Annotated in this window: 100 protein-coding genes and 1 tRNA gene (2 of these 101 only partly in view); 45 read left to right on the top strand and 56 right to left on the bottom strand. The window is 44.0% G+C overall.

Annotation, left to right across the window (positions count from 1 at the left end):
• Positions 1–1,309: the 3' portion of a sensor histidine kinase gene (locus R1T43_RS19120; RefSeq protein ID WP_317351092.1), read on the top strand. The gene continues 149 nt to the left of window position 1, outside the view; 1,309 of the gene's 1,458 nt are visible here — the last part of the coding sequence; the start codon falls outside the window, past its left edge; the stop codon is at positions 1,307–1,309.
• A 149-nt stretch (positions 1,310–1,458) separates the two neighbouring features.
• Here R1T43_RS19120 and R1T43_RS19125 read toward each other — a convergent pair whose 3' ends face one another.
• The 3 genes from R1T43_RS19125 to R1T43_RS19135 all read right to left on the bottom strand — a co-directional run bounded on the left by R1T43_RS19125 (position 1,459) and on the right by R1T43_RS19135 (position 4,999).
• Positions 1,459–2,634 carry a PepSY-associated TM helix domain-containing protein gene (locus tag R1T43_RS19125; protein WP_317351094.1) on the bottom strand — a complete coding sequence of 392 codons (1,176 nt, stop codon included), beginning with the start codon at positions 2,632–2,634 and terminating at the stop codon, positions 1,459–1,461.
• A gap of 18 nt (positions 2,635–2,652) precedes the next feature.
• Positions 2,653–4,707, bottom strand: coding sequence for a TonB-dependent receptor (locus R1T43_RS19130; protein WP_317351096.1), 2,055 nt, complete (start codon positions 4,705–4,707; stop codon positions 2,653–2,655).
• 118 nt (positions 4,708–4,825) lie between these two features.
• Positions 4,826–4,999, bottom strand: coding sequence for a DUF2986 domain-containing protein (locus R1T43_RS19135; protein WP_211069064.1), 174 nt, complete (start codon positions 4,997–4,999; stop codon positions 4,826–4,828).
• Positions 5,000–6,878: 1,879 nt separating this feature from the next.
• On the opposite strand from R1T43_RS19135, the gene R1T43_RS19140 reads away from it, so the two are divergent.
• From R1T43_RS19140 to R1T43_RS19190, 11 genes are all read left to right on the top strand, one after another.
• The gene (locus tag R1T43_RS19140; protein WP_317351099.1) at positions 6,879–7,313 is read left to right on the top strand and encodes a Panacea domain-containing protein; all 435 of its coding nucleotides are present in this window, start codon (positions 6,879–6,881) and stop codon (positions 7,311–7,313) included.
• A gap of 2 nt (positions 7,314–7,315) precedes the next feature.
• A complete protein-coding gene (locus tag R1T43_RS19145; protein WP_317351101.1) occupies positions 7,316–7,918 on the top strand; it encodes a hypothetical protein in 603 nt (200 codons plus the stop codon).
• Positions 7,919–8,914: 996 nt separating this feature from the next.
• The gene (locus R1T43_RS19150; RefSeq protein WP_317351102.1) at positions 8,915–9,715 is read left to right on the top strand and encodes a tyrosine-type recombinase/integrase; all 801 of its coding nucleotides are present in this window, start codon (positions 8,915–8,917) and stop codon (positions 9,713–9,715) included.
• Positions 9,712–10,047, top strand: coding sequence for a type II toxin-antitoxin system RelE/ParE family toxin (locus tag R1T43_RS19155; protein ID WP_317351104.1), 336 nt, complete (start codon positions 9,712–9,714; stop codon positions 10,045–10,047). The genes R1T43_RS19150 and R1T43_RS19155 overlap by 4 nt, the downstream gene beginning before the upstream one ends.
• Positions 10,048–10,116: 69 nt before the next feature.
• Positions 10,117–10,449 (top strand): helix-turn-helix transcriptional regulator, encoded by a 333-nt coding sequence (locus R1T43_RS19160; RefSeq protein WP_317351106.1) that lies wholly within the window; start codon positions 10,117–10,119, stop codon positions 10,447–10,449.
• Between the two features lie 21 nt (positions 10,450–10,470).
• Positions 10,471–11,343, top strand: a complete 873-nt coding sequence (locus R1T43_RS19165; RefSeq protein WP_317351108.1) for a hypothetical protein — start codon at positions 10,471–10,473, stop codon at positions 11,341–11,343.
• 357 nt (positions 11,344–11,700) lie between these two features.
• The gene (locus R1T43_RS19170; RefSeq protein WP_317351109.1) at positions 11,701–11,940 is read left to right on the top strand and encodes a hypothetical protein; all 240 of its coding nucleotides are present in this window, start codon (positions 11,701–11,703) and stop codon (positions 11,938–11,940) included.
• 8 nt (positions 11,941–11,948) lie between these two features.
• Positions 11,949–12,233: a hypothetical protein gene (locus tag R1T43_RS19175; RefSeq protein ID WP_317351111.1), complete on the top strand. Its 285-nt coding sequence runs from the start codon at positions 11,949–11,951 to the stop codon at positions 12,231–12,233.
• Between the two features lie 98 nt (positions 12,234–12,331).
• On the top strand, positions 12,332–12,586 hold the full coding sequence (locus R1T43_RS19180) for a hypothetical protein (RefSeq protein ID WP_317351113.1): 255 nt from the start codon (positions 12,332–12,334) through the stop codon (positions 12,584–12,586).
• A gap of 37 nt (positions 12,587–12,623) precedes the next feature.
• The gene (locus R1T43_RS19185) at positions 12,624–12,848 is read left to right on the top strand and encodes a hypothetical protein (RefSeq protein WP_317351115.1); all 225 of its coding nucleotides are present in this window, start codon (positions 12,624–12,626) and stop codon (positions 12,846–12,848) included.
• Between the two features lie 9 nt (positions 12,849–12,857).
• Positions 12,858–13,916, top strand: a complete 1,059-nt coding sequence (locus R1T43_RS19190; protein WP_317351117.1) for a hypothetical protein — start codon at positions 12,858–12,860, stop codon at positions 13,914–13,916.
• Positions 13,917–14,732: 816 nt separating this feature from the next.
• Here the strand turns inward: R1T43_RS19190 and R1T43_RS19195 are convergent.
• The 3 genes from R1T43_RS19195 to R1T43_RS19205 form a co-directional block, all read right to left on the bottom strand.
• Entirely contained in the window at positions 14,733–15,674 is a 942-nt protein-coding gene (locus tag R1T43_RS19195) for a site-specific integrase (protein ID WP_317351119.1), read from the bottom strand.
• A complete protein-coding gene (locus R1T43_RS19200; RefSeq protein ID WP_317351121.1) occupies positions 15,667–15,897 on the bottom strand; it encodes a hypothetical protein in 231 nt (76 codons plus the stop codon). Before R1T43_RS19200 ends, R1T43_RS19195 begins: the two co-directional genes overlap by 8 nt.
• A gap of 554 nt (positions 15,898–16,451) precedes the next feature.
• Entirely contained in the window at positions 16,452–17,033 is a 582-nt protein-coding gene (locus R1T43_RS19205; RefSeq protein WP_317351122.1) for a hypothetical protein, read from the bottom strand.
• Between the two features lie 351 nt (positions 17,034–17,384).
• Here R1T43_RS19205 and R1T43_RS19210 point away from each other — a divergent pair, with 351 nt between their 5' ends.
• From R1T43_RS19210 to R1T43_RS19230, 5 genes are all read left to right on the top strand, one after another.
• Positions 17,385–17,936: a recombinase family protein gene (locus R1T43_RS19210; protein WP_317351124.1), complete on the top strand. Its 552-nt coding sequence runs from the start codon at positions 17,385–17,387 to the stop codon at positions 17,934–17,936.
• Between the two features lie 197 nt (positions 17,937–18,133).
• Complete coding sequence (locus R1T43_RS19215) at positions 18,134–19,339, top strand: hypothetical protein (RefSeq protein ID WP_317351126.1); 1,206 nt, start codon at positions 18,134–18,136, stop codon at positions 19,337–19,339.
• 225 nt (positions 19,340–19,564) lie between these two features.
• The gene (locus R1T43_RS19220) at positions 19,565–20,836 is read left to right on the top strand and encodes a DUF6602 domain-containing protein (RefSeq protein ID WP_317351128.1); all 1,272 of its coding nucleotides are present in this window, start codon (positions 19,565–19,567) and stop codon (positions 20,834–20,836) included.
• Positions 20,837–21,184: 348 nt separating this feature from the next.
• Positions 21,185–21,418 (top strand): DUF4224 domain-containing protein, encoded by a 234-nt coding sequence (locus R1T43_RS19225; protein WP_317351129.1) that lies wholly within the window; start codon positions 21,185–21,187, stop codon positions 21,416–21,418.
• A complete protein-coding gene (locus tag R1T43_RS19230) occupies positions 21,418–22,491 on the top strand; it encodes a tyrosine-type recombinase/integrase (RefSeq protein ID WP_317351131.1) in 1,074 nt (357 codons plus the stop codon). The genes R1T43_RS19225 and R1T43_RS19230 overlap by 1 nt, the downstream gene beginning before the upstream one ends.
• Positions 22,492–22,494: 3 nt before the next feature.
• Here the strand turns inward: R1T43_RS19230 and R1T43_RS19235 are convergent.
• The 3 genes from R1T43_RS19235 to mutY all read right to left on the bottom strand — a co-directional run bounded on the left by R1T43_RS19235 (position 22,495) and on the right by mutY (position 24,080).
• Positions 22,495–22,570: transfer RNA gene (locus tag R1T43_RS19235), tRNA-Phe, on the bottom strand.
• 149 nt (positions 22,571–22,719) lie between these two features.
• Complete coding sequence (locus R1T43_RS19240; RefSeq protein WP_013785835.1) at positions 22,720–22,992, bottom strand: oxidative damage protection protein; 273 nt, start codon at positions 22,990–22,992, stop codon at positions 22,720–22,722.
• Positions 22,993–23,018: 26 nt separating this feature from the next.
• Entirely contained in the window at positions 23,019–24,080 is a 1,062-nt protein-coding gene (gene mutY, locus R1T43_RS19245; RefSeq protein WP_317351134.1) for an A/G-specific adenine glycosylase, read from the bottom strand.
• Positions 24,081–24,191: 111 nt separating this feature from the next.
• Here mutY and R1T43_RS19250 point away from each other — a divergent pair, with 111 nt between their 5' ends.
• The 6 genes from R1T43_RS19250 (at position 24,192) to arcA (ending at position 31,007) form a co-directional block, all read left to right on the top strand.
• Positions 24,192–24,896, top strand: coding sequence for an alpha/beta fold hydrolase (locus R1T43_RS19250; protein ID WP_211069066.1), 705 nt, complete (start codon positions 24,192–24,194; stop codon positions 24,894–24,896).
• Positions 24,897–25,011: 115 nt separating this feature from the next.
• Positions 25,012–25,731 carry a tRNA (guanosine(46)-N7)-methyltransferase TrmB gene (gene trmB, locus R1T43_RS19255; RefSeq protein WP_317351136.1) on the top strand — a complete coding sequence of 240 codons (720 nt, stop codon included), beginning with the start codon at positions 25,012–25,014 and terminating at the stop codon, positions 25,729–25,731.
• Positions 25,731–26,810 (top strand): methyltransferase, encoded by a 1,080-nt coding sequence (locus R1T43_RS19260; protein ID WP_317351138.1) that lies wholly within the window; start codon positions 25,731–25,733, stop codon positions 26,808–26,810. Before trmB ends, R1T43_RS19260 begins: the two co-directional genes overlap by 1 nt.
• Before the next feature lie 152 nt (positions 26,811–26,962).
• Complete coding sequence (glgA, locus tag R1T43_RS19265) at positions 26,963–28,387, top strand: glycogen synthase GlgA (protein WP_317351140.1); 1,425 nt, start codon at positions 26,963–26,965, stop codon at positions 28,385–28,387.
• Positions 28,388–28,488: 101 nt separating this feature from the next.
• Complete coding sequence (locus tag R1T43_RS19270) at positions 28,489–30,144, top strand: ATP-binding protein (protein ID WP_317351142.1); 1,656 nt, start codon at positions 28,489–28,491, stop codon at positions 30,142–30,144.
• Positions 30,145–30,299: 155 nt separating this feature from the next.
• Entirely contained in the window at positions 30,300–31,007 is a 708-nt protein-coding gene (arcA, locus tag R1T43_RS19275) for a two-component system response regulator ArcA (protein ID WP_013785842.1), read from the top strand.
• A 115-nt stretch (positions 31,008–31,122) separates the two neighbouring features.
• On the opposite strand, the gene R1T43_RS19280 is transcribed toward arcA, so the two are convergent.
• Positions 31,123–34,233, bottom strand: a complete 3,111-nt coding sequence (locus R1T43_RS19280) for a beta-galactosidase (protein WP_317351145.1) — start codon at positions 34,231–34,233, stop codon at positions 31,123–31,125.
• Positions 34,234–34,349: 116 nt separating this feature from the next.
• Here R1T43_RS19280 and R1T43_RS19285 point away from each other — a divergent pair, with 116 nt between their 5' ends.
• Positions 34,350–35,270 carry a helix-turn-helix transcriptional regulator gene (locus R1T43_RS19285; protein WP_317351147.1) on the top strand — a complete coding sequence of 307 codons (921 nt, stop codon included), beginning with the start codon at positions 34,350–34,352 and terminating at the stop codon, positions 35,268–35,270.
• Positions 35,271–35,294: 24 nt separating this feature from the next.
• Here R1T43_RS19285 and pmbA read toward each other — a convergent pair whose 3' ends face one another.
• A complete protein-coding gene (gene pmbA / locus R1T43_RS19290; protein WP_317351149.1) occupies positions 35,295–36,626 on the bottom strand; it encodes a metalloprotease PmbA in 1,332 nt (443 codons plus the stop codon).
• Between the two features lie 72 nt (positions 36,627–36,698).
• Between pmbA and yjgA the strand changes: the two genes are divergently transcribed.
• Both yjgA and R1T43_RS19300 read left to right on the top strand, forming a co-directional pair.
• Entirely contained in the window at positions 36,699–37,244 is a 546-nt protein-coding gene (gene yjgA, locus R1T43_RS19295; protein ID WP_013785846.1) for a ribosome biogenesis factor YjgA, read from the top strand.
• 18 nt (positions 37,245–37,262) lie between these two features.
• A complete protein-coding gene (locus R1T43_RS19300) occupies positions 37,263–39,689 on the top strand; it encodes an Ig-like protein, group 1 (RefSeq protein ID WP_317351153.1) in 2,427 nt (808 codons plus the stop codon).
• Between the two features lie 123 nt (positions 39,690–39,812).
• Here R1T43_RS19300 and tldD read toward each other — a convergent pair whose 3' ends face one another.
• The 27 genes from tldD to R1T43_RS19435 all read right to left on the bottom strand — a co-directional run bounded on the left by tldD (position 39,813) and on the right by R1T43_RS19435 (position 67,958).
• Positions 39,813–41,255 carry a metalloprotease TldD gene (tldD, locus tag R1T43_RS19305; protein WP_317351155.1) on the bottom strand — a complete coding sequence of 481 codons (1,443 nt, stop codon included), beginning with the start codon at positions 41,253–41,255 and terminating at the stop codon, positions 39,813–39,815.
• A complete protein-coding gene (locus tag R1T43_RS19310; RefSeq protein ID WP_317351157.1) occupies positions 41,248–42,066 on the bottom strand; it encodes a carbon-nitrogen hydrolase family protein in 819 nt (272 codons plus the stop codon). The genes tldD and R1T43_RS19310 overlap by 8 nt, the downstream gene beginning before the upstream one ends.
• Positions 42,059–46,066 (bottom strand): YhdP family protein, encoded by a 4,008-nt coding sequence (locus R1T43_RS19315; protein WP_317351158.1) that lies wholly within the window; start codon positions 46,064–46,066, stop codon positions 42,059–42,061. The genes R1T43_RS19310 and R1T43_RS19315 overlap by 8 nt, the downstream gene beginning before the upstream one ends.
• Positions 46,067–46,091: 25 nt before the next feature.
• On the bottom strand, positions 46,092–47,558 hold the full coding sequence (rng, locus tag R1T43_RS19320; protein WP_013785851.1) for a ribonuclease G: 1,467 nt from the start codon (positions 47,556–47,558) through the stop codon (positions 46,092–46,094).
• Positions 47,558–48,145: a Maf family protein gene (locus R1T43_RS19325; RefSeq protein WP_317351160.1), complete on the bottom strand. Its 588-nt coding sequence runs from the start codon at positions 48,143–48,145 to the stop codon at positions 47,558–47,560. The genes rng and R1T43_RS19325 overlap by 1 nt, the downstream gene beginning before the upstream one ends.
• A gap of 17 nt (positions 48,146–48,162) precedes the next feature.
• Complete coding sequence (mreD, locus tag R1T43_RS19330) at positions 48,163–48,639, bottom strand: rod shape-determining protein MreD (protein WP_041453083.1); 477 nt, start codon at positions 48,637–48,639, stop codon at positions 48,163–48,165.
• Entirely contained in the window at positions 48,632–49,531 is a 900-nt protein-coding gene (gene mreC / locus R1T43_RS19335) for a rod shape-determining protein MreC (protein WP_317351161.1), read from the bottom strand. The genes mreD and mreC overlap by 8 nt, the downstream gene beginning before the upstream one ends.
• A gap of 37 nt (positions 49,532–49,568) precedes the next feature.
• On the bottom strand, positions 49,569–50,612 hold the full coding sequence (locus R1T43_RS19340; protein ID WP_013785855.1) for a rod shape-determining protein: 1,044 nt from the start codon (positions 50,610–50,612) through the stop codon (positions 49,569–49,571).
• Between the two features lie 269 nt (positions 50,613–50,881).
• A complete protein-coding gene (locus R1T43_RS19345) occupies positions 50,882–51,424 on the bottom strand; it encodes a hypothetical protein (RefSeq protein WP_317351166.1) in 543 nt (180 codons plus the stop codon).
• Positions 51,414–52,259 carry a prepilin-type N-terminal cleavage/methylation domain-containing protein gene (locus R1T43_RS19350; RefSeq protein ID WP_317351168.1) on the bottom strand — a complete coding sequence of 282 codons (846 nt, stop codon included), beginning with the start codon at positions 52,257–52,259 and terminating at the stop codon, positions 51,414–51,416. The genes R1T43_RS19345 and R1T43_RS19350 overlap by 11 nt, the downstream gene beginning before the upstream one ends.
• A 17-nt stretch (positions 52,260–52,276) precedes the next feature.
• Positions 52,277–52,822, bottom strand: coding sequence for a prepilin-type N-terminal cleavage/methylation domain-containing protein (locus R1T43_RS19355; protein ID WP_317351170.1), 546 nt, complete (start codon positions 52,820–52,822; stop codon positions 52,277–52,279).
• Entirely contained in the window at positions 52,812–53,369 is a 558-nt protein-coding gene (locus tag R1T43_RS19360) for a prepilin-type N-terminal cleavage/methylation domain-containing protein (protein ID WP_317351172.1), read from the bottom strand. Before R1T43_RS19360 ends, R1T43_RS19355 begins: the two co-directional genes overlap by 11 nt.
• A gap of 14 nt (positions 53,370–53,383) precedes the next feature.
• The gene (locus tag R1T43_RS19365; RefSeq protein WP_211069085.1) at positions 53,384–53,887 is read right to left on the bottom strand and encodes a type II secretion system protein; all 504 of its coding nucleotides are present in this window, start codon (positions 53,885–53,887) and stop codon (positions 53,384–53,386) included.
• A 108-nt stretch (positions 53,888–53,995) separates the two neighbouring features.
• Positions 53,996–54,628: a prepilin-type N-terminal cleavage/methylation domain-containing protein gene (locus R1T43_RS19370; protein ID WP_211069086.1), complete on the bottom strand. Its 633-nt coding sequence runs from the start codon at positions 54,626–54,628 to the stop codon at positions 53,996–53,998.
• Between the two features lie 36 nt (positions 54,629–54,664).
• Positions 54,665–55,183 carry a hypothetical protein gene (locus R1T43_RS19375; protein WP_317351175.1) on the bottom strand — a complete coding sequence of 173 codons (519 nt, stop codon included), beginning with the start codon at positions 55,181–55,183 and terminating at the stop codon, positions 54,665–54,667.
• Between the two features lie 83 nt (positions 55,184–55,266).
• Positions 55,267–56,493, bottom strand: coding sequence for a type II secretion system F family protein (locus tag R1T43_RS19380; protein ID WP_317351177.1), 1,227 nt, complete (start codon positions 56,491–56,493; stop codon positions 55,267–55,269).
• A gap of 11 nt (positions 56,494–56,504) precedes the next feature.
• Positions 56,505–58,250, bottom strand: a complete 1,746-nt coding sequence (locus R1T43_RS19385) for a GspE/PulE family protein (protein ID WP_317351179.1) — start codon at positions 58,248–58,250, stop codon at positions 56,505–56,507.
• A complete protein-coding gene (locus R1T43_RS19390) occupies positions 58,243–59,406 on the bottom strand; it encodes a tetratricopeptide repeat protein (RefSeq protein WP_317351181.1) in 1,164 nt (387 codons plus the stop codon). The genes R1T43_RS19385 and R1T43_RS19390 overlap by 8 nt, the downstream gene beginning before the upstream one ends.
• Positions 59,403–60,317 carry an ExeA family protein gene (locus tag R1T43_RS19395; protein ID WP_317351183.1) on the bottom strand — a complete coding sequence of 305 codons (915 nt, stop codon included), beginning with the start codon at positions 60,315–60,317 and terminating at the stop codon, positions 59,403–59,405. The genes R1T43_RS19390 and R1T43_RS19395 overlap by 4 nt, the downstream gene beginning before the upstream one ends.
• Before the next feature lie 2 nt (positions 60,318–60,319).
• A complete protein-coding gene (mshL, locus tag R1T43_RS19400) occupies positions 60,320–61,993 on the bottom strand; it encodes a pilus (MSHA type) biogenesis protein MshL (protein WP_317351185.1) in 1,674 nt (557 codons plus the stop codon).
• A 1-nt stretch (position 61,994) separates the two neighbouring features.
• Complete coding sequence (locus R1T43_RS19405) at positions 61,995–62,336, bottom strand: hypothetical protein (RefSeq protein ID WP_317351187.1); 342 nt, start codon at positions 62,334–62,336, stop codon at positions 61,995–61,997.
• Positions 62,329–62,973, bottom strand: a complete 645-nt coding sequence (gspM, locus tag R1T43_RS19410; protein ID WP_317351189.1) for a type II secretion system protein GspM — start codon at positions 62,971–62,973, stop codon at positions 62,329–62,331. Before gspM ends, R1T43_RS19405 begins: the two co-directional genes overlap by 8 nt.
• The gene (locus tag R1T43_RS19415; protein ID WP_317351191.1) at positions 62,970–63,599 is read right to left on the bottom strand and encodes a hypothetical protein; all 630 of its coding nucleotides are present in this window, start codon (positions 63,597–63,599) and stop codon (positions 62,970–62,972) included. Before R1T43_RS19415 ends, gspM begins: the two co-directional genes overlap by 4 nt.
• Entirely contained in the window at positions 63,596–64,561 is a 966-nt protein-coding gene (locus R1T43_RS19420) for an MSHA biogenesis protein MshI (protein WP_317351193.1), read from the bottom strand. Before R1T43_RS19420 ends, R1T43_RS19415 begins: the two co-directional genes overlap by 4 nt.
• Before the next feature lie 92 nt (positions 64,562–64,653).
• Positions 64,654–65,202, bottom strand: coding sequence for a histidine phosphatase family protein (locus R1T43_RS19425; RefSeq protein WP_317351195.1), 549 nt, complete (start codon positions 65,200–65,202; stop codon positions 64,654–64,656).
• Between the two features lie 136 nt (positions 65,203–65,338).
• Entirely contained in the window at positions 65,339–66,865 is a 1,527-nt protein-coding gene (gene glpD, locus R1T43_RS19430; RefSeq protein ID WP_317351197.1) for a glycerol-3-phosphate dehydrogenase, read from the bottom strand.
• A gap of 334 nt (positions 66,866–67,199) precedes the next feature.
• On the bottom strand, positions 67,200–67,958 hold the full coding sequence (locus R1T43_RS19435; protein WP_317351199.1) for a DeoR/GlpR family transcriptional regulator: 759 nt from the start codon (positions 67,956–67,958) through the stop codon (positions 67,200–67,202).
• 157 nt (positions 67,959–68,115) lie between these two features.
• Here R1T43_RS19435 and glpK point away from each other — a divergent pair, with 157 nt between their 5' ends.
• From glpK to R1T43_RS19465, 6 genes are all read left to right on the top strand, one after another.
• Entirely contained in the window at positions 68,116–69,600 is a 1,485-nt protein-coding gene (gene glpK / locus R1T43_RS19440; RefSeq protein ID WP_317351201.1) for a glycerol kinase GlpK, read from the top strand.
• Positions 69,601–69,917: 317 nt separating this feature from the next.
• Complete coding sequence (locus R1T43_RS19445; protein ID WP_063458043.1) at positions 69,918–72,710, top strand: TonB-dependent receptor; 2,793 nt, start codon at positions 69,918–69,920, stop codon at positions 72,708–72,710.
• A gap of 105 nt (positions 72,711–72,815) precedes the next feature.
• A complete protein-coding gene (locus R1T43_RS19450) occupies positions 72,816–74,351 on the top strand; it encodes a tryptophan halogenase family protein (RefSeq protein ID WP_317351203.1) in 1,536 nt (511 codons plus the stop codon).
• A gap of 15 nt (positions 74,352–74,366) precedes the next feature.
• The gene (locus R1T43_RS19455) at positions 74,367–75,116 is read left to right on the top strand and encodes a SapC family protein (RefSeq protein WP_057794618.1); all 750 of its coding nucleotides are present in this window, start codon (positions 74,367–74,369) and stop codon (positions 75,114–75,116) included.
• Positions 75,117–75,137: 21 nt separating this feature from the next.
• On the top strand, positions 75,138–76,601 hold the full coding sequence (locus tag R1T43_RS19460) for an SLC5 family protein (RefSeq protein WP_211069102.1): 1,464 nt from the start codon (positions 75,138–75,140) through the stop codon (positions 76,599–76,601).
• Between the two features lie 240 nt (positions 76,602–76,841).
• Complete coding sequence (locus R1T43_RS19465; RefSeq protein WP_317351207.1) at positions 76,842–78,986, top strand: alpha-galactosidase; 2,145 nt, start codon at positions 76,842–76,844, stop codon at positions 78,984–78,986.
• A gap of 45 nt (positions 78,987–79,031) precedes the next feature.
• Here R1T43_RS19465 and R1T43_RS19470 read toward each other — a convergent pair whose 3' ends face one another.
• The 5 genes from R1T43_RS19470 to R1T43_RS19490 form a co-directional block, all read right to left on the bottom strand.
• The gene (locus tag R1T43_RS19470; RefSeq protein ID WP_317351208.1) at positions 79,032–80,147 is read right to left on the bottom strand and encodes a hypothetical protein; all 1,116 of its coding nucleotides are present in this window, start codon (positions 80,145–80,147) and stop codon (positions 79,032–79,034) included.
• A gap of 222 nt (positions 80,148–80,369) precedes the next feature.
• The gene (locus R1T43_RS19475; protein ID WP_317351209.1) at positions 80,370–81,641 is read right to left on the bottom strand and encodes an acetylhydrolase; all 1,272 of its coding nucleotides are present in this window, start codon (positions 81,639–81,641) and stop codon (positions 80,370–80,372) included.
• Between the two features lie 161 nt (positions 81,642–81,802).
• Complete coding sequence (locus R1T43_RS19480) at positions 81,803–82,981, bottom strand: MFS transporter (RefSeq protein WP_317351210.1); 1,179 nt, start codon at positions 82,979–82,981, stop codon at positions 81,803–81,805.
• Positions 82,982–83,047: 66 nt separating this feature from the next.
• Positions 83,048–83,959 (bottom strand): dihydrodipicolinate synthase family protein, encoded by a 912-nt coding sequence (locus R1T43_RS19485; protein WP_317351212.1) that lies wholly within the window; start codon positions 83,957–83,959, stop codon positions 83,048–83,050.
• A 138-nt stretch (positions 83,960–84,097) separates the two neighbouring features.
• Positions 84,098–85,330 (bottom strand): EAL and HDOD domain-containing protein, encoded by a 1,233-nt coding sequence (locus R1T43_RS19490; RefSeq protein ID WP_317351214.1) that lies wholly within the window; start codon positions 85,328–85,330, stop codon positions 84,098–84,100.
• A gap of 289 nt (positions 85,331–85,619) precedes the next feature.
• Between R1T43_RS19490 and R1T43_RS19495 the strand changes: the two genes are divergently transcribed.
• Positions 85,620–88,301, top strand: coding sequence for an ATP-binding protein (locus R1T43_RS19495; protein ID WP_317351216.1), 2,682 nt, complete (start codon positions 85,620–85,622; stop codon positions 88,299–88,301).
• Complete coding sequence (locus tag R1T43_RS19500) at positions 88,285–89,532, top strand: response regulator (protein WP_317351217.1); 1,248 nt, start codon at positions 88,285–88,287, stop codon at positions 89,530–89,532. The genes R1T43_RS19495 and R1T43_RS19500 overlap by 17 nt, the downstream gene beginning before the upstream one ends.
• Positions 89,533–89,644: 112 nt before the next feature.
• Here R1T43_RS19500 and R1T43_RS19505 read toward each other — a convergent pair whose 3' ends face one another.
• The 5 genes from R1T43_RS19505 to R1T43_RS19525 form a co-directional block, all read right to left on the bottom strand.
• A complete protein-coding gene (locus R1T43_RS19505; RefSeq protein WP_159528021.1) occupies positions 89,645–90,232 on the bottom strand; it encodes a single-stranded DNA-binding protein in 588 nt (195 codons plus the stop codon).
• Between the two features lie 315 nt (positions 90,233–90,547).
• Entirely contained in the window at positions 90,548–92,110 is a 1,563-nt protein-coding gene (locus R1T43_RS19510; RefSeq protein WP_126872640.1) for a sodium/sugar symporter, read from the bottom strand.
• A 272-nt stretch (positions 92,111–92,382) separates the two neighbouring features.
• Complete coding sequence (gene galK / locus R1T43_RS19515) at positions 92,383–93,522, bottom strand: galactokinase (RefSeq protein ID WP_317351221.1); 1,140 nt, start codon at positions 93,520–93,522, stop codon at positions 92,383–92,385.
• Positions 93,515–94,570 carry a UDP-glucose--hexose-1-phosphate uridylyltransferase gene (locus R1T43_RS19520; RefSeq protein WP_317351222.1) on the bottom strand — a complete coding sequence of 352 codons (1,056 nt, stop codon included), beginning with the start codon at positions 94,568–94,570 and terminating at the stop codon, positions 93,515–93,517. Before R1T43_RS19520 ends, galK begins: the two co-directional genes overlap by 8 nt.
• Before the next feature lie 202 nt (positions 94,571–94,772).
• Entirely contained in the window at positions 94,773–95,789 is a 1,017-nt protein-coding gene (locus R1T43_RS19525) for an aldose epimerase family protein (protein ID WP_317351223.1), read from the bottom strand.
• A gap of 284 nt (positions 95,790–96,073) precedes the next feature.
• Here R1T43_RS19525 and R1T43_RS19530 point away from each other — a divergent pair, with 284 nt between their 5' ends.
• Positions 96,074–97,075, top strand: coding sequence for a LacI family DNA-binding transcriptional regulator (locus R1T43_RS19530; protein WP_282145840.1), 1,002 nt, complete (start codon positions 96,074–96,076; stop codon positions 97,073–97,075).
• Between the two features lie 371 nt (positions 97,076–97,446).
• Here the strand turns inward: R1T43_RS19530 and R1T43_RS19535 are convergent, their stop codons facing one another.
• The 3 genes from R1T43_RS19535 to R1T43_RS19545 are packed head-to-tail and all read right to left on the bottom strand — an operon-like array spanning position 97,447 to position 100,325.
• Complete coding sequence (locus R1T43_RS19535; protein ID WP_211069118.1) at positions 97,447–98,307, bottom strand: alpha/beta hydrolase; 861 nt, start codon at positions 98,305–98,307, stop codon at positions 97,447–97,449.
• A gap of 29 nt (positions 98,308–98,336) precedes the next feature.
• A complete protein-coding gene (locus tag R1T43_RS19540; RefSeq protein WP_211069119.1) occupies positions 98,337–98,930 on the bottom strand; it encodes an HAD family hydrolase in 594 nt (197 codons plus the stop codon).
• Between the two features lie 54 nt (positions 98,931–98,984).
• The gene (locus R1T43_RS19545; RefSeq protein WP_317351227.1) at positions 98,985–100,325 is read right to left on the bottom strand and encodes an MFS transporter; all 1,341 of its coding nucleotides are present in this window, start codon (positions 100,323–100,325) and stop codon (positions 98,985–98,987) included.
• Between the two features lie 211 nt (positions 100,326–100,536).
• Here R1T43_RS19545 and uvrA point away from each other — a divergent pair, with 211 nt between their 5' ends.
• Positions 100,537–103,371 carry an excinuclease ABC subunit UvrA gene (gene uvrA / locus R1T43_RS19550; RefSeq protein WP_317351228.1) on the top strand — a complete coding sequence of 945 codons (2,835 nt, stop codon included), beginning with the start codon at positions 100,537–100,539 and terminating at the stop codon, positions 103,369–103,371.
• Positions 103,372–103,489: 118 nt separating this feature from the next.
• Here uvrA and R1T43_RS19555 read toward each other — a convergent pair whose 3' ends face one another.
• A complete protein-coding gene (locus R1T43_RS19555; RefSeq protein WP_317351230.1) occupies positions 103,490–104,989 on the bottom strand; it encodes an Hsp70 family protein in 1,500 nt (499 codons plus the stop codon).
• A gap of 169 nt (positions 104,990–105,158) precedes the next feature.
• Here R1T43_RS19555 and R1T43_RS19560 point away from each other — a divergent pair, with 169 nt between their 5' ends.
• The gene (locus R1T43_RS19560; protein WP_317351232.1) at positions 105,159–105,593 is read left to right on the top strand and encodes a thioesterase family protein; all 435 of its coding nucleotides are present in this window, start codon (positions 105,159–105,161) and stop codon (positions 105,591–105,593) included.
• A complete protein-coding gene (locus R1T43_RS19565; protein WP_317351234.1) occupies positions 105,586–106,287 on the top strand; it encodes a 2OG-Fe(II) oxygenase in 702 nt (233 codons plus the stop codon). The genes R1T43_RS19560 and R1T43_RS19565 overlap by 8 nt, the downstream gene beginning before the upstream one ends.
• A gap of 50 nt (positions 106,288–106,337) precedes the next feature.
• Here R1T43_RS19565 and R1T43_RS19570 read toward each other — a convergent pair whose 3' ends face one another.
• The 3 genes from R1T43_RS19570 to R1T43_RS19580 form a co-directional block, all read right to left on the bottom strand.
• Positions 106,338–106,820 (bottom strand): DUF3299 domain-containing protein, encoded by a 483-nt coding sequence (locus tag R1T43_RS19570; protein WP_211069125.1) that lies wholly within the window; start codon positions 106,818–106,820, stop codon positions 106,338–106,340.
• 98 nt (positions 106,821–106,918) lie between these two features.
• On the bottom strand, positions 106,919–107,449 hold the full coding sequence (gene ppa, locus R1T43_RS19575) for an inorganic diphosphatase (RefSeq protein ID WP_013785907.1): 531 nt from the start codon (positions 107,447–107,449) through the stop codon (positions 106,919–106,921).
• Positions 107,450–107,567: 118 nt separating this feature from the next.
• Complete coding sequence (locus R1T43_RS19580) at positions 107,568–108,545, bottom strand: class 1 fructose-bisphosphatase (RefSeq protein ID WP_317351238.1); 978 nt, start codon at positions 108,543–108,545, stop codon at positions 107,568–107,570.
• Positions 108,546–108,818: 273 nt separating this feature from the next.
• On the opposite strand from R1T43_RS19580, the gene mpl reads away from it, so the two are divergent.
• The 3 genes from mpl to R1T43_RS19595 all read left to right on the top strand — a co-directional run bounded on the left by mpl (position 108,819) and on the right by R1T43_RS19595 (position 111,701).
• Positions 108,819–110,201 (top strand): UDP-N-acetylmuramate:L-alanyl-gamma-D-glutamyl-meso-diaminopimelate ligase, encoded by a 1,383-nt coding sequence (gene mpl, locus R1T43_RS19585; RefSeq protein ID WP_317351240.1) that lies wholly within the window; start codon positions 108,819–108,821, stop codon positions 110,199–110,201.
• Positions 110,198–110,833: a flavin prenyltransferase UbiX gene (locus R1T43_RS19590; protein WP_317351243.1), complete on the top strand. Its 636-nt coding sequence runs from the start codon at positions 110,198–110,200 to the stop codon at positions 110,831–110,833. The genes mpl and R1T43_RS19590 overlap by 4 nt, the downstream gene beginning before the upstream one ends.
• A 67-nt stretch (positions 110,834–110,900) precedes the next feature.
• Positions 110,901–111,701, top strand: a complete 801-nt coding sequence (locus R1T43_RS19595; RefSeq protein ID WP_317351246.1) for a S1/P1 nuclease — start codon at positions 110,901–110,903, stop codon at positions 111,699–111,701.
• A 103-nt stretch (positions 111,702–111,804) separates the two neighbouring features.
• Here R1T43_RS19595 and rraA read toward each other — a convergent pair whose 3' ends face one another.
• Positions 111,805–112,290 (bottom strand): ribonuclease E activity regulator RraA, encoded by a 486-nt coding sequence (gene rraA / locus R1T43_RS19600; protein ID WP_057794700.1) that lies wholly within the window; start codon positions 112,288–112,290, stop codon positions 111,805–111,807.
• Between the two features lie 357 nt (positions 112,291–112,647).
• Between rraA and R1T43_RS19605 the strand changes: the two genes are divergently transcribed.
• The 4 genes in view from R1T43_RS19605 to lysA are tightly spaced (at most 51 nt apart) and all read left to right on the top strand, a layout consistent with a single transcriptional unit that may run on beyond the window.
• A complete protein-coding gene (locus R1T43_RS19605; protein WP_317351249.1) occupies positions 112,648–113,166 on the top strand; it encodes a phosphatase PAP2 family protein in 519 nt (172 codons plus the stop codon).
• 1 nt (position 113,167) lies between these two features.
• Positions 113,168–114,235, top strand: coding sequence for an MJ1255/VC2487 family glycosyltransferase (locus R1T43_RS19610; protein WP_317351250.1), 1,068 nt, complete (start codon positions 113,168–113,170; stop codon positions 114,233–114,235).
• Between the two features lie 51 nt (positions 114,236–114,286).
• Positions 114,287–114,469: an LPS translocon maturation chaperone LptM gene (gene lptM, locus R1T43_RS19615; RefSeq protein ID WP_317351252.1), complete on the top strand. Its 183-nt coding sequence runs from the start codon at positions 114,287–114,289 to the stop codon at positions 114,467–114,469.
• A protein-coding gene (gene lysA, locus R1T43_RS19620) for a diaminopimelate decarboxylase (RefSeq protein WP_317351254.1) crosses the window boundary here: on the top strand, positions 114,469–115,343 show its 5' portion. It continues 376 nt past the right edge of the window; only the first 875 of its 1,251 coding nucleotides appear in the window; its start codon is at positions 114,469–114,471; the stop codon falls past the right edge of the window. The genes lptM and lysA overlap by 1 nt, the downstream gene beginning before the upstream one ends.

Genomic DNA, 115,343 nt, shown 5'->3' on the forward strand with positions numbered 1-115,343 from the left:
AAAAGAAGCCGATGAAATTTGGAAAAATGAAGGTGAAGAAGCCCTATCTGCTTGGCTTAAGATGCTTCAAGAAAAAGAGCAAACCTGGGTAGGTGTAGTTAGTTCAGATATAACTCCCCTGGCCGATTCCACTATCTACAAACCCTTTTTCGACCGCTTTCAATATGGCAGAAGTGTGGAGTGGAAAATACACTTATATTTTCAGCAAAACCCCGTGATGGAATTGCCCTTTGCCGATGCGAGCACACACTTATTAATTGAACTGCCTCAGCGTATGCGCCCCGGTGCAATGTTGCTGTACGCCAATGCCTTACTACAGATTGCGCTGCCGCTAATATTACTCTGCATATTGAGTTTGGTGTTATACCGCCACGTAATGTCGCCGTTAAGAAAGCTGGAGAACGTCACCAAATCCTTCAGTGCGGGTCACTATGATGTAAGAACCAATGCGTCGCTGCTTGAGCGTAATGACGAACTTACCCGCTTAGCCGTTACTTTCGATAAAATGGCCGATAGAACCAGCAAGCTTATTTATAATCAACGCCAGTTACTGGCAGATTTATCTCATGAGTTACGCACACCGCTAACGCGGATAGATATGGCGGTTGATTTTGTAGAGCAACAAATTAACCCGCAACAAGCATTAGCGCGACTTCGCTACGAAGCTTCTACCATGCGCAACTTAGTTGAAGATACCCTTACTCTTGCGTGGTTAAACACTGAATCTCCACAGCTAAATACTGATGATTTTGATTTGGTGGAATTAATACAGGTTATTTGCGAAGACGCCCGATTCGAATACCCTGACAAAAACCTTGTTAGCACGCTGCCAGAAAAAGCGCCGTTAACCCAAAGCAGCCAAATAGCATTGGGCCAAGCAATAGAGAATATTATTCGTAACGCATTACGCTATACGCCTGAAAAATCAGAAGTAGAAGTACTGCTCGCCATCACCGAGCAGGGTTATCGGCTATGTGTGAAAGACAATGGCCCTGGCGTGCCTGAACATATGCTTGGGGACATTTTTAAGCCATTCTTTCGGGTAGATAAAGCCAGGGCATCTATAGGCGAACGAATAGATACATCACAAAGCACTGGCTTTGGTTTAGGTTTGGCCTTAGCCCACCGGCAAATTGAAGCCGTAGGCGGCAGTATCAAAGCTCAAAACTATACTCATGATGCACAGAGCTATAAGGAAGACGCCAGTGGCTATAACAACACTCCCCAGAGCCATAACGACAAAAACACGCAGCGCAGCGGGCTAAAAATTCAAATTGAATTACCTCGCTCTTCGGCCACTGCTCTTTAACGTTCACGAGTACCCATTGAACGACCTACTCTTTAACTACGGGCTATGTTTAAACCACGGGCTATGCTTAAGCTACGGGCTACCCTTGAACTTCTAACTCGGCGATGGGAACTCTCATTTTGACTAACCGTTTTGATTAACCGTTTCAACTAATCGTATTGGCGCAACCGTTTGGGCTCGCTAACTAATCGGCGCCACGCCAATACAATGCCGGTATATACTAGTACACACGCTAGTAATGACACCAACCCCGCCACCGTTTGGCCAATAACCCCGAAGTATTCACCGGTATGTAAAAAACGTGCCGTACCCCATGCTTGCCCGCCAAGAGACCAATCTTGTTTTCTTAGCACCTGGGTTACTTCGGCTGTTTGGGTGTCGAAAAAAAGCGAATAAGCGAGCTCTTGCCTATGTCCTATGCTTTTATCAATGAAGAAACGGGCTTCGTGTTTATGCTCACCTATTTCCATCCACATTGAATACCAGTCTTCGTACTCATTCGCACTGGCGTGTTGCTGGGCTGCTTTAAAGAGCGTTTCGTAGGGTACTATGTCAGCCGCTAAACTGGTAATTCCCTCATGTTGCTCTCGGGCAGGCACACTTTCACCAAAGGCGCCGTATATGGCCTTATTGGCCCAATCGAAGTGAAAAATAGTAGCCGTTAACGCAATAACAAACAGCGGTATCAAACACCAGATACCGAAGACGAAATGCCATTGCCGATTTCTATGATGTGAATTTTGATAGGTTTTGAGTAATAGGGTTTGCTGTTTAAAGGCTCTTAAATTGAAACGCTTGGGTAGCCATAAATAAAGGCCACTTACGATCAAAAAGATAAACATAAGATTGGCATAAGCCGTGATGTTCTTGCCTATTACGCGATAATCGCCCGCAAGAGATAAATAGCGATGAAAGTCGGTGACTACATGAAAAAATTCACCCACCACGTCCTGGCCTTCTCGAAGCACCTCGCCAGTATAAGGGTGTAGCAAAAAGCTGTGCCGCCCCGCCCATGCAGGAATAGCCGCGCCTTCTCGGTTTACCCAACGAACATAAATATGTGGTTCATTAGGCTTAAGCGTTTGCAAAATAGACACCACTTCATCGGTGCTAATACGAGTGCGGTCTGTCGGTTTGGTTTGGCTGGCTGAATCTCCTTTAGTGCTAACTTCTACGTCGTATAGCCTTTCACTGAATTCTACGATTTGCCGTTCATAAGTCAGTAATACGCCCGTAAAGGACATACACAAAACAAATATGCCGGCAATTAAGCCGGCAATAAGGTGGGTCCAAAAAACCCACTTTTTTATCGTTTTAGCGCTCATAGCGTTAGTGACCTAGCGCTAAAAATTATACGTCACTGATAGCCTGATATCTCTACCGGCTTCATGAGGGCCGATGACAGTAGCAAATACTTCGCTGTAATCACCCACACTTGAATGATCGATGTAGTACTCGTCAAACAAGTTTGATACCGCTAAGTTAACAAGTATGTTGCTTGTAGCCTGCCACTCACCATAGATATCAACCAAGGTGTAACTGGGTTTGTTTAGGGTATACAAACTATCTGTCCAACCCAAATCAACTGCTTGGTGCAAAGTATCAATATCTCGAGATCTAACCTGCCTAATACTTGTACCAACGCTAATATCGGCGTTAACCGTGTAATCTACGCCAACCACTAAAGTATCGCCGCGGCTATTACCTAAGCCCACAAATTCATAACCGTTCAAATCAATAGATGAATAATCTACGTTGTAAATACCCTCTCTTGGGTCAAGTTCACTATCAGCAGTTGAGAAACCAAAGAAAAAGTCGAATGAATCTACGCGATAGGCAAGGTCGAATTCAATACCGCTGCTTTCTACAGTACCAATGTTATTGAAAACAGAATTACCTTCGTAACCTTCAAAAATCACATCATCTAGGGTTGAGTTATAAACGCTTAATCTCGCATTTAAGTTGTTAGCGCTGTATTCAATTGAAGCTTCAATGTTTTGTACCGTTTCTGGTACCAAATCATCAGCAACTACTGGAATATCTGAGCCATCATAAAGGTAACCGTCGATCGTGAAACCATCGCCAATCTCTTTTCCTCTAGCGGCTTCGGCATAACCTAGCCCTAAGGTCCAAGCTTCGGTAAGCTGATAAGCAACACCAATATTGAAGCTTAATTCAGAGTCGTCTAGTGAAGCTTCGCTGTCGGTAACTGGGGTACCGTAATACTCTTCAAGCAAAATGCGTTGCTGGAAATCATAGTCGTCGTAGCGCACACCATAGCTAAGCAATAGTTCAGGGGTAATGTCGCTATAACCTTGAGCGTAGATGCCCATAACGCTGCTTTCTTCCGCGTTCTCTACCGCTCCTGCTGCGGGGCCGCTATTCACTTCATCGCTGCGGTAATCTACACCGTATACAAACTTATGATTTGCTGTTTCGCTGGTATTGCGAATATCAAAACCGTAAGTGTCTATTTCAGCTAACCAATTAAAACGACCACCTTGAAATGAAGACTCGGTTTGATAGGCGGTGGCTTCTAAGTACACCATATCGCTGTGGGCGAAACGGTAGTTTGCCACATAGGTATCACGCTGTGCTTCACTTGGGTAAAGCGCTGCGCCTTCCAATACTACCCAGTTAGGGCGGGCAGAAAACTCACCCTCTTCGTCACGTTGTTCAACACTTAGCGACAAATAGTGGTTTTCTGCAATATCACCACTGGCTTTAAGGAACAACATGTCTTGATCGGCTGCTGTGCCGTAAATTTCGTTTCCGTCGCCATCTTCCATATTGTCGCGATCTACCGTGCTGTAATAACCAAGCACGCCCCATGTATCACTTAGTTTTCCGTATAAACTACCGCTATAGCGTGTACCGTCATTCGAAAAGTAACTTGCTTTAACACGGCCACCAAATTGCTCACCTTCAGCTAAAAGGTCGTCAGCATCTTTGGTTTTAAAGCGGATTGAACCACCAATAGCACCAGGGCCACTGGTTGCTTCACCAGCACCAGCCTGCACATCAATTTGCTGGAGTAAATCTGGATCGATGGTGACACGGCCAATATGATGAAATAGGGTTGAAGTTTGCTGCGCACCATCAACAGTAACATTTAAGTACGCGTCTTCCAGGCCACGGATATATATCTTTTGCGCCACGCCAACCGAACCACCAACACTAATGGAAGGCGAGTTGCGAAATATATCAGCGAGATCATTAGCTTGGTATTGCTCGATGTCTTCAGCAGTAATGCTTAAGTTTGTTGTAGCGCCTACTACCGAGATTTTTTCAACAGCGGCTGTTTCGACAGGCTTAGCTTCATCAACTGCTTGTACCTGGGCATAGGAAAACGCGCTAGATAGAGTGCAAACCGCACCAATGAACACTCGTTTTTTCAAAGAAAGCTCCAATTAAATGTTTAGTTATTCTTAATAAGAAACATTCTCATTTACTTCGCCTTGAAAAGGTAGTGTTTTTACAATTGTTACATTTTGAACTAAGAGGGAGTTTGAAAGATTACTGTTGTTCGTCTACAGGCTGAGTATTTGGATCTTCACTATTCGCTTGCTCAGCTAGTTTTTCGCGCTCGGCTTTAGAAACATAAGCCGGTTTATTGCTCTTATGAATTTTAGCGTTCGCTTTTTTATCTTTCTTCTGAAGTTTCTTAATGATTTTTTTACGACGGTTCATACCCAATTGCCTCAAACAGCCTCACTCATTCTGCCTATTATACAGGGTTTACGGCTAAAGCTGCCAATATGCGTATTTGCGAAGAGGGCTTACTGAATAATGGTGCCTCTACCCGAGATTGTGACGCACGGTGCAACCGCAGGGACACGCCAGCGTGTTCCGCTAACTTGATACAATAGCCTAGATCAAAAAAGCCCTCGCATTTCTGCAAGGGCTTCTTGAATAATGGTGCCTCGACCCGGGATTGTAACGCGCGGTGCAACCGCAGGGGCACGCCAGCGTGTTCCGCTAACTTGATACAATAGCCTAGATCCAAAAAAGCCCCGAACATTTCTGTTCAGGGCCCTTCGAATAATGGTGCCTCGACCCGGGATTGTAACGCGCGGTGCAACCGCAGGGGCACGCCAGCGTGTTCCGCTAACTTGATACATTAGCTTAGATCAAAAAAGCCCCGCATTTTCATGCAGGGCTTCTTGAATAATGGTGCCTCGACCCGGGATTGTAACGCGCGGTGCAACCGCAGGGGCACGCCAGCGTGTTCCGCTAACTTGATACATTAGCTTAGATCAAAAAAGCCCCGCATTTTCATGCAGGGCTTCTTGAATAATGGTGCCTCGACCCGGGATCGTAACGCGCGGTGCAACCGCAGGGGCACGCCAGCGTGTTCCGCTAACTTGATACATTAGCTTAGATCAAAAAAGCCCCGCATTTTCATGCAGGGCTTCTTGAATAATGGTGCCTCGACCCGGGATCGTAACGCGCGGTGCAACCGCAGGGGCACGCCAGCGTGTTCCGCTAACTTGATACATTAGCTTAGATCAAAAAAGCCCCGCATTTTCATGCAGGGCTTCTTGAATAATGGTGCCTCGACCCGGGATCGAACCAGGGACACGCGGATTTTCAATCCAAAATTGAAAATAAAAGCAAGACATTGATTTATATTAAATTTAAATCATAAACCTTCCAAATAAATCCTCAATTAAATGCTCTGAAGGCCGCATAACTCTATCTGCCTGTTATGCGTTTTTGGAAAAAGTTTTAAGGGGAATTAATCGCATGAATTTTCACTGGGGCTAAAAAGCAAAAACCCGAGCTGCAACTCGGGTTTTAGATATCAGTCGATTTTCGCAAGACGACCAATCAAATTTCAGCTTCATACTAGCTGAGGGGTATCCCTTTGTCTAGTGAAAAGGCCCGCCGAAGTCGACCCGTTTTTGCCCCAGCAAAAACGCACCAGGCATTGCGTATTTTACGTATCACTTCATGTTGGAAAGTTGTTGTTGGTGAAGTGTTCCTGGTGTTGAGTCGAACGGGGAATCCTTACATACGACTCAGCGTGCGACGCGCACCGCGACACTCTGAATTCGCAATTCAGAGGCACTTACACTTGTGGGTAACGGGGAACCAACCACGGCCACCACGTAAAAAACGGCGAGGTAATCTAGTCAACAGACGGGGATTAAAGTAAGCGCAGTTCGTCATAGGTGTGTCTCTCCAACGCGTAAGGGGGGCAAGAACCTAGCTGGTTCTACCGATAGTGGAGAGCAAGGCGGACTATCCTAAAACCTTTTGGTGGCAGGAGGTCGAGCCTATCTTGGAGCGCAGCGAAAAGATAGGCTCTTAGTTAACGCAGCAATTCTAAGTTCAAAAACTTTGATATAGCTTAAAACAAAACTAAATTACCTGACGTGCTCTGTTAAACGCAACAATGAAATCCTTAATAAGATACAAATATAGCAAACCTGTTCGCACACGGTCTTTGAATGCTTGGTAAAATGTTAGTGATAAATCTATGTCTACTTTAGGCTAGTTGAAGTGGATGTCAGCGTGACTTTTCAAATTATTAGCGTAATATGCCCACGAATAAAGGGAGAAAATAATGGCCAATATATTTGATGTAGCATCTTATATTCTTGAGAGTATAGGTACGAGTTCAGCAATGAAGCTCCAAAAGCTCGCTTATTATAGCCAGGCATGGTCGTTAGTATGGGATGAAGAGGAACTGTTTGAAGAAGACTTTGAAGCTTGGGCCAACGGCCCTGTGGTAAGAAGTCTTTACAATAAGCATCGCGGTATGTTTAAGGTTAGTGCAGATGTTTTTCCAGAGGGAGATTCAGATAATCTAACTGATGAACAAAAGGATACCATCGATAAAGTGCTCGAGTTTTATAGCGATAAAACAGCTCAGTGGCTCAGCAACTTAACGCATAAAGAATCGCCGTGGAAGGAGGCGCGAGGCTCACTTGAGGCCATGGATAATTGTAATGAGATTATCACTAAAGCATCTATGGCTGAATACTACTCAGCACTCTAAAAATGAGTGCTAAAGAAGATCGAACACTCCGCAAGCAGCAGCGTGAACAACGACGAAAGCAGAAATCCGTCAAATTGTCCGCAGCGTTTGTCGAAGAAAATCCACTCTCCATTCCAAAAACACAGTGTCTTCCCGATATTCAAAAGCAGCCATCAACGGATGCTCAACTCGGCAGTTTAGAAGTTCCAAAGCAAGCAAAGGCCAAACACAATGGCTCACGATTCGGTTACAGAATGACGTGGTGCGCTCGCATTGCAGACCAACTTGGCCAATGGTCTTGGGGGGAATCAAGAGAGTGGTCCGAACCTGAGTGGAATACAGAAATATTAAACGGCTTGAACAGTCTTGAGAGCCTTGACTGGAATGAAATTCAACAGATGAATTCAGACACTGGTCATTTAATGCATCACGCCCAAGATATTTCTTCGTTATGTGACGAAGCAGTGACTAGATGGTTTGACCTTGAATATGAGCAATTTGAAACTTTATTTAGGTTTCGCTTGGGCAATCTCAAAAGAGCTTGGGGTATAGAAGTCCAAGGACATTTCTACCTTATATGGTACGAGCGCAATCACCAGATATATCCTACATCCTGTCGTAATTAATAATTATCTTTGAGTAGTAGCATCCTCAATTAACCAGTGTTGAAAGCTCTAACTAAGTCCGCCTAAGTTTGTTTATAATTGGTTTCTCTACCTACACGAACGTAGCTTCAATTTGGCATGCCAAATTGAAGAGGGGCGAATTTGCAACAACTGGTTATTAAGTTTAATAATGAATGAATTTAAAAAATCATTCATTAGCGCATCCCGCCTTGTGAGCCGCCTACTCATTGATTGCTCTACCTGCTGTAGTTAATTTAGTCTCGCATATTTGTGATGCTTCAATGATCTTGCCAGTAAGTATCTTTCCGTTAGACACTCCCTCGTCCGATACAAGACTGCCACATAGTATAATGCCCAAGAACACTCTATCGATTTTCTTAAGCTGAATTGTGACGTATACCTTCAGCGCTTTCTTGTTTCTTTTTCTCATGCCGGTTTTCACTCCACTATTTTTTAACCGACTCCTATTGTACACACGTTTTTATATCCCCCTGTCCATTAGCCCCCTAAATCTCTATTCTCAAATGCTCCATGACAGCATTAAATTATGTTATGGGAAGCCGCTTTCGCTTATACCGCTCCCTGTTGTATTTGCATTTGAAGAGAATGATATGAACTTTGGCAAATATGTACCTTCGCCAAAAACAGGAGGGCTGATAAACACAAAACATATTAAGCGTACTAAACGTTAATTAATCTTGAGTGAGTATGTAATTGAGGTGACCTTTAGGTTAACCAACATTCGCTTTTTTCGGGGGCGGATTTGTGTTTACTTTTCATGCCGGCGCTTCTTTTCTCATACAGAGCGTTCTTAGTGGTCACTTCACTAAATACCCATTAAATTTCTTTACGCTTGCTCGTGGCAAAAACTTAATTTCGGCCGACTCTGATGTTAACTTCTAATTCTGACGACGTTTCCTATTACCCTCTAAATATAGCGGCCTGTAGACAGTCGATTTAATTTTGAACTATCATATGTGAAACCAAGTTTCCTATATGCCCATGAGTGACGAAGAAATAGATTTTAAATGGCGCTGGAACCCGCCGTCATTACGCACTGTTAAACAACCAGAAACCCTAACGCCTGATGAGTTCTTAGACATGGTTGAACGGGTAGATAATGAGCGTGTTGATCCGCTTATCGGGTTGCGTAATCAGTGCATGTTGCTGACCACCTATTTTAGTTGTTTTCGGGCAGTTGAAGTCAGTCAGTGGAAGGTCAAGGAAGCTCTATACCCTGACGGCTCTCTAATGTACGTCACACGCTTGAGAAAAGAGGGAACGAAAGGCAACTACCCTGCTATCGCTCATATACCCAATGTGCGCGAATACAGAGAGTATTTAGATAAATGGTTTGACGCGAGAGTAAAGCATCGAATTGGGCTAGCTAAACAGGGGGCGGTTGAATATAGGGGCTTAGATCCTGAGTCCCATGTATTTCTTAGTAACTGGCGAGGTATGTGGCAACCGTTTTCGCTCACTAGAAAAGTGTCAAAAGGAAAGGAGTACAAGGTTGCTACTGCTGTTCAAAACCTTCTTACAAAACTCTACAAAGATTATGGTTATCAGAACTCAAGCAGTCATGCTGGCCGTCATAGTTTCAGTAGGTTCGCACAAAGACTATTAGAGAAGAAAAACAACCCCGACACATCTCGTATAATTCAAACGCTGCTGCACCACAAAACTGAAGAGGCACAACGGGACTATACGGATGTGGATTTCAACCACGTAAGAAAGGTGGCTCAAAAGATGATGCCAAATCCGAAGAAACGCGGTAGGAAGCCTGCTAACAAATGAAGAAGTTTAAATTCATCAATAACCAGTCAAGGAAAGAATTTCTTGCGTTGCCGGATGTCATTCAAAAACGCTTTGCCAACGATCTAAATGCTATTTGTCAGGATAAAGAGCCATTCAGTAAATTTAAGCATTTGAAAGACAGCGTAGGAGTTGGCGCGGTAGAGCTAATTGAAAATGGCAGGCCAGCTTACCGAACTGTCTACGTGGCTAAATTCGCTGATACAGTGTTCATACTTCACTCATTCACTAAGACTACCAACGGCGTAGACCGCAAGGCTATGGATACTGCCAAAAAACGCTACAAACTGATGATGAAAGAACTTAATGACTGACATATCAGTACTTGTATAAATATCAGTAGTGATATAAAATACTTGTAAGTTAACCAGAGAGGTCTAATCATGGCATTAGAATACACCAATATTTTTGACGCCATTACGGAAGATGCAGCAGAAGCGTCAGAGTTGCAAACTCGCTCTGACCTCATGATTGCTATTCGAGACATCGTGGATGCTAAAGGGTGGGATCAGAAGCAAGCTGCGGCGGCAATGGGTATCACGCAACCAAGAGTAAGCGATCTTGTTAATGGTCGGATAGAAAAATTCTCCATCGATAAGCTGATGACTTGCTTATACAAGATTGGATTTCGCTTCAAGCCACAGTTTGAAAATGGACAACTAACGATGTCTGTCCAATCAGTTGCGCAAAAGCAAAACCATGCTGTAATGGCATAAGAATCAATAGAGGAAACAGATTTGAATATACTTTCTGAAGACGGAAAATCAGTTATCAATCTGAAGACTTGGGATGAGGTATTCGAAAGGCCTGGCTTTAAAAGAGGGGTAGACCCCACTGAAATCCAGCTGAAGCGTATCATCGGGAAATATGATTTCAGCGACGAAAATCACTGCGGTCTAAGCTCATGCAATACATCTCATAAGAAGGGCTATTTGGTGGTGTGTTCCAATAACATTGAAACCAATATCGGCCATAAATGCGGAAAAAAGCATTTTGGGGTGGACTTCAAAGAATTGGAGCGGACTTTCCGTAAAGATATAAATATCCGTAATGCCAGAGAAAATATTCAGCGGAGGAGCGGCGAGCTTGAGTTTATCCGCGAGCGTGTAGGGCGCATGTGGCAACCGGAAGGTTTAGAGTTTTTTTGCAAGGTTAGAGACCTTAAATTAAACAAGGAAGGTATTACTGGTGCATTGCGCGTAAAGTTGGAACGTCGGGCAAAAAGCGGTGATGAGAAGGTCTTTGACTCTGTGAGAGCATCTGAGGCAGATATTGTTTTGGAGGAAGAGAGGCTCAGGAGAGAACTGACTGAAAGTGAGAAGCAACAGCTCATGGTTAGTGTTCCAGTGGGCATTATTTATGGAGTAAGGGCATTCAATTCATTTAGTGTCATCCGAGACGTACTCCATGATGAAATGCCTGCGTTACTTAACGAACTTGACGCTCTCGACACATCTTTACTTACAGATACTCAATTGCTGGATTGGTCGAAACGTCTTAATTCCATTGATGTTCAAATAATGTCAGCACAAGATGCTATTGAAGACTGCAGGCGATTCCTTGTTGACAGTAACATTAAGTTCATTAAACAACACAAGCACCTGATTTAATGGTGTGATAGGAAACATGATGTTTTATGTGGTTGTTCCCGCCCTTTTACTAGTTACCGGATTGGTTTCTGTTGTTCTCTCAATTTTTTTCAAGCCTTTTGACTCTGTGGGCCAATTCGAGTGGATAGCCAGTAGTGGTGCGTTGATGGCATCGTTTGGAATTGTAGCTGAGTTTATTATTGGGAAAGTGTTAGTGTCAGATTACATTCCTGGAATGGTTTCTAACGGGTCTAAGGCAGGGCAGATACACAAGAGGTATAGGCTACAGCTACGATTGGTAAACATAGTTTCGCTGCTCTGGATTATTTTGGGGTCGGTTATATGGGCCTACATTGGATATTTTGACTGATAGGAAATATGATGTTTGTGAATTTTCTAATTGGCTGGGTAATTCTGGCTGTAATTTGCGAAATATACCTTGGCAAATTTGTCGTTGATTCAAGCGGTGAAACGCCTTGGCCGGATGACGATTCAAAAGCAATGGCTAGGCAATACGCCAAATATGATAATGATGCGAACAGTGCCAAGCGAAGGGCTCTCCGCATAACATATATGGTGGCACCAGCCGTGGCTGCTTTCTTTGTTTTTGTAGTGTAGGAATTACGATGTCTTATATCCCGAGTGAGTTGGTTACCCTAGGAATAAAGTTTAAAGAACGACGAGTAGGATTTCATCCGTTCATGTCGCGAGTCGAAGATGAGTGCAAAACCATCGATAAATCTGAAAATGATAAAAGAAAATGGGACATTGCAATCAGTTTGCGTGGTTTTTTAGATACTATTTTGGATTCTTCTAAACTAGATCTTAATGCGGAACAAGAAAAAAGAGTTATAAAACTGAGGGGTATACTTAACAAGGCGGTTTTAGAATCGAAAGTTATGAACTTTTGAATGAACAAAGTAGGAAAAGTTTGTCGCGAAAATAAAACCGCTTGAGCGTGAAATAGAGAAAGTTTTTAACAGCATTTTTCAGCGTATAGGAAATAATCATGTTTTCAAGTATACGTAGCGAGTGTCCAAACTGCGCAGAAGCGGGTGTTTTGCACATAGATGAACGTTATGTTCGTTGTGACAATTGCGATTTCGAACGCTTTAGTACTCAGGAAGAATTGGACCGCCATGTGAATGACGAAAGGTACAAGAAAAATCCCACCTCAGAACGTCTGGTCACTTTAATAGAAAAAGAACCCTACAGCCCACCAAGGTCAAGTAAGCCAAAGGGGATGAAGGATTTTTTTAAGTAAAGTAAAATTTACTAGAATCAGTTTGATAGGAATTTCAATGCCTCCTGCATCTGAGCTACAAATATCTTTAAGAAATGCGAGAGCTGCTAACGATGACCGCAAGATAAAGGCTGAAAGGAAGCGCCTGCATCGAGAAATGGAATTGAAAGAAGAAGCGGTTCAAATTGCCAAAGCGAACTCTAAAAAGGTTACAGCGGCACTTGTCATTTCAACTATCAGTTTGCTCATGTCAGCCTTCTCGTTTATTCATAAACTACTGTAGGAAAAAATCATGACTTCATTTCAAGGAAGAATTTCGAGCGCTAGGGATTATCTATCTAACAACTGGAAGGTCTTGTTTGTTAAAGGAAGTCTAGTAACCATTTTGGGCTTTGTAGGAATACTAATAGATAAGGAAGTCTGGCCAGAGGCTGGAAAACCAATGCCAGACAACAGTCGAGCATATTTGAACGATGTCAGAGCACATCATCATGAAGTTGGTCAATTACTTACCGATGTGATGACTACACCTGACTTATTGAAAAGCATTCACTTAAATTCTGGTGAGATTCCACAAGACTACATCAGCCAGAGTCAAACTCTGTTTGTATTTATTCAGCTAATGTTAAATCGTGCCTTCCACGCTGGGAGCACAGCAGAATTCATGTTTGCTGATATAAACAAAATGGAATCTTTCCTTCATGAATATAATGCTTTTCCTGATCTCGATAGGACTCTGGCTCAGCAGAAAAAAAGGTTGGATACTCAGAAAGAGGAATTAGACAAAACTATTTCACAGCTCTCAGAAAGTATGGATTCTGTAAAGGAACTGGTTGAAATGAATGAAACCATTATTAAAGCAAAGGAAAAAGTAGCCCAGGAACGGGAGAATAATCAGTTCAAGGCAAGCCCTGTGAATAGTAATAAAGGCAAATATGTGGTTTCAGTTAAATACTCCTCTCCGCCTAATCCATTAATGGTATTTACACAATCGGAATCAATCATAGCTGAGGTGGAAGATGTCAGGAAATACTATGAAAGCCTAGTTATCGCGTATAATGAAGAAGTGAAAAATCAGCAAGACAAAAAAACGTATCTAATAATAGCGATGGCATTTATAGCCCTACTTGTCGCAGTATTCAAAGATGTACGCGAATACCAAATGGAAGTCGATACGGATATGTTGAATCGGTTTGAAAGCAAACGTGATCAATTAGAGCAATCTGGTGAGCTGGCTGTTGCCATTGGTCGTGATGATCAGGGTCAATGGGCAGGAATACTTCTACGCAAGAATTACCAATACGCTGACCTAGTAGACCAGATTCGCTGGGCAAAAGTTGTTAATTACTGATATGGGAAATAGGTAAGTGGAATTTACAATCGTTTTTATTCTAATCATTTGTGCAGTCATATTTGTATCTATTAAACGGAATAATAGCTATAAGCGATTTCCTACGCTTGAGGAATACCTTGCAGACTTCCCAGAATGTAATACTGGAAATGGAATTAAATGCTTTTCTTGTGGATCTAAAAGCACTAAAAATTGGGGCGTTAATGGCAAATACGATATACGCCGCGAAATAACGTGCAATCAATGCGGCATCAATCTCTATAGAGAGTAAGATAGGAAACACCCATGAGCCCATATTTAGTATGATATTTCATTACTATAAATAATCCTCGTTTCGGAGCTTATTTTCATTTCAGTATGAAACTTTATCACTGCCCTACAGGTCCCATAATCTTCTCCTCTTTCTCGCTTCAATTTGGCATGCCAAATTGAAGGAACAACGTTCAAAAGATTTTTGAATATGTGCTATTTTTTCATTTATAATGTTCGCTGAAATAGCTGAAATCAAAGAGTATTTGTAGAAGGAATATCGCATGAACGAAATACAGATAGTAGGCCTGTTTGTTGTTATTGGTGGTGTACTTCTAATAGGGTATGTGATTAACAGACTCAAACACCATTAATATAAAATCTTTAATGCTGCTCCCCCCTAGTTTGACTAATCCAGCTAAGTTACTTGCTACCCAGTGTTTTATTAAAAAAAATCGCCCAAAAGGCTATTACTGCTAATATCATTAAATTGCTAACAATTACTGGTCCCATAACCTTCCCTCTTTTCGCTTCAATTTGGCATGACAAATTCAATAATAACTCAGTTTAACGCAAATATACTTCTGTAATTCCCTCTCTCAAATGGCCGAGCTCATGAGATACCGTTTTATACGCCAAGCTTCTTGATAACCCAGCTCTTTGAAGCTCCCTCATTCTTTCTTGTGCGTAGCTGTGTCTTACACCATGCGCTCCACTGGAACGGAACAATGTTCTTTTTGATGCAGCAGAGAAGCTGCTGGACCAATTATTACCCCCGCCAATGTTGTAGTGGGAACGGTAAAATACTCCTCTGTCTTTAAATTGCTGTGGTTGAGCTAATCGGCGTGATTCAAGTTTTTCCACCAGGTGAACGGGTATCAATACTTCTCTTTCCAATCCGCCTTTTCCAACTACCGTGTAGCGTATACCGTCACGAGCATGAAATAGAGTGGTTTTTGTTTCTTCTCTTTCCTTCCGATATTCAACTTCTCTATCATGAAGGGGCTTGAGTGTATAAAGTTCATGGGCTCGCAATCCTGCTGCGTGAGCTATTTGAGTCGCTATAGCGTGTTTTTCAGATTGTGCTGAAGCGATCATGGACACTTGTTGGCAGGTATACGCTCTGCCTTTTTCGATTTCATCTTTAGTCGATTTGACGAAAGATAGACGATCTTTTTTATCGGAAATATCCAGTGCTTTGGTTACATTGAGCATCATTGCTTGGATAGCTTGACGTTCCTGATCCAGTGTTTTTTGCCCTACTTCTTCAGAACGAACATCAAGGTATTGCTTGGCTTGCTCGGGAGTAAGCTCTCTTAAGCTGATGTTAAATTGTTGATTAACGTAACGAGCAACTTTCTTAAGGCAGTTAGTATACCCTCGGGCTGTGCCTATAGATTTGATCGGCTTATCTCGGCCTTGCATACGAGCCATAACTTTTACAGCTTGTTTCTGTGCAACACTTTCGGATTTTTGAGGGCTGAGTGAGCTTTTCCTAAACCTAGCCATTCTTTTTCACCCAGCGATATACCGTAGACCAAGCTACGTTTACTTTCTTTTCTTTAGCTAGAAACCGATGAATTTGGGCTGCTGTATTCCCCGCGCGATGAAGTGCAATGAGGGTATCTGAGTGGTCGTCTAAACGCGAGCGATAAAATCTCGGTTTTCTAATTGCTTTGGTTAACTGCTTTGCCTTTTCAGTCTCTTTTTGTACATCAAATTTTTCAATCATATTTTACCTATAATGAGCTGTTAGAAAATCATTCACTCATTGAGTGAATGCGGTCCCAGATGATAAATACCACCTGGGCCGTTTCGCCCCAGTTCGACGCATAGCGTCAGGCTCGGACTGATCTCGCCAAAATCCTCATTACGTGTAAACGGCAGCTCGAAAGCGCAGATTTTTAAGATCGCCAGAAAATGCGGCGCGGCATGATTTATAGAATATTGAATCTTTCTTGTGGGTCTTCGTGACGTGTTGAAGGCAGCTCGAAAGCGCCTATTTTTTTGAATCCGGAGCAGAAAGCTCTCGGTTGTTTCATGAGTAATAATAGGGCAACCCTCTCCCTTTGGCAAGGCCGGATTTTGTGCGTGTAAAATTATGCGCGCAAATGTTACAGGCCGCTGCGGACGGCCTTTAGCGCCAAGCCGCGAAGCGGTAAAGGCGCTATGAAAAGGGCCATTGCTCCTGATGCCCTTTTCCCAAAGGGGGTGGGTTGCCCGATGGCACGGTCTAAATTTAGGCTGGGATAAGCGAAAAGAGGGAAAGGTGTGACGTAGTCACACCTAGCATTTTTTACGTTGCTTTGCCCTATTTGCAACGGGAGGTTTTACCTCGTGGTAGCGGTCCTGTATGAGCATTGCCAAGTAGCCTTTCAAGGTCATATCTTCAGCTGCTGCCAGATCGTTCAGGTCATTATAGACGTCCCTATCAAGCTCGATGGAAAGAACATCTTTATTACGTCTTGAGCTCTTTTTTCGGAGGGCTGCTCTTAGGGAATTGAGTTGTTTATCTTGAAGGTAATTTTTGCACCAGGTATCCAGTTCTTTGGCTGTTGATTCATCGTTAAAGTTTATAGATCGGAACAAGGCCTTTGCCTCATCTTCTTTTTTTAAATCATCGAAGATGAGGTAGGTTGAATCGTTATGAAGCTTATTGAGTATATAAGCCCAAGCGTCTTTTTTGTTTTCGGGCGTTATAGAAAAGCGCATGTGCATCCCAGTTTGTGACAGTGTCACAGAGCATAGCACTTCCTGTGACACTGTCACATTAAAATTAGGCATGCCTAATTTTGAAACCACATATCGAATATAGATAATTTGAGCTTTGATGCTATTACGCGCTGAAACGTTAACGCTTATAGCCAAAAAAGAATCTTTAGCCCTATCCGCTTTTCATAAATCCTCGAAATCGAGATAGGTCGGCTCGTTCTTGAGTTGATTGAGGCTATATAAGCAGGCATCATTTTTTCGTCAGTTATAAAGCATTTGTATTCCGCGATATTGTGGCGATGCAAAATTCAAATTAGGCATGCCTAATTTTGAAAATATCCCTGGAGCATAGACAATCTTGCCATATGATAGCTCTGCGCGATGAAGCGTTAAAAAAACGAACATTTTCTTTCCATCAAGTATCTTTAAGTTCAAGTGCTCGCTTTTATTGAGATCACGTAAAACAATCCGTAAAGTATTCTACGTAAAAAAATTGGACGTTTGTTTATGAAAATCGGATATGCACGTGTTAGCTCGGAATTACAAAGTGAAGACGCTCAACTCGATGCGCTAGCTAACTGTGGATGTGAACGAATTTATCATGAAAAGATATCTGGTAAAGGAGTGAATCGTCCCGAATTAACACGTTTGCTTGACTCTCTTCGTACTGGTGACACAGTGATTGTTCAGAGACTCGACCGTCTAGGGCGCTCATTATCCGATTTAATTCACCTGCTAAGCGCCTTTAAAAAGAAAAACGTAGAATTTATTAGTCTGAATGAAAATATCGATACAAGCAGTGCAACTGGAGAATTGATCTTTCATTTGATTGGGGCAATCGCACAATTTGAAAGACGGCTCATCTCAGAACGAACTAAGGTCGGACTCGAGGCAGCAAAAGCTAGAGGGCGTAAAGGGGGGAGAAAGCCTAAATTAGGTCCTCAAGATATTGAAAAGGCGCGAGCGATGCTTAAATCAAATGAAATTACTAAAGCAGAAGTAGCAAAGCATTTTGGAGTGAGCCGACCAACATTGAATAACGCTCTCAATAAAACTTAAAGTATTGCTTATTCTGCCTCTTATTTAAATTGAGTAGTGCAGATAAGAGCAATTAGCGGACTCTATTGTTGACTTAGTAATTAACTACCTCTCACCATTAAATTTGGTGTCAATTCGTATAATAGAGGCATAGCTATTGGATATTATTTAAACTAGGTTAGTATCTAGCTTTCTCATTAATTAGTCCAAGCAGAATAATGTATATACCTTCAACGGAATTATCAGTTATTTCTTCCTCGGAACAATACGGTGTTTGGGCGGAGATGTATGATCATGGTAAAAGAGTGGCATTGATTGCAAAAATGCAGTCTAGTGCAATCAAAGCGATTCGGAATGGTTGTAAGATTGAAGTAATTATTGGCAGAGTTGCCAGCTCAAACCCGAAACTTTGTGTCGCTCTTAGAGTGTTTGATCTGTCTGAGGCACTTTTGATTCCAACTGCGCCAAGAACACATCGAGAAATTTTGGGAATAATTGGCATCACGAAAGGATTTAAGTTCAAGCTATCTATTTATAACGAAATAAACGCAGTCTGCTTTGAAAGTGAGTGCTCGATTTCTACCTCTTCCCGTTCATTTGGCTGGGAAGAATTATCTGGAGGGGAAGTAAAGCCAACATCGTCGATAGATGAAATGAACAAAGTACTGGATTCGTTTTGTTATGAAATTTCGCCGCACTATGGCACAACAAAATGGTTTGAATCTGAGTGTGTGGTTTGCGATGTATCCATGAGCAACATTAAAGAAATCCCTTTTTTGCTCGAGATGGCATCTAACGAATTATGTTATCAGGGTATCAACTCACAAGATCAAGGCGGCGATCAGGAACTTCAAATTGCCCACTTCTTACAAAACACTTTTATTCGTAACATTTATCACTCTCCCAATGTAACAACTGGTAAGAAAACGAGAGAGCTTACTGACATTCTTGCTTATACAGAGCAAAGAAACTTCTTAATAGAGTCAAAATCTATAGCAGTAGGGCCTGTATTGAGGGAAATTTCCCAGGAGCGAAGAATCTCAGCTCTGATAAAGCATGCTAAAAAAGCATTAGGACAGTTAGAAGGGAGTATAAAAGCGGTCAAGCGAAAAGATAGCCTCACTGATCTTTACGGTCGCGATATAAAACCTTTCACGACGGATTACAATCACGGCATTGCAGTTATTTCTGAGTTTATTCCTTCTGATAAGTGGCTGGAGGTCATCGAATTGATCGAAAAGTTGGCTGAAGAAAATAACGCTTATTTCCATGTCATTAGTTATCCAGAGCTAATTAAAACATTGAAAATCGCTGGTAGTCCCGATATCGATTTCGAGCAATGCCTGATTCAGCGATTTGAAGCTATGAGAGAGAACAGAACTTTGTATATTGAAGGCACGGATAGTTCGTTGCCTTTTTTATAATAAATTATATAGGCTCATGCACGATTAGTGCGCATTAAGTAACCTGGCTTTGAAAAGCTTCTCGATAAATGTCGGTCTAGAGCGTATAACGGAAATTGTAGCTAGATAACGTATAGGAGCTGTGAGATAAGGCGTGAAATGCTTGGTTAGGTCGTTTCATTACTAATTTAGCCGAGTATTCGCACCTATTGTTAGGATGCAATATTTTCGATGGAGTTGGAATAGATGATAAAAACTGTCGCAGAGCTGTTACAGGGCTTTATAGATGAAGAATCTGCTAAACTTAATGAGTATGAGTTGAAACATGGCCCAACAATTGGAGACATGTATGAAGGCCTTTCTGCGGATCTATTGAATAGAGCGATACCATCACATCTAGAACTAAAGGTTGTAGATGGATTCATAACTGACGGTGATGGTTTTTTATCAGGTCAAATGGACTGTATGCTTGTGCGTGGTGAGGGTGAAAAAATTCCTTACACGGACTCATATAAATGGCACGTTAAAGAGGTTTTAGCTGTATTTGAAGTCAAGAAGAACCTGTATTCCAAAGACCTAATAAACTCATTTTACAAACTTAGGCAAGTGTCTGAAGGTTATTCAAAATATCTCTTCAGGAAAGAGCATTCCGAAAATAAATTTTTGGACATTTCCCCTTCTTATAAAAATTTCTCTCAGTTAACAGGGATCACCGCTCCTCAATACAGCGATAGAAAAGTTCTTACAGGAGAAAATGAGCTTATCTATACGACACTATTTATGGAACAGTTAATGCCCATTAAGATCGTTCTAGGATATGACGGATACTCTTCAGAATTTGCTTTACGGAAAGGCATGGCTAAATTTTTGGAAGAAGAAGGTCAAGGGCGTGGATACGGCGTTCCTTCTTTCCCTCACTTGATTGTTTGTGGAAAGCATTCATTAATTAAGTGCAATGGCTTACCCTACATTTCTCCAATGCGAGACGGATATTGGGACTTTATGACATCAACCACGTGTAATCCTATATTACTTATCTTGGAGTTCATTTGGACAAAGCTATCTCTTGAATTCGACATGGGAATGCCATGGGGTGATGACATCGAAATGGAATGTTTAAACGAGTTTCTTCAAGTTAAACCAGTTATCGATGATGAACAGAAAGGGTGGATGCTCAAATATCGTGAACTTTCAAAAGAAGATCTGACTTCCGCAAAAACGTCAATCGATTGGCAACCCTTGGAAATATCGCCTCCAGTCTTTGCTATATTTACCCAGCTAATTCAAGCCGATGTTTGCACTACAGAAAAAGCGTTTATTGAGTTCGCAGAGGAGCAAAGCGATAATGTTGAAAAGTTTATAAAAGAAATTACTTCGACTAATGTTGTAAGCTTTGACGGCAAATTTTTGTCACTGTATTCCGAAAATCTAATCGCTTCAATTTTGCCAGATGGTCGTTTTGTAATTGCAGAAAATAACTCAGGCCGCTTTGACGCATGGTTGGCAAAATACTATTAATGAATCGAAACAGTCAATCATGCTTGCGTTAATCGCCAAACTCAGCAAGTGTAGCGCCTCTAACTAAAACACTGTTTACGTCCGTTGTTAGCGCAAAACCGAAGCTAGAACATAAAAAATGGACTGTACTCTCGTTGTCTATAGATATCATATCCACTGAATCACTTTCTTATTTTCCAAAAAAACCTTGATTCAACCTTTACTATACTTATTTTTTTATAAAATAACTAAATGAAAAACAGATACTTACAAAAATTAAAAAACCCCGATGAATTAAGGGGGGGGTTTCTGAGAATTTTTCGCTTCAATTCTTCACAATCTCTCCATTAACAATAAATGGAGAGTCCAATGAGCCTTTTTGTATCTCGCGATGAGCTTCAGGAACTCACAGGTTTCAAGAAAAAATCACTACAAATAAAGCAATTATCAAACTTTGGAATACCCTTTGAGGTAAACAGGCTTGGTTCGCCTGTCGTCTTGCGCTCTGCTATCGAAGACACTCTATCAGGAGCTAAATTGCCAAGGAAAAGAAGTAAATCTATAAACTTAGAATCGCTTCGAAAAGCAAAAGGAGACAATTAATGGGCAGAAAAAGAAACGGTAGTACTCATCTACCAGAACGAATGTATCTTCATAAAGGAACCTATTACCTTGTTAATAAAGACAGTAAGTGGCTAAACCTTGGCAAATCCCTGACATCGGCCATAGCTGAGTATCATAGGTTAGTACCTTCGCAGAGCTCAATAAAAACAATGGGAGAGCTTATTGACCGCTATATGGTTGAAATCTCGCCGACCAAGGCAGAATCAACATATAAGGGTGAAATACAAGAAGCTAAATTGCTTCGAGCAGCATTTGGGGAAATGTATCCTAAAGATGTTACACCTGTAGTGATATACGAATATATGGATTTTCGCAGCCAAACAGCGCCTGTACGCGTAAATAGAGAGGTAGCCCTACTATCTCATATGTTTAAGAAAGCGATGCGCTGGGGGCTCGTAGAGAGCAATCCTTGCAGAGACGTAGAAAGAAACCCAGAACGCCCTAGACATAGATATGTCACTGACGATGAACTACTGGCCTTTAAAAGCATTGTACCTGAGTGGCTGTCACTCTATATCGACCTGAAAAGCCTAACAGGGTTGAGACAAACAGATATGTTGTCGCTTCGGTTCGACTCATTTATTGAAGATGGATTACTTACCGGTATGAGTAAAACTGAAAAGCGTACTGGTAAAAAATACTTGTTCGAATGGTCTGATCAACTTAGAGCAACGCTTGATAAAATTCAGCAACTACCTGGAAAGGTAAAAAGTCTCTACTTGTTCAGTAACAGAAAAGGGCAACCATACACTGGCGATGGATTTCGCAGCATTTGGCATAACTGGATGGTTAAAGCGCTAGATAGAGAACTTTTATCAGAAAGGTTTCAAGAACGTGATATTCGTAAGAAAACGGCGAGTGATGTAGAGCTTGAGCATGCACAATTGCTCTTGGGCCATGAAAGTGTTAAAACAACTATCCGAAACTATAGATTGTTACCAATTAAGGTAAAGCCTTCTAAATGGTTTTTGGAAAAACCGGATTTATTTGGAAACTCGGGACTGGCTGGCAGATACAAAAAACCCCGCAATGTCTTGCAGGGCTTGATGTAATAATGGTGCCTCGACCCGGGATCGAACCAGGGACACGCGGATTTTCAATCCGCTGCTCTACCAACTGAGCTATCGAGGCAAAATCTTTTAGCGTTTGGGCGTTTGCTGCCTGTCTCGCTGTGGGTGCGTATTAAACGGATTTCCGACTAACAAGTCAACCGTTTTTGTCGGTTTTTTTTCGGTTTTGTTACCGTTTGCACATTGTTTATGCAAAATACGCTTTTTTGGTTACTTTTCAGGCGGAACATAGCCTTCAATTGTAGGTTCTACGCCGTCGAACAAGTAAGCCGACATACTTTGCTCTAAAAACTGTCTGGCGGTCGGTTCCATCATATTTAACTTATTTTCGTTAATCAGCATGGTTTGTTTCTTTTGCCAGTCGGCCCATGCTTCTTTTGAAATGTTGTCGTAAATACGTTTTCCTAGCTCACCGGGGTAAAGCTGAAAATCTAAGCCGTCGGCTTCTTTTTGTAAACGTTGGCAAAATACCACTCTACTCATTGTATGTCCTTAACCTATTCGATGCGCTAAAGCACATGCACTAATTGTTGAATGATTTTCTTAGTAGGCGCAGCTAAACCTACCTCAATAGGTTCATTAAACATAAACCATTGGGATTTTTGTTCTGCCACCTGCTTTCTGGGTACTGAGTTTATCACGGCAAACACCGGTGTTATATCCAAATGAAAGTGGCTAAAGGTATGCCTAAACGCAGCTTGGGTTTCAAATGAACTGGCTTCAATACCTCGCTTGGCAAGTTCAGCTTCGGCGCTTTGTATATCTTGGGCTTCAATAAAGCCATATAAACCACCCCACAAGCCGCTAGAAGGCCGCTGCTCCAAATAAACCTGCTGTTGGAACAATGGCACTATAAGTAACGTACTTCGCTCTGGTATGGCTTTCTTGGGCTTTTTACCAGGAAATTCAGTTTGTGCGCCTTGGGCATACGCTAAACAATCGTGTTGTAACGGGCACTCATCACACTTTGGCTTGCTGCGAGTACATACCATAGCACCCAAATCCATCATCACCTGCGTGTAGTTGGCACTGCGTTTTTCTGGCGTGTTCTTTTCTGCCACTACCCACAGTGCATTTTCTACCGCTTTTTGACCGGGCCAGCCGCCAATAGCATAGTAGCGAGCCAGCACGCGTTTCACATTGCCATCTAATATGGGGTGGCGCTGATTGCGCGAAATAGACAATACCGCGCCAGCGGTAGAACGCCCTATTCCAGGCAAAGCTATTACATCGTCTATGTTGTCAGGAAACGTACCGCCGTGCTGCTCTACAATTTGCTTCGCCGCTTTATGTAAATTTCTTGCGCGGGCGTAGTAGCCTAAACCTGTCCAATGGTGCAGTACATCATCTTGCGCTGCATCAGCTAGCTCCACCACGCTGGGGAAAGATTGCATAAACCGTTCAAAATACGGGATGACAGTAGTGACTTGTGTTTGCTGCAACATAATCTCAGACACCCACACTTTGTAAGGGGTAATATCTTGTTGCCATGGAAGGTGCTTGCGACCATGAATGTCGTACCAAGCAAGTACTCGTTCAGCAAAAGTGTTGGGGTTAACCGTATTTGTCATAAAAACTGCACAATGAATGACCTTTAGCTACATTTAATAGCCATTAGGTTTTATTGATAAATGGCCTGATATGTTAGCATGTCGAGGTATAAATGTATTTTAGGAGTCTTTGTGACCACCAGCGCCCCCGTTCTATTTCTACCCGGAACCTTATGCGACGAACGTGTTTGGTTGCCCGTTTGGCAACGCATGAAAATTTCCCAGCGTCGCTATGTGCCCTTACAGTGGGCCGCCACCAAAGACGACATGCTCGCGCTTACTTCTGACCGCGTCATTCAAGACGAAAAAGTACATCTTGTGGGCTATTCAATGGGTGGCTATATTGCAGCGTTATGGGCATCGCAAAATATGGAGCACGTGGCGTCTATTACGCTTATTGGATACGATGCCAAAGGCTTATCTAGCGAAGAAATAGCAAGAAGAAAGCAAATGGTCTCTATGCTGAGTAACGGTGAATTCAAGCCTGAAAACCCTGCCTATTTCGCTCGCTTTGTTCACACTACACATCAAGAAAATCCCGATGTTATGGGCGTTGTGCAGTCTATGGCCGAAGACTTGGGTAAAAATACCTTAGTGGGTCACACTCAAGCGACAACACCTAGAGAAGACCTGATAAAAGTATTCGCAAAATCAAAGGTCCCCGTTAATATCATTGCTGCGGATGACGATGAAATTGCACCACTAGGTTCGCTACAAGCAATGGCCGACAAAATACCTACTTCGAATATTTACAAAGTAGAAAATTCCGGACATATGATGCTGCTGGAACAACCCGAAAAGCTTGCTACACTGCTTAGCAATTGTATAGATGTTTAAAAAAACCGCATTTTATTCGCTCTTTATTGTGCTTTTAGTTAAATCTAGCGTTGCATAACATGCCGCTAACTGGATAATGCGCCACCAGTAAATTGGGGCAAGAAAGGTATTGCAAATGAGGCAATTCAAAAGCCAGGCCGAGGCTGAAGCCGCTGGTGTTCACGTAAGTAAAGTTAAAAGCTTCGTAAAGCGCGAAGGCCGCTTAACAAAAGCGCAAACTCGCGCCATTGAAGAATTTTGGCCAACCATGGGTATTGATTACCAAAATGCTGAACTCGACTTATCTGTGCTGTTCGGCAGAACCGCGCCAGTAGTCATTGAAATTGGCTTTGGTATGGGTAAATCTTTAGTTGAAATGGCCGCAGCTGCCCCTGAGAAAAATTTCATTGGCATTGAAGTGCATCGACCTGGCGTAGGTGCTTGTTTGGCTGAAGCTGGCGAACAGGGTTTAACCAATTTGCGCGTGATGGATCACGATGCAGTTGAAGTACTTAAGAATATGATCCCAGATGGTGGGTTGTCTCGACTTCAATTGTTCTTCCCCGATCCTTGGCATAAAAAGCGTCATCATAAGCGCCGTATTGTTCAGCCTGAATTTGCTGCCCTTGTGCTAACCAAATTAGAAAAAGGTGGCTGTTTCCATATGGCTACCGACTGGGAACCTTACGCAGAACACATGGCCGAAGTAATGGATGCAACTTCAGGTTATGCAAATACTGCACAAGAAGGTACCTATGTGCCTCGCCCTGAATATCGACCTATCACTAAATTTGAAACCCGTGGCCAAAAGCTAGGTCATGGTGTTTGGGATCTTATTTACGAGCGAGCGCAGTAATGATTTTAACGCCTCAAAGCCAACTATTAGAACGCAATATCAACATTTTTGAGCAAGGCGAATGGTTGTTTATCAACCCTTCTGATGCCTACTTCCTTGATGCCCTTAAGCATAAAAATGTCACGGTAATGCACCAATACTTCGACATATTTTCTGAATGTGTTCGAGTAATATCGTCATCAAGCTTTGATAGCCGCGATATCACTAAAGATGGTTTTGAGGTAGTACAAAAAGTGGGGTCGCACACTCATCATTTCACGCCATTTATGCGTAATGAGCATACCCATACTGACGTGCTAATTTTTCTGCCTAAAGCAAAATCTCATTTTCAAATGCTATTGCGCATGGCAGCCGGCATGGTGGGTCAAAATGGCCGCATCCATGTAGTTGGCGAAAACAAAGGCGGCATTAAAAGCGCTGCTAAACTCATGCAACCTTACGGGGTTACCCATAAAGTAGATTCTGCCCGTCACTGCAGTTTAATTACCACCATTGTTGAACAGCCTCACTTAGCGTTTGAACCAGAAGCTTGGCTTGAAACCGACACTTATGAGATTGGCAGCACAAGCTGGCCTGTGTGCTCTTTACCTGGCGTATTTAGTCATGGCGAACTCGACAAAGGCACCAAGCTACTGCTAGAAAAACATACTTCGGGTATGAGTGGCAATGTATTAGACTTCGCTTGTGGAGCTGGGGTAATTGCTAGTTACCTGATGCTTACCTACCCGCACTTAAAAATGCAGCTGTCAGATATTAGCGCCCTTGCAATTTATGCCAGTGCAATGACGTTAGCGGCTAATGGTCAATCAGCCACTTTGCATGCTGCGAACGGTTTATATGGCATCGAGGGGAAAGTACAGCATATTGTCACCAACCCACCATTTCACACTGGGCTTAAAACCGACTACACCATTACCAAGCGATTTATTGAAGACGCTCGTAAAATGCTAAGTCAAAACGGCACGTTGCAAATGGTTGCTAACCGTTTCTTGCCCTACCCTGGGCTGCTAGCTGAACACTTCCCTCGCGTGTTAACTACTGCACAAACCACACAATTTTCGTTATATCAGGCAGCATAGTAATAGCACTTTTACTAAAGCCTGTGCTAACGTAAATAGATTCCCCCTATATTCGATATATGGGGCTGAATATATGTCAGCCCTAATTCGCGCAACAGCTATAGAGCCCACTCAGAGGCCATAGGCGCGTTCATATAATACGAGGCGTTCGTGTGAAAATTGTATTCGCTATCTCTGAAGTAGAAGAACTGGTAAAAACAGGTGGCTTAGCAGATGTCGGCAAAGCACTTCCACTTGCATTAAAAGACGCAGGAGAAGATGTAGCCATTGTTATGCCTTACTACAAGGTATTAGCAGACTCGTTAGACTTACCTACGGCATGTGAAACACAAACGCTATTCACCGAATACAAGGTATATAATTTCGAAGTGCGAGTAATGGACTGGCATGGCATACCCGTATACTTTGTAGATTACCCAGAATACTTCATGCGTGAAGGCTTGTACTCCAACGCGTACGAGGCTTATGAAGACAATGGCGAGCGCTTTTGTTTCTTTAGTGGCGCAGTATTGGCCGCCCTTCAAGCTATTAATTATTCGCCAGATGTTATTCATTGCCACGATTGGCATACGGCCATGCTGCCTTACCTAACGGCCTACGATAACACAGGCTTTTTTGATAGAACGCGTACCGTGTTTACCATTCACAATGCCGCGTTCCAAGGGGTAAACCTACTTGAAAAAGTACCATTTCTACGCCATCACCCCGGCATTCTGGCACAGGTTCATGGCGGCTATATCAATATGCTTCAATCGGGTATCGAGTTTGCCACTAAAGTAACCACCGTTAGCCCCCATTACGCACAAGAGCTGTTAACCGACCTAGGCAGCCACGGTTTGCATGAACGTTTAGTTAGACGTAAAACTGACCTTTCCGGCATATTAAACGGGTGCGATTATACGCAATGGAACCCAGCTACTGATTCTTTCTTACCAGAACACTACGATGTAGATAACCTACTGCCTAAGCAAACCTGTAAGAGCGCCTTACAAGAAAAGTCTGGGTTGCCGAAAAATGTCAGCATTCCACTTATTGGTATGGTGTGTCGTCTTACCGAGCAGAAAGGTTTTGGCTATATTTTGCCTATTCTTGATGAACTGGTTCAGCATAATGTGCAAATCGTTATTGTAGGTACTGGCGATCCTAAAATGTGTATGGATTTGGGTGAATTTGCGCAGAATAATCCGTCTCAGTTCGCGTTTATTAATGGGTTTAGCTCAGAACACGCGCATCTTGTTGAGGCCGGCGCCGACTTCTTCTTAATGCCATCGCAGTTTGAGCCTTGTGGGCTAAATCAAATGTACAGTTTGGCCTACGGCACCATTCCTATTGTGCGCGCGGTAGGTGGTTTGAAAGACACTGTGGTGGACAATCGCCATAGCGAAGATGCCACAGGCTTTGTGTTTGAACAGCCACGCCCTGAAGCCCTGCTTGCCTGTATTCGTCGCGCTTTATTGTTTTATTACGAGCACCCAGTGAAGTTCAGAGAAATGCAGCAAAGAGGTATGAATACCCGCTTTACTTGGGAACGTGCCGCTGGTGAATATATAAAACTTTACGGATCTATGTTCGTTTAACTATGCGGCCTTTAAAGGCTTGTACGGCGTTTCTTTCTTTTTGTTAAAGAATGCGCCACTATTATTGAGCGTTCATTGAAACAGAAAATCTGATAATTAGCATGACAGATCGGGCTATAAAACTTTCTATACGAAGTTTATTTTTGTGGGTGGTAATGACCATCGCCGCAATTTCGCTGGTAAGCACCTCCGGTTTGTCTATCTATACCCAAATAAACGCTTATCGATACGAATTGGATAACCGCGCAAATCTACTGTCTAAGATGACCGCTAATGCGGTTGCAGGCCCGCTTCGAAATTCTAGCCAGGCATTGGTGGAAGAATCTTTACTATTCTTAGATGCTGCTGACAAAGTGTTAAACGTTCATATCTATAAAAGCTTACCGGATGGCGCTAACACCTCAAGTAACGTTGAACGCTTTGCCTCTTACAACAAAGGCGGCCAGTTACTTATTCCTGGAAAGCAAAAACAGCTAATTAACCTAGATCAAACTCCCTTGCTCACTGAAGATAATGATTACTTAGAAAGTAGTCGGAAAATTTTTGACCCAGAGACAAACGAAGTTTTGGGATGGGTTTACCTTCGGATGTCTGCAGACGGGTTTAGCCAGCACATGGTTAAAACGGTTCTAGTTAACCTTGGGATTATGCTTTTCTTACTCATATTCAGCTTTTTGTTAGCATTGCGTTTTCAGCGCCGTGCCACTACCCCGATTGAAAAGCTTTCTTTTTTCTTACAGCGCACCTCTAGGCAGCGTGACTATTCCGCTAGAGCAGAACCGTCAAATATTAAAGAAATAAACGTGCTGTCTGATGATGTGAATATTATGCTGTCTCGCATACAAGAATATATGCACAAGCAGCGTCAGGCCGAAGAACAGCACAGAAAGCTGAATGCCAGCTTAGAAGAAATGGTAAGCCAACGAACTAATGCACTGAAAGACGCCAACCAAGAGTTAATTCAAACCCTTGAAAAGCTGCATGAGTTTCAACGCCAAATTGTACAAAATGAAAAAATGGCATCGTTGGGTGACATGGTGGCCGGAGTTGCCCATGAAGTAAATACTCCCATCGGTTTAGGGGTTACCGCTTCTACTATGATGCTCGACAGATTGGCGGTTATTGAAAGAGATTTTGAGAATAAAACCCTAAAAGCCAGTGCCATGAAACGCTTTATGGATGAAAGTCATGAAAATCTAAACATCATTTATCGCAATTTAAACCGCGCTGCCGAGCTAATTTCCAGTTTTAAACAGGTTGCAGTGGATCAATCGAGCGAAAGTAGCCGAACCTTTTGCTTTGCACAGCTAGTTAATGAGATACTACTGTCGTTACAGCCTCGCTTAAAAAAATTACAACACAACATCAACGTAGATTGCGACCCTACCTTATGCGTTGAAACGAAGGCTGGTCCTATTAATCAAATCATTATTAACCTTATTATGAATTCGGTTATTCATGGTTTTGAGAACATAGAAAAAGGCCAGATTGATATCTGTGCTGAATTAATTACAACGAACAAGCTAAAGTTAGTGTATCGGGATAACGGTATCGGGATCCCATCAGATATTCGTAAACGTATTTTCGACCCTTTCGTTACCACAAAACGTGGACAAGGGGGGTCTGGATTAGGCATGCACTTAGTGTACAATTTAGTCACTCAAGCGCTAAATGGTTCTATATCGATTACCAGCGAAGTGGGTAGTGGTGTAGAATTTGTTATAGTTTTTCCTGTTTCCAGTGCGAAAACGTCATAATACCTGTATAACTATTGAACTTTGCTTGAAATTCGTTGGCTAACCCCAATACCTTGAATTTAATAATATTCGGTAGTAACTTGCATATAAGTAAACGAATATTAAAATTTAATCAGTAATTGCTTAAACCGATTTTATAAAGAGTGTAAAACACCATGCAGACGCCAAATGTGTTAATTGTTGAAGATGAAGTGGTCACACGTACCACGCTAAAGAGTTTATTCGAAGCAGAAGGGTACAATGTATTTGAAGCTGAAAATGGTGATCAAATGCATGACTTCTTTGAAAATCACGCAATTAATTTGGTTATTATGGATATTAATTTGCCAGGTAAAAATGGCCTCATTTTGGCGCGCGAAGTACGCGACCGTAAAAACGTAGGTCTTATTTTCCTTACTGGCCGTGATAACGATGTTGATCGTATCTTAGGTCTAGAAATTGGCGCAGATGACTATTTAACCAAGCCTTTCAATCCTCGTGAACTGACTATTCGTGCGCGTAACTTGTTATCTCGCACCACTAATTCAGCAGAAGACGATGATTTACCAAGCCGTGTAAACTTCAATGGCTGGATTTTGGATGGCGACAGCCGTTCACTTATTTCACCAACAGGTAAAGAGTTCCGTTTACCACGTAGTGAATTCCGTGCATTACATTTATTCCTTAGCAACCCAGGTAAAATTCTTACCCGCGAGCAGCTAATTATGGAAATGACAGGTCGTGAGCTTCGTCCTAACGACCGTACTGTAGATGTAACTATCCGCCGTATTCGTAAGCACTTCGAGTCAGATCCTTCTGATGAAGAATTGATTGTGACCATTCACGGTGAAGGTTACCGCTTCTGCGGCTCTGTTGACGGCTAATTGTCCCAAACAGAGATACCAACGGTATTCCCGTTGTAAGTAATAGCCTGATTAAATACCAAAAAGCCGCTCAATAGAGCGGCTTTTTTTTGTTTTCAACATTTAGGATGCCAGTTTAACAAGCACTTAGGGATAAGAAGTAACGATACGCTTTTTTCTCTAACAAAAAGGCTTTGTGCGTACTTGGGCTCCACGAGTCGTCGCCGCCAACGCCCATGTGGGCATGATCGATGTACACATAGGTGCTGTCGGCTGGCGTGAGGTCGCAAGTGTGCTTAGCTTCATCAAGCTGATTTTGCCCGAACGGGCTTACAGCAAAGTGAAAATCACCCGCTACTTTTATATTGTTAATGCTAAGTTCTCGGCAATTACTACGAAGCCCGTTATCGGTAGGAAAGATGTAAGGCGTATGCATACTGGCAATACTTTCGCTGTAACTCCCAAACCTGGCTGCGGCCAACCGGTCAGGGTAGTTCTCAAATGGTCCTAGCCCTTTCCACTGAATATTGGCATCAGCCTGACTTGAATGAGGTACGGCCCACTGCAAACCAATACGCGGCATTGGAGGTAATGCATCGGCTAACTTAACCTGAACATCCAAGTCTATAGTGCCTGTTGCATTCACGCGGTAACACCAGGTTGTTGAGGCCACCAAGGCATTATCGTAATGATAGTTAAACAGTGCCGTCACACGCACATCTTGTGTGCTTTCAACCACATCTACACCAGCACAGGTGCGTTGCCATTGCCCAATTCCAGCTCGGCGCCAGCGAGACTCCCACGCATTAGGATCGGGGTTATCCACTTCACTCACGCCAATGTCATTGTCTAACGGCGCTCGGAAGAAGTTATCTTCAAGCGGTGCTCTTAGCTGCTCTTCGCCATTTGCTGTCCATGACGTAAGCAGTCCAGTATCAGCACTTATTGTAAAACACGTGTTTGCGGCGTGAATAGTTACGTTCGACGCCAAGCGCTCGACCGTAACTTTATTTTTGCCATTGATAGCGCTAGTTAATGAGAATGTAGATAGACCTGCAGTATTCGCAATCTCAAATTGCTCGGTATCTAATACGTGCCCAGCACCTGCCCAATCACAGTCCTTAACTAGCACCACATCAATATTTAAATGGTATTGCGCATCAGGCACAAAGTCGAAGTTTGGGGTAATCGTTAGAGTTTGTGTTGATTGAGGGGCAATGCTTAACACTTCAGTTCCACTTACAACGCATTCGCCATTTTTAAGCACCTGCCACTGCAGTGCTTCGTTATCGGTTAAGCGGAATACATAGTCACTGGCGATGGTTAGCTGATAGCTACCAGCTTGTTCCTGCTCTAGTGCTTTAAGGGTAAATGCCAAATGCTGTTGGCAGTATTTGGCTTCAAATAATGCAGGGTGTGGCGTGCGATCAGGAAACAACAAGCCGTTAATGCAAAACTGACGGTCGTTATCGGTATCACCAAAGTCGCCACCGTAGGCCCAATAGGCCTCACCGCTGTCTGTATGCTTCACTAAGCCTTGATCGACCCAATCCCAAATGAACCCCCCTTGCAAACGTGGATAGTCTTTAAATGCCTGCCAGTAGTCCGCAAAGCTCCCTAAGCTATTTCCCATGGCATGGGCGTACTCACACAAAATAACAGGGCGGGTTTCACCTGGTAGCGATAACCACTTTTTAATCGCCCATTTCGGCACGGCATCATCAAGCACGTCAGTATCTACCCGAGCATACATAGGGGCGATGATATCGGTTGCTGTAGTATTGGCACCACCGCCTTCGTATTGTACAGGTCGTGAAGGGTCAAACGCTTTAGACCAACCGTACATGGCATCTTGGTTTGGCCCATGGCCACATTCATTACCTAATGACCAAATAATAATGGATGCGTGGTTTTTGTCACGCTCTACCATTTGGGTGTAACGGGCTAGATAAGCCCCTGCCCACACGGCATCTCTCGACAAACGCCCCATAGGGAACATGCCGTGAGTTTCAATATTCGCTTCATCAACTAAGTACAACCCATATTCGTCACACAGCTCGTACCAACGCGGGTGATTAGGATAATGGGCAGTACGTACCGCATTAAAGTTGTTTTGCTTCAATAACTTTATATCTTCAATCATATCGGCTTCATTCACCGCATGACCTTTGCTTTCATGGTGCTCGTGCCTATTTACACCACGAATAAGAATAGGTTTTCCGTTTACGCACAGCTGACCATCAAGCATATCTACCTGTCGAAAACCTATGTTGTAGCCCTCCGCTACCACTAGGTTTCCAGTATCGTCGAACAGTGACACCACGAGTCGATACAAATAAGGCGTTTCGGCTGTCCATTTGTTAGGTTCAGTGACTGCTAACGATTGAAAAATCACATCGTCCCACCCGCCTTTCTCATCTATACGGCGGTTGTTGGTACCAGACACACTTTGTTCGGTAACCGGAGTTTCACCATCAAATAACTGAATGCCCACCGTATAGCTTGCTGGTGCGTTAATGGCGGTGCGAACAGCTAAGCTGCCATCGCGATAGCAAGCATCCAGCTTGGGCGTCGCGAACACATCTTGAATATGATGTTGTGGTTTCGTGACTAATACCACATCGCGAAAAATACCACTTAGCCACCACATGTCTTGGTCTTCTAAATAGCTACCATCAGACCAGCGAATAACCATAACCGCTAAGCGATTTTCACCAGCTTTTAAGAAGGGCGTTAAATTGAATTCAGCGGGTAGTCGGCTATCTTGTGAATAACCGACGTATTCACCGTTACACCACAGGTGAAATGCACTATTAACCCCCTCAAACACGATATGGTTGCGCTGTTGCAACGTATTTTCAGTTGCCGAAAAAGTAGTACGGTAGCAGCCTGTGGGGTTATCGCTGGGTACTTCAGGTGGGTTTACCGGAAAAGGATATTTAACATTACAGTAAATAGGCTTATCGAAACCCTGCATTTGCCAATTTGAAGGCACAGTAATAGATTGCCAGCTTGCAGCATCAACTAATACTTCGCTCAATAAGTCTTCGGTGACAGCTTCAGGTTGGGGGTATAACCTAAAATCCCATTCACCATTTAAACTTTGTTTTTGCGCATTAACGTTTTGTTTAGCATCGTCTTGGGTTAAAAAACCGTTTAATGGACTATGTCCATTCACGCGATTTCTTTGATAAACAACAGGATTCTGCCAATCTTTTTGCGCAACAACTTGAGCAACATTTGCCATTACTGGCTCCTTCTACGGTAAGGTTTTTTAATAACAGGTGAAATATAGCGGAAACACGCGCAATCCTTTATGCTTGTTTCTCTCTTTAATTTATCCAAAACTCTCATTTTACAATTATGCAACCTGCTAACTTCACTTCAACTGGCCCCTCAAATGCGCAGCGAACCTTTCGCGATATTGTGAATATTGGTCCACACTGTCTTGAACGTTTTATTGATAGTACCAATGCACCAGAGATTAAAGCGCTAGACATAGAGTTGGCGGGTTGCTCGAATTTATCAGGTACTTATCAAGTAGGCCGAGTTACCCCGCCTAACCACACTATTTTTTATTCATTAAAAGGCAGCGGTAAAATACGCACGCCGAGTGGCGAGTATGCATTGCCTGCTTCAAGTGTGATTATTTTGCCTGCGCATCAAAGTTTTGAAGTGCAAATTGCGCATTTTGATGAAAGTAGCGCACCGCAGCTAGATCAAGCGCCGCGGCCGGATCAAGCGCCGTGGGACATCATTTGGCTAAACTTATCTGATAGCCCTCGATGGCAGCATTTTTTTGATGTAGAGCACCCCGTACAGCACAACATTGAGTTGTCAGGGCTACATCATGCGATGGAGTTACTGTATTTAGAAACCAACAGCCAGCACCGACAGGCGGTTATTCCTATTATCCAGCAATATTTGCAGCATATTGCTACCCCAGTGAAAAGCACGCACCAAGTTCGATTGTCGGCGCTATTTGCTGCGGTAGAAAAGCAATTGCAGTTTAATTGGGATATCGACGCCTTGGTAGACAAAGTGCACTACTCTGCCCCCCACTTGCACAGGCTATGCCTTGCGCAATTCGGCAGAAGCCCTATGCAGCATGTTATTTATCTGCGCATGGTAAGGGCGAAAAATTTACTGATAAGCACGCAGTGGCCCATTGCTTATATTGCCAACTACGTGGGCTACAGCAATGTGTTTACGTTTTCGAAGCGGTTTAAAAAGTCACAAGGCATGCCGCCCAGCGAATTTCGCCAGCGGCAGTCTTTAAATTGAACGACTTAGATCGAAACAGAGAAACTAGCTTCCTGCTATTTTCATCTGATTAATAAGAATTGAGCCAGTATGCACACTACCGCGCAAATCTTTATCTTTACCAATTGCCACAATGCCAGCGAACATATCTTGTAAGCAGCCAGCAATAGTCACTTCGTGCACCGGGTATTGAATAACACCATTTTCTACCCAAAACCCAGCTGCACCACGAGAATAATCGCCGGTAACCGTGTTAACGCCCTGCCCCATAAGTTCAGTAACGTATAGGCCAGTGCCCATTTCTTTTAGCAAGTCGCTGTCGCTATGACCTGTGTCGCCCACCAACCAGTTATGAATGCCACCCGCGTGACCATTGGTTTGGGTGTTTAGCTTACGCGCTGAATAGGTGGTGTAAAGATAAGTAGCAAGCTTTCCGCCATCTACGATGGTCATGTCTTTACAAGCCACGCCTTCATTGTCGAAGCTAGAACTTGCTAAGCCCGACTTTATAAATGGGCGCTCTTCAATGTTTAGCCACTCAGGAAAAATTTGTTTACCTAAGCTATCTAACAAGAACGATGAACGACGATACAAGCTACCACCGCTGATAGCACCCACGTAATGCCCAAATAAACTAGACGCGATATCTTTGTGTAACAGAATGGGCACTTGAGCCGTATTTATCTTACGGGCGCCCAGACGCTCTACAGTGGCTTTTGCTGCATCGGTGCCAATAGAGACTGCTGATTGCAATAAAGGCGCCTGACGGTCGACTGTGTAGGCATAATCACGCTGCATATCACCATCTTGAGAACCAATCACCATACAACTAAGGCTATAACGGCTACTTGGATACCCAGCATTAATACCGTGGGTATTACCGTAAACTCGCATACCAAGATTAGCGTTATACGATGCACCGTCGGAATTTGTAATGCGCGGATCGTAACCTAACGCAGCAGATTCCGCTTCAATCGTGGTGGCAATGGCTTTCTCAGTATCAAGCTCTTGCGGGTGATATAAATCTAAATCGGGAAATTCTGTGGCCATAAGTTCAGCATCAGCAAGACCAGTACAAGGATCTTCACTGGTGTACTTAGCAATATCTACGGCTTTTTCCACGGCACGAGTCAGTGCTTCTTTGCTTAAGTCAGCCGTTGAGGCGCTGCCTTTTCGCTTACCTACGTAAACACTAATGCCCAAGCCGCCATCGTTAGTAAACTCTACGTTTTCAACTTCTTGCATACGTGAAGATACCGCAATACCTTCCACTTTTGACATGCTTGCTTCTGCTTGGGTTGCCCCATTTTTTAGGGCTAATTTCAGTACATCATCGACGACATTCTGAATTTCTGATAACTGTTGCTCAATTTGCATAGTAAGTTTCGCTGTCTAAATCCGACTGTGATAGTTACAATTTAGCTAAAGTGTAACACTTATGAGTTTGAAATGAGCGATCAGAAATCTAAATCACGACAACAATCTAAGTTAGAAAGCGCCGAGCCCGAAGAAGAGCTCATTAGTAAAAGCGAACTAAAGCGCCAATCTAAAGACTTACAAAAGCTGGGGCAAACCGTAGTAAACCTTACCCCTGCCCACTACGCCACCATTCCGCTTGATGAAGAATTGAAAGATGCGCTAGATATTGCCCGTGTCATCAATAAGAAAAAAGACGGTTACAGAAGGCAACTTCAGTTCATTGGTAAGCTACTTAGACAAAGGGATAATTCCCCTATTGAAGTGGCCTTGGCTAAAATAACCCATCAACATCAAGCAAATAACGCTGCGTTTCATGAATTAGAACGCGCTCGCGAAGATGTAATTACCCGTGGTGACGACGCTATTCAAGGGCTTATTGAAGAATACCCTGAGCTTGATAGACAAAAATTAAGGCAGTTCCACCGCCAAGTGAAAAAAGAACAAGAAAAGAATGCTCCCCCTAAAGCTTACAGGGAGTTATTCCAATATTTAAAAGACGTTACTCAAAAAGAGTAGCAATATAAGGAGAGGTATATGGGGCGGCTTTTAGCGGCATTTGCTTTCGTTTGGGTATTATCAGGATGTAACGGTACCTCGGGGGCAAACGGCGACGACCCCTTTGGCAGTTCGGATAGCGACGATAGCATCACCTCTCCAGTTGTAGCACTCTCTCTTGAGATAGGCGACGCAAACTGTAATACGATTAATCAGGCTAGTTTCGATATTGGTGATACCGCCTGCATTACTGCGACCATTACCGAAGATGGTGCAGTGTTAGCCGGAGAAATCGTCAGTTTTACAAGTGGTATAGGCACTCTCTCTGTTACCGATAAACTCACTGACAGTAACGGTGAAGCGGTCGTGTATTTAGACTCAAACAGCGCTATCGCGGGCGCTAGCACCATTACCGCCAGTTACGACAGCACATCATCAGAGGCAAACATTGAGTTTTTAATTGCCGATACTGACACGGTCTTTTTACCTACCCTTTCACTTACCTTGAGTGACAGTGCAGGTAATCAAGTCAGTAGGATTACCGCTGATGAAACCGGTACCCTTAGCGCTTCGCTGATAAATATCGATGACACCCCAATTACAGATGCTATTGTAAGCTTCCAAGTGTCTCGCGGCTCGGTAAGCATAGACGATGCCCTCACGACCAATGACGGCCTAGCCAATAGCCAATTACTTCCTACCGATGACGACCTAGGTGCGGGCACGGCCACTGTGTCATACGTTTATAATGAGCAAACCTTAACAGCCACCCTCAACTATGAAATTCAGTCTTCTGCGGTAACCGATGAGGTTATTCAAATTGGTACGTTTGATAACGGTGAATTTGTCGCTGGTTTATTAGGAGTAGACGGTTACACCACGGACGAAGACGTTGTCATCGCCGCTGGCGCAACCCTGGGTGTTAACGTAGCACTGGTTAATTCTGAAGGCGAAACTTATGCCACCAGCATCCCTGTGACCTTTAGTTCCGTTTGTGTGGCGAACGATAGTGCCGATATTGATGAAACTGTATTTACCGCCAGCGGACAAGCTCGCTCTACTTTTCAGGACAATAGTTGCGCGGGAAATACCGGCTTCGACGACGAGATAAGTGCGACGGTTACTATCAACAGCAGCACACTAAGTGTGTCTCGTTCTATGGAAATTTTGCCTGAAACCGCGGGTAGCATTGCTTTTATCGATGCGTCTCCGGCATCTATTGTGATAAGTGGAACCGGCGGCCAAGACGCGAGTTCGGTATCTCGGGTAACCTTTCAAGTAAATAGTGCGCTGGGTAACCCTCTTGCCCAACAAGAAGTGACGTTTAGCTTAAACAGTAATATTGGTGGATTGGCGCTTTCTCCTGCTACTGCACTGACTAATTCTGAAGGCCAAGTCAGCACCTTTGTGACAGCGGGTAGCGTGCCTACTGCCGTTCGGGTCACTGCTATTACTGAAATTGATGATACTAGCATTCAGTCTCAGTCTGACTTACTTAGCGTGAACACTGGTCTGCCTGATCAAAACAGTATTAGTTTGTCGCCATCGAGTTTGAACCCTGAAGCGCACAATATTAACGGCAACGAATTAACCATTACCGCTAGCGCGGCTGATGCGTTTAATAATCCAGTGCCAGATGGCACCACGTTAAATTTCACCACCGAAGGCGGGTTAATTGAGCCAAGCTGTACCACACAAAGCGGCAGTTGCAGCGTGACGTGGACGAGTGCCGAGCCAAGAGTCGCCGATCACCGCATTACGGTAATGGTGACCGCGGTAGGCCATGAAACTTTAATAGACGCAAACGGCAATAACTTATATGACGATGCCGATGGCGGCGCGATTACTGGTAGCACCGGCAATGGTATCTCTATACTCCTGCCTGACACCACGGGCTTTATCGATTACCCAGAAGCATGGCGAGACGATAACGAAGACGGCAACTATGATGCTACAGAGCCATTTTTCGACTACGACAGTTCAGGTAGCTTCACTGCTGCCAATGGATTATTTGATGGCCCGCAATGCGATGCTACAAGCTGCGGAAATAGTGCGCTGCATGTTAGGCGCGCTATGGTGGTTATTATGTCATCGTCATCTGCATTGCTAACGTTTAATAGCAGTACCGATGAACTAGCAAACAATACTAATCCGCCTGGGTTAACTCCGGTATTGAGTATCCCAAGAGGAAGCAACGCGTTGCTATCGCTAGCGTATTCAGATACCGCTAATCAGCCGTTAGCGGAAGATACAGAAATTAGCATTACAAGCTCTGAAGGAGGGATTTCAGGTTCACTTGAAGCCACTGTGCCTTCTACCAACGCAGCAGGTAGCAGACAACTATCGTTTGTACTGACTAACCTGTTAGATGAATCAGAAGCCAGCACCAGTGCGATTGTTAGCGCGCTAGTGACCTCTCCTAGCGGCGTTACTACCAGCCTTGATATGGTGGTTACTTTAGAATAGCGGGCCGTCTTTTATAGAGCTGGCATGCTGCAGTAACTGTCTATAGGCAGTAATAAAAATGGTAATAAAAAAGGCGCCAATCGGCGCCTTTTTTCAAACTCTTACACTAGCTAAACGCGTAATTTACGCAGTTCCGCCCACGGTAAGCTCATCTATTTTCAGTGTGGGCTGGCCCACGCCAACAGGTACGCTTTGACCGTCTTTACCACACACGCCAACGCCGTTGTCTAATGCCACATCGTTTCCAATCATAGAAATCTTCTGCATGACTTCAGGGCCATTTCCAATCAAGGTAGCCCCTTTGACCGGTGCGGTAATTTTACCATTTTCAATGAGGTATGCTTCTGCACTAGAAAATACAAATTTGCCTGATGTGATATCAACCTGCCCACCCGCAAAGTTAGGCGCGTAAATACCTTTATCGATAGAGGCAATAATCTCTTTAGGATCGTACTGCCCTTCTAGCATGTAGGTATTGGTCATTCGCGGCATCGGTAAATGCGCATAAGACTCGCGACGACCGTTTCCGGTTGGCGCAACACCCATTAGCTTGGCGTTATGCTTATCTTGCATGTAGCCTTTTAGAATACCGTCTTCAATAAGTACATTGTGCTGGGTTGGTGTACCTTCGTCATCTACCGACAACGAACCACGACGATCTGCCAATGTGCCATCGTCTACCACTGTTACGCCTTTAGCGGCAACACGTTCACCAATCTTTCCACTAAAAGTAGACGCACCTTTACGGTTAAAGTCGCCTTCAAGACCATGACCCACCGCTTCGTGTAACAATACACCAGGCCAGCCATTACCTAATACCACTGGCATGGCGCCCGCTGGAGATGCTACCGCTTGCATGTTAACCCGTGCCATATGCAGCGCGTCGTCGGCTAACTGCTCGTAGTAAGGGCGTCCTTCTTTATCTGACTCGAAAAAAGAATAGGCATATCTGCCGCCAGCACCTGCACTGCCGCGCTCACGACGATCACCGTCTTCAAGCAATACAGAGCAGTTTAGGCGAACTAAGGGACGGATATCGGTGGCAAACGTACCATCACTGGCAGCCACCAAAATTTCTTCGTATACACCACTAATGCTAACCACAACCTGATTGGCTGATGGCTCTTGCTGTCTAACGTACGCATCCACGGCTTTTAGCAGAGAAATTTTCTCAGCATCTTGCATGGCTAAAATAGGGTTTTTCTCACCATAGCGGGCTTGATAATCGCTACGCCCTAACGATGATACTTTCTGAGAACCACCATCTGGGGCAATGCTGCGCGCAGCGTTGCACGCCTTTACTAAAGCATCTTCACTGATTTCATCTGAATAAGCGAAACCGGTTTTTTCACCGCTAATGGCACGAACCCCAACACCACGTTCAATGTTGTAGCTACCTTCTTTGATAATGCCATCTTCGAGCACCCAACTTTCGTGTTGGCTCGACTGAAAATAAAGATCAGCATAATCGGTATCGTGACGATGGATACCCGAAAGGGCTTTTTCTAGCGACGCTACATCTAGTCCAGAGTCAGACAGTAAATGGCGTTCAACAGATTTAGACAAAGTGACTCCTGAATCGGTTATGTTCGGCAACCGGCATATTTTGTTTAATGGCTTGTCGCGCTTCAATATCAACACTGGTTTGAATAACACCAATGTCTTGTGGTAGCTCGCTCAAGGTTTCACCCCACGGCGAAACGACTAGGCTGTGACCAAAGGTTTCACGGCCATTTTGGTGCTCACCGGTTTGGTTGGCAGCTACCACATAGCATTGTTTCTCAATGGCTCGCGCTTTCACTAACGTGTGCCAGTGCGCTTCACCGGTTCTTTGCGTAAAGGCAGCAGGCAACACTAAAATATCGATGTCGCCCATGGCAGTAAACAAGCCTGGAAAGCGCACATCATAACATACCGCTAGACCAATGTTGCCAATTGGCGTTTCTACAGTAACAACTTCACTGCCTGGGTTTGTAAACTTAGATTCTTTGTAGCTGCCCGTATTGTCATCAACAGACACATCAAAAAGGTGAATTTTACGGTAGTCGGCCAATACTGCGCCGTCTGGACCAAACAATAAGCACGCCGCTGAAAACTTTGATGCATCGTCGGTCGCCATAGGAAACGTGCCCGAAACAATGTAGCACTCATGGGCTTTGGCTAGCGCAGATAAACGTTGCTGTATCAGCCCTTCGTCTTTAACTTCGGCGGCATTAAGTAGCTCACCATCTTTGGTACCAAAACAAGCAAAGCATTCTGGCAATACCACCAAGCTATCTTTTGGAACTTGTTCTTGAGCAATAGCCTGTTCTACATGATTCAGATTATCTTCTACACTGGGCGTAGATGTCATTTGAACTGCAACTAGATTAACCATCGATAACCTCCATTTTTACTCTGCGTAAATCATCTTCGGTAAGCGGCCGATCTAATGGCGAAGTGCTTTCTGGCGACACGTTCGCCGGTAAGCTTATATCTTTACTATGTCGTTCTACTTCATCGAACTGCGGATTAGCTATGGTGCCAGAAACCTTATAGTTCACGTTCGATATCACTTTCGCTGATGTCAGCACTTGATCTAGTGCCAGTGCTGCCAATGCCGTTGGGGGCGTAGCTAAAAAATACACTAAAAACGGTAAATTCCCCGTTACGTTAGGGGCAAAAGTAATATTGTAATTAAGGCCACCGGTATTTAAGTTGGTATACCCTTTAATTTCTATTTCACCTGCACCGCCATCTATTTCGGTATCGTCGGTAAAGGCAGTACCATCAGCAATTTGTAAGCTTCCACCCATTTTGTCGTAGAAAAACCCAGTGGCAAATACATCTCTAAAATCTAGGCTTAGCTTACGTACTAATGAGTTTAGGCTGAATAACGTAAATATGCGCGACCCTTTATCACTGACCTCAGTGAGGTAACCGTCGGTGAGTGCCCAGTCTACGTCGCCGCTTACTTTGCCTAACGAGAAATCAAACGGGGCAGAAGGCCAGCCTAAATCGAATTTAATATTGGCTTCAGAGTCTTTAATGCCTGACGTTATCCCTCGCTGCTTAAGCATTTGCCCTACGTCTGATGAAGAAAGTGTACCGTTTAAACGGGTGGTGATTTCGCCGTCTTCATGCTGCCAGTATCCGGTTGCGGTTACATCTGCACTGGAAGAGCGCGTAAGTAATTGTCTGATTTGCAAACCTTGATCTGTTTTGGCTACGTCAAGGGTGACTTCACCTAAATCAAGGCCATGGACACTACAAACACTGCAATAGAAGTAGATAGGAGGCAAATCTAGCGGATCAACTTCGACGACATCTGCTTGCTTTCTAGCCATCTCGATTTCTTCTACTTGGGTTTCGATTGAGTTTCTCTCATCTTCAATAGCATCACCTTCAATAGCACCACCCTCTGTAGCAGGTTTATCCAGTACTAGGTAATCCGCATTGATATCTATACCTTGGTTGTTAATGTCGTTATTAACCCTAATGGTTGCTCTCGCTTTCGCTGCATCAACTTGTAGCAACCAATCGTTGTCTTGTTCCCGGGCGGTTAAGGACACATTATTCAATGAATGCCCCCACCCCGTTAGGGTATCTGCGGTGACAAATATGCGTGATGGCACCCCGAAGATATTTTGCTTTTGGGCACGGCTATCCGTCGATAACGTATCGTTAACGCTATTCTTGTTAACGGACACGCTTGCACTAGCTTCGTCCATTTTACTCGGCATGATCAGCGTCTGCAGGGTAGTAAACCATTCAACAATGTCGGCTTGCTCTAGGTTTGCAGCGATACTAAACCCGGTACCTCTATCACCCACATTAGCATCGCCTAAGGAAAGGAGCGCTCGAGAGAACTGCATTTCTTTATGAGGCAATACGCCGTCGAAATGAATATCGTCACCTAGCTTTGCCTCTACATTAGAGGCTTGTAGGTTACCTTCACTGTTAATTTGAAGTGGCAGGCTAGTTCCTTGCACTGTTGAAAACGGAGCAGGCAGCAAGCTTTGGGTTGCCAATAAATCGGCGTTAATTTGGGCATTATAGGAAAAGTCGTTTTCAGATAAGCTCAAATTCACATCTGCCTGCCAATTGGTTTCACCATCTAGGTAGTCAATAAGGTCGGTTTTTACATACTTCACTAACGGGTGAACGTGCCACAACCCTTTCAAGTTAACATTAACGTCGTAGTTGTCGTTCTGGCGACCTTGAAGAGACATTTCCACTGGCTGACCTAACAAACTCGCAGTTAACCCATTAGCGTCAATTTCTGCATTGTCGAAGGTAAGTGTTCCACTGGCATCGTCAAACTGCATACGCGTGCTAGTGATATACACATCGTTGTTGTTTAACTGAGCTGCGCCTTGAACCCGAATATCTTTGCCTTTCAGGGGGATATCTAATGTCAGGCTTGCTGACAACGGCCCTGAAACTTGCACGTCTTTATCAAGCACTTTCCCTAGCGAGCTGGCAATTGAAGACTGCTTCATTAACGAAGTTAACTTCTCGCCTGTGCCAGAGCCTTCTGCATCAATAGTTAACGTTGAAGAGGGGTGTAAACGCGGGATTTCTGCCGACATAGCCGACACGTCTATACCGGCTAACGTTCCTTTATCACTTATCATGACTAAGCCGGCATTTTCAAAACGCACCGACAAATCGAGTTCATTTAACGCAGGCCACTTTGATGAAAATAGAAAGTCGCTATCTTCAATATCGACATAAGCTTGAAAAATTCCGCTATTATCATTAAACGGATAGTTCTTAGGGTTTCCGTGCCACAACACTTGCGCTTTGCTTACGCTACCTTCGCCTGTGAAGGCACGGGTAAGAAACTTATCGGTATTGACGCCCATTAACGATGCAGGGAAGAAATCACTGACGGCGTTTAACGCCAAGGGTTCAATATTCGCAAATATGTCTAGGTGGCCCGAGGTTAGATTGGCGCGAAATGCTGGCTCTAACACTAACTGTTCGCTATCGAACAAGAGATCTTTACCCGTCAATACCCATTGCTTTTCATCACCTACCGCTTGGGTGTGAAAATACAGATTGGCGTTAAAGGCATTGATATCGAGATTTTGCTTAATGATATTGTCGGCAGATAAGGTACTGTTTTCACTTTTTAGGTAAACAGCGCCAGCGTCTTTATACCAATAAACATCGGCATCTAGCGATGTCAGGCCTGGCGTTTTTCCTGTCTGCTCCCACGACAAATCAAGAATTTTTGCAGTTAATTCCGGGCGGCGATTTCTAAGTTGAAGTTCCAACGTGGCAAGTTGCCCTGTGGGATTTAACGCGCGAATTTCCTCTTCGCTGGTGTCATCCATAAACAAGGGTAAAAGCATCAGGAATGGATTTATCTGAACCGGTTTTACAATACTGACGACTGCGTCGCCTGCATTTGTTACTTTACCGACGAAATCAGCTTCTATGGTTTCGTGGCCAGAGTCTATCACCAATTGATCTACCCTAACGCTCCACCCATCTTGCGTGGGTGCTGCTTCAATACTGCCACCGCGAATACCCGTGACAAGGGTTGAGTATTCATCTCCGCCCCACTCCAATAAGCTTTCTTCAAACTGGGCTTGAACACCTGTAATGCCATTGCTTTGTACGTCTGCCCAAATTTCAAAATTGGCTCGGCTTTCAGTCAGCGGGCGCTTAGTTTTGATTAAGTCGCTCACCCAGGGGGATATATCTAAATCTTCAGCGCGGGCATAAAACACCCCTTCAAACGCATCTTTGTTGCCCGTCACATCAATGATGAAAGACGCGGAATTCGACGATACATCGGCCACCTTCATTTGCCCTAAGCCTTGGTGACGTCTTCCGCTGTTATTCCAAGTTAACTGGTCGATGATGAAAGACTGGGGCTGGCTATTTTTAGAGAGGATCACTTCCCCTTCTTCAAGAGAGAAACTTTGAAGCTGTTCTAGGAATAAGCTTTTTAATGCATCTACAACAGGGAAGTTGTTATCGCCTGCACGCTCGAACCTATCGGCATCAACATCTAGCTTGAGACCACGAAGTTCAAAGCGCGTAGATGAGATCATTTGTCGTCTCAAAGACTGCCAAAAATCTAATTCTACATAGACTTGACGAATATTGAGCCCAACGGGAGACGCATCATTTTGCGCCATTGAGACCGAATTTAAGACAATACTCGGCCCAGAGCGTTGCCATACTGCATGCACGCTTTTAATAGTAAGATTTACGCCATAGCGCTGGCTGATATAGTCTTCCAGCAGGTGCTTGTTGTGTTCAATATGCGGCAGCGCATAGCGAGCGGCGCTGATTAACAGCGCAAATAGAACAAGCAGGATGGCAAGCAGCAACCATATTTTTTTAACTAAATAGGCTGCTACCGACGTTAAATTTGTCACACTTCGCCTTCGTATAGTTAATGCATTACATCATGACGACGTCGTACTTATCCTGGTTGTACAAGGTTTCGGTTTGTACCTTAATTTGTTTCGATACAAACACTTCCAGCTCTGCAAGCATATGTGATTCTTCGCCCATTAATGCTTCAACCACTTTAGGAGAAGCATAAACAACAAATTTATCAGCATCGTATGCGCGGTTCACTCGAACAATTTCACGCATAATTTCAAAGCAGATGGTTTCCACGGTTTTCACCGTGCCTCGGCCTTTACATACTGGGCATTCGCCACACAATATGTGCTCAATACTTTCACGGGTACGCTTACGGGTCATTTCTATGAGCCCAAGCGACGTAAACCCGTGAATATTAATTTTGGCCCTGTCCTTACTTGTCGCCACTTCTAGACTATGTAAGACACGTCTTTTGTGGTCTGGTTCAATCATATCGATAAAGTCGATTAAGATCATACCGCCTAAATTACGTAACCGAAGCTGCCTAGCAATGGCTTGTGTCGCCTCGGTGTTAGTATTAAAGATAGTTTCTTCTAAGTTACGATGCCCAACAAATGCACCAGTATTGATATCAATGGTGGTCATAGCTTCGGTTTGATCAATAATCAAATAACCGCCTGACTTCAAATCGACCCTGCGTTCAAGCGCCCGCTGGGTTTCATTTTCGACATCATGCAAGTCGAATATAGGCCTGTCGCCCGTGTAATATTCCAACTTACCGTTCATTTCAGGTACATATTCTTTCGTGAACTGGAACAGCTCTTGAAAAGACAACTTAGAGTCTATTCGAATCCTGTCTAACTCGGTGCCGACGAAATCACGCAATACGCGGCGTGCCAGCGGTAAATCTTCATATAAAACATTAGATTTACGCTTCTTCATTCGGGATTGAATTTTGTCCCACAATCGGCGTAAAAAGGCAGCATCTTGCTGTAATTCAGCTTTGCCTACCCCTTCAGCAGCGGTACGTAAAATAAAACCGCCGTTTTCATCACAGAATTCTTGCACAAGGGTTTTTAAGCGCTCGCGCTCGGCCTCTTCTTCAATACGCTGAGACACACCAACATGAGTCACGCTTGGCATAAACACTAAATAGCGGCTTGGAATAGTAATGTCGGTAGTCAGGCGCGCACCTTTGGTGCCAATCGGGTCTTTTACTACTTGTACAACGATATCTTGGCCATCTCGAACAAGCTCACGAATGTCTTGTTTTTGAATGTGACTGGCTGAGACTTCCTCAGCGATTTCATTGTGAATAACAATATCAGAAGCATGTAGGAAAGCCGCTTTTTCAAGGCCAATATCCACAAATGCGGCTTGCATACCGGGGAGTACCCGACTAACTTTACCGCGATAGATATTGCCCACTAAGCCACGCTTGGTATGACGCTCTACGTGAATTTCCTGCAATATCCCATTTTCGATGAGAACAACACGAGACTCTGACGGTGTAACATTGATTAGTAGCTCTGCACTCACTACACGACTCCAAATTCTCTAAGTAATTGCCTTGTTTCATACAAAGGCAATCCAACCACTGCGCTAGCACTGCCGTTTATTGCTTTTACAAACTGACCGCCAATACCTTGAATGGCGTAACTACCTGCTTTATCAGCAGGTTCACCTGTGTCCCAGTATGCGTCAATTTCATCGTTCGTCAATGCGGCAAAAGTTACCTTGGTGGTAATAGTTTGTGTTACTTGCTTGGTGGTAGACGCCACACTAATGGCCGTCAATACTTCATGCTGGTTGTTCGATAACATTGAAAGAATGCGTCTAGCGTCTTCTTTATCTTTCGGCTTTCCCAAACTCACCCCGTTAAAGGCAATAAGCGTATCAGAGGCTAACACCCGCGTACTTTCACTAAGTACATCTTCATCTTGTAACCGTGCGAGAGCTGTTTTCGCTTTTTGCTCAGCAAGACGAGCCACTTGCGCTTCAGGCGTTTCATTCACAAGGGCTGATTCATCGATGTCTACGGGCTTTACTGAGTGAGCAATGCCCATCTGATCTAAAAGCATGGTACGACGAGGGGAAGCAGAGGCTAAAACCACTGAATAATTCACGATAGGAGCCTCAAACGTTAACTTATGGAAAACTGGCGACGGGTTTTACGAAGTAGCCAAAACACCCATGGCCATAACAGCATAGAGGTAAGTACAGGCCACAAATAATCCAGTTGGAAATAGATATCTGTAAGTAGGTGCTGCACCCAGAATGTGAGCAAGTGGTAGAGCGAAGAAAGCAACCCTATAACGATAGCTTGTTGCCAAACAGAGTAATTTCGTAGCCGCTGATAGTTCGCTGCCAAAATATAAATTGAGATACTTAAGCTTAGACTGTGAATACCTAAGGTTGTACCCACCAATATATCTACCGCCACGCCGGTTAAGAAGGCCACGCCCACATTCACGCGATGGGGAAGCGCCATGCTCCAGTACGCAAGCACAATCAGCACCCAATCTGGGCGGTATAAATCAACTTGAATAGGTAATGGCACGATTTGAAGGACAAGCGCAATCAAAAGCGTAGTGACGATAACCGAATGACGCTTACGAATCATCTTCAGCCTCCTCATTACTTACCATGTTGCTATTACTCTCATTATCTACATCGCTGTCGATAGATTTACCTTCATCAGACCACAAGAGTAACAAGTACTTTAGTCGGTCTAATTTGGCCATAGGCGTTACGGTTACAATAGAGAATGGGCGACTTTCATCACGCCGTACTTCTTTCACTGTACCCACGGGATACCCTTCAGGAAAAATTTTTCCTAAACCGGAGGAAATCAATACATCTCCTGCTTTAATATCGACACTATGAGGTACATGCTCTAAATACAGTTCGTTTAACGCCCCACTGCCAGTGGCAATAAAGCGAATGTCATTACGTTGGGAGCGAACAGGAATAGCGTGGGTCACATCGGCAAGCAATAGCACACGGCTGTTGGTGCTGCCCACTTCCATAACCTGCCCTACTATGCCTTTTTCATCAATGATGGGCTGAGATAAATAAACCCCATCAATGGCGCCTTTGTTGATGACCACCTGCTGGCTATAGGGGTTTTTATCAACCGCCATGAGCTCGGCCACCATTTTACGTAAGTCGTTACGTACGGGCGCATCCAGCAAATGCCTAAGTTGTTTATTCTCTTGAGACAAGGCTTCAAACCGCTGGAGCTTCTCGCTCATGAGCAACAGTTGATTCGTTAGCTTGTCGTTTTCTTCGAGAAGATCTTCATGGGAGGTTAAGCGCTGGGCGCTTTCGCTTAGCATTAACCGAGGTAAGTTAGCTAAATACTGAAGGGGGCTCATGAATGAATTTAAATAGACCCGTGTCGATTTAAACCCTTCCACTTTGTGATCCACAAAAATAAGTAACGCTGACAACACAATGGCCAGCGCTAATCTATTATTCAGTGAGGGACCGCGAGTAAAAATAGTATCCATAATACAAAGAAGGCAACCTTAAGGTTGCCTTTCCTGTTTACTCATAGCTAAACAGGTCGCCACCGTGTAGGTCAATCATATCGAATGCCTTACCACCGCCACGTGCTACACAAGTTAGCGGATCATCAGCAATAACGACTGGAATGCCCGTTTCTTCCATTAACAAACGATCTAAATCTTTCAGTAATGCGCCACCACCGGTAAGTACCATGCCGCGCTCTGAAATATCAGAAGCAAGTTCTGGTGGAGATTGCTCAAGGGCAACCATAACCGCAGAAACGATACCCGTAAGCGGTTCTTGCAAGGCTTCTAAAATTTCATTGGAGTTCAATGTGAAGCCACGAGGTACACCTTCAGCAAGGTTCCGACCACGCACTTCAATTTCACGCACTTCTTCACCTGGGTAAGCAGCACCAATTTCATGCTTAATACGCTCGGCTGTTGCTTCACCAATAAGTGAACCAAAGTTACGTCGTACATAGTTAATGATAGCTTCATCGAACTTATCACCACCGATACGTACCGATGAAGAGTACACAACACCGTTAAGTGAAATGATAGCCACTTCAGTTGTACCGCCACCAATATCGACCACCATTGAACCGGTTGCTTCTGATACAGGTAAACCTGCACCAATCGCTGCGGCCATAGGTTCATCAATCAAATACACTTCGCGTGCACCTGCACCTAGTGCAGACTCTTTAATGGCTCGGCGCTCTACTTGGGTAGAGCCACATGGAACGCAAACTAAAACACGAGGGCTAGGGCGAAGGAAATTGTTGTCATGCACTTGTTTAATAAAGTGCTGAAGCATTTTCTCTGTCACATAAAAGTCGGCAATAACACCGTCTTTCATCGGGCGGATAGCGCGAATGTTACCAGGTGTTCTACCTAGCATTCGTTTGGCTTCTGCACCTACAGCGGCAACGCTTTTCGGTCCAGCAGCACGCTCTTGGCGAATAGCCACTACAGAGGGTTCGTTGAGTACAATACCTTGGTCTTTAACGTAAATCAGCGTGTTAGCTGTTCCGAGGTCGATGGACAGATCATTAGAGAACATGCCTCGAAGCTTTTTAAACATGAAAAGTGTATTCCTGTTTCTGTGTTATCGCGTGTTAGCAAGGGTGAGATGACGCGCTTTAACGTGAAGTCGATGTTTATCCGCACACTTTAACAATGGGGGCATATTTGGGCAAGCAGAGAACCATTTTTTAAACGATTAGGTTGCGATTAAGTGGAAACCACGGCGCCTTCTACTCACTTCTTACCAACTTCTTGTTAAGTGGCTACTTTTAAACCAGTGGGTGTAGACAAGCATTTAAACCGGAAGTTTCACCTTAATGCAGATATTTATTGTTTAATCATCATTGAATCGGTCAGCGTATGCGATGAAATTAACTCACTGGCTGTACATTGAGCGGTAGAAGAAAAACGATAGAAATAATAGTCTACGCCTGCAATGGTCGTATTGGTTGTTTGGCAACTGGCTTGGTAGGTACACCCTTCAAGGCCTCTAATTTGGGCAAAAGAAACGGGGCTGTTAATGGTGCCGCTGCAAGATAATGGGGTTGCACCTGCTGGGTTTGCCGTGGTCTTTATATGCTCCAACCCCGCTTTTGTTGCTAGCTGAGCGCGAAACCCTATGTTATCCGCCGCTACCTTGTTGCCAGTAGAAGAAAGTGACGAAGCTAGGGTTAAACCTAACAGCGCCAGCACTATCATAATAAACAGTGCTGTAACCAACATACTGCCTTGCTGACGTTTTAGCGAGATGGATAACAACGAAGCGTCCACTACTCCCGCACTAGAAAGTGTTTTTCCTGCTCTATTGCTATTACGCCTTAAAAGCGTTTCATGCACTGAATATTCTTGAGGCAAAGGTTTACGGCGCATTTTCAATTGCCACCTCAGTCGTCAGACTCAATACTTCATCGCCCTTTTGGGCGCGTAGGCGCAACATCACCATATTATTAACCCCACCGTTCACACTGCGAACCTGAAAAGGGTCATCGTTTAGGCTACCGCTAGCAGGCGAGGCAGATAAAGCATTAATGAAGTCCACTCCTAGTCTTGGGCTACTTGCCGAAGCCAAAGGCTGCGATGTAGTAAACCCAGACTCAAACCGATGAAGTACTGAATTTCTTAAGCAAAAGCTCACCGCTTTTGAAGCAATATAGGCACGATTTACGAGTGATGCTTCAGCAAAAGCATCATTCACCGTAACTTCGAGAGTGTCGTCTGTGCTGTCTCTTGTTGCACAATCGCCATCTCCGTCATCGGCACAACTTACAATAGGTTGGCGGTAATCATTAGCGGCGTTATAAACATCTAATACGCTACTTGGTGCAACAATCACAGATGCACTGGTGGAAAAGGGCTGAATGTTATCGAGGGCGTCCGCAGGAAATAAAATATCGATAGTATTTTCAGCGGCAGGCTGAATGGAAATGTCGCTGTAACCTGTTACCGCATCAGCAGGCACGAACTGCAAGCAATGCTGAGACGATGATCCCCTTACTCTAACACTGGCAGGCACTGCGCTTTGAAGTTCACGGGCCATACGATTCATTGCAAAAGACGTTTGGGCGACAAGTTGCTCTCTTTCACTTACGCCAACAAATACAGACATGCTACTGGTGACCACTTTTGCGATTCCTGTGGCTATCACCCCCATAACTACTAGCACGATAACAAGCTCTACAAGCGTAAAGCCCCGAGCTTGATTCATGGGTCTGCTATTTACCATCAGTAATTCCACCGATAGCTACTAAAAACAATGGTTTCATCGTTAGGAGTGAGTACCGATACGCGGACCAATTTTGCATTGCCCGTATAGCTACCCACGCCCGCAGCATCATCAATACCATCAAGGTTATCATCGTAAAACACCACTACGTTAAGCTGGTAGCCTTGATATAGACTTTGCCCACTTTGCGTAATGGTTTGACCCGCACTGTTTCGAATAACGCTGTAACCGTGGTAATCATCTACATCATCAAACGTACTACGATTTTCTCCACTATCTGGCCCCAAGTTTGCGCTAGTCGTGCAGCTAACAGTGTCGCTACATCGCTCACCGGCATTATGCCCACTGCTGTTTTCATCAAATGCCTTACTCAGTATTTCTCGTTGTAACCCTTGAGCGAATACATTAGCTCGGGCTTGGGTAACAGGTGCCACGCTTTGTTGCGCTTGCGCGCCAAGTAAGTTGGTAACAATCAGCATGACAATACTGGTAACCACCAAACCAATCACTATCTCAAGTAGTGTGAAACCTCGCTCAGCACGCATAAATAAGCCCCTGAGCTTCAACGCAAACGCCTACTGTAGCGGTACCCGAAAAAGTCACTCTGCAAATATTTGATGCGCAACTTCCCGTGGCGGTTATTGGCCGTCCAAGGTAATCGAAGTCAATATAGGAAGGCGAAGCTACACCTTCTGAAAACGCAACAGACACCCCTTTACCACCTATTTCATCACCGCGAGCGGCTAGGAAACTGGGGGCATTGGCGGCAATAGTAGCGCCACAGCTAGCTGATTGATTTGCACTGGAGTAATTAACGACAGTAGGCCCGTAGGCACCGTCACCAGGCGAACTTACAATAGTTCGATAGCAATAGCCCACGCGATTATCTTGCATAGCCTTGCCTTGAATATTTCGCAAAGAAGAGAGAAAGCGTGTTTGAAGGGAATATTCTGTGTAGCCGGTATCATCTTGTATTCGCGCAGAAGCGACCACGCCTAGGATACCAATAACGACGATGACTATAATGAGCTCAAGAAGCGTAAAGCCAGCGCCTCGGGCTTGACGCTGGCCAGGAACGAAATGCCTGGCCATGTGCTAGGTAATATTTAGCAAGCAGTCGAGGTTAATGTGATAGTCGGTGAACCACCCGCTGCCGCATTTCGGTACTCAACAAAACAGTTAGCACCTTCAAAACCGTCAGGGTAAATACGTGCCCAAGTTCCATTTGCACTCACGTACCAATCTGTAGTGCCTTGGTCTGCTGCGGTGTTTACTGCGCGAATATCTAGGTTCATGTACGAATCTAATTGCACAGTCGTGGTGTTGTTGTTGTCATCGAAATAGGTGCTGTACGGGTAGCCATAACGAACGTTGATGTCAGTGCCGTTCACGGTGATGGTCGTGTTGGACGATGCAGTCGCGCCAGCAATAATTGCTTTTGCATGGATAGCTTCTGTAGCGCTAATCAGTGCGCCTTCTACCCCTTCTAGCGTAGCAATACGAGCGTCAGTTTGGAAACCTACAAACCGAGGCGCAGCGGTAACCGCTAAAATACCAAGAATTACGATAACGATGACTAGCTCAATAAGGGTAAAACCACGTTGCTGCATAAAAATGTCCTTTTATTTCAATTACGTTTATTATTACAAAAATGACGTTATTGAATATAAAACTTTAGTTTAAAAATCACTACGTTACGTATACAACTCGATACATAGTTATGAGTTTGAATCATTACTAAATACGATAACTTGACCTATCCGAGGGTCGTACAGAAACCCATCACCTTGTGTATCATTCGTAGGACTACTGTTCAGGTTTTTTATAGACTGGCTAAGGTAATAATAGCAAAGGTCATTACCACTTGCGCCGCTGCCACTACTATTTGTAGCAAAGTATCGGTAACCGTCAAATGGAGACTCTGAAAAACTTGACGTGATGGAAGGCGCACTTTGCATTATTAAACTAAAAATACTTTCGCAGTCTAATGCGGTAATGGCCGTGTCTTGACTGTTACCATCACCGTTAAGCAAGCCTGTGGGATAACCGGTGTCCTGATCAACCGCCACGTTAATGCCATCAAGGGTGACAAAGGTTTGATTGGTAGACGCATTCTCTTCCGGCCGACCTTCTATCTCCCACTGTGCGCGCACTAGTCCAACACCTGTGGCGAAACCACCTGCAACGCCCTCAACCGTGGCATCTTCAGCTTGTTCAGTAATATCAAGAAAGCGTGGAATCGCCACGGCCGCTAATAGCCCAAGTAATACGACTACAATCACAAGCTCGATTAGCGTAAAGCCTGATTGCTTTGCTGCTATTTGATGCCGTTGTTTTTTCATTTGGACCATCCCAGTTTTTCTCATTATTAAAATTCAGTTTGTTTGTTACTGTTCGTCTTCTGGAACCACATCACCACGAAATACAAAGTAGTCAAAGTAATCCCCCGCACTTAAGGAAAATCGGCAACGTGCATTCACGGCCTCATCGTCGACTAACTCACCACGGAAATATTCACCTCTTACATTAAAACCATTAACTATCATAGGCACGGTTAGCAACGCGTTCCAAAGGGACTTGCATCCTTGCACGGAAGGGGGCACTTCTGGCCATCCTTCATGACTCATGAGTACAGGCGTACGTCCAACTTCATTACCTTGCCTATCATAGTGTGTAAGCAGAATGCGAACTGGTCGCCCTTCTGACTGCCACTTCCAATGAGCTGTTACTGCAGACTCTTCCAACTTGAGCGCTAACTGCCTAAGCATCTGAGCCTCAAAATTAGCTTCGCTGGTGTTCAGTCGCACTATAAAAACGGCCATTAATGAAGCAAACAACGTGATCACAATAATATTGATAAATAGGGATCGGTTGTTATTCTTTGCGACTTCGCTTTTCGTCACCATGTTACTACCCTTGCTGCTATTACTTTTTAGCAGTCATTAATTGTTCTTAACATACTGTTATAGCACATCTTTAAGATAGGGAGTTATACGCCTTTTATTGCATTCATCATGTCCCACATGGGGGTGAAAATACCCAGCGCGAGTACCAGTACCATGGCTGCCACTACCACAATCAAAAAAGGCTCTATCTTTGCTGTCAGATTTTTCAGATCGTAATCAACTTCACGTTCATAGAACTCCGACGCCTCAACCAATAATTCATCCACGCGACCTGTCTCTTCGCCTACGCGTATCATCTGCATCACCAGTGGGGTAAAAAGTCCGCTTGCTGCACTCACTCGTGCTAGCCCCTCGCCCTTTTCAATGCGCTCGCGCATCCCAATAATTTTTTGCCCCATATACACATTCCCCACCGCCTCTGAGGTTAAGTTTAGTGCACTGGTTAAAGGGACGCCCGCCCGCAACATCATTGAAAAACTTCGACAATAGCGGCTAAGTAAAGAACGATTGAAAATACTGCCCACTATGGGCAATGAAAGCTTGCGTCTATCCCAATTAAAACGCCCAATGTTGGTGTTTAATGAACGTCTAATCATGTAGGCAATGAATATCCCGGCAGCAATTAGCATGTACCAATAGTTCAGCAAGAAATCTGAAGTGCCAATGAGGGCTCGAGTCATTAAAGGCAACTCGGCATTAAACTTAGAAAACATATCGGCGAACTTCGGAATAACAAAAATATTAAGCACCACAAACGCGCCCGCTAAGGCAATAAGCACAAAGATGGGGTAGCGAGTGGCGGCTTTAATTTGTTTGCGAGTTTCTTGTTCGCGCTCTAAATATATCGCCAATTGAGCGAAGGCATCTTCTAACTGACCAGTGTTTTCGCCAACATGAATAATGCTCACAAACAATTGATTAAAAATTTTAGGGTGCTGATTTAAGCCAGAAGATAAGGTTCTGCCTCGCTCTAAACTCACGATAGCGTCTTCTAGAGCAAGTTTAAGGCGAATTGAATTACAGGATTCGGCTAAACCAGATACCGCTTTTAGTAAAGGAATACCCGCTTTGGTTAGAGAGTACATTTGACGACAAAAAATAACTAAATCGTCCAAGGTAACTTCTGGTACAAACCAGCCTTGCCAACCAGATACCACACTTTCTTTTTTAGCGCTCATGGGGGCAATAGCAATGGGCGTTACACTACGAGCGCGCAGCATTGCCGCTGCACTTGTTGCATCGTTCGCGTCTAACTCGCCTTCAGTAAGGGCGCCATTTCGTTCGCGCCCCTTGTAGCTAAACCGTGCCATCTATCATTGCCCTATTGCGCGTTGGTGTGGTGTGCGTTGTCAGTAGTTTCAGAAGAGGGGGCATCTTGGGCTACCATCTCAATCAATTTTAAAACTTCTTCTACACTGGTTACGCCCATTTTTGCATAAGTAAGCGCAGATTGAGGTAAAGAGCGATATCCCGCGCTTTTAGTAGCAGCATCGCTAAACCCTTGAATATCGCTGGCCTTTAAATGATTCATCATGTTTTCACTCATTTCGAGTAACTCAAAAACCCCTATTCGCCCTTTGTATCCGGTTTGATTACATTTCTGACATCCGCGACCTTGTTTAAAGGCAACGTCTGCGACATTTTCATCAATACCGTTTAACCACACCTTTTCATCATCCGTGGGTGTATAAGAAGTGGTGCAATTATCACAAATTCGACGTACCAAACGCTGAGCAATAATGCCTCGAAGGGAACTTGCCACCAAGTAACCAGGCGCGCCCATATCTAATAGGCGTACTACACTGGATATAGCATCGTTGGTATGCAGGGTTGAGAGGACTAAGTGACCGGTCAATGCGCCACGAAGCCCAATTTCTACCGTTTCTTGATCACGCATTTCCCCCACCATAATAATGTCGGGGTCTTGTCGTAGTGTGGTTCTCAGTACGTTTGAAAAAGTCAGGTTGATTTTAGGGTTCACTTGAACCTGATTAATACGGGGCAAGCGGTATTCCACCGGATCTTCTACGGTGATAATTTTCGACTTTGCCGTATTTAATTCGCTTAATGCACCATACAAGGTGGTCGTTTTACCCGAACCGGTAGGCCCGGTCACCAAAATCATTCCATGGGGGCGGCGTAATAAATTTCTAAAGCGGGTTAACTGCGCTGAAGGCATACCGGTTTGTTCTAAAGTGAGCAGCCCTGCTGACTGGTCGAGCAAACGCATCACCACAGATTCGCCACCTTGCACTGGCATGGTAGACAAACGTACGTCTATTTTGTGCCCTTTAACCTTAATTTGCGTACGGCCATCTTGCGGTAGACGCTTTTCGGAAATATCTAGCCCCGCCATCAGTTTTAAGCGCAGCACTAACGCCGCCGCTATACTTTTCTCCGGAATAACAGTTTCTTGTAAAACCCCATCTACCCGCTGTCGTATTCTCAGCTGATTCTCATCAGGCTCAATATGAATATCGGACGCTTTTGCTATCACGGCATCTTCAAAGATAGATTGCAGCAAGCGAGCTACTGTTGTGTCTTGATCCCCTGCACCACCAAGCTCTATATTGAAGTTATCTTCGGTATCGTATTCTTCTGCCAGTTCTTGGGCAAAACTCGCAATTTCTTGGGTTTTTCGATAGAAAGTATCGTAAGCAGTAAATAGCTGTTGTTCGCTTACTACCGCGAGTTCAATTTGCCTGTTTAACGTTTCTGAAAGATGATCTACTGCGGTTAAATCTGCCGGATCTGACATGGCAACGAGCAGAGTGTCACCTTTATCATCAATAACCAGTGCGCGATATCGCCTAGCTTGAATTTCAGGTAGAAGTAGCACCGCTTGTTGATTAACGCGGAATTGATCGATATCGATAAGCGGAACATTTAAGTGACGCGATAACAATTCAAGCATTTGGTGCTCAGTCACCAGCCCCATTGAAATCAAAGTGGCACCTAACTTACGCCCCGTACTTTTTTGCTCTGACAGTGCCGTCATTAGCTCATCAGCACTAATCAAATTGTGCTGAACAAGAAGGTCGCCAAGGCGAATTCTGGGTTTATTCATTTACTACTTCCCGAAGCCTAGCTATGCGCTCTTGCACATAATGGTGTACGTCTGGTGATAGGGCCTGCTGCGTATCAATCTGTATTACTTTGGAGAAAGCGCTTAACGCCAACGCAGAATGTTGCAGACTGTCAGCACTTATCGCAGCACCTAACCACCACTTGGGCTCTAAAGGTCGCCGCTTAGTTAACGCTAAATAATCATTAAGTGACTTGTCGAACACGCCATGTTGCTGCAGTAGATTCGCTCTAAAACTAAGTAACTCAATAGATAAGGGGTTACTGGATGAAGAAATAGCCTCACTCGCGTTTTTTATCGCTACTTCGGTTAGCCCTTGCTTCACATACAACCGCGACAACATAAGGCGAACGCTGTGATCATTGGGTGTATTCACAAGCATTCGTTGTAACAATGCCTGCGCTTGTTCTACTTGGCCGCTGGCAAAGAGTAAGGACGCTAGCTTCTTCTTAGCACCACTATCACTTGGGTGGCTTTGCACTTTCTGCTGCATCAGCCCAATGGCTGTGTTGTAGTCGTTATTATCAAGGGCTAAACGAACTTGCTCGTCTATCGCAGGGGCGCTTTTAGTGTTATCGACCTGTTTTGAAAAGCGTGGCACGGGTGCCGACTCGACTGTTTTTAAGCTCTCTACCGACTTCGATGCAGTCTGCGCTTCAGCAATGCCAGTGGAGTGAGTATCTGGGCTAGTTATAGGGTTAAGGTTTGCACTAGGGGTTACATTAGCAGCAACCGGGCTCGGGCTTTTCTGAGGTTCCCCCTCTTTATCCTCTTTACCTTGCTTACCCTCTATGTTTTTCGCCGTATCTGAAGAAGTGTCCGGTGCAACTTGGGCAGACGTCTGTACCGTTTTTGATAAAATCTGCTGCGCATCCGTATCGTCGTTTTGTGAAATGCTTGGTTGAGCACTTGCATTAGACGGCGTAGACAAGGAGACGGGCGACACCGATGATGAAACCGATGGCGCGGGGTTAAGCAGCACCCACGTAACTAACGCGATGGTCACGATAACCAATAACACAACAACGACAGTAAGCGCACTTACTGACTTTTTCTGTGGAGCTTCATAGCGGGCTTGCGATTGTTCAACGCCCTCGCGAGCTTCAAGATCCTTCAGCATTTTATTCACAACACTCATGCCATACCCCCAAACTCGAGCATACTGGCAAGGGTAACCGAAACCACTGCACCAGCTGCTACCAAAGAAGGCCACAATGCAAGAGAAGCGTACCAAGGCAATGTAGTGGCTTCGGTATCAGCAATCGCCAATTTAATGTGTGATACATCCACTTTGTACTTACCTTCGCCGTACGCCAGCATCATGGCCTTATGACACAATACGTTGACCAGTCTTGGCGTGCCCTTCGTGGCCATAAACATGAGTCGGCAACACGCTAAGTCGAACACCTCTTCTCCTGGATGCCCTGCTACTACTAAGCGATGTTTTACGTAATGGTATATTTGGTCGGTATCCATGTGCGATAGCGAGTAACTGAATGTAATGCGCTGCTTTAGCTGTCGCAGTTCTGGCATTGAAAGCTTTTGATTGAGCTCTGGCTGCCCAAACAACACCACCTGCAATAGTTTGCGGCTTTCTGTCTCTAAATTAGTCATTAAACGCAGCGCTTCAATACTTTCAACCGGTAACGCTTGCGCTTCATCAATGACCAAAACAGCACTTCGCTGCTGGGCATTAATATCGATAAGTCGCTCTTGAATACATTGGGTGAAACGCTGCTGATCGCAGGTTTGACCAATATCTACTCCTAGCTCGCTTGCCACTGCACGGCGCAACTCGTCTGGGCTTAAAAGAGGGTTAGGAATATAGGCTGATTGAAAATGCGCGGGTAACTCATTAAGAAACTTTCGACAAATAAGGGTTTTGCCTGTACCGACTTCACCAGTAACCTTAATAAAACCCTCACCAGATTTAAGCGCAGTGAGTAACACCTCACTGGCTTCAATATGACTGGGTAGGCCATAAAAAAAACTGGTGTTTGGCGTTAAAGTAAACGGAAGCTCTCTAATGCCAAAATGATACAAGTACATACTTAATCCACATACAACCAATCCACCATATTTTGGCGACTGGTTTCTAGTTCCTGTTCGAACGTGTCGTGTCCTACAACAGTGGGTTTGAGTAAAATGATAAGTTCTTTTTTCGTTTCGCTAACTTGACGATTCTTAAATAATTCACCAAACAAGGGAATGTCACCTAGTAATGGCGTTTTTGATACCACATCGGTTTGACTGGTTTGCATTAACCCACCTATCACCACAATTTCGCCAGAACCAGCTCGAATTATGGTGTCTGACTCTCGAATGGTGCTTTGTGCCAACGGCAATACAATTTGCTCATCATCCATGGTCACTACTTTTTGCTGCTCAGCAGTTTCAATAACCGATGGGTGAACATGTAAAAGAACCGTGCCTTTGTCATCAATTTGCGGTGTTACATCTAGCGCAATGCCCGAGAAAAAGGGCGTAAGCTCAATATCCGGTGAAATAGACGTAGTCGTACTGGTTACCGTACTGTCGCTTGACACATCAGTAACAAAATATTCATCGTCGCCCACTTTAATAACCGCTTTTTGGTTATTAATCGCCGTAACACGTGGGCTTGAGAGCACCTGTACATTCCCTTGCGTAGACAGTAACGACAATACCCCAGAGAAGTCTTTGTTCAAAAATGCGAGGCTTGTTACACCACCTAGGGTAGCGCTGATATCATTACCTAAAGTGCCTGCCGTAGTTGAAAGTGAGAAATCAGTATTTCCTGTATTGGCCAGTATCTCATTCCAATTAATACCCTGCTGATAACCGTCATTCAGTTCAACTTCTAAAATACGGGCTTCCAAAATAACTTGTTTCGTTAAGTTAGCCTCTGAGGTTTTCAAAAAGCGGCGTATGTCAGACAATTCATCAGGCATGGCCCGCACCGTAACTAAACTAGCTTGCGGAGTCACAAATACAGCACGGCCGTTTTCCTTACCTACCATAGCTTCAAGACTCACTTTCAAGTCGGCCCAAAAGTCTGTTTCAGTGCGAGTGTTTATCGTTGTGCCGTTAGTATTACTGTTGTTCTGACTTCCATAGCTATCGGAACTACTGAAGTTGCCACTGTACGAGCCCGAAGAAGAACCATTGTTGTTATTTTGATTATTATTTTGTGTTACACCACCGGAGGTAATACTGGTTTGAGTTGCCCCGTTTCGCTGCATGTAGAGGTAATTAACGGCAAAGGTTTCAGTACGCATACCAGCAGCGCGCACTTTAAAAACCGTTCCTGAGCGCGCAATGTCATAGCCATATAAGTCACTGAGTAATGACATAACTTCATCTATTGTAACTTGCTTGAGTTGCAGCGATACCGCCCCAGATACTTGCGGATGAATAGCAACACTGTAAGGCGTACCTTCAACCAAGCCTGCGAAAAACGCACTTATAGGCACGCTTTGCGCGTTAACATCGAAACGTTGTGGCCCGAACAAGCTGTTAGTTGAAGACACACTTTCGGGTGCTGCCAATGCAGCTGATACCGCAGAGGGGATGGGCACTGGGGTATTTACTTGTGAAGATTTACGCGCTTTTTCTGCATCAATTTGTGCTTGTAAGTCTTGTTCAACTTTTGACACAAGCTGCTGCTGAGGCTCGGATGTACTCTGACAACCGGCCATCGCTAAAGATATGCTTAGTACTCCAAACAGACGGGGTAACTTGCCCATTTTACAGATCCTCTGATACATTTTTTTTAATTGTTGTTATTGGCGCTAGAGACAATACTGTTCGTACGGGCTTGGCATAACGGGTTTTCAAAATTACCACGGTATTCTTAGTTATGCTTTCTACTTTACCCTCGGCGATATCATCCCCTTCCCTGACCACTTTATTATTAATAATGGCATGCTTACTTTGCGCAGAATACATAATGGCACTTAAGGAAAACTCCCCTTGCTGCGCAGCACCAATGCCCGTCATTTTGGTATTACCAGGACGAGTTGGGTCTTGCTGTGCAAACAATAAAAAGGAGCTAAAAGTGAGCACTGTCGTTAGTATTAGTTTAAACACGGATAAATGTCCTTTGCGTGCTAACGGTATAAAACTCTATTGTCACTTTTCCGTTAGGGTAATCGCTGACTTGGTAATCCATCGCTTCCCAATAAAGCTTTATATTTTCTTTTTGAGCACGTTGAAGAAAGTCTCTGATATCAAAATAGCTACCGCTGAACGTTAGGGTTAGGCCATGTCGATAAAGCGTAAGCTCTGATAAGTCTTCACGTCCTGCAAATATGTTAACAGGCGCAATAGTTGCCATAGATTCCAAGCGCACTTGTTGTGCATCATCAAACATACGACTAACCAAAGCTGGCATTTCATCAGGGGTGACTAGGGTTTTAAGTTCATCTCTAAATAGTCTTTCCAATATCGCATCTTTTTCTTCTAATTCTGCAATGCTTGATATCAAGGCCTTGTCGGGATCCTCTTCTAGCGCTTCGAGATAAATTTGTAATTGTTGGTTTAACGACGAGGTTTGCGTGGCTTCAGATGCTAGCCTTCTTTCCATCGATTGCGACTTTTTCCAAAGGGGCTCAATGAAAAACGTGAAACCAATAAGTACTATCACCACTAAGCCCGCGACGAAGAGCATAATGAGTTCTCGAGGGCTCATGGCGGCCAGTTTACTGTTCAAGCTATCTTTGCTCATTCTGGTGCCACCTCACCGTCTTCATCAGCTGGCTCACTGAGTAACTCAAACGACAACACGCCATTTGAATTGCCATCTTTGTTGATATCACGGCTTAATTTAATGACTTCAAATTCTTTTTCTTCAAAGTAGCTAGCGTTTCCTAGTCGTTTTAACCACGCTGGCAGTGCACCTGGGTCGTTTACCTTGCCATATAATGACAATCGCTCACTGTGCACCACAAATCGCGTTAGCCATAGAGAACCGTCTGCAACATCGGCAAAACCATTTAGTGCTTGGTAAAATGGCGCCTGCTCTCGGGTTTCTTGCCCACTCAATTCTTCGATAAGTAATGTTTTTTGGCTGACCGAAAGGTTTAACGTTTCGAGTTCTTCAGATAAAACTTGTGATGGCTTTCGTTCAGCTAATTGAGATTTCGCCATGGCTAAGTCTTCATCAAGCTGGATAGTTCGCTCTTGCGCTTGGTTTAACACTGCACTTTGTTTTTGAACCGTCGCGCTCAACCTCATGGTAACTAGCACGACTACCAATAATGTCAGTAACCACACTACGAGCATTGTGCCTACGTTCAACCAGCGAAACTCCGGTTTAAACTCTGGCCAATAGAGGTTAATCCGCTGTCTCATTTCAGCTCTCCTGCAGTACTCAAAGTAGGAGGTGCTATAGGTTGTGGAACCAATGCACAAAACGCAGCACTTAAGCTCACCAAGTTCAGTCGATAAACATCAATGTCTTCGTTGACTTGAATAGGCGAAATTAACTGGTCGATTTGTGCCGGAATTAACTGGCTAAGCTGCATCTTAAGCGTAGTAGAATGCGGGGAGTCTAACCGAAATAAAACCGACCGGATGGGCGGTTGGCGCAACTGACTTTCAAAGTGGTCCATAGAACGTTGAATTTGCACACCCAAATTATCAAGCAGTCCCATTTCCAATTCTTCTTGGGAAAACGAGCCAATATTTTCAAAACCTTTTAACCGCCGAGAAGAATAAAGGTTTCCATCTTTAACCACATTCAAAACCACTTCTTCACCGGCTTCTTGTGTTAACAGTACGGTGGCGCTTTCCATTGACGGCATGAGCTCGCATAGCGCTAATTCAGCAGTCGTGATTTCTTTTAAAGTGACATCGGCAGAATGGATATGGCTGACAACATCAGCAATGACAGAGCGAGGTAACGCGAACACGTTTACCTTGTTAGTGCCTGCAAGAGGCACGGGCAAATCGACATAATCAAATACATAGGCTTTGTCGCTACCCAATATTTCGGCAACAGACCATTGCAGTGCACCGTGAACTTCATCGTTCTCAACATTTGGGCGGTCTAGTTGTAACGCGTTGTACCAACTGTGAGACATACACACGCAAGTTGAGATACCAAGAAGGTTTTTTTCCTTTAGCCAAGTTTGAAGCTTTTCACCCCATTTTTCTGGCGTTACCGTTTCTTCGTCAACTAAAACTATTGAATCTTGCTCACGCTTTACTATGCAGAAGGATACAGACTCAGCGTCTACAGAAACGCCGAGCACATGGTGCTTGGGAACACGTCTAAATTTCTGCTTTAAGTATTGGCGCCATCCAATGTGCATTGTAAGATCTTTGACCATGAATAATTGTGTTATTACAACAAAGTAATAACAATAGCACCAGTAGACGAAAGTTGTTTATTTTTAAGAATATTTCAATTTTTTATTAAGCGCGTCACACCCCAATAACCGTTATTTTTCTCCGTTATTTCCCAGCCTCTTTTAGCCAGAAAAACGCGAATATAACGATTACTCATACCGTGCCCAAACACAACGATTTGAGTGTGCTGTTCGGCTTTCTTTTCGAGTGCATGGGCAGCTTTACCCACGCGATTTTTAGCCTCAATAAAAGACTCAAACCGCCCCGTTTTCCCGCAAATCCACATTAGCCTGTTTAATAAAACCCAATGCCACGCTTTTAATCTTAGCGGTAGCCTGTAGTAGGGAATATCCATTTCTTTTAATTCGGGAATAACTTCAACTGCGGGCTCGCCCATATAATAGCTCGCTGAAAGCTGTGCTCTTTTTAGCGGGCTAGCGATGATGTGGTGTGTGGCAAAACGGCGCTTTTCATTTGGGTAATGGGCGCTGTCTAAAGGTGACTGATTGTATTGGCGAACCCAATTGGTAAATTCACCCGCACTTAATTTATTGTTGTGAGCAGACTGTGGCTTCCCGTGCCGGATCAGAATTATTTCCTTCATCCTACCCTCCTTTTTTATCAATAGCGTCAAAACTAGATAGCTAAATATATTGCCATTTTTAAGTATATTGAACATAAAAAAGCCCGCACTTTGTGAAATAAAAATACGGGCTTTTTTTAGATTTTATAATGAATATCTACGCAGATTGCTGCATATCAACACTTTTTGAAACACGGCTCGTGATATAACTTTCTAGGCTGGCTTGCTCGCTTTGATTTAAACGTAAACCATGTTTAGTACGGCGCCACATTATGTCTTCAAGGGACATTGCCCATTCATGCTCTATAAGGTAATCAACTTCGGCCTGGTACATATCGGCCCCAAAATTCTCCCCCATACTATCAAGACTACTTTTGCCTTTAAGGAACTTAATACATAACAAGCCGTATTGGCGCGCATAGCGAACACCTATCGATTCGGGTAACCATGGATAATCTTTTTGCAGTTGGTTAATAAAATCAGCCTTATTTGTGAACGCACCACCTGGAAGTGGTACATCTTTGGTCCAGGCTTTGCCTGCTTTTGGAAACAAACTAGTTAGCTTATCTACGGCATGCTCGGCCAGTTTTCTATAGGTGGTAATTTTTCCACCGAAAATATTAAGTAATATTGGTGAAGACTCAGTTCCGCTTAGCTCCACTTTGTAATCGCGAGTTAGTTCTTGAGCAGACGCATTTTTTTCTTCAAGCAATGGGCGCACGCCACTGTAGCTATGAACAATATCGCTTTCGTCAATTTTCGTTTTGAAGTACGTATTAACCACTTCAACCAGATATTCAGTTTCAGCTTCAGAAATAGCGGCTTGCGATGGCTCTCCAACATAGTTCTCATCGGTAGTGCCAACAAGTGAAAAGTCATCTTCGTAAGGAATAACAAAAACAATACGGCCATCTTTATTTTGAAGAATATAAGCTTCTTCTGTGTCGTAAAGTTTAGGCACGATAAAATGACTGCCCTTCACCATACGCATTGCGTTAGGGTTTTTGGTGTCGGCAAGTCTATCTAGGAATGAAACAGCCCATGGCCCAGCTGCATTAACCACAGCCTTAGCATTAATTGTAAACGTTTTCCCTAATGAGTCTTTTAAAGTGACTTTCCATAACTTATCTTGTTTTTCAGCACTAATACATTCAGTACGTGTATAGATGCTAGCACCCTGGTCTTGCGCCGCTAGTGCATTTAATACCACTAAACGAGCATCATCTACCCAACCATCTGAGTATTCAAAACAGGTTGTAATATCATTAACCAATGGGCCTGTGGGTGACGTCGACATTTTCTTTGAGCGCGGCAATACATTGCGTTTGGCTAGTGAATCGTACAAGAACAATCCAATACGAATCATCCATGCAGGACGAAGATGCTTTTGATGAGGTAAACGAAAACGTAAAGGCCACATAATATGTGGGGCTTTTTCTAATAGTACTTCACGCTCGGCAAGTGCTTCTTTTACAAGGCGGAACTCATAATGCTCTAAATAACGTAAACCACCATGAATTAACTTGCTGCTAGACGAAGACGTAGCACCTGCAAGATCGCCTTTTTCACATAGTGCTACCGAAAGTCCGCGACCGGCCGCATCTAATGCTACTCCGGCACCATTTACACCGCCGCCAACCACTAATACGTCAACGGTTTGTGTACTATTTGTATTCTGATTCATGTTCTCGCCCCTTTCGGCTTCACTAGCATGCTGGCTATTTGACAACCAAAAAGAAAACATGTCAACACAAAACGAACATTAACGAACATTTTTGCGCAATTTCAACCTACGCGACTGAAGCGCCGGTTAAACATAGACTTACAGTTTATAAGAAACTCTTATGGAGGTTAGGTATTCCCACGTGCTTTATGTATAGCCATTAGCTTACTTAACCATAGCAGCTAATACGTGGGTAACAAGGCTGGTGGGTCATTACAGCAATGCTAACTACAAAGCGGTTTTTGGAGGTAGCGACGACACGGTTAAGTTGTTACAAAGGTAATAGATTGGCCGCTTAGGCTTTAATGAAACTGATGTTGTTTTCGTCGATAATTTTTCGAATAGCAGGAGGCGGTGTTTGGTCGCACACCAGGCAATCCACCTGGGAAATATGCCCTTGTTCTACCATGGCTCGACGCTCGAACTTACTATAATCTGCTGCAAGAATAACGTGCTGGGTGTGTTCCAGTATCGCTTGCGATACTTTTACTTCCCTAAAGTCAAAATCAAGCAAGGCACCATCAGCGCTTATTCCACTTATGCCTATAATGCCGTAATCCATTCTAAATTGACTAATGAAGTCGCAGGTTGCTTCCCCAATAATACCGCCATCTCGGTAACGTACTTCGCCCGCGGCGATAATCACAGAGAAGTCTTCTTTCGCAGAAAGAATGGTCGCGACATGAATGTTATTCGTTACCACGTGCAAGTTTTTATGATTAAGCAACTTGCTAGCTATCATTTCGGTGGTGGTGCCAATATTTATAAATAGCGAAGCCCCGTCGGGTATCATGTCAGCCACGGCCTCAGCGATTCGTTCTTTTACTTCGCTGTTTTGTGTTTTGCGTTCTTGATAAGGGGTATTCTCCCAACTTCGATTAAGCCCCGCGCCACCATGGTATCGACTAATAATACCGGCCTCAGCAAGCTGGTTTAGATCGCGACGAATAGTTTGGGGGGTAACGTCACAGCGAGTGACCAAGTCGTCAATAGACATGAAGCCATTTTGTTTGATAAAGCTAACAATTTTTTCGTGTCTTTGCGTTTGGTTCATTGGGTCATTCCTTGTGGCGATTTAGCCATTATACGTGGTTCACCTTTGCCTGCCTATGGCAATTCGAACACTCAAATGTTCGTTTTCGAAAATATAGCATTGTTAAACTGGTGTAAATGATGCAAACTCTTAGCAAATTATGTTCAGGAGACGTGTCATGGGCCAATACATTCTTGCCATAGACCAAGGAACCACGAGTTCACGTAGCATTATCTTTGCACCAGATGGCGCCATTGTAGCCGTTGCGCAACAAGAGTTTTCTCAGAAGTATCCTCAAGATGGATGGGTAGAGCATGATCCTGAAGAAATTTGGGAAAGCGTAACCACTACCATGAAGCAGGTATTTGATAAGTGCTCGTTATCACCTGAAGATATCGCTACGGTTGGCATCACCAACCAACGTGAAACCACGTTGGTTTGGAACAAAGACACAGGAAAGCCTGTATACCCCGCTATAGTGTGGCAAGACAGACGTACCGCCCAGCAGTGTCGAGAGCTCGATGACGATGAAAGTCTGGTAGCGCATATCAACGAATCCACAGGTTTGTTGCTAGACCCTTATTTTTCAGCCTCTAAATTGGCTTGGATCTTAGACAACGTTGACGGTGCGAGAGAACAAGCCGAAGCAGGCGATCTTCTTTTCGGTACGGTGGACACCTTCTTAATATGGCGTTTGACCAACGGCGAATCACATAAAACCGATGCGACCAATGCTTCACGCACCATGCTGTTCGATATTAATCAGCAATGTTGGGATGAGCGTTTACTCAGCACCTTTAATATCCCTAAATCAATGCTTCCTGAAGTCATGGATTGTGCTGATGAATTTGGTGTTGTGAGTAAAGATATCTTGGGCTGTACTATCCCTATTCAAGGTGTAGCCGGCGACCAGCAGGCTGCGCTTGTTGGCCAAGCCTGTTTCGAAAAAGGCATGGCAAAAAGTACCTACGGTACAGGCTGCTTCATGATTTTAAATACGGGCGATGAGCCGCTTCAATCTAAGAACCGTTTGTTAACTACCGTCGGCTACAGGCTAAATGGTAAAACCACATACGCTTTAGAGGGCAGTATCTTTATGGCCGGCGCTACCGTGCAATGGCTACGGGATGGCTTGAAGCTTATTGATGATGCATCGGAAACTGAAGCCTTGGCACAAAGAGCCCGACAAGATAATGGTGTATTCCTTGTTCCAGCATTTACCGGACTAGGCGCTCCTTATTGGGATCCCGATGCCCGAGGTGCAATTCTAGGCCTAACTCGAGACACCGGCATTAGCGAAATTGTTGCCGCAGGTTTGCAATCGGTATGCTATCAAACCAAAGACTTACAAAAAGCCATGGAAAGTGATGGCGCAAGGCCAACGACTATTCGCGTAGATGGCGGAATGTCTCGAAACGATTGGGTAATGGGATTCTTGTCTGATGTATTGGGCGCAGAAGTTGAACGCCCCGAAATTACTGAAACCACCGCACTTGGTGCCGCATTCCTTGCTGGCCTTCAAGCTGGTGTATTTACCTCTGTTGATTCTCTTACCGAGTGCTGGAAAAGCGACAGTATTTTCACACCTCGACTTTCAAAAGAAGAGCGCGATAAGGCCTATGACGGCTGGAAAAACGCCGTTGCCCGCATTCGCTGCAGTTAATTTACTCCTTCCTTATACAGCGCGGTAATAAACCGCGCTTTTAATATAAAAAAATATTTTTATAACATTGTCATTACAATGTAAATTTGTGTTACTATCAAAAATTAAGGAAAACGTTTACCTTTTTCCTTATAAATAAAACCCTATAAAATTCATAGTGTTAATAATAATAAATTGAACTTTGGGTTACAGAATGTGTAAAGAAAATGTTAACTAGCTTGGTCGAGTTGCCAAATGTAAGCTAAATGTTAATTAAAATATGTAAAACACAGCCGAAATACGGAGAAAACATAGTGACACATAAAACCAACACATCAATGATAGGTCCTATCGCGAAACGCTCACTTTTAGGTGTTGCTGTCGCTTCTGCCCTATACGCGCCAGTTGCACTATCTCAAGAAGCTAATACAAGCTCTGCGAACGATGCCCCTGTTGAGGTTATCGAAGTACGCGGTATTGTAAGCAGCTTGAAGCGTGCCATGGCTGACAAGAAAGAAAACTTAGCCGTTTCTGATGGTATCGCTGCAGAAGATTTGGGTAAATTCCCAGATTTGAACGTTGCTGAATCACTACAACGTATTACGGGTGTGTCAATTGACCGTAGTGGTGGTGAAGGTCAACAAGTTACTGTGCGTGGTTTCGGTCCTCAGTTCAATACTGTACTTGTAAATGGTCGTCAGTTAGCTTCTGATGACGCGGGTCGCGCGTTTAACTTTGATATTTTAGCCGCAGACCAAATTACAGGTGCTAATGTTTATAAGAGTGGCGTTGCTAACCTTCAATCAGGTGGCATCGGCTCTACTATCAACGTTTCTACTGCTCGTCCTTTCGATTACGATGGATTCCAAGCAGTAGGCAGCGTTAAAGGTATGTACGAAAGTTTGTCTGAGGAAGTATCTCCTCAAGCCTCTTTCTTAGTAAGCAATACCTTTGCAGACGACAAACTTGGTCTATTGCTCGCCGTTTCACATCAGGAACGTGAAGTTCAAATTAACCGAATTCAAACCGCGGGCTGGCGTCCAGGTTTAACGCTTTCAAACCGTAACGACGGTGTGATTGCTGAAAACGTTTACCTGCCTCGCAACTGGGATCAAATCGTAGATCAGCAAGAGCGTACTCGTACTAACGCATCATTGGTTGCGCAATACGCACCTACTGATGACGTAACTATTACCCTTGATGGTTTTGTATCAAAATTTGAAGTTGATTCTCAAGTAACTGATTTAGCATCATGGTTTGAGCCAGATCGTGTGGGCTCGGCTACCATCAACCCAGAAACAGGCACTGCAATTCAGTTCACACAAGAAATTGATTTGCACCAAGGTAGTGGTAACCCTGCTTCTGACTTCGTATCTTCTACTCGTAACGTTCGTGACGTAACCAGTAAAGGTTTCGGACTTAATGTTGATTGGCAAATTAACGATGCACTTTCAGCAACGTTTGATGTTTCTAACTCAACAGCAGAAAACGACATCGCTGGCGAAGGTCGCTTTAACGTTGTTGGTATCATCAATAACTATGAGTTCGACGGCACAGGTGGTGTTCCAACCGTTCGTCATGATGGTTTCGTAGACGGTCAACTACCGGATATTGCTTTAAACCGCCTTCATTACAACGACCTAGGAAACACGGTAGCGTCTGATGATGAAGTAACTGAATACAAAGCTGATTTTACATACCTGCCAGACTCAGACGTTTTCCGTAAAGCAGATTTCGGTATTCTTCGTTCAGAACGTGAAAAATACGTTTACCAAATGTTTGCTTCAGAATGTTTATTCTGCGGTTACGGCACAGAAGCCCCAATCGATGAACTAAACATTCGTCCATTTACAGCAAACAACTACTTCAGCGGTTTGATTGACACTTGGTACACTTATGACGGTGATGCATACCTTGACTACCTAGCGTCGCAAGGTGCACCAGTAGTACCAACACTGCAACCTAACTACTACAATATCGATGAAGATGTTACTGCGCTTTACGCACAGCTTGAGTTTGGATACGACATCGGTGATATGCCGTTAACCATGAACTTTGGCGCTCGTTACGAAGAGACCAACGTTTCAGTTACTGCGGTTCAGGCATTTATCTCTGATATCGTTCCAACCACCGACTTAACGTTGTTCGCTAACCGTTTCGCGCCAGCTGAAGATATTACTGGTTCAAGCTCTTACGCTAATGTTCTTCCAAGCATCAACGTGAAGTTAGAAGTTCAAGAAGACATGATTGTTCGTTTCTCACGTTACGACTCACTATCACGTCCTACTATGGATCAAATGTCGCCAGCGACTACGTTCGGTGAGCCACGTCGTCAGAACTTACAAGCGAGTGGTGGTAACCCTAACCTTAAGCCTTTCGAAGCTGAAAACTGGGATATCTCATTTGAGTGGTACTACAGTGACGACTCTGTGTTCTCATTTGCATTGTTCAGTAAAGAAGTTGAAAACTTCATCGTTACCTTATCTGGTGAAGAATCTTATTCTATGACAGATCGCAGTGCAGCGAACGGTTACCGATGTGCAGAAGATACTTGTGCAGTAGGCGTTCAACTTGACCCTACGGATCCAACTCGTGACGTAGTCGCTGACACTGAAGAGTTAAATGGCGAAAGCGAGATTTACACAGTAACTCGCCCTCAAAATGGCGAAACTGCAACGGTTAATGGTTATGAAGTTGCACTAACTCACGTTTGGGATAACGGTTTCGGTATTACTGCGAACGCGACTGTTGTAAACAGTGATGCTGAAGTATCTGATGACGTTACACAAACGTTTGCACTTGAAGGCCTTGGTGATTCTCAGAACTTAATTATGTTCTACGAAAGAGACGCCTTCCAGGCACGTGTTGCATTTAACAACCGTGAAGCCTTCTTATTTGCGCTTGATAACACTTCTGTAGGCGGTGCTACTGGCGAGCCAGTAACCACAGAAACTTACGGTCAGTGGGATGTAAGTGCAAGTTATGACATCAACGAACATTTCACTGTGTTCTTTGAAGGCATTAACGTAACAGAAGAAGAACTTTCACAGGTTGGTCGCTTTGCTGACCAAACATACTCTATTGAAGATAACGGCTCTCGTTACGCAGTAGGTATTCGAGGTTCATTCTAAGAATATATTGGCAGGGTGAGAGCCCTGCCATTTATTCATAGGTTAATTGGCTATTTCAGTTAATCTATGAATAAATAAAATAAATCGCATACTTAGTGGTAGTTCATGGCACAGTCTTCTCAGCATTCATCTAAGCAACGTATTGTCATTGTTGGCGGCGGAACCGCTGGCTGGTTGTCTGCGGCTATTATTGCAGCCAAACACAACAGTGGCCCTGGTGAATGTGGGCTCGATATTACTTTAATAGAATCTAGTGACATTCCAACCGTTGGTGTGGGTGAAGGCACTTGGCCTACCATGCGCAATACACTAAAAGATATTGGTTTATCGGAAAAAGAAGTGTTTAGGCGCTGCTCTGCGGCATTTAAGCAAGGTGGAAAATTCGTTAACTGGGTAAAACCCCAAGGTGACGCTTACTACCACCCTTTCACCGTACCGTTAGGTTATGGCCGAGTTGAAATGGCGCCATACCTTGATGATATCGCCAACTTTGCCAATGCGACTAATTTCCAGCAGCATGTGTGCGAACAAAATATGGCACCGCGCACGTTAAGCGAAGCGGAATACAGTAGCGCGCAATCAAATTATGCCTATCATTTAGATGCCGGTGCATTTGCCGACTTACTTAAAGCGTTTTGCAAAGACAAGCTAGGGGTAAGCCATAAAGTCGCTACCGTCGACAGTGTCAAAAAAGCTCATGGCAATGACAATATTGAATCAATTCAATTAAATGATGGCTCACAATACCATGCAGACTTGTTTGTGGATTGTTCTGGTTTTCGCTCATTGCTACTTGGTGATGCATTAAAAGAACCTCTTATTTCCACTAGTGATGTGCTATTCAATAATTCTGCTATTGCCCTACATGTGCCTTACGATGGCGATTATGAGATAAAGCCTTACACTCAAGCGACCGCACAAGAAGCGGGATGGATTTGGGACATTGGCTTATCTTCAAGACGTGGTGTTGGACATGTTTTTTCTACAGACTTCACCTCTGACGATCAAGCAGAGTCTATTCTTCGCAACTACGTGGGCGACACTGACGCTAAGTTAAAGGCGAAAGTTATCCGATTCGAATCGGGTTATAGAAAGCAAATCTGGAAAGGAAACTGTGTTGGCGTAGGCCTTTCTGCGGGTTTTGTAGAGCCCCTTGAAGCCACCGCGTTAATGTTAATCGAAATATCAGCACGTTATATTGCTGAGCAAATGCCGCTTCCCCAAGCTGCTATGCCTATTGTAAGCCAACGATTTAATAAGCAAATGCAGTATCGCTGGCAACGTATTATCGATTTTCTAAAACTGCATTATATTTTCAACCAGCGAAGCGAACCTTATTGGGTAGCGAATAGAGACCCATCTTCCATTCCTGAATCGTTAAAAGAAGATCTTGAAATATGGAAATATAGAGGCCCTCAGATAGCCGACTTTTCCGCGGCTATCGAGCTTTTTCCTGCTGCAAGTTATCAGTATGTACTTTACGGCATGGGTTTTTCTCCCGACTTTAGTTTGCAGTCTCACTTCTATCAAGATCAAGCGCTTGCAGATAAAGTAATGAATCAAAATAAGCTCATTACTCAACAAAAATTAAGTAGCCTTCCTAACCATCGCGATTATATATCGCAATGGTTAGAAGGGTAATGGAACGATAAAAGCATGACGAACTTTGAAACTGTATCACCAGAAAAACATAACCAAATCCGTATCGATGAAAGCAAGCTTATTAGCCAGTTTTCAACATCACATTTGGTCAATATCGAAATAGGCGAAGCGATACAAGCTGCGGGCGAATATCCTTTGTTTTTCAGTAAAGTATCGAATGCTAATCAATGGGCACTATCTGCTCTTTGTGGTTTAGCGCCGGGTGAAAATGTGTTTGAAATTAAACAATCTTGGCAGGCACTTTACACACCACTTAGTTTGAAGACGCTACCTTTTACGCTTCAATTTGAAACGGCTGAACAAGAGCCTACAGTATTAATTGATACCCACTCACCTGCTGTTTCTCACAGTGAAGGCGAGGCACTTTATTTATCTACCAATCGACCGACTGCGTATTTTGACAACAAGAAAAAATTACTTAAAGAGCGCGTGTCAGCCATGTCGCAAACGGCAAGTATTCTTAATGAAATAGCGGAATTAGGCCTGATTCAACCTGTCGATTTGGTCATTGAGTTTTCTGATAACACACAACAGCGGGTTGGCGGTTTAGCCACTCTTAACGAACACCGTATTCAAGCTCTCACCGCTGAAGAGCTAAATACGTTAAATCAAAAAAATGTCCTTTCTGTCGTTTTCAATATTCTTGGTTCTATCTTTCAAGTAAACAGGTTAATTCGATTCCATAACACGAAATTCCCTGACCGCTCTGTAAGCAATATTAAATTCGAAACCAGCAAGTCATAACCCTTAGCGAGGAGCTTATAAATGTTTTCCAGCACTATCCAAGTGTCTGTTTTTGTATTCGTGACTGCCCTAATCGGTTTTTTAACCTATTTAAGTTGTCGCGGTCAAAATCGTAGTTCGCAAAACCAAAACCGAGAATACTTTCTTGCTGGTGGTGGCCTTGCATGGTACTTCGTAGCCGGAAGTATCACGCTTACTAACCTAAGTACCGATCAATTAGTGGGTATGAACGGAAACCAAATGGCGCTTCTTGCGTTATGGGAGTTTTCCGCTGTGGTAGGTTTATTTGTTTTAGCTAAGGTATTCTTGCCGGTTTACTACAAATTCAAATGCACCACGACCACTGAGCTGCTAGAACAGCGCTATCACGATAAACACATTCGAGCGGTAATTAGTGCATTGTTCTTTTTAGGTAGTGCACTAATTTTCTGCCCTGCGGTTATCTACTCTGGCTCATTGTTTATGCAGTCTATGTTCGGTGTAGATTTACCACTTATGTACATTGCAGTGACTTTTGTAGTTGTAGGTGCGCTATACGCTATCTTCGGAGGTCTTAGAGCCGTTGCGGTTTCAGATACTTACTCAGGCGTATTACTGCTTACTATGGCTGTGTTAGTGGTTATATTGGCACTTCAAGCTATCGATTATAACTTCGATGGTATTCCAGTAGAGCGACTAACACTGATTGGCGACAACGACTCACCAATTCCATGGCATACACTACTCACCGGTATGATCTTCATTCAGATGTTTTATTGGGGAACCAACCAGGTTATTACTCAGCGTGCTATGGCTGCGCCATCATTGAAAGAAGCACAAAAGGGTGTATTTGCCGCAGCAGGCATTCGCTTACTAATCGTGCCAGCAATCATCGTGATCCCTGGCATAGTATCTTACAAACTGTTTGGCGATATTGGTGATAGTGCTTACGGAAAAATTGTAGCCACTGTATTACCAGATTGGTTGTCGGGTGTATTCGCAGCTGCGATGGCTGCCGCAGTACTGACTACATTCAATAGTAACTTGAACTCAGCCACTGCCTTGTATGTGTGTGATATTCACGAAAGCTACGTTAACAAGACACCAAATGTTCCAAAACTCAGTGGTTACGTTACGGTACTGCTTTGTTTAGTGTCGTTAGCGCTTATCCCTGTTTACCAGCAAGCCGATAGCATTATTAACCTTATTCAACAGCTTTACGGATTGTTAAGCATGCCTATCTTATCGGTATTTATTGTAGGCTTGTTGTTTAGAAATGTTCATGCGAATGCGGCGATTGGTTCGGTACTCTTTGGTGTCGCCTTGTACTCGGCAATGTCTTTTGAGTTCTCTCCTATGTATGCACCTTTTGGGCTGCACTACATTCACTTAATGTTTGTCACTCTGATTGCCTGTGTATCATTTGCACTAATATCTAATAAGGTCATCTTCAATCAGAAAGCTGAATTTAGTTTGGCTTTGTACAAAGAAGAAAAAGCTCAGTAACACTAAACAGGGAAGGTGTTGTGCAAACACCTTCCCTGGTTTTCATACAAAATAATAACAATACGGCAAGGCTATTCTTGGTCTGATTTCTCATTGCCTCAAAACCGCGTTATCATTGATAGTAAAACGTTTACCCTATCTAATAGAATTGACTTAAGCTGCACTACTTTGTGTGCTATAAATTGCTAACAAACTAAGTGCTATCTACACTGTTTACAACTTTATAACTGTGAGGTTTTCATGTCGTCATTATCGGCCTTCGCTCGCTTATCCAATGAAAAAACGACTTTAATTTTTGACTGCCAAGGGCGCATGCCTACTTTGATTTACTATGGCCAGCAGTTGAACAATGCAACGACGCAAGAGATGCTTGCGCTGCTTAACACCCGCCAAGAAGCCAAATGTGCGCCGGTTATCGAGCCTCCTATTTCTTTAGTGCCAACCCACGGTGAAGGGGTGACGGGCTCACCTGGCCTTGAAATTTCAGGGGATGCAGATCAGTGGTCGGCAGGTTTTACCTTGTCGGATATTCAGCAAACCGATACCAGCGTAACGTTTACAGCGGTCGATACTGACAGAAAAATGCAGTTGGTTACTGAGGTAGTGCTAGATGCTGAAACGACAGTGGCTACATTTACCTCAAGTATCGAAAACCAAGGCGAAAGCACGTTACAGTTAAATTACTTAAATGCGGCGAGCCTTGCCTTGCCAACGACCATGAGCAAAATTAAAAGCTTTGAAGGTAGATGGTCGAATGAATTTCAAACTGCCGATCATGATTTGTTCTTCGGTAGTTATGTGCGTGAAAATCGCCGCGGCAAAACATCACACGATACTTTTCCCGGTTTAATTGCGTTTGCTAATGGAACCGGTGAGCTTGTGGGCGAGTGTTTCGGCTTTCATTTAGGTGCCTCAGCTAACCATAAATTCCGCGCAGAAATGATGGCCGATGGCAGAAGCTACGTTCAATTTGGCGAGCTATTGTTTCCAGGTGAAGTGACGCTTAAATCTGGTGAGAGTTATACATCACCTGTACTTTACGCAGGGTTTGGCGATGCTGGCTTTTCATCCCTTTCCCAGCAGTTCCATAACTTTATTCGAAGTAATGTGTTAACCCATAGCGCTGACATCACCAGTGCAAACAACAAGCCCCGCCCTGTTCATTACAACACGTGGGAAGGTATTTATTTCGACCACGATGAAGCCACACTCAAAGCGCTTGCCGATAAAGTAGCACCGCTAGGTATTGAACGTTTTGTGTTAGATGACGGCTGGTTTAAAGGCCGTAGAAACGATAAAGCGGGCTTAGGTGACTGGACTGTTGATGAAGCCATTTACCCAGAAGGGCTAGATGGGCTTATTGACCACGTTACCGATAAAGGCATGGAATTCGGAATATGGTTTGAACCAGAAATGGTTAACCCAGACAGCGACTTGTACCGTGCACATCCTGAATGGGCACTGCACACTAAGAATAACCCTCATGTTCCGTTTCGTAATCAGTACGTTCTTGATTTAACGAATCCTGAAGTGGTTGAGTACCTATATAAAGTCATCACCGACGTACTAAGCACCTACCCTAAAATTAGCTATATTAAGTGGGACATGAACCGAGATGTAAACCACCCAGGAAACCTACAAGGTAAACCTGCAATGCATGGCCAAATGGCAGCTTTGTATACCCTTATTGACCGTGTTAAAGCGGCACATCCGGGTATTGAAATTGAAAGCTGTTGTTCTGGTGGTGGCCGTGTGGACTTGGGCATTTTATCTCACACCGACCGTTTTTGGACGTCGGATTCTAACGATGCACTAGACCGCTTATACATTCAGCGTGGTTTCTCATACTTCTTCCCTTCTGAAGTGATGGGTGCACACGTAGGGCCTCGTGATTGCCATATTACAGGGCGTAACTTACCTATTGAAATTCGTTCAGCAGTATCGATGTTTGGTCATATGGGTATTGAGATGGACCCTCGTGAGCTCACTGAGCACGAGCAAGAGACCCTAAAATCAGCGATTTCGCTATACAAAAAATACCGCCATATTACCCACGGCGGCGATTTATTCCGTATGGATGACGATGGCCTTAACGTGAAATTTGGCTATGTATCGAAAGATAAAGCGGAAGGTATATTTGCTTACAACAGCGTAAAAGAAACTGGCCGTACCATGCCTTCTCGTTTCTATTTTGCGGGGCTTGATGCTGATAAGTCATACACCCTTGAACGCGTATGGCCGGGTACCTTAAAAGAATACTCTCCGTCTATTTTGCAACAAACCGATGGGCAAGTATTTAGCGGTGAAGCGTTAATGAAGTACGGTATGCAAATGCCGGTATTATTCCCGCAAACTGCGCTTATCTATACCGTTAAAGCGGTGTAGTGTAGTAAAAAACACATTACATAAAGCTTCAAAAAAAGCGAACCACTAGGTTCGCTTTTTTATTTGTTTTTTAAGGCTTTTCATTATTTTTGCCAAACGCTTATCACCGTCTTTTGTCACTTTAGCAAGGGTGGTAGAGGCCATTGATACATCATCAGCATTTAGAAACAGCTCGGCTAAACGTAAATTAGCCCAGTTCTTACTTGGCAACTGATGGGTATCAATATCTGTTGCCTCTAATTCAGCCAAGTAATAGTTAAGTGCATTAATACCCGACTCAGTATATTGACTGGTTTCTACCGCAACCCAACCTATACGATAGGTGCCATAAAGCTGACTAAATTTGCGGTTTGAATAGGCATCCCACGCTTGTGCATCAGATTTTTGGGCTTTAGCTACGTTAGTGCTTAATAAAGGGGTTAGCGCGGCTATCGCGTCATCGTATTCTTCACCATCTATATGCAATCGACCAAGTTCCAAACGTGCACGAACTTCGAACTCAGGCTGCTCGCTAAGCCCGTTTAACATCGCCTTTGCTTCAGTAGCTTTATCGTCAGCTGCATATACTGTTGCAGTTGCAAACTTGCCTTCAAGTGCATCCATTTGCGTAATTTTATCGGCAAGTATTTTAGCTTCGTCTATATCGCCACCAGCGATAGACGGCGCCACTATGTAAAATTGCATTAGCGCCTGATAAACCTCAATTTCATCTGGTGCCACTTCAATCGCTTTTTGTAGGCTCTCTTTGGCTTTTTTGGCATAACCTAGGGCGGAGAAAACACTATCCATTGCTTGCGCCCCCATCACGTTAGCCTGCATGTGGTAGGCGCGGTAATTGTCTTTATGATCGTTAACAAATTTAGCCGCCATATCTTCAGCATCATCTAAATCTGTATTCATTAACGCCGAAATTAACACGTTATATTGCTTCGGAGTTTTCGACGGTATGGGTTCAAGTACGTTCACTATCGTTTCGTAATCCTGCGCTTGAAACATAGCGTCTAATGCATCGTCAGAAGGTAATGAATTAGCATTAGCAAATGAAACAAAGAATGATAAACACAGCAGCCCGGCTACATGTGCAGCCTTTAACGCGGTAACAGCACATGGAAACAAACGGTAGAGAGCAGTTAAGTTGTTTTGATTTCGCTGGGGGAACATTCCTTTGCCTCAAATGAATAAGCGTGAAGTAGTAAACTAGCATGCTTAAAATGACTTCTCTAATTGAATAAGTAACAAAGCATGTCTTTCTACATGAACTGTTCGCTTATGGGAAAAATACAAAGCAAAACCAAAAAAGGCCTAACATGGTTAGGCCTACACGCTATTTTTCGTTGTTGAAGATAGTAAGGTTTGCGTCTATATCTTAGGTTTAGATTTAGGCTAAGGTTTATCATCCATTTTTAAGCCTAACGCATAGCGATTGTCGAAGCCTTTCCAAACTTCTGGCACTTTGCCGTCTACAGCAACTTGTCCACTATCGCCTTCAACATTTAAATAAGCACAAAAATCAGTTTTTCCTTTCACATGGCATTCCATCATAGCCAATGCAAAGTGTTCGTTAATGTCATTCATGGTTTCTGAACGCCATGCTGGCTCTAAGTAATGGCCAATATCGAACTCGTTGCCAAATGCCTCTTTAGGGGCTGGATGGGGAGCAATATTGTGTCTGGCATTTTTGTACGTAAGCAGTTTACTGTTTTCGTTACCCGTATTTTCAAATAACCACTGTATACCTTGGTAACCAGATATATCATCATGATCGCCGGCTACGTATAGCATTGGAACTTTAATATTACTGAGTGCATCTTCTGAAAACACTTTGTGTTGACCGCCCCACGGCGCTAAAGCCATAGCCGCTTTCCAGCGTGTATCTACGCTTTTAGCGTCGGCGTTGCCACCAGCACAGGTGTTAAGTGCATTTTGTAACGCACTGATAATTTCCGGATCGGTTACGCCAGTAAAGCTAGCGGTAGCTTCAGCGCCAAATTCATAACATCCGCCAACGGTATTCACCGCACCAAAACCACCCATGGAATAGCCAATAAGCCCAGCGTTTTTTGTATCGGCAACACCGCTAAACAGCGCATGCTCACTCACCGCTTGAAGTGTTAACACTTGATCTCGTGAGCGATTTAATAAAGTACTAGGGAAACCAGCATAAGGGGCATTAGCGAAATCTACATCTTCGTTTGTAGAGTCAGTATGGTCTATCCCTGCCACAATATAACCATGAGACGCTAGGTGCTCACCAAGGTAGTACATTATTGTGCGATAACCCGTATAGCCGTGTGATAACACAACGATAGGGTAACTGTCTTGCGTTTTTGCCACACTGGCATCGCGAATAGCATCAGCTTGAATGCTAAATTCGTTACCACTGCGGGTTTGGTTTTCATACGTTGTTGACGCGCCGCTATCAGTGGTGGGATACCAAACTTCCAGTTTCAACGCACGGTCAACAACCTGCCCTTGTAAGGTAACTACCGGCTTAGGATAGTTAACGGTTAAGGTTTTAACACCCACTTGGTAGGCGCCTTTTTCACTTAGCTCGGGCGTAATATCACTAGGATAGTCTTGATAAAGCGTCTGCGCTGAATATGCCGGTGTGGCTGCTAATAATGCTGCGGTACATAACAGGGATAACGTTTTCATAATTTGCTAATTTTTTGTTAATTATTGTGCATAGCCTATATTACCTCTATGACCTTATTACACAAGGCATAGCCCATTGATTAAATGAATTGTCATCAATAAGACTGGTAAATTTAAACGGCAATTTTGAAAACAAGAAATGTAAACGTATAACCTAAAGGTTATTTTTGTACTCTGAATACAGCAAAGCACACGATAAGAATGAGTGCGAGGGTAGCGCAAGAAGTTACCAGTGAAACAGTTACCCCTTGGACTAACAAGGTTCCAGCAACTAAAGCCCCTATTGCGCCTGCTCCCACCTTAGCTGCGGCAACCCACATGTACGTTTGCGCCGCGCTGTGCGCTGGGGCAAACTCAGTTCGTGCCGCTAGGCTGGAAGTAAAGAATATGGCATTGGCTACACCACACAACCAGTAGCCCGCCGCACCAAGAACGAAAGAAGGACTTAGGGTTGTGGCCAGTAACGCCACCAACAAAAAGCTTCCTGAACGCTTTAACAATATTAAGGGCTCTTTCGAGAGTGGCCTAAAGATGAGAAATAGCGCACCACTTAAATTTCCTACCCCGTATGCTGTGACCAGATAAGCGCCATGATGCTCTACATGCTGCCAATGTTCGCTAAGATAAACCGCCAATACGGGCAAGGCTGCAATACTGAATGCCGCACCCGATGTCATCACTAACGTACGTACCAATGCGCTCGAGTCTTTAAACGCATAAAATACGCTTTTAAACCCTATATCTAATGAGGCATCACTTTTCTGCAGTACATGCTTTTTAGGGAACGTTAAAATGAGCATACCAGCTAACATAGGTGTCAACACCAGTACACTGACAGCCACCTTCGTCGAGAACAGCGCCGACAAGGAGGCAATAATAAACGGCCCCAATGTGTGCCCTACCCCATAGGTAATAGTATCCCAGCTTTGCGCCTTTCTAAGGGATGTGTTACTTGCGCTAACTAAACTTGGCAGCTGGGTGCCCAATCCCCCCATGATAAATGAACTGCAAACACCACTTAACAACAATGAAAACGCCAACAGCCAAGCCAAATGCTTATCAAAACTGAATATAGCCAAAAGAAAAAAGCAGGTGTAACTCAGCGCCGCCGCGCTAATAAGATACTTAGGCTGCGAAACCCCATCTAACCAACGCCCGTATACTGGCCCTAACAAGTGGGGCAGCGTTAAACACGCCGCTAAAATGCCCGCCGCTTTCCCATCAAGCTCAAGGTTTCTAGCGAGCAATACGATGGCAACAATTGCACCACCTGTTGCCGTGCGCGCAATAATGGCGGCCACAACGTATTTGAGTAATGGTGAAAAACGTTCTTTGTTCAAGGGCGGGCTACTTTTTGGCTCAGGGCTGTTGCATTGGCGACAGATTCACGCTGGGTCACGTCTAACTTAATCCAATGATAATTGCGTTAACAACGCTTCGAGTTTCTGTTTATCTTCGCCCTGAAGGGGCTGTAACGGATGTGGTAAACAGTTTGCTTCTGTGTAACCCAGTATTGCCGCCGCGGTGGCTATTACACGCATACCACCTTTATTACGGGCGAATAAATCCCATAGTGGGGCCAAGCTTTCAGATTCTACTATCGCTGCTTGCGGCGATGTTGATTGACTCAACGCAATCAGAGCTTTCACCGTATTGGGGAATAACCCTCCTAGCACAGACAACCATAAATCACATCCTGCCTGCATTCCCAATGCACCAAATTTATCACCACTTACCCCAATGGCGACATGCTCTGGCACTATATTTCGCAGGCTTGAAAGTCGTGTTTTCCCTGCCTCATTTCCATTACCATCAGTATCAGCAAAAGGCATCCCTGGAATTTTAATCGCGCCAACGTTGGGAAGTTGGGTAACTTGGCGATATAGCTCGTCGCTGAAACTAAACTGGGTCACTCCAGGGTTTTCATAAATACATAAGGGGACTGAGATTTCAGCGGTCACCTTCTCGTACAGGGCAAATACTTCTGCTTCGTGTAGCGGGTGATAGGAAACCGGCGCTAACAGTAGCGCATTCGCACCGGCTTGTTGCGCCGCTTCTGCGTTTTTCAATACATCATAGGTACGCAGTGAGCCAATGCCTACCATTACCGGCGTGTCGCCAGCTATTTCTACTGACGTTGTTGTTACCTTAACGAGCTCATCTCTCGATAAATAGGGGTATAAACCTGTCGACCCCATTGCACAAATCGACTCGACATTTGCCTGTTTCAGGTTACTAATTAACTTTTCAAAAGCGTGAAAATCAATTTTTTCATGGTGAAATGGCGTTAGAGGAAAAGCACACAATCCGGTGAACATGACAGCTCCAAATGCGAAGGGCAGCGATGTATTTAAGTGATTAACGTTACTATACATCAATCTTACACCTATCATTCACCCACATACATGTCGTTACCTTCTAAACTAGAACAACATTTTATGCTATTGAAAAGCTGATCATAGATTCTTCATTACGGTATCTGCCCATAACGCGCCATCTTGTTGGCAACGGCCATAAAGGCAAATTTCTTGGTTAGATAAGCGCTCGAAGGTTTGGCTATCAAATCGCTCTATGCCCATAACGTTGGTAAGCAAGGCTCCCAGCGCATTGTCATGTGTCAGTAACGCTTGTTTTAAATGGGCTTCTAGCTTCAAACTGCCGATTAATGTCTCCATGTTCACTTTAAAAATGGCATCTACACCAGATAACAACCCCACTAGAAAGCATTCTAGCGGATGAAGTGTACCGTCCTCATGTTGACGACTTAAAGCAATCAGTTCAAGGGTTTTTGCCCGTGTTAATAAGCAGCGGAATAATTCGGTTGGGCTTGTTGAAACAGACATTAGCGACATAACAATTGCCCACTGCTTAACAACATCTAGCCCTAAGATAACAACGGCTTCCCGTACACTGTTTACATCTCGAACCAGTTGATAAAGCGGGCAGTTAATTAAGAGCAAAATTTTAGTGGTCAGCACAGGATCTAATGAAATGATTTCTGCGACCTTATCAACCTCTATGTCGTTTTTACTGAATTCAGACACTAGCTGCAGACTACTGTTTTGTTTTTCGCTTATTTCTTTACCACCATTAATGGTGGGGTTTTCAAGGAAGTCGCCTTGAAATAGGTCAAACCCTAGCGCTTTACAATTTTCGTATACCGTCTGGCTTTCTACTTTTTCTGCCAGTATTAAGCACTTCGACTTCTTTAAAATTGGTAGGCTTTTACTAAGTTGAGACTGGGTCACGTTAAGCACATCAACTTTTATTACTTTGAGGTATTTAAAAAAAGAAGCTTTAGATGGGTCTAATGCATATTCGCTTAGCGCAAAATCAAAGCCTTTGCGTCGCAATTGCTGAATACGTTTCAGATTTGATTCCGTAGGCTCTACCGAAGCCAATATCTCCAAAATGATGTTTGGTTTTACCGCATAAATATCGTCAGTTTCACTCAAAAACGTTTGATCGACGTTGATAAAAATAGGTACATCTAAATGCCGTTCACTTTCAGTAATGCTTTCACAAACACTGGCTAATCGCTTTGTGGTCATAAACTTTTTTGATGGGCACACATTTACGCTTGAGGAGGCATCTTCCGCCCCTTCATCTAAGCATAAGAACTCACAAGCATAGATTTCGTGATTTTCGTTAAATACAAGCTGCCTTGCAGTTAACACATCCTTCACCATAGGCTACTCCATAAGATTACTAGGCAGCGGCTGAAAATCGGCCACTAAGTAAAATGCATCAACAATGCCCGTGTGCAAAATGCATTTGGAAGCAAGAATTGCCTTTATCCAGACCACGCTGATCTTCGCAATTATCGCTATTGTCATCTACATTAAAATTGTCGCGGTTTTAACTGGCTTTATTACAAAGCGAGAATAAAATTAATTAGAAAAGCCTTATATAATAACTATTTAAGAAAAGCTTTTATCAAAACTGTTTGGCGCTTCTTCAATAATAGACCACCTTTTCATGACTATAAAAGATATTGAAATTAATAGAGACCTGAAAAAAACTCAAAGTCTCATCAATTTGTTTTATCACCCCGTGCTTGTGGTCAATAACGACTTGGACATTCTGGCTTCAAATAATAAATTGAATGAGAGTGAGGCGCTGTCTTCCAATTTGCCAATTATTATAGATGCCATAGTACCTTTGCTAAACGGCGAGCAAGAACTGGCTTTTTGCGTGATAGAAGGCGAAGAAAAACTGTGCACGGCCATGCCTATGGAACATGGGAGGACGCTAGTTAAAGTTGCTCGCTCTAAGCCATCTGCGCTGGCAAAACGATACTATAACTTAGTTACCGCCATCGATAAGATACCCGATGCAGCAATAATTTGTAGCGACGGAAAAATTGACTTGGTTAATGAGCAATTTCAAAACATATTCCCTTTTTGCGGGAATAAAAGTTTAAACGGTGTGCCGTTAGATTCCATTCTTAACGATTTTAGTGACTATTTCGCACAAGGGGATAGCCATCTACAGGCTGTTACCTATCGTTTTTTACGACGGAAATTTAATAGTAAACAAGAGATGTCTTTGTCGTTCACCGCCCCCGATGGACAATTCTATGAGTATCGCGACAATCTCACTTTCACAGGGGGGCGTGTCGGCCTTATTATCAATGAATCGCAAATTAAAGGGCTAAACGAGCAACTTGAAAGTTCTTTCAATGAGGCAACCGCCCTTAGTAATGCAAAAAGCAACTTTATGGCAGCAATGAGTCATGAGGTACGCACCCCATTGAACGGCATTATTGGACTACTCGATTTATGTGAACATCAAGACGAACTGAAAGGGAATGAGCTGTTAAGAAGAGTGTCTAAAAGTTCTAAGTCGTTGTTAAGCCTCATCAATGATGTTTTAGATTTCACTAAGTTTGATGCCAATATGGTTCAGCTCTCACCGTCAGACGTTAATTTGAGAGTACTTTGTGAAGAACTAATTAACACCTTCTATGGACAAGCAAAGCAACAAAATGTGGAGCTTACATTGTTTGTCGACCCCGTCATATCTCGAATTGTTAGTGTAGATGAACTACGCCTCACCCAAGTACTCACAAACCTTATTAGCAATGGTCTGAAGTTTAATCAAAAGCTAAACGCAACACTTCGCCTTGAGGTATTGCAAGATGATTTAACCAACTACATTCACTTCAACGTTATTGATAATGGGATTGGTATAGAGAGTACTAAAGTACATACGATTTTTGATCGCTTCACCCAAGCTAATGATGATATTCACAAAACGTTTGGTGGCACCGGGCTTGGTTTAAGCATCTGTCAAAAGATAGTACAGTTGATGGGTGGAGGTATCTATGTAGACAGTGAGCTAGGCAAAGGCTCTACCTTTGTGGTGCAACTACCACTAGAAGCTTGTTCTGCATCGGAGATTGAGTTAGCCCCAGCCAATTTAGGCAGTTTTACTTTTGAGACTAACAGCGCAGTCTTTTTTAACGATTTGAAGCGTTACGCTGAGCGGTTCCATTTTAGCGCCCGCTTCATAGATTCGTTGCCGGGCAATGCATTACCAAACCATTTCTATTTATTAGATGCATCTAGTAGCAGTGAAGCTGGACTGATTAAAACTGAACAGGCATTGCAGGATAGCAGGTCTACTATGCTAACAAGCCAAACCGCGTTGCTTGTAGATAACGTTAATATGCATGCCCACACTCACTCAACGGTTAAGCAGATTCATCTCGTTCCGCTTAAGTTAGCCGAATTATTCAACTTAGCAGCACCACAATCCGCTGCTTCGTCGACAACCTCTGCCAACACGTCGCCTAAAAATATTTCTGACCGATTACGTATATTAGTAGTAGAAGACAACCCAGATAATATTTACGTGCTCAAAAAACAATTTGGTGCACTGAACATTAAAGCAAGCTTTGCCATGTCTGCTGAAGAAGCCATTATTTTCTTTGAACAACAGCCATTCAATGTGGTGATTAGCGATTACCAAATGCCCGTCATTACTGGCGGAGAACTGATAGGTATTTTGCGAGGTTTAGAAGAAAGTGAACAGCGACCTAAGGCCACCATGCTAATCCTAACCGCAGATAACTCTAAGCAGTGCCAAGCACACTGTAACGAAGTGGGTGTCGACCGAATTTTAATGAAGCCGCTAACCTTGCAAACCTTAGCAGAACTAATTAGCCGTCTTAATAACGAGCAGCCCACTCCGAGTTCCTCTATAGAAACAACACCAGTTGAACCTGAACCGGAAGCTCACTTCTTTGAAGACGACTTTTTTGATGACAGTAGCGAGGTAAATAGTAAGATTGATCCCACCCGTGTTTTTGATATTTCAGCATTAACCGAAATCGTTGGCGATATTAGCCCGCAAGAGGAATACGACTATCTATGCGGATTTGAAAAGAACCTGCACAAAGATTTCCCTCACATGTGTGACTTGGTCGATGTCGAAGACTGGCAAGCCCTCTCGAAGCTTGCTCACAAATTGAAAAGTAGCGCCAGAATTGTTGGCGCGTATCATCTAAGTCAAAAATGCGAAGCCGTGGAGCTCGCAGGAAGACAAGATCCAGTAGACCAACTAATTTTGTTGGATTGGGAAGAAATGAAACTCGCTATCGAAGCGCTCATAGCTCATTTAAGAAAGTATTTGGAACATCATGACTCAATCAAGTGAAGCACAAATTGTACTCTACATTACAGAGCCACAAAGTGACGAAATCGTTCTTGAGGTTATTAAGAAACATTTTGAAGACTATGTTACGTGCGATTCTTTAAGAGATTTATGCAAGTTATTGATTGATACAAAACCTAAAGTGCTTTTATTAACCGGCGACTCATTAGAGAAAAGCCTGTTTACTTATTACCGCACACTGGAAGCACTGAAATCATACCACCTATGCAATCATAAAATTGTTAGTTTAATACCTCGTCAGTTTGAAAGAGAAGCTTATGAAGCCCATGCGGCGGGGATTATCGATGATTACATGATTGCCCGACCGGTTTATGAACTACATCGCATTATATTAATTTGCGAACATTTATTTACCGAATTAGGGGTACATGTTCAAGATAAAGAGATGCTGGCTCAACAAACCTACTTTAGCAAAATCGACCATTTTGATGACAAAATAAAGCAGGCTTTAAAACAAGGCCTAGATTATAAAAATCAATTACAGTCAGAGTTTGAAAGCTCTATTGTAGAAATTGAGAACGCATTAGAACGAGCAGTAACACGGGTAGAAATGGAGCAGTCCGTAGACCTTGATATTGCCAAGTTACAAGAGACCCTATCTAAAATAAAGTCAGACCAAATTCGTCCAGAGTTAATTAAACTACAAGCAAGGGCAATTAGCTTATTAGAAAAAACCCTCGATTTAAAAACCGCAGAATTAACGCCAAATACTAACGCTGAAGAAGCAACGACAGGTGCGAGCACTGAAACTAGCGCAGACGAAAAAGACAAAGGCTATGTCTTTAACCGACTATACAACCAAGATATCGACCCTGAAAAAGTACTAGAAAAAAAGAACGGTGTGCCATCTATCCTTGTGGTTGAGGATGACATTATTAGTCTTCAATTAACTAAGCGATTGATTGATAAATATAAGATGCATTGTGATGCCGTAACCACAGGCAGGCAAGCCTTCGCTTCTTTAACCGCCAAAAAGTACGACCTTGTGCTAATGGATGTGAATTTACCAGACACTAACGGCATATACATTGTAGGCCAAGCGGCCTCACAGCAAAGCCTAAATGCTGATACACCTATCATCATGCTATCAGGAGATAAGCATAAAGCTACGGTGACTAAAGCGATGCAAAAAGGGGCTAAGGGTTACATTATTAAGCCCCTACAAAAAAGTTCGTTTGATAGGTTGATAGAAAAGTATATTTCAAGCACCTAAACTGATATTTAGATATGTATTTTTAAAACAAAAAAAGCCCTTAATGTAAGGGCTTTTTACTATTCTTGAAACGCTATGTTCTAAGTCAGTCCTAAAACACGCTCATCAGAAATTAGAACGGAATGTCGTCATCAAAGTCAAAGTCTGGCTCAGCCATTGGAGGCTGCTTAGGCTGTGACTGACCACCGCCTTGATTAGGCGCTTGCTGTTGATAACCGCCTTGATTTTGACCACCTTGGTTTTGGCCGCCTTGCTGCTGATAACCACCTTGGCTTTGGCCACCTTGTTGCTGGTATCCACCTTGCTGGTTATTCTGAGGGCGTTGATAACCGCCACCCGCATTACCACCGCCACCTTCACCACCGCGACCACCAAGCATTTGCATTTGGTCTACAATAATTTCTGTAGTGTAACGGTCTTGGCCAGACTGATCTTGCCACTTACGCGTTTGCAATTTACCTTCAACGTAAATTTGAGAACCCTTTTTCAGGTATTCTCCGGCAATTTCTGCTAAGCGACGGTACATAGTAAGGCGGTGCCACTCAGTGCGTTCCTGCATTTGGCCTTGCGGATCTTTCCAGCTTTCGCTGGTAGCCAAGCTTAGGTTCGCAACGGCGTTACCGTTAGGCATGTATCGTACTTCAGGATCATTACCTAGATTTCCCACAAGTATGACCTTGTTAACGCCTTTCGTTGCCATTGGTGTCTCCTGTAACGTATTTAGTGCCTTGCTGCTCTATCACTTTGTGACAACAACAAGTGCGAAAGTTTCATCGATATTAGCCGATTAGTATATCTTATTTTGAACAGGAGAAATTAAGTTTTTTCTCTCCCGTGTGCTTTCAAATTTGAACGCTATCAAAATATTCATAGCTTGTCGGCTGAACTTTCGCATGGTTTTATTGGGCGCTTGATAGATTAAGCGCACAAACCATTACCCGTTACTTTCTACCTCCAGTGGCTTTTTACCGCCAGCAGCGCTTTACCACCAGCAGTTTTTTAACAGCAGCAGTCTTTACCACCAAGCGCCGTAGAAGGCGATAAGCAAACACACTACGGCAAAGGCTGCAATATTAAACCCTTTGGTGGTAGCGAATTCGACCTCATCTAAATCTACTGCATTTTCATGTACACCTTTTTTCTCGGCAAGCGACACAATAATAGCCACAGACACACAAAGTAAGAACACGATACCCACGCGGTCAATAAACGGCAGTTCAGGCCAGAATTGACGGAACACAATACTAAGTACAAACGAACCGAGAGCGGCGCATAGTCCGCCGGTTGCTGTGGTCTTCTTCCAGAACATACCCAATACAAACAAGGCGCAAATACCTGGCGTAAAGAAGCCTGTAAATTCTTGGATATATTGAAAGGCTTGGTCGAAATTACCTAATAATGGTTTTGCGGTAATCATGGCAATAATAAGCGATACAAAGCTAACAATACGGCCTACTTTTACATAGTGATGTTGGCTTTCATTTGGGCGTTTGTCTTTGTATAAGTCCATAGTAAATATGGTCGATACACTGTTGGTCATCGAAGCTAACGACGACACTATTGCGGCTACTAACGCGGCAAAAATCACCCCTTTCAACCCTACTGGCATCATGCTCATTAGTGATGGGTAGGCTTGATCAGGCTTTGAAAGCTCCGGCACTAATAGCACTGCCGCAATGCCTGGTAACACCACAATTAATGGCATTAACAGTTTAAGGAATGCTGCAAACGCTATCCCTTTTTGGGCTTCTTGTAGGCTTTTCGCCGCCAATGTGCGCTGAATAATGTATTGGTTAAAGCCCCAGTACGACAGGTTCATTATCCACATACCACCAATGAGTACGGAAATGCCCGGCAAGTCCATATAATGCGGATTATCTTTCGATAAAATCATATCGAATTTTTCAGGTAGCTGGTTACTTAGGTCAATAAAACCTTGAATAGGGCCATTACCACCACTGATTAAATTAAGCGCGGTGTAAGATAAAAACAGGCCGCCAAATATCAACAGTACCACTTGAATAATGTCGGTAAGTGCCACGGCTTTTAGCCCGCCGTATAACGAATAAGCCAGCGAGAAAGCACCTAGGAATATCATGCCATAAACCATGTCCACACCAGCAATGGTGTTAATGGCTAAGGCGCCCAACCACAAGACCGCGGTTAAGTTTACAAATACGTAAACCCCTAACCAAAATACTGCCATGACTTTACGCACTCGATGGTCGTAACGCTGCTCTAAGAACTGCGGCATGGTATATATTTTGTGCTTTAAGAAAATGGGTAAAAAGTATTTTCCTACAATAATAAGTGTGATGGCTGCCATCCACTCATAAGAGGCAATAGCTAATCCCAGCTGGTAGCCAGAGCCTGACATACCAATGATCTGCTCTGCCGATATATTTGCCGCAATCAGCGAGGCCCCTATTGCCCACCATGGCAAGCTAGAGCCTGCTAAGAAGTAGTCGTTCGTATCTTTTTCGTGCCCCTGCTTTTCCCTTGATACCCACCATGCGATGCCGATAAGCGCCACCACGTAGATCACAAACACTGTGATGTCTAACGATGCTAATTTCATAGTTTTTCCCAACGATTATTTTAGTTTTGCGGTGCGAATTTTCTCGATGCAGGGTCGATGAAGGCTATTGGTATTATTATTATTAAAGTTAAAGTCCACACCATGACTTTCTTTATGACTTCGCCAAAAAGCGCATCATTAATATCACATTTCATTAACTTAGATGAACAAGAAATATAAATTTAAGGCAAAAAAACGTTGTCTTGAAATTCAAAACAACGCAAGGGGCACAAGTAATCGTTAACGGGAGTCTTGTGTATTACATGAAAAAATTAAGCAAAGGCACCTTGAGTGGCTGTGCATACATAAATATCGGCTTTGTAGCCAGTCTCATCGAAGTACTTGTCGGCTACCACTTGCTTAACCGCATCTACTGAGTCGGTTGGAACTAACGCCACAACGCAGCCACCAAAACCGCCACCGGTCATGCGAACGCCACCAGTTTTACCTAATACTTCACCAATAATTTCTACAAGGTAGTCAATGGGCGGTACGGTAATTTCAAAGTCGTCGCGCATAGAAACATGAGATTCTGCCATCGCCTCACTCACGGTGGTGATATCACCTACCTTCAATGCTTCGCTGGCACTTAATGTACGCGCATTTTCAGTAATAATATGACGGGCACGTCGATAAACCACTTCAGGCATATGAGGCTTAGCGGTTTCCAGCACTTCAATAGTCGCTTCACGTAACGAAGGAACGCTTAATAACGACGCGCCTTGCTCACACTGTTCACGACGCAAATTGTATTCGCTGTCTACCAAGCCACGTTTTACATTTGAGTTAATGATCACAATTTGATGTGATGATGGCAGTGGAGAATGTTCAATCGCCAGTGATTGGCAATCAAGCAACATTGCACTTCCTTCGTGACCCATTGCCGATACCAACTGATCCATAATGCCGCACGAACAACCCACAAAGGTGTTTTCAGCTTTCTGACCAAGTAAGGCCGCTTGAACACCGTCTAGCGGTAACTCATATAGTGCGCTAAGGGCTTTCAAAATAGCGATTTCAAAAGAAGCAGATGAGCTTAAACCCGCACCTTGTGGCACGTTGCCTGTAACAACAAGATTAGCACCAGCAAAATCAGGTAAGGCATCTTTAAGGACTTTAACCACGCCACGCACATAGTTCGCCCAGCCTTGGTTATCGTCATACTGAATATCAGCCAGTGAAAACTGGTTTTGCTGATTTTCATAATCAAGCGCAGACACTACTATGTCGTTGTCATCACGTTTTGATGCAGCAACCCACGTACCAAAGTTAATGGCGGCTGGAAACACAAATCCTTCGTTGTAGTCGGTATGCTCACCGATGAGGTTTACTCGACCTGGCGCGTGGGCAATAAGCGTAGGCTCTGCGTCGAAACAACGTGTAAATTCTGATGAAAGTAACTGGTTATCCATTGGTGTTCTCGCGTTTCTTATAATGCACTACAGGCAGTGCTTTTAATCGGTCTGCAGCTTGCTCGGGCGTAAGGTCGCGCTGAGCTTCAGCCATCATTTCGTAGCCAACCATAAATTTGCGTACACTCGCTGAGCGTAAAAGTGGTGGGAAGAAATGGGCGTGTACAGTCCATTCTGGATGCGTTTCGTTATCGAACGGCGCACTATGCCAGCCCATCGAATACGGGAATGACGTTTCAAATAAGTTGTCGTAACGGCTGGTGATATCACCAATAATTTGTGCCAACGAGTACGATTGAGCATCGGTTATTTTATCTAATGACTGTACGTTAAAGCGCGGAAGCAATAAGGTTTCAAAAGGCCAAGCAGCCCAGTATGGCACCACGACAACCCAATCATCATTTTGGCAAACTACGCGCTCCTGCTTTTCAACTTCTTGTTCGGCGTAATCAAGCAGCATAGGGCGCTGGTTTTCTGCGTAGTATTGACCAAGTTGAACTAGCTTTTTCGCCGGATCTGAAGGTAAGTGCTGCTGTGCCCATACTTGACCGTGAGGATGTGGGTTTGAACATCCCATTGCTGAGCCTTTGTTTTCAAACACTTGAACCCAAGTAAATTCTTTACCTAGCTCTTCGGTTTGTGCTTTCCAACAATTCACCACTTCAGTGCGTTCATCGTCGGTAAGTTCCGGCAACGTTTTGCTGTGATCTGGAGAGAAGCAGATAACACGGCTGCAACCTTGCTCGGTTTCAAACTGGAATAACCCACTCTTTTCGCTGGCTTGTTGGGTATCTTTTTTCAATGCAGCAAAGTCATTTTCAAAAACGAAAGTGCCAGTGTAATGAGGGTTTACTTCACCGTTAACCCGAGTATTGCCTGGGCATAAATAGCAAGTGGGATCGTATGATGGCTTTTGCTCGTTCGAAGGCTCTTCAGATTGTCCTTGCCAAGGGCGCTTAGCGCGATGTGGCGACACTAAAACCCATTCACCTAGCAATGGGTTATAACGGCGATGTGGATCGTCAGTTGGGTCGAAGGGCTTTCCCATAATTTCTCTCACTATTTATTTGGCTTTCGTTGCAATTTTGCCACACCGTCACCAAATAAATTTTGTGTGAGTGGGTGTAATCAAACCAAAAAGGTTAAACGTTTACCCTCAATAATATAGTAAGGGCTCACGATTATCAATTATCGAATAAAGATAATACATTGTTAAATAAATTAACAATTCAAATGTACTATCTTTTCGTTTAATTCAGCGTGAATTGATACCGTATTTCAGCGGTAAAGGGTTTATCGGGGTAAATGATGCAATCAGGAAACTCTGGTTTATTCGGTGCATCGGGGAAGTGCTGGGGCTCTAAACATAATGCGCCAAGCTGACTGTCAGTTTCTAAGCTACCCGTATAGAACTGAATACCCGGTAAGTCGGTGTATAAATCCATTTGCAGATTTGTATCTTCAGCAAACACCTGTGCCTGAGGCTTTCCAGCTGCCCCTTTATTTAATACGAAGTTATGATCGTATCCACCCACCAAATTATACAAATCATGTGATTTTGTGCTGTTTTCGTTCACCCGAGTGAGTGCGCTAAAGTCGAAGGGCGTGCCGGCTACTTCTATAAGTTTGCCTGTTGGCAATAAGGTACTGTCTGCATCAGTAACCCGCTCTGCGTCAATTTGCACCAAGGTGTTTTCAACAGTCGCATCTTTACTTAATGTAAAATACGCGTGTTGGGTAAGGCTGAAAGGGGTCGCTTTGTCTGTGGTAGCATTCAGTGAAAGCGATAATGTATTAGCATCATCTAGGGTATAAACAGCCTCAACGGTTACGTTGCCAGGAAAACCTCCTTCGCCGTCAGGGCTAGATAAGCTTAAAGATAACGAAACACTGTCTGCATGCGTTTGTGCCTTAGCTTCCCACATCTTTTTATGAAAACCTGGAATGCCGCCGTGCAAGTTATGTTCACCCCCATTTTTATCGAGGTGATACTCAGTACCTTCCAGGGTGAACTTCCCATGCCCAATGCGGTTAGCGAAACGCCCTACTATTGCATTTCTATAACTGGGATCGTCCACATAGCCATCGATAGTTGAATATGACTGCACGCAAGCATGAAGCTTACCTTGGTTATCTGGCACATTTAATTCGTGAATTATGCCGCCATAATTCAAAATTTTTGCCTGCATACCTTGTGAATTACTTAACGTGTAGAGGGTGACTTTATCACCATCAACGACACCAAAATCAGACGCTTCAACTTTCATAACAATGCATTAACCTTTTTTGCAAGAAATGAAGATTACCATTTTTTAATTAATAGGCTGGCACGACCTCAACAGCAAGGAGGGTATACGTTTTCTTATTCTGTTTATAGTGCTATTTGTTAGAACATTTTTATGTTTTTTTGTAAATATACTGTACGCTGTACGCCATAACAGAGGATAGTTGCAGCCAATATGGCTAAATTGAGTAGCAAAAATGCTTACTGGCCTACCTAAACTGCGAGTCTTCACTTCTATAACCTAATAATAATTGCTAATTTTTCTGTATGGCTACGATTAAAGACATTGCTCAGGCTGCAGGTGTATCTCTTGCAACCGTTTCACGCGTTATAAATAACGGCCCTAAAGTTGGCAAAGATACCCGTCAGCGGGTAAAACTCATCATGGAAGAAATGGGTTATAGACCCAATGCTAACGCCAGAGCTTTGGTGACTAAGCGCAGTGCCTCGCTAGGCGTAGTGTTAGCAGAACTTCACGACCCTTTCTTCGCAATGCTTGCCCATGGCGTTGAAACCGTTACTCGTAAGAATAACGTTCAAATTCTATTAAGTGCGGGCTCGATAGAAAAAGAAACCGAATTGCGTGCTATCGAAATTCTACTGGAACACCGCGTAGAAGCCATGGTGGTTCACAGTAAAGCATTGGATGACAAAACCCTTATCGACTTTGCTAAGCAAGTACCGGGCTTTGTATTAATTAACCGCTACATTCCAGAAATTGCTAATCGTTGCGTTTGGTTAGATAACGTCACCGGCGGGCGCTTGATGGCTGAACATGCTATCAATCAAGGTCATAAAAAGTTGGCGGTAATCAGCAGCCAATACCGTATTGATGATCCTAATCACCGTTTAGAAGGCATAGTTAACGCTACCGAAGCAGCCAAGCTTACCTTACCTGAAAGCATGATTGAGTATGCGACGCCAGATCAAGAAGGCGGCGAATTGGCCATGCAGAACTTACTCGCTACTGGCGCTGAATTTACTGCGGTGCTTGCCTATAACGATGCTATGGCGTCTGGCGCAATGACCATGTTACAAGACCATGGTATCGCTGTACCCGAGCAAGTATCAGTGATGGGCTATGATGATGTGCTGTTAGCCAAATATTGTCGCCCTAAATTGACCACTTTGCGTTACCCAATAGAAATGATGGCAGCAAAAGCGGCAGAACTTGCGCTGAAATACGCTGCTGGGGCAAAACCTGAAGAAGGCCTTACCTTTAAATATACGCCTACTATCGTTAAACGTGACTCGGTGGTAAGGGTCTAGCACGCTATTTGCCTACCCTAGAGCGCGGCTTGGTACTTACCTTCATCAATAGGTAAAAATTATGAAGGTAAGTCGCTATCTGTTAGAAAATTTCATGGATGATAGATCTTGACAACTTACTGAGCTTGATCTGTTAACGAAAACTTTTATCCCCAATCCCCTGCTACTAGCGATCCTGATACCACTAAAGATCTACTTATCGACCGATCTAAAATAAACTTGCTACAGCCCTTGATTTAATTGAGCTAACGTGATCTGACCAGTTGGTCTAGGCAGATCACGATCTTATTTTAAATTTATAAGCTTAGAGAGTTACCAACAACTTGATCCACACTTTATCCACAGGCTTAAAAGTGTGATAAACCTTGATTCTACGGGCTTATATGGCTGATAAACCGCTGATACTCTTCTATCGCGAAGTCGTGCTTTAGCGTGGCATTATGGGTCGCACCAGGCACTACACTAATGTACTTTGCGTGACTGGCCGACGTTGCTAACAATTGCTTACTAATTTCGAATGGGGTAATAACATCTTTCTCACCAACTAAGAGCCAAAGCGGGCCCTCGTAGTGCCTTAAAATGGGGGCGATTTGCATTAGGTGTACTTCAGGGTGAAGTTTCATGCTGGTCAGTGAATTCGAAAAACCAGGCACCATGTTGGCAATGAGATCGGATATGTCGTTAAACGCCCCATCGAGCACTAGCCCGCCAATAGGTTTATTCGCCGCCACATAGCTTGCGAAATAACTGCCCACGCCTCTGCCATGCACAATAGTGGGTAACGACTTATCGAATATACCTTCGGCGTAATCAAAAACAGTCAATGCATCGGCTTTAATCGCATTAATGCTGAGCTTTTCAGATTTATCACTGGCACCAACTCCTTGGTAATCCATCCAAAGAATATTCGCCGGAATCTTACCTAAGCGATGCAGCACGCTATTGTTTTCGCTCACCGGCATACGGTTATCGGCGTAAAAAACAATATTCACAACAGGCTCGGCATAAGACACAGCAACGCCTCTTAACGTTAGACCTTGCTCATTATCAATTTCTACGCGAGTAATCCCTGCCGACGTTTTATCTTGCTCAATGGCGGCATGTAACTTCGTGGTTGTCAGGGGCTTTGTTTGGTTGTCTTGATGAAAAAAAGCGCTTGGCGTCACATTAATTGCGCAGGCGGCTAAGCCTAATGACATAACCGCCACAGTAAATATTTTCGAAAATGTCATATCACAATCCTTGTTGACTACGTGTTTGCTTACACCAATGAATTTACTATCTTACCGTCTTTTACCATAACACATGTCATTCCTGCATCTAACGCGGCGCGTTGACCCATTTCAGTATCTTCAAATACTACGCAATCTTCTGGCGCAACATTCATTGCTTCTGCGGCCATGAGGAAGGTTTCTGGGTGAGGTTTGCCATTTTTGACATCATCAGCCGTGACCAATACTTTCAATTGCTCGATAATATTATGATGGCTCAATAACCACTCGGCATGGGGTCTATCAGAGCCTGTGCCCACCGCAATAGGGTGGCTTTGTATGTAGTGATTAAATACGGCAAGGGTATCTGGAATTAACCTAGGGATATCGGGTAAATTTTCAGAAGTCCGCTTTTTAAAGCCAGCGACTTCTTCGGTATCATTTTGTTTGTTGTATTTGGCATTCAACATCTCAACAGTCTCAAGCGTTGGTACGCCCCCTAAACTGTGAATGTAATCTGCATCAAATGGGTAGCCGAACACTTCACACGTTACTTGCCATGCGTTGATATGTCTGCCCATTGAATCAACTAGGGTGCCATCCATATCAAAAATAATGCCTTTAAAAGACGATAAATCTATCACGGTCGCACTCCTTACGTTCGTTATTCTTAGCAATTAAAGCCAATATGCTTACTACTAAGCGCTATCAATTACCGCCCTAGCTTGGGTAGCATCGAAGTCTCGGTTCACTTTTAAATATACCGTGCCATTTTGACTGTTTAAAGTCACCTCTAAAACACCTGGAACCAAAGAAATATTTTTCTTTAACGCGTCTTCCTGATGCGAACTAAAACTACCGTTCATCATGACACGCTTAACGCGGCTTACTTCTTTTAGCCCATAAATAATATAAAGCCAAAGTAACGTGCTGACCGCACCAACTATATAGGCGATATCAGGGGACCAAATATCGGTCACAACACCAGACAACATGCCACCTAAAAAAGCGCCAAAGAACTGGAAGCTAGCATAAATGCCCATGGCAGTGCCTTTTTGACCTGCCGGCGCAATACTGGAAACAAGAGAGGGAAAATTGGCTTCTAGATAATTAAACCCAGTGAAAAACAGCACTACAGCGGCTGTGGTTATCCACCAGCTATGGTCTTTCATGGCAAGCGCGGCAAATGCACTGCCCATAAGTACCACGGCGAAAAGTAGATAGGATTTTGGTGTGCGGCCTCTGGCCATACCCATCATAATAACTAACCCCACCACCGAAATACCTAATACCGGTAAGTACACGGTCCAATGGGTATCAAGGGCCATGTCGAAATGCAGTAAGGTTAAAGGTAATTGTACAAAAAGCAGGGTAATTAGCATGTGCAAAATAAGCACACTAACGTTTAAGCGCCAAAGCTGTGAAGAGAACACCAAGCGTTTAAGTTGACCCTTTTGCGGTAGCGTATCGCCGCTACTCAGAATCTCGCCATTAGGCACAACCCATTGCACCAACGGCATACAAACAATGGCTAACACACCGGTTATAGCGAAAATACCCGCCAAGCCCCAATTATTCGCTATGAGAGGCCCTAACAGCACTGCCATATAAAAGGAAAAGCCAATTGCAATACCGATAACCGCCAGCACTTTTGCCCGTTGGCTTTCACGGCTAACGTCGGTGGCTAATGCCATGATGGCCCCGGCGATGGCACCTGCTCCTTGTAATATTCGCCCTACAATAAGCCACGCCATAGTGTCGGCATTGGCCGCCACGAAACTACCGAACGCAAATACAGCCAGTCCGAACAAAATAACGGGTTTTCGACCCCATTTGTCAGACATCATACCCATTGGAATTTGCAAAGCAGCCTGTGTTAAACCGTATCCACCCACCGCTAGCCCCACCATTAAAGGTGAGTAGTCTGAATAATCCATAGCAGCGACGGCTAACACCGGCATCACCATAAATAATCCCAGCATGCGTAATACATAAACAGATGCTAGCGCTAGCGAGGCGCGCAATTCCAAAGCGTTCAAAGCTGTACCGTTCCTCTAAATCAGTCTGACAGATAGTGTGGGCGCGAAGTGTAGCATATATTAGTAAGCTGCCTACGTTCGAAATATTCGATTAATGTAATCTTAAGTTGATCTCATTGATAGCCAATCAGTATAACTTGATCATGCAATGCAATATCAATTTGCTTGACGACTATGGCATACTGATTCTTTTTTTCGCACTTAGGCTTCAATGGATAAAATCGAGATACGCGGTGCTCGCACCCACAATTTGAAAAATATCGATTTAACACTGCCACGAGACAAGCTGGTAGTGATAACTGGGCTGTCAGGCTCAGGTAAATCGTCTTTAGCTTTCGATACCCTATACGCAGAAGGTCAACGTCGTTACGTTGAGTCGTTGTCTGCGTATGCCCGTCAGTTTTTATCTATGATGGAAAAACCTGATGTTGATCATATAGAGGGTTTGTCACCGGCTATATCCATTGAGCAAAAGTCAACGTCACATAACCCTCGTTCAACCGTGGGTACTATTACCGAAATTTACGATTACCTTCGTTTGATGTTTGCCCGTGTTGGCACACCACGATGCCCAGATCACGATGTGCCGCTTGATGCGCAAACCGTGAGCCAGATGGTAGATAAGGTGTTGGCAATGCCAGAAGGCAGCAAGTTGATGCTGCTAGCGCCTATCGTGAAAGAACGTAAAGGTGAGCATTTAAAAACCCTGCAGAATTTGTCTGCTCAAGGTTTTATTCGTGCGCGAATTGACGGCGATGTATGTGACCTGTCCGATCCACCGCCATTAGATTTACATAAAAAGCATACTATCGAGGTGGTAGTAGACCGCTTTAAAGTGCGCGACGATTTAGCGCTGCGCTTATCAGAATCTTTTGAAACCGCATTAGCGTTAGCTGGCGGCAACGCGCTTGTAGCCGATATGGACAACAGCGAAGCTGAAGAAATTGTATTTTCAGCTAACTTCGCTTGCCCGCACTGCGGTTACAGTATTAGTGAATTAGAGCCTAGATTGTTCTCGTTCAACAACCCTGCTGGGGCGTGCCCAACCTGTGATGGTTTAGGTACACGACAGTTCTTCGACCCAACACGTGTGGTGGGCAACGACGAGTTAAGCCTTGCAGGCGGCGCAGTGCGTGGTTGGGACAAACGCAGTTATTATTATTTTCAGATGCTGCAATCGGTTGCCGACCATTACGAATTCGATTTAACTGGCCCCTTCGGCGAGTTAGACGATAAGCACAAAGATATTGTGCTGTATGGTTCTAAAGGTAAGTCGTTAGCGTTTAAGTATATTAACGAACGCGGCGATGTAATGGAGCGTAAGCATCCGTTTGAAGGCATTATTCCTAATATGGAGCGCCGCTATCGGGAAACCGAGTCTAACGCGGTACGTGAAGAGCTGGCTAAATACTTAAGCCAACAGCACTGTAGTAGCTGTAATGGCACACGCTTGCGCGTAGAAGCCCGTAATGTCTTTATTGAAGACACTACACTGCCTACCATTGCGGATAAATCTATTGCCGATGCCTACGAGTTTTTCGAAAACTTATCGTTAACAGGCCAAAAAGCCCAAATAGCAGAGAAAATTCTAAAAGAGATTCTCGATCGTTTACGCTTCTTGGTTAACGTTGGCTTGAACTACTTATCCCTTTCACGCAGTGCCGATACCCTTTCGGGCGGTGAAGCGCAGCGTATTCGCTTGGCGAGCCAAATTGGTGCTGGATTAGTAGGTGTAATGTACGTTCTTGATGAGCCTTCTATTGGGCTCCACCAACGAGACAACGAACGCTTATTGAAGACCCTTAGACACTTGCGTGATTTGGGTAACACGGTATTGGTGGTAGAGCACGACGAAGACGCCATTCGTGAAGCCGATTATATTGTGGACATTGGCCCTGGAGCCGGTGTACATGGCGGTGAAATTATTGCCGAAGGTCAGCTTGAAGATATATTAGCAAGTGAAGACTCACTTACTGGTAAATACCTATCCGGCCGTGAAAAAATTGTTATTCCTGAAGTTCGCACACCTATTAAAGATGATAAATGGTTGGAATTAAAAGGGGCCACAGGCAACAACTTGAAGTCAGTAGACTTGCGAGTGCCTATGGGCGTGATGACCTGCGTAACCGGTGTATCTGGCTCAGGTAAATCTACCCTTATTAATGATACCTTTTATAAAATCGCCCACTGTGAATTAAACAAGGCCACCACTTCTGAGCCTGCGCCTTATGTCTCGATGACGGGGTTAGATCAGCTTGATAAGGTGGTCGATATTGACCAGAGCCCTATTGGTAGAACACCGCGTTCAAACCCTGCAACTTACGCCGGAATTTTCACGCCTATTCGTGAAATTTTCGCCGGTACCCAGGAAGCGCGTTCTCGCGGTTATAAACCAGGTCGCTTTAGCTTTAACGTGAAAGGCGGACGCTGTGAAGCGTGTCAGGGCGACGGTGTAATTAAAGTAGAAATGCACTTCTTACCCGATGTATACGTTCCGTGTGACGTATGCCAAGGCAAGCGCTACAACCGCGAAACCTTGGAAGTGAAATACAAAGACAAAAACATTCACGAAGTGCTAGAAATGACGGTAGAAGATGCTCGAGATTTCTTCGACCCCATTCCGGCCATTGCCCGTAAACTGCAAACGTTAAAAGAAGTAGGCTTAGCCTATATTCGTTTAGGACAAGCAGCCACTACCTTATCGGGCGGTGAAGCACAGCGGGTTAAGTTAGCCAAAGAACTGTCGAAACGTGATACCGGCCAAACCCTGTATATTTTGGATGAACCCACCACAGGGCTGCATTTCCACGATATTAAACAGTTACTAGCCGTACTGCACCGACTCCGTGATCATGGCAACACAGTGGTGGTTATTGAACACAACCTTGATGTGGTCAAAACTGCCGACTGGATCATCGACTTAGGCCCTGAAGGTGGCTCAGGCGGTGGTCAAATTATTGCTGAAGGTACGCCAGAAGTGGTGGCTGAATCTAAGGTTTCTCATACCGGCCGATTCTTAAAGCCAATGCTTGAAGCACAAGCCTAAGCTATTAAGCTTCAAAGGCTAGGCTTTTAGGGTTTAGTATCAAGAACAAAAAACGCGCCTTTCGGCGCGTTTTTCTATTTAGTTCTGCTAAATACTTAAGTGCTAGTATAGCCGTGCTTTAGAACTTAGAGGCCTGGATAGCCAAGCCTTCACACACAGAGTTAAACGCATCGTTCTCTAACCGAGGCAACCCGGTTAGTAGCTCTTCGTACAATGCATCGATAATAATAGGTGATAAGCTCATACCACCGGTAACCATCACAACCTCAGGTGCCGCAGCGCTTTTCTCCAAACATTCCACCACTAACGCTTTTACCTTACTTAGCCAAGGTTTTAATGCACTCTTTAAGTCTTCAGTACAAATATTTACATCAAAATCATCTTCAATGTAATGCAGTGGTAAGGTGATCTTGTCTTTGCTAGAAAGCAGTTCTTTTGCCATTCTCACCGAGTTAACCACCCGCGCCGACAACTTGTTTTCTTGCACTAGCAACAAACGCTCTAATTGTTCTGGGTTCTTGGTTACTGACATAGTTTGAGAAATCTCTAACCCATAATCATCAGAGAAGAACCGAGTAAGTGCGGGGATATTATCAACCGCACACATATCTGAATAATAAGTAGGGGGAATGGGCAGGCCATTAATCATTTTTAGCCCCATTCCCATTTCAGGTGCAACCACTTTCAGTAACAGACTCTTATCACAATCCATGCCGCCTAAGCGTCTTCCTGTAACCGATAGCACGTCCTGCTTTCTATCCAGTTGGTTATTGCGTTCTGGCGAAAGATTAATACAACAGATGTCTGTAGTACCACCGCCAATATCCACAATAAGCGCCGTGGTATCGCGGGGTAATGTCTGCTCAATTTTATATGCGGCCGCAATTGGCTCGTCCAGAAAATTAATTTTACTAAAGCCAGCGTTAGACGCTGCTTCGGTCATTATCTGAATGGCTTGGGTATTGCCTACTTCACCACGGGTGCCATGAAACTTAACCGGGCGCCCTATTACTACCGAAGCAACCGGTTTTTCTAATTGGGTTTCTGCACACTGTTTAAAATACGCTAACTGTTTGGCAATAATGCCAATGAACGCCTTTTTCTGATCGCCATCTAATGATGCACCTAAGAAGTTTTTAGGCGAGTAAATTAGGCGGCCTTTATCAGGCATTTTTAAAAAGCGTTTAAACCCTTCTTCACCGAAGGCAAACTTGCCATGCTCCACTAAGCGTAATAATGGAATTTCTTCCAGCGACATAGCGTGCATAAGCTGCTGGATAGCCTTACGTTGCAATGCAGGTCGGTTATGGTATTCACCACGAAGCGATTCAATGCGGTTGCTATAGCGCGACTGCTCTTTAGGATCTTTAGCGTCGTAATAGCCCTGCTTGGCTTTGTCTATTTGCTCGTTGATTAAACGCTGCAACTGCGACACTTTAGCTTCCACCATGGCATCAGGCGGAGGCGGCAGTTCATCCTCAAAGTATATAAATACAGACGAGCGAATTTTATTACCCTGTTCAAGTGACGGGTCGAGCTTTATATGTCTATGGGTAGCGCCATCAAAGTACACCACCTCAGAGTTTGAGGTACCATAATCAATCCCAATTGCAGTCATAATTATTGTTTAATCAGAAATTTGGCGCAGATTGTAATTTAAAACTACGCTGGGATCACTTTTCATCTTAATTTCGTTTCCAATGGCCCGTCAGATTAAGCCTGATTACTGAAAAACCCAATGTAGCGTGATAAAGTGAATACACATCACGATAAAAATAAGAGGCGATATGTCAGCAGTAACTCCATCTGAAACCATTCCTATGGAAATGTCATTCGAAGTACGGTTTTGTGAGACCGATGCCCTGCAACACGTGAGCAACACCGCGTTAGTCAGTTGGTTTGAAGCTGCTCGGGATCCTATCTTCAGAATGTTCACGCCGACGATGGATTTACAGAACTGGCCGCTTATTTTAGCAAGCTACAAAGTCGATTTTCTTGCGCAAATTTTTTACGGCAAAACCGTTACTGTAAAAACGTTTATCAGTCGTTTAGGGAACAGTGCGTTTGATGTGTACCAAGAACTTTGGCAAGACGGTAACCTGTGCTCAACGGGTGTAACCACTATGGTACATTTCGATTATAAGCAGCAGCGCTCAGCCCCCATTCCTGACGATATAAAAACTACGTTACAAGCACATTTTAAGGCGCTACCTAATGGCTGATTTAATTGAAGTTATTGATGACGTTTTGTCACCTGAATTGTGTACTCAAGTTATCGCGCGTTTCGAGAAAAGCCCAAACCTAACTCAAGGTAAAACTGGCGGCGGTGTCGATTTAGATAAGAAGCGTAGTATTGATGTGTCTATCTCTCAACAGCCCGAGTTTGCCGACCTTTTTAAACAGGTGATGCAGTTAACGGGCGAACAGTTAGTTAAGTACATCGAGAAGTATTACTACGCTTTGGTAGGTCCTATTGGCCTAACCGTTCGCCACCCCAAAACGGGAGAACCGGTTAAGCTTACCGGCGAAAACTTTGAGGAAGTGGGTAAACCTAATTTACATAACTTGGTTAACTACCTATTTCGTATTGGCGACATTAACGCACAGCGCTACACAGCCGGTAATGGCGGTTACCCTTACTGGCATTCGGAAGTGTATCCGCAAGCGCCTCACAATGAAGCTTTGCATCGAGTATTACTGTTTATGTTTTACTTAAATGATGTGGAAGATGGTGGGGAAACCGAGTTTTATTATCAAGATAAAGCCGTAAAGCCTAAAGCAGGAAGAATGGTCATTGCCCCTGCTTATTTTACCCATACTCACCGTGGGCAAATACCTAGAAGCAACGACAAGTACATTCTTACTTCGTGGCTACTGTTCAATCGTGCAGAACAAATCTATACACCACAAGGCTAGGCCGCGTTTTTTCTTATGAGGAGCTCCCTACTCAAAAGGAGCTTACTTGCCTAAAAAGCACTTACCTCGATACCCTTAAGTCGATAACCTACCGATGCGATATCACCTTTCCAGCCTTCAGTGGTAAGCTCGCCAGTAACCCATATCGCGTCGTAAATATTATCTAGAGGAATGCCTTCTTCAAACGTCACGTACACAATTTGGTTCGACGCAGGCGGCGGCACATGAATACAAGCGCCAAAGTAAGGCACTAGCAAAAATTCGGTCGTGAGCTCAGGCGTGCCTTCAAGGGGCACCACAAAGCCAGGAATTTTTACCCGCTTACCATCGAATTTATCGACCACTGGCGCATCAGGCTGCAACTGTGACATTTCACCATTGTGCTGAACGGCGGGAGGCGCAAGCTCATTAAACCCTTCTGGTACCAAATCTTCCCAATACACTTCAATAGGTTCTTCGTCGCTATACGCAGAGAACGACGGAAGCAATATCACCAAGGCTAAAACCAATGCCTTTCCCATGACTTTCAACATAACACTCACTTAAATAAAAAAGGGTAGCTCTTAAAATAAAAAGGGCCGGTACTTACCAGCACCGACCCCTTTTTAGCATGTCTTGTAAGCAGCGTGAATTATTCTGCTTCGAAACGCTTAACGCTTGCGACAATTTCTTCTTTCGCTGCAGCTGAACCAGCCCAGCCGTCTATCTTAACCCACTTGCCAGGTTCAAGATCTTTGTAATGAGAGAAGAAGTGCTCGATTTGCTGTAGTAGCAACTCAGGTGCGTCTTCAGTTTCTTGTACTTTACGGTAAATAGTAGAAAGCTTGTCGATTGGCACTGCCAATACTTTAGCGTCTTTACCAGACTCATCAGTCATGTTCAAAACACCAATTGGGCGACAACGAATTACCGAACCCGCAAGCAATGGGAAAGGTGTCATTACCAATACGTCAACTGGGTCACCGTCTTCAGACAAGGTGTTAGGCACGTAACCGTAGTTAGTTGGGTAGTGCATGCAAGTTGCCATGAAACGGTCAACAAACATAGCGCCTGAGTCTTTGTCTACTTCGTATTTTACCGGGTCAGCGTGTGCTGGAATTTCGATAACTACATTCACTTCTTCAGGCAAGTTCTTGCCCGCAGGAATATCATTCAAGCTCATTCTAAGGTCCTTTCAATGATGTTTTAAAAAATTTGGCGCTAAGTATACGGTGACGGCGGCAAAATAAAAACGGTTTAGCGCTAATCACGCGCAAAACCGCCTTTATTTAGCGATTTTTCTATTCACTTTTACCGTAATAGCTTAAACAGGTTTCAACTTCTTCTTTAGAACCAATAATACATGGCACGCGTTGATGTATTTCTTCAGGCATTACTTCAAGAATACGCCCTGTACCGGTTTCTGCTTTACCACCGGCTTGTTCCATCAAAAATGCCATCGGGTTTGCTTCATAAAGCAAACGCAATTTACCTGGCTTAGATGGGTCACGTTTATCGTATGGATACATGAAAATACCGCCGCGGCATAACAAGCGATGAATATCGCCCACCATCGCAGCTACCCAACGCATGTTGAAATTTTTCTCACGAGGGCCATCTTTACCCGCTATCAAGTCGGCAATGTATTCTTGCATAGCCGGTTCCCAATGACGCTGGTTCGATGCATTAATAGAGTACTCAGTGGTTTGCTCTGGCACTTGAATATTAGGGTGAGTAAGTAGGAAACCACCGTGGGTTTTATCTAGGGTATAAATATGCGTGCCACGCCCAGTAGTAAGGGCTAGCATAGTAGATGGTCCGTAAAGCACGTAACCTGCTGCAACTATCTGTGTACCCGGCTGAAGAAACGCTGATGGATCATCGGGCTCCATCCACTGAGGCGCGTGGGTAATTGAGAAGATAGTACCAATTAAACTATTAATTTCTGTATTCGATGAGCCGTCTAATGGGTCAAAGCTAACCAAATAGTTACCATCTGGGTTGCACGGTACTACATCGTCTTCTTCTTCCGATGAAATGGCTTTTACATAGCCCGACTCGCGAAGCGTATCTTTAATGATGTGATTAGAGATAACATCTAACTTCTTTTGCGTTTCACCTTGTACGTTTTCTGACAAAGTAGAACCCAATACGCCAGCAAGCGCACCTTGACTCACCCGGAACGAAATTTCTTTGCAGCTCGCCAACAAGGTTCTTATAAGCAATATGAGCTCTAGCGGGGCACCATCTTCTTGCAACTGGGAATTTAAACGTTTCATCTTAGTTAAGCCTTTTTTTAGTGTGTAGGGTATGACAATACAAGGCGCGCAGCTTTCCTTACCGGCTTTCTCTTGCACTACCAACAAGCACTGCTTTATATGCTTGTTAAATTGATTGTAACCGTGAATGCACCGAAGTGGAATAAGGCAGGCGCTGCCAATCTACACAACATACCAGTGAAAGCAGGCATTATGAGTGAAAATGCATTATTTAACCGGCAACGGTTCTGATAAAGTAGCCAGTATTCAATGCAGTAAAAATGAGAATTCGCTATGCATGTACATATTTTAGGTATTTGCGGTAGCTTTATGGGTGGCATCGCAGCCATTGCGAAAGCCTTAGGCCATAAGGTCACAGGCTCAGATACCAATGTGTATCCGCCCATGAGTACCCAACTTGAAGCCCTTGGCATCGAGCTTACCGAAGGCTTCGATACTAACCAGTTCGAGCCAATTCCTGACATCGTGATTATTGGTAACGCCATGTCTCGAGGAAATTCAGCGGTTGAGTATGTGTTAAATAGAAACTTGCCGTATACCAGTGGCCCGCAGTGGTTACTTGATAACTTATTAAAAGATAGATGGGTAATTGGCGTATCGGGCACCCACGGCAAAACCACCACCAGCAGTATGGTGGCGTGGATTTTAGAGTACAGTGAATTAAACCCCGGCTACCTTATTGGTGGTGTGCCTGAAAACTTTGGTGTGTCTGCCCGCATTGGAGAAAGCCCGTTTTTTGTCATTGAAGCCGATGAGTACGACAGTGCCTTTTTCGACAAGCGTTCTAAGTTTGTGCATTACCGTCCTAAAACGCTGGTGATTAATAACTTAGAGTTTGACCATGCTGACATCTTCGCCAATTTAGCGGCCATTCAAACCCAGTTTCACCACCTTGTGCGTATGGTGCCAGAAAATGGCCTTATTCTTACGCCCAATCACACACCTGCTATTGAGGAAACCCTAAAAAAGGGTTGCTGGACACAACGCCAATCTTTAGGCAAAGAATGGTCGGCAGAACTCATCAATAAAGATGGCAGCCAGTTTAACGTGTTATTTAACAACGACGTTGTAGGTGAGGTGCAGTGGGAACTGCTTGGCCAGCATAATGTGGATAACGCACTCATGGCTATTGCTGCGGCTCATCATGCCGGTGTTACCCTCAACGATGCCATAACCGCGCTATCAAGTTTTAAAAATGTTAAGCGCCGCATGGAAATAAAGGGCGCAGTGACACTCGCGGCTGAAGGTAAACCCGTGACGGTTTATGATGACTTCGCTCATCACCCCACCGCCATTGCCACCACTATCGACGGACTTCGCAAGAAAGTAGGCAACGCCCGCATTCTTGCTGTGCTAGAGCCCCGTTCAAATACCATGAAAATGGGGGTGCACAAAAATACTCTCGCCCAATCTTGGCAGGCCGCCGATGCGGTTTATGTCTATGAACCCCAAGGGCTAGACTGGTCGTTGAAGGAAGCTGCGGCTACTAGCCCTGCCCCCACTGCCGTTTTCAACAAAGTAGAAACGATCGTGCAGGCGCTAAAAAACGAAGTGCGTCCTGGCGACCATATTCTTATTATGAGTAATGGTGGCTTTGAAGGCATCCACAGCCGTGTTTTACGCGTACTTACCCCGTCAATCGAGGTAGAAAAATGAAACATGATAAGCAAATTACGCTAGCTATTACAGGTGCCTCTGGTACCCCATACGCACTTTCACTATTAACGTCGTTAGTCAAAGCTGACTACCAAGTGTATGTACTTATTTCTTCTGCCGCCAAGGTGGTGATGGCGACAGAAGAAAACATAAAAATACCGGCTAGGCCTGCAGACGCCAGTGCCTTCTTTATTGAGCACTGCGGCGGTAAACCAGGCCAAGTGCAAGTCTTTGGGAAAGAAGAGTGGTTTTCACCTGTCGCTTCAGGCTCTGCCGCACCGGCTAAAATGGTGGTCTGTCCCTGCTCTACTGGCACTCTTTCGTCTATTGCTATTGGTGCCAGTGACAACTTAATTGAGCGGGCTGCCGATGTAGTATTAAAAGAAAGAGGTCAGCTAATTCTGGTGCCAAGGGAAATGCCACTTTCCTCTATCCATTTGGAAAACATGCTTAAACTGTCACAAATGGGTGCGACAATAATGCCAGCAGCGCCTGGTTTTTATCATAATCCAAAGACCATAGAAGATTTGGTCGATTTTGTTGTAGCGCGTATTCTGGATCACCTTGGGGTTGAGCAATCGTTAGTGGCGCGGTGGGGCTATGATACCGCTAAACACAACCCAAAAACCTAGCTGCCGACTTAAAGTTAATTACTACTTAAAACTAGCTATCCTATAAAAACAGAACAGAGGAATATGAATGACAGCGTTGAGAGACAGGACGTTCGCCGTCGCGCTTAGCTCACTTATTACATTGCTGATGGTATCTCCAGCTTTTGGCTGGGGTCAAACCGGCCATCGGGTTACCGGTGCTATTGCGCAGCAGTATTTAAGCCCATTGTCTCAAGCGGCAGTTGCAGAACTACTACCACACGGTTCGTTAGCAGAAGCGTCAACTTATGCGGATGAAATGCGCTCAGACCCAAGCGAGTTCTGGCAAAAGATGTCTACCCATTGGCACTACGTAACAGTTCCTCAAGGAAAAGACTATGCTGAAGTTGGTGCGCCTAGACAAGGCGACGCCGTTACCGCACTAGAGGCCTATACAAAGACGCTTAAAAGCGACACAGCCACTATTGAAGAAAAGCGCTTAGCGCTGCGTTTCGTTGTGCACATCATTGGCGATTTGCACCAACCGCTACATGCGGGTGATGGTAGCGATCGCGGTGGTAACGATGTAAAAGTAAATTTCTTTTGGCAAAACTCTAACTTACATCGGGTGTGGGACTCTCAAATGCTAGAGCAACGTAAGCTGTCTTACACGGAGTGGACATCGTGGCTCACAGAACACATCACACCGAGTGATATTCGTAGTTGGGCAACTACAGATCCTTTGGTGTGGATTGAAGAAAGCACCAATATCCGCGACACCATTTACCCTGAAGATGCCAACAATATGAGTTACGACTACTTGTATCAGCACCTTCCTACCGCGAAGCAGCGCTTACAAATGGCAGGGATTCGTCTTGCCATGTACTTGAACGAAACGTTTGACAAGTAGGCGCTAAAATTAATTTTAGGCACAAAAAAGCGGAGGCATATGTCTCCGCTTTTGTTACTTAAGCCAGATGTTTTCGTTAAAGACCTAGCCTAGTAGAAAGCCCCTAGTCAATATCAAGGGGTTCTGGCGAAAGAATAACGCCTGTGCTGTCAGCATAAAGGTGATCTTCTGGCAGGAAGGTAACGCCACCAAAATTAACCGGTACATCAACATCGCCAATGCTTTCGCTTTCCGCGTTAACGGGAATAGCCGCTACCGCTAACACGCCAATATCTAATTCGGCTAAGTTATCTACTTCACGTACACTGCCGTAACACACGATGCCTTCCCAGTCGTTGTCTATTGCCACTTGAGCAAGCGCTGCATCGAACAAGGCACGACGCGTAGAACCACCACCATCAATCAGCAGAACTTTGCCTGCACCAGGTTGAGCCAATACACGGTCGATAAGACCACGGTCTTCGAAACACTTAATCGTGGTGATTTCGCCACCAAAAGAATAACGGCCGCCAAAGCTTGCGAAGATAGGGTCAACTACGTCGACGCTGTCTGCAAATAAATCGCACAATTCAGAAGTGTTGTAATCCATTGCTCTACCTTACTTTAATTGAGAGTAGTAGGTTATTTACCTTGTTCTAGCATAGCATTAATTTGCTCGTTAAAAACGCCTGTTTTATGAAGTTTCAGGGAAACAACATTAACCTTTGCGCTAAATACACAGTCACTTTTATTAGTGAGGACATTTTCTCCTACTTAGCACGTAACTTGCTTACATTTTTTATGAAAGATTGCCTAACTTCGCACTGCACTATATAGAAGTTAATACGTGCAGTGCGGGTGACCAACACACCACTTTATCTGTCATAAAGGTTTCTTTTTTCTGTCACTGGTTGGTCACAGAATGCTTTTAAATTGTTCAATAATCAATCTAAAGGGGGCAAGGCTAATGCTTCTTAAATCCTTGACCAAATACGATACAAATTTGTTCTATCGCTTATACAGTCTTACCGTAAAACGAGATTGTCGCAGTATCATCTGGTTGTCAAAAACCGGAGATGGATACCTTTACTTGGTTATTGGTGCCTTACTATGGGCTTTTGAACCCGAGCATGGCGAACTTTTCCTCTATACAGCGCTGATGGCATACGCGCTGGAGTTACCTATCTATGTGCTGCTTAAGAAAATGTTCAAGCGCCCGCGCCCTTGTGATTTTTTATTGAATTTAACAGCACACGTTACGCCATCGGATAAATTCTCACTGCCTTCAGGGCATACAGCTGCAGCCTGCCTAATGGCAATTATTGTCGCGCATTACTATCCAGCATTTGCGGTACTGGCATACAGTTGGGCAGCTTTGATTGGCCTGTCTCGCGTCTTGCTTGGCGTACACTACCCATCAGATGTAGTTGCAGGTATGTTACTGGGTATCACTATCGCATCATTGAGTCTTTCCATTCTGGGGTAACATGAAATTATTGTATGGCGTGCAAGGCACCGGAAACGGACACATTGCTCGCGCACGAATTATGGCGGCAGCGTTAGCTAAGCGTTCAGATGTTGAAGTAGATTTTGTTTTCACAGGACGTGAACCCGATAAATACTTTGATATGGATGTATTTGGCGACTATCGCACTTTCACTGGCTTAAGCTTTATTACGAAAAGTGGCCGTGTAGACCGGTGGCAAACCGTTAAAGAAGCCAACATCAGTCAATTTCTTAAAGACGTAAAACGTTTTGATGCCAGTGGATACGATCTTCTCGTTAACGACTTCGAGCCTGTTACAGCATGGGCAGCTAAACGACAGCATATTCCGTCAATTTCCATTAGCCACCAAGCCGCATTTTCTTATGATGTGCCAAAATCTGGCGACACCATCATTGATAGGCTACTAATGAAAAAATTCGCCCCTACCGACCTTCAGTTAGGCGTACATTGGTTTCACTTTAATCAACCGATTATTCCACCTTTTGTGGCAGAAAAACCTGTATCAGTTCCAGGTAAGGGCCATGTATTAGTTTACTTACCATTTGAAGATGTAAGCGACGTTCAGCAAATGCTAGAGCCTTTGAGCGACCAACAATTTCAGTGTTTCCACCCAGATATTAGCGAAATTAAGGACGCTGGCCACATTCAATGGAACCCGACGTCGAAACAACATTTTCAGCGTGCACTACAACATTGTAACGGCGTTATTGCGAACGGTGGTTTTGAACTTTCAAGCGAAGCCTTACAACTCGGTAAGAAGCTACTTATTAAACCCCTTCATGGGCAATTTGAGCAGCTGTCGAATGTATTAACACTTAATAAGCTCGACCTTTGCCACACCCTATTTCAACTGGATACGGACATTGTTGAAGAGTGGCTAGAAGCAGTAGACATAGAGGCCATTCAGTTCCCAGACAACCCTGATGTATTAATTGATTGGCTGAAAAAAGGTGACTTGCAAGATACGCAGAGCCTATGTAATTCACTGTGGAAAGAGGTTCGCTACGGCGATAAAACACAAGAACGCTTATTGTCTCTTGCATTTTAATCACGCAATGCGATGATAACGGCATTTATTGTCGTATTCGCGGGATTTTTCGTGCTTAAGAAGTGGGTTTTAGTTACATTCGCAGCCATTCTACTCAGTGGTTGTGGCTATAAAGGGGCGCTGTATATTCCACAAGCGCCAGAACAAACGACGCCTACTGAAAAGCCAGACGAAGCAGCGTCTTCACCAAACACGCAAAGCCAACCCGCCTCCACACCAGGAGAGTCTCACTAGTGGATTTTTTCGCTTATAAAAACGGCCAGCTTTTCGCTGAAGATGTTGCCGTTGCAGATATTGCTGCACAGTACCAAACCCCTGTTTATGTCTATTCACGGGCAACGTTAGAACGTCATTGGCATGCCTTTAATGATGCAATTGGTGAGCACCCTCACCTTATTTGTTATGCAGTAAAAGCCAATTCAAACCTAGGTGTACTCAGTACATTAGCCAAAATTGGCTCTGGTTTTGACATTGTTTCTGGCGGTGAGCTTGCACGTGTTATTGAAGCCGGTGGCGATGCCAGCAAAGTGGTTTTTTCAGGTGTAGGTAAAAAAGCAGACGAAATTCGTTACGCGTTAGAACAAGGCATTATGTGCTTTAACGTAGAATCTGAGCCTGAATTGCATCGTATTAACGCGGTAGCAGAATCCCTTGGCAAAAAAGCGCCTATTTCGCTTCGCATTAACCCAGATGTTGATGCAAAAACGCACCCCTACATTTCAACTGGATTGAAAGCAAACAAGTTTGGTATTGCCCGTGAACGCGCGTTGCAAACCTATGAACTTGCCGCATCACTTCCTTATCTGAATGTAGTCGGTATGGACTGCCACATTGGTTCACAATTAACTGAAATTGGCCCCTTTGTTGATGCACTAGAGCGGTTATTGCTGCTTATTGATGAATTAGCCGAGCGCGGTATTACCATTGATCACCTAGATGTTGGTGGTGGTTTAGGCGTAACTTATAACGATGAAGAACCACCTCATCCGAAAGCTTACGCTGCTGCGATGGCAGAAAAAATGGTAGGTCGTGAGAACCTTAAGCTTATTTTAGAGCCCGGTCGCGCGATTGCCGCAAACGCGGGTATTTTGGTTACGGAAGTCGAGTT

The sequence above is a fragment of the Alteromonas sp. CI.11.F.A3 genome, assembly GCF_032925565.1.
In the GTDB taxonomy this organism is placed as follows: domain Bacteria; phylum Pseudomonadota; class Gammaproteobacteria; order Enterobacterales; family Alteromonadaceae; genus Alteromonas.

What these genes read in the sequence shown, in the direction of transcription:
- R1T43_RS19125 (WP_317351094.1), bottom strand. Translation starts at nt 2,634, where the DNA reads ATGAGCGCTAAAACGATAAAAAAGTGGGTTTTTTGGACCCACCTTATT.
- R1T43_RS19135 (WP_211069064.1), bottom strand. Translation starts at nt 4,999, where the DNA reads ATGAACCGTCGTAAAAAAATCATTAAGAAACTTCAGAAGAAAGATAAA.
- R1T43_RS19140 (WP_317351099.1), top strand. Translation starts at nt 6,879, where the DNA reads ATGGCCAATATATTTGATGTAGCATCTTATATTCTTGAGAGTATAGGT.
- R1T43_RS19145 (WP_317351101.1), top strand. Translation starts at nt 7,316, where the DNA reads ATGAGTGCTAAAGAAGATCGAACACTCCGCAAGCAGCAGCGTGAACAA.
- R1T43_RS19150 (WP_317351102.1), top strand. Translation starts at nt 8,915, where the DNA reads ATGCCCATGAGTGACGAAGAAATAGATTTTAAATGGCGCTGGAACCCG.
- R1T43_RS19155 (WP_317351104.1), top strand. Translation starts at nt 9,712, where the DNA reads ATGAAGAAGTTTAAATTCATCAATAACCAGTCAAGGAAAGAATTTCTT.
- R1T43_RS19160 (WP_317351106.1), top strand. Translation starts at nt 10,117, where the DNA reads ATGGCATTAGAATACACCAATATTTTTGACGCCATTACGGAAGATGCA.
- R1T43_RS19170 (WP_317351109.1), top strand. Translation starts at nt 11,701, where the DNA reads ATGATGTTTGTGAATTTTCTAATTGGCTGGGTAATTCTGGCTGTAATT.
- R1T43_RS19175 (WP_317351111.1), top strand. Translation starts at nt 11,949, where the DNA reads ATGTCTTATATCCCGAGTGAGTTGGTTACCCTAGGAATAAAGTTTAAA.
- R1T43_RS19180 (WP_317351113.1), top strand. Translation starts at nt 12,332, where the DNA reads ATGTTTTCAAGTATACGTAGCGAGTGTCCAAACTGCGCAGAAGCGGGT.
- R1T43_RS19185 (WP_317351115.1), top strand. Translation starts at nt 12,624, where the DNA reads ATGCCTCCTGCATCTGAGCTACAAATATCTTTAAGAAATGCGAGAGCT.
- R1T43_RS19190 (WP_317351117.1), top strand. Translation starts at nt 12,858, where the DNA reads ATGACTTCATTTCAAGGAAGAATTTCGAGCGCTAGGGATTATCTATCT.
- R1T43_RS19195 (WP_317351119.1), bottom strand. Translation starts at nt 15,674, where the DNA reads ATGGCTAGGTTTAGGAAAAGCTCACTCAGCCCTCAAAAATCCGAAAGT.
- R1T43_RS19200 (WP_317351121.1), bottom strand. Translation starts at nt 15,897, where the DNA reads ATGATTGAAAAATTTGATGTACAAAAAGAGACTGAAAAGGCAAAGCAG.
- R1T43_RS19210 (WP_317351124.1), top strand. Translation starts at nt 17,385, where the DNA reads ATGAAAATCGGATATGCACGTGTTAGCTCGGAATTACAAAGTGAAGAC.
- R1T43_RS19215 (WP_317351126.1), top strand. Translation starts at nt 18,134, where the DNA reads ATGTATATACCTTCAACGGAATTATCAGTTATTTCTTCCTCGGAACAA.
- R1T43_RS19220 (WP_317351128.1), top strand. Translation starts at nt 19,565, where the DNA reads ATGATAAAAACTGTCGCAGAGCTGTTACAGGGCTTTATAGATGAAGAA.
- R1T43_RS19225 (WP_317351129.1), top strand. Translation starts at nt 21,185, where the DNA reads ATGAGCCTTTTTGTATCTCGCGATGAGCTTCAGGAACTCACAGGTTTC.
- R1T43_RS19230 (WP_317351131.1), top strand. Translation starts at nt 21,418, where the DNA reads ATGGGCAGAAAAAGAAACGGTAGTACTCATCTACCAGAACGAATGTAT.
- R1T43_RS19240 (WP_013785835.1), bottom strand. Translation starts at nt 22,992, where the DNA reads ATGAGTAGAGTGGTATTTTGCCAACGTTTACAAAAAGAAGCCGACGGC.
- mutY (WP_317351134.1), bottom strand. Translation starts at nt 24,080, where the DNA reads ATGACAAATACGGTTAACCCCAACACTTTTGCTGAACGAGTACTTGCT.
- trmB (WP_317351136.1), top strand. Translation starts at nt 25,012, where the DNA reads ATGAGGCAATTCAAAAGCCAGGCCGAGGCTGAAGCCGCTGGTGTTCAC.
- R1T43_RS19260 (WP_317351138.1), top strand. Translation starts at nt 25,731, where the DNA reads ATGATTTTAACGCCTCAAAGCCAACTATTAGAACGCAATATCAACATT.
- R1T43_RS19270 (WP_317351142.1), top strand. Translation starts at nt 28,489, where the DNA reads ATGACAGATCGGGCTATAAAACTTTCTATACGAAGTTTATTTTTGTGG.
- arcA (WP_013785842.1), top strand. Translation starts at nt 30,300, where the DNA reads ATGCAGACGCCAAATGTGTTAATTGTTGAAGATGAAGTGGTCACACGT.
- R1T43_RS19280 (WP_317351145.1), bottom strand. Translation starts at nt 34,233, where the DNA reads ATGGCAAATGTTGCTCAAGTTGTTGCGCAAAAAGATTGGCAGAATCCT.
- R1T43_RS19285 (WP_317351147.1), top strand. Translation starts at nt 34,350, where the DNA reads ATGCAACCTGCTAACTTCACTTCAACTGGCCCCTCAAATGCGCAGCGA.
- pmbA (WP_317351149.1), bottom strand. Translation starts at nt 36,626, where the DNA reads ATGCAAATTGAGCAACAGTTATCAGAAATTCAGAATGTCGTCGATGAT.
- yjgA (WP_013785846.1), top strand. Translation starts at nt 36,699, where the DNA reads ATGAGCGATCAGAAATCTAAATCACGACAACAATCTAAGTTAGAAAGC.
- R1T43_RS19300 (WP_317351153.1), top strand. Translation starts at nt 37,263, where the DNA reads ATGGGGCGGCTTTTAGCGGCATTTGCTTTCGTTTGGGTATTATCAGGA.
- R1T43_RS19310 (WP_317351157.1), bottom strand. Translation starts at nt 42,066, where the DNA reads ATGGTTAATCTAGTTGCAGTTCAAATGACATCTACGCCCAGTGTAGAA.
- mreC (WP_317351161.1), bottom strand. Translation starts at nt 49,531, where the DNA reads ATGGATACTATTTTTACTCGCGGTCCCTCACTGAATAATAGATTAGCG.
- R1T43_RS19340 (WP_013785855.1), bottom strand. Translation starts at nt 50,612, where the DNA reads ATGTTTAAAAAGCTTCGAGGCATGTTCTCTAATGATCTGTCCATCGAC.
- R1T43_RS19345 (WP_317351166.1), bottom strand. Translation starts at nt 51,424, where the DNA reads ATGCGCCGTAAACCTTTGCCTCAAGAATATTCAGTGCATGAAACGCTT.
- R1T43_RS19350 (WP_317351168.1), bottom strand. Translation starts at nt 52,259, where the DNA reads ATGAATCAAGCTCGGGGCTTTACGCTTGTAGAGCTTGTTATCGTGCTA.
- R1T43_RS19355 (WP_317351170.1), bottom strand. Translation starts at nt 52,822, where the DNA reads ATGCGTGCTGAGCGAGGTTTCACACTACTTGAGATAGTGATTGGTTTG.
- R1T43_RS19360 (WP_317351172.1), bottom strand. Translation starts at nt 53,369, where the DNA reads ATGGCCAGGCATTTCGTTCCTGGCCAGCGTCAAGCCCGAGGCGCTGGC.
- R1T43_RS19365 (WP_211069085.1), bottom strand. Translation starts at nt 53,887, where the DNA reads ATGCAGCAACGTGGTTTTACCCTTATTGAGCTAGTCATCGTTATCGTA.
- R1T43_RS19370 (WP_211069086.1), bottom strand. Translation starts at nt 54,628, where the DNA reads ATGGTCCAAATGAAAAAACAACGGCATCAAATAGCAGCAAAGCAATCA.
- R1T43_RS19375 (WP_317351175.1), bottom strand. Translation starts at nt 55,183, where the DNA reads ATGGTGACGAAAAGCGAAGTCGCAAAGAATAACAACCGATCCCTATTT.
- R1T43_RS19380 (WP_317351177.1), bottom strand. Translation starts at nt 56,493, where the DNA reads ATGGCACGGTTTAGCTACAAGGGGCGCGAACGAAATGGCGCCCTTACT.
- R1T43_RS19385 (WP_317351179.1), bottom strand. Translation starts at nt 58,250, where the DNA reads ATGAATAAACCCAGAATTCGCCTTGGCGACCTTCTTGTTCAGCACAAT.
- R1T43_RS19390 (WP_317351181.1), bottom strand. Translation starts at nt 59,406, where the DNA reads ATGAGTGTTGTGAATAAAATGCTGAAGGATCTTGAAGCTCGCGAGGGC.
- R1T43_RS19395 (WP_317351183.1), bottom strand. Translation starts at nt 60,317, where the DNA reads ATGTACTTGTATCATTTTGGCATTAGAGAGCTTCCGTTTACTTTAACG.
- mshL (WP_317351185.1), bottom strand. Translation starts at nt 61,993, where the DNA reads ATGGGCAAGTTACCCCGTCTGTTTGGAGTACTAAGCATATCTTTAGCG.
- gspM (WP_317351189.1), bottom strand. Translation starts at nt 62,973, where the DNA reads ATGAGCAAAGATAGCTTGAACAGTAAACTGGCCGCCATGAGCCCTCGA.
- R1T43_RS19415 (WP_317351191.1), bottom strand. Translation starts at nt 63,599, where the DNA reads ATGAGACAGCGGATTAACCTCTATTGGCCAGAGTTTAAACCGGAGTTT.
- R1T43_RS19420 (WP_317351193.1), bottom strand. Translation starts at nt 64,561, where the DNA reads ATGCACATTGGATGGCGCCAATACTTAAAGCAGAAATTTAGACGTGTT.
- R1T43_RS19425 (WP_317351195.1), bottom strand. Translation starts at nt 65,202, where the DNA reads ATGAAGGAAATAATTCTGATCCGGCACGGGAAGCCACAGTCTGCTCAC.
- glpD (WP_317351197.1), bottom strand. Translation starts at nt 66,865, where the DNA reads ATGAATCAGAATACAAATAGTACACAAACCGTTGACGTATTAGTGGTT.
- R1T43_RS19435 (WP_317351199.1), bottom strand. Translation starts at nt 67,958, where the DNA reads ATGAACCAAACGCAAAGACACGAAAAAATTGTTAGCTTTATCAAACAA.
- glpK (WP_317351201.1), top strand. Translation starts at nt 68,116, where the DNA reads ATGGGCCAATACATTCTTGCCATAGACCAAGGAACCACGAGTTCACGT.
- R1T43_RS19445 (WP_063458043.1), top strand. Translation starts at nt 69,918, where the DNA reads ATGATAGGTCCTATCGCGAAACGCTCACTTTTAGGTGTTGCTGTCGCT.
- R1T43_RS19450 (WP_317351203.1), top strand. Translation starts at nt 72,816, where the DNA reads ATGGCACAGTCTTCTCAGCATTCATCTAAGCAACGTATTGTCATTGTT.
- R1T43_RS19455 (WP_057794618.1), top strand. Translation starts at nt 74,367, where the DNA reads ATGACGAACTTTGAAACTGTATCACCAGAAAAACATAACCAAATCCGT.
- R1T43_RS19460 (WP_211069102.1), top strand. Translation starts at nt 75,138, where the DNA reads ATGTTTTCCAGCACTATCCAAGTGTCTGTTTTTGTATTCGTGACTGCC.
- R1T43_RS19465 (WP_317351207.1), top strand. Translation starts at nt 76,842, where the DNA reads ATGTCGTCATTATCGGCCTTCGCTCGCTTATCCAATGAAAAAACGACT.
- R1T43_RS19470 (WP_317351208.1), bottom strand. Translation starts at nt 80,147, where the DNA reads ATGTTCCCCCAGCGAAATCAAAACAACTTAACTGCTCTCTACCGTTTG.
- R1T43_RS19475 (WP_317351209.1), bottom strand. Translation starts at nt 81,641, where the DNA reads ATGAAAACGTTATCCCTGTTATGTACCGCAGCATTATTAGCAGCCACA.
- R1T43_RS19485 (WP_317351212.1), bottom strand. Translation starts at nt 83,959, where the DNA reads ATGTTCACCGGATTGTGTGCTTTTCCTCTAACGCCATTTCACCATGAA.
- R1T43_RS19490 (WP_317351214.1), bottom strand. Translation starts at nt 85,330, where the DNA reads ATGGTGAAGGATGTGTTAACTGCAAGGCAGCTTGTATTTAACGAAAAT.
- R1T43_RS19495 (WP_317351216.1), top strand. Translation starts at nt 85,620, where the DNA reads ATGACTATAAAAGATATTGAAATTAATAGAGACCTGAAAAAAACTCAA.
- R1T43_RS19500 (WP_317351217.1), top strand. Translation starts at nt 88,285, where the DNA reads ATGACTCAATCAAGTGAAGCACAAATTGTACTCTACATTACAGAGCCA.
- R1T43_RS19505 (WP_159528021.1), bottom strand. Translation starts at nt 90,232, where the DNA reads ATGGCAACGAAAGGCGTTAACAAGGTCATACTTGTGGGAAATCTAGGT.
- R1T43_RS19510 (WP_126872640.1), bottom strand. Translation starts at nt 92,110, where the DNA reads ATGAAATTAGCATCGTTAGACATCACAGTGTTTGTGATCTACGTGGTG.
- galK (WP_317351221.1), bottom strand. Translation starts at nt 93,522, where the DNA reads ATGGATAACCAGTTACTTTCATCAGAATTTACACGTTGTTTCGACGCA.
- R1T43_RS19520 (WP_317351222.1), bottom strand. Translation starts at nt 94,570, where the DNA reads ATGGGAAAGCCCTTCGACCCAACTGACGATCCACATCGCCGTTATAAC.
- R1T43_RS19525 (WP_317351223.1), bottom strand. Translation starts at nt 95,789, where the DNA reads ATGAAAGTTGAAGCGTCTGATTTTGGTGTCGTTGATGGTGATAAAGTC.
- R1T43_RS19530 (WP_282145840.1), top strand. Translation starts at nt 96,074, where the DNA reads ATGGCTACGATTAAAGACATTGCTCAGGCTGCAGGTGTATCTCTTGCA.
- R1T43_RS19535 (WP_211069118.1), bottom strand. Translation starts at nt 98,307, where the DNA reads ATGACATTTTCGAAAATATTTACTGTGGCGGTTATGTCATTAGGCTTA.
- uvrA (WP_317351228.1), top strand. Translation starts at nt 100,537, where the DNA reads ATGGATAAAATCGAGATACGCGGTGCTCGCACCCACAATTTGAAAAAT.
- R1T43_RS19555 (WP_317351230.1), bottom strand. Translation starts at nt 104,989, where the DNA reads ATGACTGCAATTGGGATTGATTATGGTACCTCAAACTCTGAGGTGGTG.
- R1T43_RS19560 (WP_317351232.1), top strand. Translation starts at nt 105,159, where the DNA reads ATGTCAGCAGTAACTCCATCTGAAACCATTCCTATGGAAATGTCATTC.
- R1T43_RS19565 (WP_317351234.1), top strand. Translation starts at nt 105,586, where the DNA reads ATGGCTGATTTAATTGAAGTTATTGATGACGTTTTGTCACCTGAATTG.
- R1T43_RS19570 (WP_211069125.1), bottom strand. Translation starts at nt 106,820, where the DNA reads ATGTTGAAAGTCATGGGAAAGGCATTGGTTTTAGCCTTGGTGATATTG.
- ppa (WP_013785907.1), bottom strand. Translation starts at nt 107,449, where the DNA reads ATGAGCTTGAATGATATTCCTGCGGGCAAGAACTTGCCTGAAGAAGTG.
- R1T43_RS19580 (WP_317351238.1), bottom strand. Translation starts at nt 108,545, where the DNA reads ATGAAACGTTTAAATTCCCAGTTGCAAGAAGATGGTGCCCCGCTAGAG.
- mpl (WP_317351240.1), top strand. Translation starts at nt 108,819, where the DNA reads ATGCATGTACATATTTTAGGTATTTGCGGTAGCTTTATGGGTGGCATC.
- R1T43_RS19590 (WP_317351243.1), top strand. Translation starts at nt 110,198, where the DNA reads ATGAAACATGATAAGCAAATTACGCTAGCTATTACAGGTGCCTCTGGT.
- R1T43_RS19595 (WP_317351246.1), top strand. Translation starts at nt 110,901, where the DNA reads ATGACAGCGTTGAGAGACAGGACGTTCGCCGTCGCGCTTAGCTCACTT.
- rraA (WP_057794700.1), bottom strand. Translation starts at nt 112,290, where the DNA reads ATGGATTACAACACTTCTGAATTGTGCGATTTATTTGCAGACAGCGTC.
- R1T43_RS19605 (WP_317351249.1), top strand. Translation starts at nt 112,648, where the DNA reads ATGCTTCTTAAATCCTTGACCAAATACGATACAAATTTGTTCTATCGC.
- R1T43_RS19610 (WP_317351250.1), top strand. Translation starts at nt 113,168, where the DNA reads ATGAAATTATTGTATGGCGTGCAAGGCACCGGAAACGGACACATTGCT.